Origin of the sequence: Nocardia mikamii NBRC 108933, assembly GCF_001613505.1 — a bacterium.
Lineage (GTDB): Bacteria > Actinomycetota > Actinomycetes > Mycobacteriales > Mycobacteriaceae > Nocardia > Nocardia mikamii.
Genome location: NZ_BDCM01000012.1, coordinates 114327 through 224909, shown reverse-complemented (window position 1 = coordinate 224909; position 110583 = coordinate 114327). Strand labels below are relative to the sequence as shown.

Here is a 110583-nt window from a genome sequence, read left to right as displayed (position 1 = left end):
CGGTCGCCGATCCAGTTCGTACACGGTGCAGCCCGCCAGCGACGGCAGTCGATAGGCCCGCGCGTCCAGGCCCGCCGCGAGCACGACAACCTGCCGGATTCCCGATGCCACGGCGGCATCCAGACAGTCGTCGAAATACCGGGTCCGGAAGAGTTGGTGCTGCTGGAACGGGATGCCGAAATCGGTGGTCAGCAAAGGATGTTCGGGTAGCCGGCCGGCCAGCAGATCCGCCCATTCGCCGCCGGCGGCCGAGACGAACAGCTCGGCGAGCGGGTCCCGAGCCGGGGCGTCGCCCGCACGTCCGCCCAGTGCGCGAGCTGCCGCGACGAACAAGGCCGTGGATCCGACACCGGTGTTGATATCCCAGGAATCCTCGTCGGTACGCATGATCGCCAACCTACCCACCGCGCCGAGCGCGGCCGGGACCCCGCGCCGCACCCGCGCGAATCCGCCACGAACCCGTCGCCACCACTGGTTTTCCACCATCCAGTACGGTGCGAGCGGACACCGATCTCGTATTCGCTGGAGTGCAGGTCGATGCCACGTGGGGGCGTGCGCCCCGACCGGTATCGGCAACCGAGATGGGTTACCAGCGTTCGCGGCCCCCGCGTCCGCGTTCCTCCCGCATTCGGCGCGCGTGATCATCTTTCCGACGCCGCGCGGGAGATCCTTTCCGTCCCGCGGCAACGAGCCTGTGGCGTCTTCGAGCCGATCGGGGTCGCGGGCCCGGCCCCCGCCCGGTTCTCGTCCACAGCCTGACAGCCGTGCTGGGGCAGCGGAGGAGCTGGCACGTCGGTCACTTCCGGAGCTGCGAGCACGATCGCCGAGTCCGAGATCCAGTGCCCGTGAAGGAACTCGGCGGGCACTGGATCTCGCTGACGGTGTTTCTGTCGACGGGGTTTGGGTGTCGGGCCGGTGGTCTAGAGCGTGGTTGGGTTGGTGGTGAGGTCGTCGTTGGTGAGTAGGAGGTGATTGTCGAGGGTGATGTCGGTGGGTGCGATGCGTCCGCTGGCGGATGTGAGGGTGAACGTGATCGTCTCACCGGGGGCCGGGGGTGTGGCGGCGGTGATCGTGGCTTGGGTGCCGCGGTCGGTGCGGGTGTGAGTGAGTTCGAGTCCGTCGGCGCTGTCGAGAATGAGCCCGTCACCGGTTTCGGCGGGCAGCATCAACCGCAGGGTCCACGGGCCCGGGATTACTTCCCCAGCGGTGGGGTTGTGCAAGATGAATTCTGTGGTGGCGGAGTATCCGAGTGGGGACGGATCCGTCCACAGCGACGGCAGTTGATCGGCGAGCGCGTCGCCGAGGACCGGTGCGGGCGCGAGTACCCACCGGGTCGCCCGGACTCGATCGGACTGGCCCTCGACCAGGGTGTCGTCGGCCACCGTGGCGTAGTGGTCGCGATCTTGGCTGCGGCAGCAGATCATCCAGGTGCCGTCGGTATCGGTGCCGTTGCCGGTGTCCGAGGCCGGGTTCGGGTGCAAGTCCCACACGTTGTCGCCGGTCGCGGGCTCGTCCGCGTCGACGAGGCGCAGGCCATCGGGGCCGTGTTGCAGCCGCTGCCTACTGTAGGCGTTGACCAGGACCCACCCGCCGTCCTCGGTCGCGTAGACGACCCAGTCACGACTACGGGAGCCCGCGCCCTCACGCACCACCGGCCGTGGACTACCGGTCAGCGTGTAGTGATCCACATCCAGAAAGCCGCCGCCGTCGGCGTCGATGACGTGGTACACCTGCCCGGACACCAACTTCGGCCGGACATTGAAGGAATTGAAAGTATCATTCCATGAGTCCGGTTTGAAACTGGCCATCATGCAGTTCGCCTGCCCGAGGGAATTCTGACTCAGAATCCGCAACTGAGAAAGGGCGAAACCAGGAATGCTACATTCAAGTTTGCTATCGGAATCTTCACGGATGCCGATAGAATCTTTACTGCCTGACCAATCTTTGATATCCACACGTCGAAAGCGAGTGTCGTAGGGTCCCCGGGATTGAGGTTTCGAACAGTAGAGTGTGAGGTCTGTGATACAGGCAGGGTTGGGGTATGGATCGGGGAAGAACGATTCACGCTTCCGCCACGGCGGCCGTGCGGGGGTCCGGCGATTGACTCTTCTGCTCGTTCCCGAAGTGTTATTTTCGTTGTAGGAACATTGGTTGATCAGCGCATATTCAACGGTCCGGGATGATTCCCATGAGCTAACTGTTTTGGTTCCGAACTCTGCACCGATTTCCAACGACCATAGCGATTCGCTGGTTTGCGGCTTTTTGGGGCCGGGCCAGTTCGAGTCTATCCATCGGCGGAAATCCGGACTTTGGTCGTAGCCGAACGGGCCGAAGTGGAGCTCGATTTCCCGGGGTATGTCGGTGGGCTTCCACTCGGGGTCCTCCATGTATGGCCAGAGGAGGGTGAATTCGTAGGCGCTGAGGTACATGATGCGCGCGTAGCCGACGTTGCAGCTCCAGTGCGGCATGGGGCGCTTCTGGCCCTCTTCATAGGTTTTTCGAACATAGTCGACGTATTTCTTGATGCCCTCTTTGAGTTCACTCTTCGTTACTTCGGTATCTCCTTCGGAGATTTCGAGTATCTTGGCGAACTTCAGCTTCTCACGCAGCAGCATCAGGTGCATGCTCGCCGCCATGGCGAGGTAAGGAAGTGCATCGAAACGATACTGCCCTACCGTGAGATCGGGGATGCGGCTTTTGAGATAGCGGATCGCACCGTTCAGTTCCTCGTTGGTGCGCCGCATATCCCAGATATCTGTTCCGTACTGATCGGCATATTTACGATAGTAGTCGACGCTTTCCTGTAGACCTTCCAGAATTTTCTTGGCGGATTCGTTGTAGAAGACCTGGATCTCTTGCTTGGTGACCTCTCGTATCAGCCGGATGAGGGCTTCCTGTCTCTCTTTCGCCTCCTCTTGATCAGCAGGATTTATCGCGTCCATGAGCATCCCGACAGCTGACCCCAGGAGGCCGCCTATTACAGGCACAAACCCGAGCCCCATGCAGATTGCCTGTTTATTGGCCCAGAAGATCCCGGCCAGAAATTGTTCTTCGCTGATTTCGAAGGTCGGCGCGACTTCGGTTCGACGGTCTCGCAGTTCCTTCTCGTCGGCCGCAACCGCACCTCCGCTCGAACGCTGCTGTGGATACGTCGGATGCTCATCGGTTTCGGACATCGAAAACTCCTCCGTGGAATGGGGAAGGAACATGTCGGCGGCGCCGGTGTGGCGCGCCTTGTTCACCGGCCGATGGCGTGGATAACACTCCGGCCACGGCCGTGTGCGGCTCGTCGGGAGGCCATGGACGGGTGACCATACGAACCCTGCCCTACAGTGCGGCCGCCCATCGCGCGCGAGACCACCGGCGTCGGCTCGGTCTGATCAGACAATCCGGCCCGGGAAAGATCAGGCCCTCGTGCCCATCCTCGAACCGCACCACCTGTCGGGGTGCGCCGTGGGCGCCCCGAATCTCGGTGATCTCCCCGCCTGATCGATCATGTCCACCCTGCGGCTGCGTATCGCCAGTTGGTCTCCGATGTTCGCATGCATCGAGCAACCTCCCTCTGTGCCGTAGTTGTGCACCAGCCGAGCAGTCACTGCGGCACCCAGTATGAGCGATCAGTACCACGATCGCGGTTTCGAACGAACATCGGTGCGGCGGCGATCCGGGGCCGCCCGCCGGGACCCGCATCGGAATCCCGTGCTCGGATCGGCCGAGCCCGGTACCGCGGACGCCGCCCGGCTCGACCTGGCGATCGTGCTGGGCACGCAATCGCTGACACCATGAACGCCTCGGCCACGGGCGGCCGGATTCACGACGTCGACGGCAGGAGTTCGGCGATGAGATCTTCTACTCGCGAACGGATGTCGTCGCGGATCCGCCGCACGGCTTCGATGTCTCGCCCGGCCGGGTCCTCCAGTCGCCAGTCGCGATAGTCGACGCCGGGGAAGTACGGGCAGGTGTCGCCGCAACCCATGGTGATGACGATGTCGCTGATGCGGACGGCGCCGGGCGTCAGCACGGCCGGGGCGCCGGTGGTGATGTCGATGCCGGCTTCGCGCATGGCCTCCACGGCTACCGGGTTGATGCGGTCGGCGGGTTCGGTGCCGGCGGAGCGGACCTCGATGCGGTCACCGGCGAGGTGGGTGAGAAAGCCCTGGGCCATCTGCGATCGGCCGGCGTTGTGCACGCAGACGAACAGGACGCTGGGTTTCATTGTCGGGCAGCCCCTTTCGCCGGTGCCGGAACATCGGCGCCGGTCGGCACATCGGGGGTGGCCGGGAACCGGTTGCGCAGGGCGAGTGACACGTAGACCAGGCCCACGAGGACCGGGACTTCGATCAGCGGGCCGACGACGCCGGCGAGGGCCTGTCCGGAGGCGGCGCCGTAGGTGGCGATCGCGACCGCGATGGCGAGTTCGAAGTTGTTGCCCGCGGCGGTGAAGGCGAGGGTGGTGGTGCGTGCGTAGCCGAGGCCGGCCACCCACCCGTAGAGGTAGCCCCCACCCCACATGATCGCGAAGTACGCCAGCAGCGGGATCGCGATGCGTGCGACATCCCATGGGCGGGCGGTGATGTGGTCGCCCTGCAGGGCGAACAGGATCACGATGGTGAACAGCAACCCGTACAGCGCCCACGGTCCGATTCGTGGCAGCAGCCGCCCCTCGTACCACTGCCGGCCGCGGGCCCTTTCGCCCAGCTTCCGCGTGAGGTAGCCCGCGACCAGCGGGATGCCGAGGAAGATCAGCACCGATTTCGCGATCTGCCACGGCGAGATGTCGATCGTGGTTCGTTCGAGTCCGAGCCATCCGGGCAGAACCGAGAGATAGAACCAGCCGAGTACGGCGAACATGACGACCTGGAAGATCGAATTCGACGCCACCAGAACGGCGGCCGCTTCACGGTCGCCGCAGGCCAGATCGTTCCAGATGATCACCATCGCAATACATCTGGCGAGGCCGACGATGATCAGGCCGGTCCGGTATTCGGGCAGATCCGGTAGCAGCAGCCAGGCGAGGGCGAACATCAGCGCGGGCCCGGCGACCCAGTTCAGCACCAGTGAGGCGAGCAGCAGACGCCGGTCGCCGGTGACGGTGTCGAGGCGGTCGTAGCGGACCTTCGACAGCACCGGGAACATCATGATCAGCAGGCCGATGGCGATGGGCAGCGAGATGCCGTCGACCCGCACCGCCGCCAAGGTCTCGCCCAGTCCGGGGACGAGTCGCCCGAGCAGCAGACCCGCGGCCATCGCCACCCCGATCCAGACCGGCAGGAAGCGGTCGAGAGTGGACAGTCGACCGGCGACCGGGGTGTCGCCGGCGGCGGTCACGTGTGCACTCCGAGCCCGGCCTGATCGGCGAGCAGATTCGAAAGACGCTGCAGCGCTTCGGGAATCACCCGGTAGTACACCCAGGAGGCGCGGCGCTCACCGGTGACCAATCCGGCCTCGCGCAGGACCTTCAGGTGATGGGAGATGGTCGGCTGGGTGACGTCGAGCCCGTCGGAGACGTCGCACACACAGGCTTCGCCACCGGCGCGCGCCGCGATGGCCGACAGCACCCGCAATCGGACGGGGTCACCGAGGGCTTTGAACATCGCCGCGAGGTCGTGGGCCGCGTCGGCGCCCACGACCGGCCGCACCCGCGCAGTGGTTTCACACCCTGCCGGTGTGGTCACATCCGCCGTCGGCAACTCCTGATTGGACACTCATCGATATTGACAGGTATCGATATGAATGGTCAAACGAAGCCTCGGCGCACGAGCGCACCCGTGCGGTGGCTAACTGCAGCAGGTGGCGCCGCCGGCGAGGGTGTCGCGTCTGGCTTCGGCGGTGCAGCAGGCGCTTTCGGCGGCGTCGGCGGCGCTGCCGCAGCACGCCTGCACGGCCGTGGTGTCGTCGGCGAATTCCGGTGCGTCGCCGAATGTTCCGGTGTCGGCCAGGACGGTGTAGACCTCCCATTTCTCGCCGTGCGGTCCGGTGACCCACACCTTGTCCTGCAGCGCGAAACAGCAGGTCGTGCCGATCTGCTCCGCGGTGAACAATCCGGCCTGCGACAATCGCGCGATCTCGTCGTGGACCTGTTCGGAAGTCTCCACCTCGACTCCGAGGTGGTTGATCGTGCCGCCGGCGCCGGTGTTCTCCAGCAGTACCAGCTTCAACGGCGGCTGCTCGACGGCGAAGTTGGCGTAGCCGGGCTCGAGCTTGGCCGGTTCGGTGTCGAACAGTGTGGAGTAGAACGCGACCGCTCGATCGAGGTCGTCGACATTGAGGGCGAGCTGCACGCGGGACATGAGAACCTCCATGGTCCGATATATGTCGAAAAGGTTGACGGTTCCGAGTCTGCGCCACCTTTTCGACATATGTCAATCCCATCGGTAGGGTGGTTCCATGCCCAAAGCGCTTCCCGTGATCGATATGTCCGCCCCGGTGTGCTGCGCGCCGGTGGCGGCCGGGCCGGTCGACGACGTCGCGGCCCTGGAGGTGGCGTTGCGGCTGAAAGCGCTCGCCGATCCGGTCCGGGTGAAGCTGATGTCGCTGCTGCTGGCGAGTCCGGATTCCGGCGAGAACGGTGGGGACCTTGCCGGCGCGGTGGGGCTGGCGGAATCGACGGTCAGCCATCACCTCGGTCAGCTTCGCAAGGCCGGGCTGGTCGAATCCGAACGTGTCGGCATGAATGTCGTCCACCGCGCCAAACGAGACGCGCTGGCGGCATTGTGCGTGGTGCTGGACCCCAACTGCTGCCGGTGAGTGCCGCCCTCCGGTGACATCTCCGGGTCTTCGCGAGGTCGCCGACCGGTCTTACTCGATATCCGGGCCGGAATATCGCCGGCCGTCCTGAACCGAATATGATTAGGATACTTCCTAAGCATATTAGGTAAGGAGTCGTGGATGTCGCCCCGTGCCGGGTTGTCCAGAGAACGAATCGCCCGTGCCGCAGCGGAACTGGCCGACGAGGTCGGATTCGCCCACGTAACTCTGTCCGCGGTGGCCCGTCGGTTCGGCGTGAAGGATCCCAGCCTCTACACCCATGTGCGCAACCTGCGGGACCTGCAGGTGCAGGTGGGATTGCTGGCGGGTGCGGAGATGAACGAGCGGATCGGTGCGGCGGTGGCGGGGCGGTCCGGACGCGACGCGCTGTTCGCCTTCGCCGAGGCGTATCGCTCCTACGCCCTCGACCATCCGGGCCGGTACGCGGCAACGCAGATCCGCATGGATCCCGACGAGGTCGCCGGAGAGCCGGCCCTGCTGCGCGGTATCGAGCTCACCGCGGCGTTGCTGCGCGGCTACGGATTGAGCGAACCCGCGTCGACCGACGCGGGACGCCTGCTGCGCAGCACATTTCACGGTTTCGCCAACCTCGAGGCGGCGGGCGGATTCGCCCACTCCAGGCCCGCGTCCACCAGCTGGCACCACATTCTCGACGCCCTGCATCGAACTCTGACGCAGTGGCCGGACCCCACCGAAGAGAAAGCAGCGCAATGAGATCCGACACTCTGACCGTCCCCGGCGCCACCCTGTACTACGAGATGCGCGGCGACGGGCCACTCCTGCTGGCGATTCCCGGTGGCGGCGGTGACGCCGGCGTCTTCGACGAGATGGCCGAGGTCCTGCAGCGCCGCTTCACCGTCGTGGCGCTCGATCCGCGCGGATATTCGCGCAGCGTTCTCGACCACGGCCCCGAGCGGCAGCAGGTGGCCGTGCAAGCCGACGACGTGGCCCGGCTGCTCGCGCATCTGACCGACGAGCCGGCGTTCGTCTTCGGCACGAGCAACGGCGCCATCGTCGGGCTCGACCTGCTGGCGAGGCATCCCGGCAAAGTGCGCACCCTGGTCGCGCACGAACCTCCGTGCTTCGCCGTCCTTCCGGACGCGGACCGGCACCTCGCGATGGTCGAGGAGGTGCATGCGCTGCTGCACACCGAGGGGCTCGCCGCGGCCGGGGCGAGATTCCTGGCGGGCATCGGTCCCGCGATGAAATCGGCGCCCGAGGTATCGCAGTTGTCGGAGCGCGCCGCGCAGATGTGGGCCCGCCTCGCCGCCAACGGCCCGCTCATGATCGAACACGAATTGCGTGAATTCACCTCGTACACACCGGATTACCCGGCGCTGGCCCTCGTGTCCGAGCGACTGGTGCTCGCGGTCGGCCGCGAGACTCGCGGATGCCTGCCCTACCGGCCCGCCGCCGAGATCGCGGCCCGGCTCGGGCTCGAGGTGATCGAGTTCCCCGGGGCCCACAACGGCATCCGCACCGAGGCGGCCGACGTCGCACACCAACTGGTGCAAATTCTGGCGGCGCGGAGTACGTCAACTCAGCGTCATCCGACGGATTCGTAGCCGCACCGGTAGCGGCCATGCTCGATGAGTGTCCGGCACCGCGAACCCGCGGGCCGGCGGCCCTACCGGTTTCGAGGAGTTTCCATGACCACGGTCCGTTTTCATCTCATCTCCACGCTGACCCCCGCCGAGGTCGTGGGCGTTCTCACCGATTTCGGCCCGTCCCGGGCGCAGGTGTGGCCGACGATCGATGCCGAGCACTTCGTCGTGCACGAGCAGGGTGAGGGCTGGGCCGAGGTGACCGAGGGTACGGCGGCCGCCTGGGAGCGCGCCCGCTACGAGTGGGATCCGGCGGGCGACACGGTGACCGTCACCACCCGGGATTCCAAACTCTTCGGCGCCGGTGGTGGCTGGGTCTTCCGTGCCACACCCACCCCGGAGGGCAGCCGTGTCGACGTCGAACTGACCCGGACGCCGCGGGCCTTCAAGGGGAAGCTCCTCGCCGCCCTGCTTCCCCTGGCCGGCCCGTCGTCGCTGCGCAAGTCCTTCCGAGTTCCGTTGCGGGCGGCCTGATTCCGGCCGCACCACCCGGCTCAGGCCTCGACCTCCCACACGAATCCGTCGGGATCGGTGAAGGAACCGAGAGTGCTGGTGACGGCGATCCGATGCGACCCGGAGCCCTCGGCCGGGACGCCCGCGTCCTTCGCGGCGGCCTTGCGACCGTAGAGCGCGAGCTTGACCGACCCGGCCGGAGACTCGAATTCGACGTACTTGCCGCCGAAGCTCTTCGCCACCGTCAAGCCGCGTTCGACGTAGAACTGCTTGGTCGCCTTGACGCTGTCGACGCCGAGCAGCAGGACGAAATCGTCGACCTCGCGGGTGGCCGGTCCGGTGTTCTTCTTCGCCGAGGTCGCGATCTTCCAGACCGCGCCGTCGGGGGCCTGCACGACGCCGCCGTAGCCCCAGAAACTCTTCTTGGCCGGCTTCACCGTCGTCGCGCCCGCCGCGACCGCGGAACCGATGAAGCTGTCCACGGTGCTCGGCTGGGACACCACGAGGGAGAGGATGTATCCGCGGAAGCCGGTGGTCTCCGCGTCCGACTTGCGGACCCGCAGCCGGTCGCCGAGACCGAACGCGGATTCGTAGAAGGCCGCGGCGGCAGCCGGGTCCGGGGTCTCGACGACGACCGATGCGATGGTGCTCTGAGCAGTGGTGATGTTCATGTCGAAGACGTTATCGGCGATCGCGGGCCGGTCGCTTCTCGATTCCTGATCACTCCGGGGGTTCGCGCGATCGCCCACACCGCGACGCCGCCGACGGCGAAGGCGGCGCCGAGAATGCTCGACCCGGTCCATCCGGCGGCGGAGTACGCGGCGGTCGTGGCGGCCGCGCCGAGTGCCGAACCGACCGAATAGAAGAGCATGTAGTTGCCGATGATGCTGCTGGTCCGGTCGGGGTGGGCGGCGGTGAGCAGGTGCTGATTGCCCACATGCACGACCTGGACGGCGAAATCGAGGACGACCACCCCCGCGACGAGCAGCCACAGCGACCACGATCCTTGCGCCGTGGCCAGCCATGAGACGGCCAGCAGAACGAGTGCCGCCCCCGTGACCGGGTGCGCGAGACCGCGGTCGGCCCAGCGCCCGGCCCGGCCCGCACCCAGGGCGCCCGCCAGCCCGGCGAGCCCGAACAAGCCGATCCGCGCGGAGTCGAGATGCCACGGCGAGGCCGCGAGGGGAAGTGCCAGGCCGCTCCAGAGCGTGCCGAAGGAGGCGAACAGGAAGAAGGCGATCAAGCCGCGCGAGAGGAGGAGCCGGTCACCGAACAGGGTGCGTGAGGTGCGCAGTATCTGCCGGTAACGGGTGCGGCCGGTGCGGGTGTCGGCCGGCAGAAGCACGAGGACGAGGCATGCCAGGGCGACGAGGAGGACCGCCCAGGCGGCGTACACGCTGCGCCAGCCCCACACGCCGGCCAGCGCGCCGGCGACGATGCGCGCGCCGAGAATGCCGACGACGACGCCGGAGGTCACCATGCCCAGGGTGCGTCCGCGTTGCCGCGGTGCCGATACGGCCGCCGCGTAGGCGACCGTCGTCTGCACCACGACCGCGAACAGGCCGGCGAGGGCCAGTCCGATGAGCAGCACCCACGTGCGCGCGGCGGTCGCGGCGATCACGGTCCCCGCCGCGGTGAGCAGCAGATGTGCGGCGATGAGCGTGCGGCGGTCGATCGTGTCGCCCAAGGGAACGAGGAAGACCAATCCGGCCAGGTACCCGAGCTGCCCGACCGTGACGATCCATCCCAGGTCGCCGGCCGGCACGCCCAGGTCGTCGCCGATCTGGGTGAGTATCGGCTGGGCGGAATAGACGGTCGCGACCGACACCGCGCAGATCGCGGCGAACAGGAGGCGCCGATCGAGAGGTAGGAACACCGAGACTCCAAATCAGTAGCATTTTGCAACTGTTCGTACGGTACGTCACAATGGTTTCAATCAGCAACCGTTGTGGAGGGTGTGATGACTCAGCCGGTGCTCGCCGACGCCGGATGGACCGATCCGGCGTGTCCGGTCGCGCGCACGCTCGACCTGGTCGGCGATCGGTGGAGCCTGCTGATCGTGCGCGACGCGATGGACGGCGCCCGGGCATTCCGGGACTTCCAGCAGGCCACCGGAATTGCGCGCAACATCCTCACCGACCGGCTCCGGCGACTGGTCGCGCGTGGCATCCTCGAGCGCACGCCGGGGCCCTCGGGCCGACGGCACGTCTACACCCTGACTCCGGCCGGGCGGGACCTGTTCACCGTCGTCGTCGCCCTGCGGCAATGGGGTGAGCGCCACGCGTTCGGCCCGGGCGAGAAACACTCGATCCTCGTCGACGAACACGGGGTCCCGATTCCCGAGCTCCGGCCGGCGAGTTCGACCGGCGGTGCGGTGGACTCGGGCACGACATCGGTGCGCAAGGCGGTCTGAGCGGCGAATTCCGATGAACTCGGCGAGCACATCGTCTTCGGTTCGGCCGGACGTTCGGCGTGCGCGGGTACTCGTCCGATTGAGCACCGCTGCACTGGGTAGGCGTTGCATGTCAGAAAATTGCGACGGAAGGGGACTCCGTGTCCGACCACAACAGTGGCCCGCGTGAAGGCATCAAGGGCGTCGTCGAAGACGTGAAGGGTAAGGCCAAGGAGGCCGCCGGCATCGTCACCGGCAACAACGACCTCGAGTCGGAGGGCCGGGCGCAGCAGGACAAGGCCGAATCGCAGCGCGAGGCGGCCGAGAAGGAGGCGCAGGCCGAGAGGGCCCGTGCCGAAGCCAAGGTCGACGAGGCGCGTCAACAGTCCCACCAACAGGGCAGCTAGCTTCCCGACTGCTCACCCGTTCCGTGCCGGAGGAGGTTCCCGTGGTTTCACACGACGTCATCGCCCAGCTTCGCCAGGACATCACCACCGCGTCCGATGCCGGAGACGAGGCCGAAGTGCAACGGCTGCAACGCGAACTCGACACCGCGCTGCAGGCGTACCGCGAGAGCGGAGACGACGACGGGGAACGAGGAGCGCGATGAGCGAGGACACCGTGGCCGCCCGGGAGGCGGGGCGATGACCGAGGATGCCGCCGAGCGGATCGCCGAACTGGCCGCGGCGGCCGGTTCGACGATCGCGGTGGCGGAATCACTCACCTCGGGAAAGATCGCCGCCGCCCTCGGCGCGGCACCGGATGCGGGACAGTGGTTTCGCGGCGGGGTCGTCGCCTACAGTCCGGAGGTTAAACGCGCCGTCCTGGACATGCCCGACGTCCCGGTGGTGTCGCGGCCGGCCGCGGAGGCGCTGGCGGCGAACGTCCGGAAACTGCTCGGCGCGAGCTATTCGGTCGCGGTCACCGGTGTCGGTGGCCCCGAACCGAGTGACGGCGAAGCGCCCGGCACGGTGTGGTTCGCCACCGCCTCCGAGACCGCGGTCACCGCGTGCCGGGCCGAATTCGACGGTGAACCGGAAGAGGTCCTCGAACAGACGGTGCGCTTCGCGCTGAGCTGTCTGCTGGACCGCCTGACCGCCGATCGATAAACGACCCGCGGACGACGACACCGTCCGCAAGATTCGCAACTTCGCCGGATCCATTACGCAGAACTAGGCAGTTGCAACGTATTTCGACGGGTACCCGTCCTGAGTAGCGTCCGAATCATGCGATTCATCGACGTACTCGGGAGGTCCCGGCTGTGAAGAATCACCTCGTTCGCACACACCGCTCGGCCGAGGTGTTCCCGCGGACGCAACATCTCGCGTGGCGGATCGCCGAAGTCGCCACGGATCCCGTCGCGGTGGCGCCGGACACCGAAGAGATGATCGTCAACCGGATCATCGACAACGCCGCGGTCGCCGCCGCATCGATCACCCGGCGCCCGGTGGCCCACGCCCGGGCTCAGGCACTGGCGCACCCGTATCGACCGGGTTCCCCGGTGTTCGGTGTCCCGGGCACGTATTCGCCGGAGTGGGCGGCCTGGGCGAACGGCGTCGCGGTGCGCGAACTGGATTTCCACGACACATTTCTCGCCGCCGAATACTCCCATCCGGGCGACAACATCCCGCCGATTCTGGCCGCCGCCCACCATGCCGGACGCGGCGGCCGCGACCTCATTCGCGGTCTGGCCACCGGCTACGAGATCCAGATCGATCTGGCGCGGGCGATCTGCCTGCACGAACACAAGATCGACCATGTCGCGCATCTGGGCCCCTCGGCCGCCGCCGGCATCGGTACGGCGCTGGGCCTCGACACCGAAACCATCTATCAGGCCATCGGTCAGGCGTTGCACACCACGACCGCGACCCGGCAGTCCCGCAAGGGGGAGATCTCCAGCTGGAAGGCCTATGCGCCGGCCTTCGCGGGAAAGATGGCGGTCGAAGCCGTCGACCGGGCCATGCGCGGCGAGGGGGCGCCCGCACCCATCTGGGAGGGCGAGGACGGGGTGATCGCCCGGTTGCTGTCCGGGCCCGACGCCGAGTACTCGGTGCCGCTGCCGGGTCCGGGCGAGCCCAAACGAGCGATCCTCGACTCCTACACCAAGCAGCATTCGGCCGAATATCAGAGTCAGGCGCCGATCGATCTGGCCCGGCGCATGCGCGCCCGCATCGGCGACCTCGACCGAGTGGCCTCGATCGTGTTGCACACCAGCCACCACACCCACGTGGTGATCGGCACCGGCTCCGGCGATCCGCAAAAATTCGATCCCGAGGCATCGCGCGAAACCCTCGACCACTCGGTCATGTACATCTTCGCGGTTGCGCTGCAGGACGGGACCTGGCATCACGAGCGGTCCTACGCACCCGAGCGTGCCCGCCGGCCGGACACGGTCGCGTTGTGGCACAAGATCTCCACCGCCGAGGACCCGGAATGGACCCGGCGCTACCACTCCACCGATCCCGCCGAGAAGGCGTTCGGCGCCCGCGCCGAGGTGACGTTGACCAGCGGTGAGGTGATCGTCGACGAACTCGCGGTCGCCGACGCCCACCCGCTCGGCGCGCGGCCGTTCGCCCGCGAGCAGTACATCGCCAAATTCCGCACGCTCGCCGAGGGAGTCGTCGACGCGGCCGAACAGGACCGTTTCCTCGACGCCGCGCAGCGGGCGGGCTCGCTCGCGCCGGGCGAACTGGCGCACCTGACATTCGCGGTATCCGACGAGGTGCTCGCCCGCGCCCCGAAATCGCCGAAGGGATTGTTCCGATGACCGGATTGCTCGCCGCCACCACCTCCGCCGCCGACAAACGCGTCGCCTTCCGCGCCGGACTCGCCTCCGGGACGATCCAGCGGTTCCCCGGCGCCTTCAATCCATTGGTGGCCAAGCTGATTCAGGAAATCGGGTTCGAAGGGGTCTACGTCTCGGGTGCGGTGGTGTCGGCGGAACTGGGGCTGCCCGATATCGGGCTGACCACGCTGACCGAGGTCGCGGGCCGCGGCGGACAGGTCGCCCGGGTGACCGACCTGCCGGTGCTCATCGACGCCGACACCGGTTTCGGCGAGCCGATGAACGCCGCCCGTACCGTGGCGCTGCTCGAGGACGCCGGACTCGCGGGCTGCCACCTGGAGGATCAGGTCAATCCCAAGCGCTGCGGCCACCTCGACGGCAAGGCCGTCGTGCCCACCGATGAGATGGTGCGTCGGCTGCGCGCGGCCGTCTCGGCGCGACGTGACCCGAATTTCGTGATCTGCGCCCGCACCGACGCCGCCGGAATCGAAGGCATCGACGCGGCGATCGGCCGCGCCCGCGCCTACGCCGACGCCGGGGCCGACCTGATCTTCACCGAAGCGCTCGGCGGCGCAGCCGATTTCGAGAAATTCCGGGCCGCGGTCCCGATTCCGCTGCTGGCCAATATGACCGAGTTCGGCAAATCCGAACTGTTGCCGGCGCGGACGCTGGAATCGATCGGCTACAACGCGGTGATCTACCCGGTGTCCACCCTGCGCCTGGCGATGTGGGCGGCCGAGACCGGACTGCGCGAAATCCACGAGACCGGCACCCAGGCGGGATTGCTGGATCGGATGCAACATCGCAGCCGCCTCTACGAACTGCTGCGGTACGAGCGCTACAACGAATTCGATTCCGACATCTTCACATTCACCCTGGGGAGGAACCAGTGATGACGAAGGCCGCGACTCCGGCGATCAACAAGGGCCTGGCGGGCGTCGTCGTCGACACCACCGCGATTTCGAAGGTGGTGCCGGAAACGAATTCGCTGACCTACCGGGGCTATGCCGTCCAGGATCTGGCGGCGCACTGCACGTTCGAGCAGGTCGCCTACCTGCTGTGGTACGGCGAACTGCCGAACGACGCCCAGCTGGAACGGTTCTGCCAGCAGGAACGCGCGGCGCGGCGAGCCGATCGGTCACTGCTGTCGCTGGTGACGAAACTGCCCGACACCTGTCATCCGATGGATGTGGTCCGCACCGCGATCAGCTATCTCGGCGCCGAGGACCCGCTCGAGGACGACAATTCGCCGAAAGCCAACCGTGCCAAGGCGTTACGCATGCTGGCGGTGCTTCCGACCATCGTGGCCGCCGACCATCGCCGCCGGCACGGCCTGGATCCGATTCCCCCGCATTCGCATATGGGATACGCGCAGAACTTCCTGAACATGTGTTTCGGGACGGTGCCGGCGCCGGAACTGGTGCGGGCCTTCGAAGTCTCGCTGATTCTCTACGCGGAGCACAGTTTCAACGCCTCCACGTTCGCGGCGCGCGTGGTGACGTCGACGCAGTCGGATATCTACAGCGCGGTCACCGCCGCCATCGGCGCGCTGAAGGGGCCGCTGCACGGTGGGGCGAACGAGGCGGTCATGCGCGACATGCTCGACATCGGCGAGCCCGAGCGAGCCGAGGCATGGTTGCGGAAGAAGCTGGCGGACAAGCAGAAAGTGATGGGCTTCGGCCACCGGGTCTACAAGAACGGCGATTCCCGGGTGCCGACGATGAAGCGGGCGTTACTAGATATCGCCGCCGCCACCGACGGCGGCCGGTGGGTGCGCATGTACGAGATACTCGAACATACGATGTCCGAGGCCACGGGGATCGCGCCGAATCTCGACTTCCCCACCGGCCCCGCGTATTACCTGCTCGGCTTCGATATCGAAACCTTCACCCCGATCTTCGTCATGAGCCGGATCACCGGCTGGGCCGCCCACATCATCGAACAGGGCGCCTCGAACGCGCTGATCCGCCCGCTCAGCGAATACGTCGGCGTCGGCCAGCGCTCGGTCCCGGCCTGACCGCACCCGATCCGCCGGTGCGCGTGGTGGTGAATCAGCCGTGCCGGATGCGAGGGGAGGCGAGGGCCGTCGGTGGGACGTAGTCGCCGACCGCGTCGCGGTGCCACCACACGTGGTCGCGGCGGAGTTCTTCGCGGGTGCTGAATCGGTAGAGGTAGTGCCGGATTCGCACATGGGCGGGCGGGGCGTCGGGAAACGGGTTGTGCCGCAACAGATGCAGGGTGGCCGGGTCGTTGGTCAGCAGTCGCCGCAGGAACGGGCCCAGCCAGGAGCGAGCGTAGATCGGGGAGATGGCGGCGAACCACATCAGCCAGTCCAGGCGCAGATGATAGGGCGCCCACTGGCGCGGCAGCCGGTGCGGATCACCGGGCTTGCCCTTGAAATCGTATTCCTCCCACCGGGTTTGCTCGGTGATGTGCCGGTCGCGGGTGCCCTCCACCACCAGTTCCCAGCGCCGGCGCTCGATCCGCCCGAACGCGCCGTAGGTGTTCACCAGGTGGTACCGATTGAAGCTGGCGTTCATCTGCTGGTGCCCGGACAGCAGGTTCCGGATCGGCCAATAGCTGAGCACGGCCACCGCGGCGGTGAAGGCGAGCACCACCACGACGAACCACGTCGGCGGGTCCGTGAACGCGGGCCGGTCGGGCAGCGGCAGGACGGTCGCGGCCGAGCGGGCGTCGATCGCGGTGCAGGCCAGCAGAATCGTCAACCAGTTGAGCCAGGCGAAATTGCCGGACAGGACCAGCCACAGCTGGGTGACCACGACGACCGCCGCGGCGATGCTCGCGACCGGTTGCGGAGTGAACAGGGCGAACGGCACGACCAGCTGCGCGATATGGTTCGCGGCCACCTCCACGCGGTGCAGTGGTCTGGGCAGGTGGTGGAACAGCCAGCTCAGCGGGCCGGGCATGGGCTGGGTTTCGTGGTGGTAGTACAGGCAGGTCAGATCGCGCCAGCAGGGGTCGCCGCGCAGTTTGATCAACCCCGCGCCGAACTCCACCCGGAACAGCAGCCAGCGCGCCAGCCACAGCACGAGAATCGGTGGCGCGATGTGGTCGTTGCCGAGAAAGATCGCCAGGAATCCCGTCTCCAGCAGCAGCGATTCCCAGCCGAACGAATACCAGGCCTGGCCCACGTTGACGATCGACAGATACAGCACCCACGCCGCCAGCCACAGCAGCATGGCCGCCCACAGCGGCACTCGGTCGTCCGCCCCGGCCGCCAGGGCAACCGCCAGCGCCGCCCCGGCCCAGGCGACACCGGCGAAGAACCGGTCCGAATAGTGCAGATGGAACAGGCTCGGCGAACTTCGGAACGAGGAGCGGGCCAGGAACGCGGGCACCGGCAGCATGCCCTCGGCGCCGATGAGCGCCCGGAACTGCCGCGCGGCGCCCACGAACGCGATCAGGTAGACGACCGCGAGGCCGCGTTGGAACACCTCGCGCGCGAACCAGTAGCCGGGCGCCGTGAACCACTGCATGTTCGGGGCATACCCGCTGCGGCCGGTCGCGATGCCGGGTTCAGTCCTTGAAGTACACCAGCTGATGGGTGGTGGCCAGCGGCCTGCCCTCGGCGCCCCACAGCTGTGCGGACTGATCGAAGTAGCCGCCGCCGAAGTGCTGCCCCCGCGCGGTGGCGAGCAGCGGACGATCGCCGTGGGCGGCGAGCGCGGCGGCATCGGCGTGGAAATAGACGGTGAGCGAGACGGTACTCGCGGCGACCATCCGGCCGTGGCGCACCATCACCCGCGGAATGAACACATCCGCCAGGGCCGTCAGCGCGGGGAAATCCACCGGGCGAGCCGGCAGGTCCCGCACCCACAGGGTGGTCGTGGAGGTCGGCTGTTCCCGCGGTTCCGGGGTGATCGGCCCGCCGCCCTCGACGAACCGCATCTCGTAGTTGCGCATCCACACCGGGAATTCCGGCGGTGGTGCCACGGGCACCGACTCGGCGGGGGGCGCGGCGGGCGGTTCGATCTCGGTATCGGACCAGGTGGGCCGCCGGGCGCCGCAGACGACGGTCGCGGTGGTGGTCACCGCGTCGTCCTGGCTCAGCGTCAGCATCCAGTGCTGGGTGCTGCGATTGGTTCGCACCGGCCGGCTGTCGATCGTGAACGGGCCGTCGGCGATCGGGCCCGCGTAGTTGACGGTGATCGACACGGGTTCGGCCACACACCGCGGATCGTCGAGGACCGCGCGCACGGCGGTGGCCGCGGTGACGCCGCCGAAGGGGCCCACCATATTCGAATACGACGCCGCGGTACGGCCCAGGTAGCGGCCCGCGCCGGCGGGCGCCGGCGCGGTGGCGAGATCGAACGGGTGGGTGCCGAGATCGGTCCGATTCACGAGCGGGGACTCCTTGTCCGGGAAGGTGGGGTCGTGGCGGGGGCCGGGATCGCGGCCCGCAGCAACGATTCGAGTTGGGCGCCGATGCGGTCGAGGGCGGTGGTGCTGCGTTCGGCCCGGCACATCGCCACGCTGCCCTCGAATGCCGCGATGATCAGGGTGGCGATGCGTTCGGCCTCCGCCTGCTCGGCCCCGTCGTCGCGCAGCGATTGCGCCAGTACGTCGGTCCATCGGGCGAAGGCGGCCGCCGCCGCCTGGCGGGGGCTGCCCTCGGCATCCGGCACGTCCTCCACCGAGACCGCCAGCGCGGGACATCCGGCGCGAAAGTCGCTGTCCAGCAAATTCTTTCGCCAACGGCGCAGGAACGAGCGCAGGCCCTCGACCGAACCCTTGCGCAATTCGCGCGACAGCGTCGCCGCGGTCAGATCGCCGGCGAGGGCGACGGCTTCGGTGGCCAGTTCGGCCTTGCCGCCGGGGAAGTAGTGGTAGGTCGAGCCGAGCGGAGCGTCCGCGAATTTGGCGAGATCGCGCACACTCGTGGCGGCGAGGCCGCGCCGGCGAATCATCTCGGCCGCGCCCGCCACCAATTTCGCGCGCGAATCATCCGGTGTGCTGCTGATCTCCCCACCTCCCTATAACGTTCGTCATAGCGTAGCTCGCCCACTATAACGATCGTCATAGGAGGGGGTCCGGCGAGGGCCCAGCGGAGTCGCGGCGAGTCTGGTTCGATGGACGATGTGACCCTGTTCGTCGGGACCTCCGGCTGGCAGTACCGGGACTGGCGCGGCGTGCTCTATCCGCCGGGCGTACCGCAGCGGCTGTGGCTGGAACAGTATGCGGCCGCCTTCGCGACTGTCGAGAGCAACAACGCCTTCTACCGGCTGCCCAGTCGCGAGGTCTTCGCCGCCTGGCGGGAACGGACGCCGGACGATTTCGTCGTGGCCGTGAAGGCCAGCCGTTTCCTCACCCATGTCAAACGACTACGCGAGCCGGCCGAGCCGGTGCGGCGGCTGCTCGAGCACGCGGCGGGCCTGGGCGACCGGCTGGGTCCGATCCTGGTGCAGCTGCCGCCGACCCTGCGGGCGGACGCGAAGCTGCTCGACGACTGTCTGCGAGAGTTCCCGGCCACGGTGCGCGTGGCGGTGGAACCACGCCACGAGTCGTGGTGGACATCGCGCATCCGTGCCGTGCTGGAGGAACGCGGCGCCGCTCTGTGCTGGGCGGATGCGCGCTCGCGCCCAGTGACGCCGCTGTGGCGCACCACCGACTGGTCGTATCTGCGTCTGCACTCCGGGCTGGCGCGGCCGCAACCCCGGTACGGCCGGCGCGCCCTGACCGCATGGGCGCATCGGCTGGCCGACACCTTCGGTTCCGCCGACGGTTACGTGTACTTCAACAACGACCCGGGCGGCGCGGCCGTCCACGACGCGGTGGTGTTCGCCGGGCTGGCGCGGTCCGCGGGGCTGACGGTGACTCGCACGGACGTGCCCTCGTGACGGACCGGCGGATCATTCGAGCTGGTCGAGGAAGGTCCGCGGAAGCGCGATAACGGGAGTGCTCGCGGAAACGCGCCCCGCGTCGCCCGAGAGCCGCCGGACGACGGCGAGCAGTGCCGGGCCCTCGTCGATCAGCGGTCGCACCAGTCCCGCTTCGACGCAGCGGCGCAGCGCCGGCGCGAGAACCGCCTCCGCCGCCTCCGATCGCCCGACGGTCTCGAGGCAATTCGCGAACAACAGCGTGGCGCACAGGGCGGCACGCGGACGCGTGGCGGCGTCGATCGACTCGCGCAGGGCGCGGGCGCGGGGGAGTGCCCGCCCGGGATCCGCGCGCAACAGCCACCGGACGGCCGCCTCCTCGGTGAGGTCGTGAATCGCGGTCGCCACGCCGTCCCGCGCCCCGCGAGGTGCGGGCGGCTCGCCGGGGCCGGATTCGCTGATTCCCAGCCGGATTCGCTCGAGTTCGATGCGTGCCGACAGCCGCGGCAGGGTGTGTGTGGTGGCGACCTCGGTGCCGTCTGCGAGTAGCCGCCGCGCTGCCTCACGGTCCCCGCGCAGCGCCTCGATGCGCGCACCCGTGCCGTAGACCCCGGTCAGGAAATCGACTGTGCCGCCTTCGAATCCGAATTCCACCGCCACGTCGAGCAGATGGTGCGCCTCCGCGATCTCGCCGCGGTCGTAGAGGAAATCGCCGAGTGCGGCCGAGGCCAGGCGAGCGGTGAGGGAACTCTCCCCGGTCGTGGTGCGCGCCAGATGCAGCGCCGTGCGAAAGTGTTCCTCGGCCGCCTCGCTGTCGAGTTGCTCACGCGCCGCCATCCCCGCGAAACAGTGGCTGTACATGATGCTCAGCGCCCCGGTGATGTGCCGGAAATAGGTCCGGCCCCACCGGTGCCATTCGTGGACGCGGTCGAAGTCGAACCGGTGCAGGGCGGCGAAGGCGCCCAGGTTGGCCGCCGCCGACAGCACGAACGGCGCCAGCGAATCCGCTCGGGCGCAACTCTGTTCGACGATGTCCTCCAGTCCGTCGAGATGATCGGCGAGCGCCGCCTCCACCCCGCACAGAATCGACGCCTCGACCGCGAGATCGGATTTCCGGTGTCCCGGAGGCTGTTTCGCCGAATCGGCGGCCAGCGCCAGCTGCAGTGCGGTGTGCATGCGGCTCGGCCGCCGCAACAGCACCGCCGCCCAGGCCAGCGCGATCTGCAGGGTCGGATCGGCCGCGGCCTCGGTGACGGGCAGTTTCGCCGCCAGCGCCGCCAGGGTGGCCAGATGCGAATGCTGCACCAGTTCGCGGGCGTGCGCGGAGACCAGCGCCACCGCGCGTTCGGGTTCGCCCGCCGCCATCGCATGGTCGATCGCCTCGCTGAGCATGCCGTTGGCGGCGAACCATTCGGCGGCGCGGCGGTGCAGCGGCGGCACGCGGTCGGGGTGGTCGCGCTCCAGCCGCTGGCGCAGGAAATCCGAGAACAGGGTGTGGTAGCGGAACCATTCGCCGTCGTCGTCGAGGCGGCGCAGGAACAGGTCCCGGCGCTCGATGTCCTCGAGCAGCGCGCGCCCGTGGGGTCGTCCGGTCAGTTCCGAGGCGAGCGAGCCGCACACCTTCTCCGTGACAGCGGTTTCCAGCAGCGCGGTCAGCAATTCGGGTTCGAGTGCGTCGAGCACGTTGTCGGTCAGATATTCGCTGATCGCCTGATGCCGTCCGGACATGGTGGCGATCGCGGTACCCGGATCCTCGCGCCCGCGCAGTGAGATCGATGCCAATTGCAGCCCGGCGACCCAGCCGTCGGTGCCGGTCCGCAGCCGGTCGATATCGGCCGCGTCCAACGCCAGCCCGCCCACCCGGGTCAGGAAGTCCACCGTCTCGTCCTGATCGAAACGCAATGCGGCGGAGTCGATCTCGATCAGATCGTCGCGAACACGGATGGCCGAGAGCGGCAGTCCGATCATCTCGCGACTGGTGATCAGCAGTTGCAGATGGTGGCAGGCGTTGTCGAGCAGGAAACGCAGTGCGGCGGTGGTGTCGGCCTCGGTGACGCGATGCCAGTCCTCGATGATCATCACGATCCGCTCGCCGTCGGCGTGGATGCGGTTGATCAGCGTGGTCAGCACATAGCGCATCACGTCGTTACCGTGTTCCTCGACGACGCGCAGCAGTTCGGTGGTCAGGGCGGGCCGTGCCCGGCCGACGGCCTCGATCAGGTGCAGCAGGAACCACACCGGATTGTTGTCGTCGTCGTCGATATTGAGCCAGCAGGTGGCGACCCCGCGGCCTACCATCCGCTGCCCCCACTGCGCGGCGAGTGTGCTCTTGCCGAAACCGGCCGGCGCGTGGACGACGATCAGGCGCGGCCAGCGATCGGGATCCATCGAATCCAGCAGACGGGGACGGCGCACCAGCGGGCGCGCGGAGAGCGCGGGATGGAATTTCGTCTCGGCGGTCGGCGGTGTCGTCACCGGGTCGGCCGGGGGAAGCAGGCCGAGCCGGGTCGGTTCGCCGACGCGATCGGCGGCGGGGGCAGGTTCGGCCGCGGGAGTCTCCGGTGTCGAGATCGCCATCTCGTCCACGCGAGGACCGCGGTGGCGCTGCAACTGCTGCGCCCGCACACCGAAGTCCAGCGCGGAGAGCGGGCGCTGCGCCGGGTCGGCGGCCATACTGTCCTCGATCAGTGTGCAGATGTCGTCGGGAATGCCGCCGGGACGCAGATCGGGAATCGGTTCCTCGGTGATGCGCACGAATTGGGCGACCAGCCGCTCACCGGAGCGGCGCTGGAAGGCGGCGTGGCCGGTGAGCATGCAGAACAGGGTGGCGCCCAGGCTGTAGATATCGGAGGCGACCGTCGGAGTGCCATCGCGCAGCACCTCGGGAGCGGTGAACGCCGGTGACGCCGTCACCACGCCGGTGGTGGTGCGGAAACCGCCCTCCACCCGGGCGATACCGAAATCGGTCAGCCGCGGTTCGCCGTAGTCACTGAGAAGCACGTTGCCCGGCTTGATATCTCGATGCAGGATGCCGGCCCGGTGCACGGTTTCCAGCGCACCGGACAGTTTCACCGACATCCGCAGCGCGGCCGTGATATCCAGCGGCCCGCCGTGCCGGATCCGCTGTTCCAGCGAGCCCTTCGGGTAATACGGCATCACCAGATAGGGCCGCCCCGCGCCGGTCGTGCCGACCTGCAGGATCGCGACGATGTTCGGATGTTCCGGGAGCCCGCCCATGGCCCGCTGCTCGCGCAGGAATCGTTCGAGATTCTCGTCGCCGAATTCGGCTGTGGCGGTGAGTACCTTCACCGCGACGGTGCGTCCCAGCGCGAGTTCGCGGCAACGATAGACGACGCCGAATCCGCCCCGCCCGATGATGTGCGCATCGGCGAACCCGGCCGCCCGCAGATCGTCATCGATCACCAGGGAGCGGTCGCGCTGGGTCGCCATGGGGTCCTTGTCGGCCATCGGCACCGTTTCCGTCTGTACTGCTTCCGCGGAGCCCGTCGCGCTGGCATGTCAAGTATAGGCGCGGCCCGCGCGGATGCCCCGGCCGAGACCGTTCGCTCGCCCGGCTGTCGAACCGGCAGGCGGCGCAACGGGATTCGCGTGCCGGGCCGGGCGGGATCGGCCACGGGGGATGGTCACCGTCCGCAGGCTGCTGGCATGCTGTCGATATGGCCGACATCCGCTGGGAGATCTCCGACTCCATCGCCACCATCACACTCGACCGTCCGCAGCAGCTCAACGCCTTCACCACCGCGATGGGCGAGGAACTGGTCGCCGCCTTCGACGACTTCGACCGCGACGACCGGGTGCGCGCGATCATCGTCACCGGCGCGGGCCGCGCGTTCTGCGCCGGCGCGGATCTGTCGGCCGGAGCCGAAACCTTCGCCGCCGAGGCGACCGATTCCTTCCGCGACGGCGGTGGTGAGGTGGCGCTGCGGATGTTCGAATCACGCAAGCCGATCATCGCCGCGATCAACGGCCCCGCCGTCGGCGTCGGTATCACCATGACCCTGGCCGCGGACTTCCGGCTCGCCGCCGACACCGCGCGCATCGGATTCGTGTTCAATCGGCGCGGCATCGTGCCGGAATCGTGCTCCAGCTGGTTCCTGCCCCGCCTGGTGCCCCTGCAAACCGCGCTGGACTGGGTGTACTCCGGCCGGCTGGTCGAGGCCGGCGAGGCGTTGGACGCGGGGCTGTTCTACGCCCTGCATCCGGCCGGCGATCTGCTGGACCAGGCCGGGGCGCTGGCGCGACGACTCACCGAACACTCGGCACCGGTGTCGGTGGCGTTGTCGCGGCAGATGCTGTGGCGCGGCCTCGGTGCCGACCACCCGATGATCTCGCATCGCGTCGAATCGCGCGGTATCAACCGGCGCGGTGCCAGCGCCGACGCTCGCGAAGGCGTCTCGGCCTTCCTCGAGAAGCGGCCCGCGCGCTTTCCGGACAGCGTCGAGCGCGACTTGCCCGATGTGTTCGCCGGTGACCTCGCGACTCCGCCCTTCCGGCCCGCCTGAACCGACCGATGACCGCGGAGGAAAGCATGATTCGCTGGAGCTGGATGTACATCGACCGGCCCGCCGCACGTTTCGACGACGCCTTCGCCTTCTGGGCAGCGGTGACCGGCACGGAGCTGTCGGCCCGCCAGGGTGAGCATGCCGAGTTCGCGACTCTCGACCCGGCGACAGGTGACGCCTACCAGGCAGCGCAGGCGGTCGGCGGGGACGGTGGCGCCCATCTCGACATCGATGTCGTCGATCTCGGCCGCGCCCGCCGCGCGGCGCGTGATCTCGGCGCGACCCTGGTCGCCGATCACGACACGTGGTCGCTCGCGCGTTCCCCGCACGGCCTGCCGTTCTGCCTGACCACCGGCGACGGGCGGCATATCCCCGCGCCGGTGACCGGGCCCGACGGCAGCCTCAGCCGGGTCGATCAGCTCTGTTTCGATATTCCGCCGTCCGGCTACGACGGCGAGGTCGAATTCTGGGCCGCGCTCACCGGCTGGCCCGTGCGTCGCACCGGCCGGGCCGAGTTCACCCGGCTGCTCGTCCCCGCACGCCTGCCAGTCCGGATCCTGATCCAGCGCCTGGACAGCGAACAGGAGCCGGGCGCCCATATCGATATCGCCTGCGCCGATGTCGAGGCGGTGGCGACCTGGCACGAATCGCTCGGCGCCCGGCGCGCGCACCGCGGCGCACAGTGGCTGGTGATGAACGATCCGGTGGGCGGGGTGTACTGCCTCACCGAACGAGACCCGTTGACCGGCAAGGTGGTTCAGCGCAGCCCGAGCTGAACGAATCCGCTGCGGGCGCGACGCGGGGTGCGGGCCCTCGCACGGGGTGCGGCGCGCCGGCGTGGATCGGCGCATGCTGGAGGGGACTCCGCACAACAACGTTCCCGGACCCGGCGATCCCGTGGACGGGGCAGAGGAGGGCAGATGACCGGCCAGAAACCGCACACGGACCGCCCGCGCACCGTCGCCCAGAAACTGATCGAGTCGCATCTGGTGTCGGGGCGGATGCGCCCGGGGGAGGAGATCGCGCTGCGCATCGACCAGACGCTCACCCAGGACGCGACCGGCACCCTGGTGATGCAGGAACTCGAGGCGCTCGGGCTCGACCGGGTGCGCACCGAACTCAGCGCGCAGTACGTCGACCACAATTTGTTGCAGACCGACGACAAGAACGCCCAGGACCACGAATTCCTGCTGTCGGCCTGCCGCCGCTACGGCCTGTGGTTCTCGAAACCCGGCAACGGGGTCTCGCATCCGACTCATATGCAGCGTTTCGGCAGACCCGGCGTGACGATGGTCGGCTCGGATTCGCATACGCCGGCGGGCGGGTCGCTGGGCATGCTCGCGATCGGGGTCGGTGGTCTCGAGGTGGCGCTCGCCATGGCCGGTGAGCCGCTCTACATCACCATGCCGCAGATCTGGGGCGTCGAACTGACCGGTGAACTGCCGCCCTGGTGTTCGGCCAAGGATGTGATCCTGGAGATGTTGCGCCGCCACGGCGTCAAGGGCGGTGTGAACCGGATCATCGAGTACCACGGTCCCGGCCTGGCGAGACTCACGGCGATGGACCGGCATGTCATCGCCAATATGGGCGCCGAACTCGGCGCCACCACCACGGTCTTTCCGGCCGACGACGCGGTGCGCGAATTCCTGCGCGCCGAGGATCGCGCCGGCGACTTCACCGAACTGCGAGCCGACGAGGGCGCGAGCTACGACCTCGACGAGCACATCGACCTGTCCGCGATCGAGCCGCTGATCGCCCGGCCCTCCTCACCCGGGGACGTGGTTCCGGTGCGGGAGGTCGCCGGGCAACCGGTCGCGCAGGTGGTGATCGGGTCGTCGGCCAACCCCGGATTGCGTGATTTCGCGATGGCCGCCGCCATCGTCTCCGGCCGGCAGACCCACAGCGACGTCAGTTTCGATGTCAATCCGTCCTCGCGGGAGATCTTCGAGGATCTGACCAGGATGGGCGCCACGTTCGAACTGATCCGCGCCGGGGCGCGCATCCACCAGTCCGGATGTATGGGCTGTATCGGCATGGGGCAGGCGCCGGCGGTGGGCCGCAATTCCCTGCGCACCATGCCGCGCAATTTTCCGGGGCGTTCGGGCACCGACGAGGACTCGGTGTGGTTGTGTTCGCCGGAGACCGCCGCCGCGTCCGCGCTGACCGCGAGGATCACCGATCCGCGCGATCTCGCCGACGAACTGGGCCTCGACTATCCGGTGCTGGACCTGCCCGCACACGCCTCGGTCAACACCGCGATGCTGGTGCCGCCGCTGCCGGCAGCCGAGGCGCGCACGGTGGAGTTGGTGAAGGGCCCCAACATCTCCGCGCTGCCGGACTTCGATCCGCTGCCGGATGTGATCGAGGCGCCGGTCCTGCTCGTGGTCGGCGACGACATCTCCACCGACGACATCTCCCCGGCCGGAGCGCGGGCACTGCCGTTCCGCTCGAATATCCCGAAACTCGCCGAATTCGCCTTCACCCGTATCGATCCGGACTATCCGCGGCACGCGGCCGAGATCTCCGGCACCACCGGACATATCGTCGTGGGTGGAGACAACTACGGGCAGGGCTCCTCGCGCGAACATGCCGCGATCGCGCCGCGGTATCTGGGGCTGCGGGCGGTGATCGCGAAATCGTACGCGCGGATCCACTGGCAGAATCTGGCCAATTTCGGCATCGTCGCTCTCGAATTCGCCGACCCCGCCGATTACGACCGCATCGGGGCGGGTGACGTGCTGCGCATCGAGGGGCTGCGGGCGGCCCTCGCCGCCGGTTCCGTGGTCACCGCTCACGATGTCACCGCGAACGTGGATATTCCATTGCGCCACCGGCTTTCGGAGCGCCAGGTGGAAACGGTACTGGCCGGCGGCATCATTCCGCGGCTCGCGGCCGCGCAGGCGGCGCGCGAGATGTCCACTCGCTGAGCGTTTCTACTCGACGAGCTTTTCGCTCTTCAACCAGTCGTAGGCGACGTCGGCGGGATCCTCGCCGTCGATATCGACGCGGCCGTTGAGTTCCTGCATCAGATCATTGGTCAGCCGCTCGGAAATCGTGCCCAGCAGCTGACGCAACTGCGGATAGCGGTCCAGGATCTCCCCGCGCACGACGGCGGCGCCGCTGTAGGGCAGAAAGAACTTCTTGTCGTCGTCGAGCACGACGAGATTCAGATTCTTCACCCGGCCGTCGGTGGTGTAGATCATGCCGAAATTGCACGGCGCGCTCTTGGCTGTCGCGGTGTAGACGACGCCGGCGTCCATCCGGGTGACGTTGCCGGTGGGCACGCCGTTGGGATCGTTGTAGGGAATACCGTATTTCTGCAGCATCGGAATGAAACCGTCGGCGCGGCTGAAGAATTCGTCGTCGACGCAGAACGTGCGATCGCGCACCGGCAACGCCGCCACATCCGACAGCGACTTCACCCCGAGCCGTTGCGCGGTCGGCGCCGACACGCCGAAGGCGTAGGTGTCGTTGAAATTCGCCGGCGGCAGCCACTCCAGGTTGTGCTCACGCTTCTCGATGTCGTGCACGCGCTGCCAGAGTTCCTGCGGATCGGAGATCGTCTCGGTTTCGTTGTGGTAGTTGACCCAGCCGGTGCCGGTGTACTCCCACAGGATGTCGGCGTCGCCGTTGAGCTGAGCCTGCCGCGACGACGCCGAACCCGGCGCGCCGGTCAGATCGGTGACCTTCGCGCCGGCCGCGGCCAGATAGGTCGCGGTGATCTTGCCCAGCAGTACGCCCTCGGTGAAACTCTTCGACGTCACCACGAGTTTCGCGCCGTCGAGCGGTCGCTGCCCGCCGGGCAGGCTCGCCTCGTGGAAGGTTCCCGACGAGCTGACCAGTCCGCAGCCGCCGATCATCGACACCGCGAGGACGATCACGCCCAGTGCCAGGGCCCGTACCGACCTCATGACACACCTCGCGGAGTCGCGGCCAGTTCGACGAGTCTGCCCAGCCAGTCGATGATCAACGCCAGCAGTCCCACCAGAATCGCCCCGGACACGAGCAGTTTCGGCAGGAACAGGGTGACGCCGGTCGTGATCAGGGTGCCGAGGCTGGTGGCGCCGATGAAGGTGCTCAGGGTCGCGGTGCCGACCAGGATCACCAGGGCGGTGCGCACCCCGTTGAGGATCACGGGCACCGCGAGCGGCAACTCCACCCGTACCAGGGTGCGGGCGGCGGAGAACCCGATCCCGCGCGAGGCCTCGATGGTGCGCTGATCCACCTGGCGCAAGCCGATGATGGTGTTCTGCAGGATCGGCAGAATCGCGTAGACCACCAAACCGACGACCGCCGTGCGAAATCCGGTGCCCAGCCAGAAGGTGAACAACACCAGCAGCCCGACCGCCGGCGCCGCCTGGCCGATATTGGCGATGTTGACCGCGATCGGCTCCAGGCGTTTCAGTGCCGGCCGGGTCAGCGCGATACCCAGCGGAATCGCGACGACGACCACGATCACCGTGGCCACCACGGTCAGCTCGATATGCGACCAGATCGTGGTCTGCAGGTTGGACCAGGCCAGCGAGGCCTGCTCGGTCGGGGTGAACGTCGTCGACCGGTACCAGACGATGTAGCCGATTCCGATGACGAGGATGATCAACGGCTCGAACCAGACGTCCATCGGCAGCCGGCGCAGGCGGGTCATGACTGCCCGGCCGATTCGTGTTCGTCGTCGTCGGCGGCGACCACCGGGGTGGGCGCGGGATCGGTTCCGTCGACGTAGGTTTCGTAGGAGGTGTCGTGTTCCTCGGAGCGCACGTCGGCGAGGGCGGCCTGGATGGTCTCGGTCACCGCGCCGATGCCGATCGAGCCGACGACCGCACCGCGGCCGTCGGTTACCAGGGCCGCACCCTGACTGGCCGCCAGCATCGCGTCGAGGGCGTCGTTGAGGGTCGAGGAGCGCGCGACGACCGGCAACCGCCGATCAAGGTAGTCCGACACCTCCGGTTTGCTCGCCAGTTCGGTGAGCGAGGGCCACGACCGCGGCCGCCCGGCGGCGTCGACGACCACCACCCAGGTGTGGCCGGCGGCCCGCGCGCGCTGGATCACCGCCCGCGACGGCTCTCCGATGCGGGCGGTGACCACGTCGTCCCATTCCACGTCGCGCACCCGCTGCACGGTCAGATAGGCGAGTTTGGCGCCGGAGCCGACGAATTCCTCCACGAAGGGCGTGGCCGGCGCGGTGAGGATTTCCTCGGGCCGCGCGTACTGCTCGACGTGCCCGCCCTCGGACAGGATCAGCACCTTGTCGCCGAGTTTGGTGGCCTCCTCGAAATCATGGGTGACGACGACGATCGTCTTGCCGAGTTCGTGCTGAATCCCGATGAGGCTGTCCTGCAGGCGAACTCGGGTGATCGGGTCGACGGCGCCGAAGGGCTCGTCCATCAGCAGCACCGGGGGATCGGCGGCCAGCGCCCGCGCGACTCCGACGCGCTGCTGCTGGCCACCGGACATGTCCTTGGGCAGCCGGTCGGCGAATATCCCGGGGTCCAGACCGACGAGTTCGAGCAGATATTCGGTGCGTTCGGCGATCCGCTTCTTGTCCCAGCCGAGCACCCTCGGGATCGCGCCCACGTTCTTGCGCACCGACCAGTGCGGGAACAGGCCGCCGGATTGGATGACGTACCCGATCGACTGCCGGAGTTTGTCCGGGTCCTCGCGGGTGACGTCGCGCCCGCCGATGAAGATACGGCCCTCGGTCGGCTCGATGAGGCGGTTGATCATCTTGAGGGTGGTCGTCTTCCCGCATCCGGAGGGACCGACGAAGGCGACGATCTGTCCCGCCTCGATCTCGAGGTCGAGGCGGGCGACGGCCGGCTTGTCCTGGCCCTTGTACCTCTTGACGACCGAGTCGAGGACGATGGACGCCCCGGTGACATTGCGTTCCGGCGTCGCCGGTCCGGGCCGGTCGGTCACAGCGTCGGTCATGAGAGTCCTTCGGCGATGGTGAGGCGGCCCAGCAGAACGAGTAACGCGTCGAACACCAGCGCCACGATGACGATGAGGATGGTGCCCGTGGCCGCCGTCTCCAGCGCGTTCGCGCCGCCCAGCCGCGACAGGCCGTTGAAGATCAGCGATCCCAGGCCCGGCCCGAGAACGTAGGCGACGATGGCGGCGACACCGACGATCATCTGTGTGGAGACCCGGATACCGGTCAGAATCACCGGCCACGCGATCGGCAGTTCGACGGTGAGCAGGATGCGGGTGCGGGAAAAACCGATTCCGCGGGCGGATTCCACCACCGAGGACGGTACCGAGCGCAACCCCACGATCGCGTTGCCGATCACCGGCAGGGCGGCGAAGAACGCCAGCATGATGAACGACGGGACCACACCCAGCCCGAACGGGACCAGCAGCAGTGCCAGCAGCGCCAGCGACGGAATGGTCAGCGCGACCCGGCTCGAGGTGAGCGAGAGCTGCGACAGCAGCGGCAGCCGGTAGACCGCCATCGCGATGAGAACGGCGACGATCGTGCCGACCAGAACCGTCTGAAACGCCAGTGACGCATGCTGATAGGTGAGGAAGGCCAGAGTGTCACCCCGCTCTCGGATGTAGTTCCACAGGTTCACGGGACTCCCATCGTCAGCCCTCTGCCGGCACCCGTCCGCGCGCCGCCACCGGGCGCAGGTTGGTCAAAGACTAAATGACAGTACGGCTCCGGTTCCGCACGCCGCGCGGTTCATGCCGCGCTGGGCAGTGGCCTTCATGCCGCCCGCGGCAGCGACTGCGGGCGGGAGTAGGCCGCGGCGTCACCGGAGATCGCCGTGCTCGGACGGCCGTCGACGCCGACGGGTACGTCACCGGCCAGCGTGATGCGGGTGAGCCGGCGGTGTTCGGCGCCGTCGTAGTCGTCGATCGCGTAGTGCTGGGTGGCGTGGTTGTCCCAGATCGCCACATCGCCGGGTGCCCAATCCCAGCGGGTGGTGTGCTCGAGCCGGGTCACCCGATCCTGGAGCAGCCGGAACAGAGCCCGTGATTCGGCGGTGGACAGGCCGACGATCTCCTTGACGAAGCAGCCCAGCAACAGCGCGCGTTCTCCGGTTTCCGGATGGACGTGCACCACCGGATGTTCGGTCTCGAAGTAGCGGGACTCGAATTCGGTTCGGTACGAACGGGTTCCGGCATCAGGCCGATCGTCGGCCTCGGCGGCGTAGTCGTAGCGGTTGGTGTGGCGGGCGCGCAGATTCTCGGCCAGCACACGCAGCGGTTGCGGCAGCGAGTCGTAGGCGGCCACGGTGGAGGCCCAGGTGGTTGATCCGCCGTAGGACGGCAGGGACACCGCGCGCAAAATCGAGGTTTTCGGCACGCGGTCGACGAAGGTGACGTCGGTGTGCCAGACGTTGGAGCGGCCGTGCTGGGAATCGATGGCCAGACTTTTCACCCCCGCGGAGGTGAGTGTCGGATGCGGCGTGGTCGGCGTGCCGAGCAGTTGCGCGAATTCGTACTGCCCGTCCTCGGTGAGGTGGTCCTGGCCGCGGAAGAAGATCACCTTGTGCCGGTGCAGGGCGGTGCGGATCGCGGCGACGGTGTCGGTGTCCAGCGAGCCGCCTAGGCGAACTCCCTCGATCCGGGCGCCGATGTGGTTACCCAGCCGGACCACTCGCACCGCGGTACCGGTTGCCTCGTCGACGGACATCGCACGACCTCTCTTCCAGCCTGTCGGACGTGCGGTAGGTAACCACCCGCCGGCCGGGTCCGGCCACCGTTACGGTCACCGGGATCGAAATCCGGTGGTCTCAGGTCCGGCCGCGGGCTTCGAGCTTGCGTTCCAGCCCGGCGATCACGAGGTCGACGTCGAATTCGAACTGCTCGCCGACCCGTCCGGCGCTCTCGCGTGTGGTCGCCACCTGCCGCAGGAGTGGAAACTTTTCTCCCACTTCCGAATTCAGTGTCCGCGCGACGTGTTCGGCCTGTAGGTCCACATGGCCCCGGGTCGCCTCCGCGGACTCGCGCGCCGCCGAGTACGCGATATCGGCGAGCAGCCGCAGGGTGCGTCCGGCCTCCATCGGCTCGAATCCGGCGGAGACCAGCGATTGGAAGATCCGCTCGATCTCCGCCAGCGTCGACAGTCCGCCTCGGCCCCGGAATCGCACATGGGAAATCAGTACCCCGACCTGGGTGAGGGCTTCGGCGACCGCGGCGGCGAACAGGTGCAGCAGCTGCCGCCAGTCACCGTCGGCGGGCAGGGCGAGGCGGCGGATCTCGGTTTCGAAGGCGTCGAGTGCGACCAGTTCCAGTAACCCGTCGCGGTCGCTGACGTAGTAGTTCAGCGATTTGCGATCCACGCCCAGCGCGTCGGCGACCGCTTTCATGGTGAGTGTTTCCGGCGGCAGCGCGCGTGCGGCGGCGACGATGCGGTCCCGGCTCAGCCGGGGCGGCCGCCCGCGCCCGCGCCGCGATGTCTGCACGATTCCAGCCTCGGACCCGGTTGTATTACCGCCGCTCACCCTCTCAGGCTACGGATGCGGTCGGCCGGTCCGGGCAACACGCCCGGTGGGTGGGTACGAGTTTGACCAATATTTTCTCCCGTTGGGGGAAAATAAACTAGTCTCTGCTCGGGCGATGTGGGCCGTCCGAGGCGGGGAAGGCAGTGGTGGTTGTGATCGGAACGGAAGTGCTATGTCTGCTGTGTCGCACCGGTATCCAACGAACGCCCATGCGGCGGAATCTCCACGCGAATGCGCCGTCGCCGAATCCGGCCGGCGCTCGCTGCGATATCAGCTGGTCGTGATCGCGGACAACCCGGTCGAGGTCGTCGCGCGCGCCGGCGGGTGGCTGTTCGACCGCGCCGTCTCCGGCTGGGAGGTCACCGTCGCGGTCGATTCACCCGGCGATATCCGGCCACTGACGATCCTCGGGCTGGGTGTGCTCGACCTGGGCTGTGTACTGCGCTGCCGGCGGCAGGTGCCCGTACCGCACGCCTTCGCCGTCGCCGGGAATCTGTCCGCACTGGGCGAACCGGCGCGCGAATGGGCCCACCGGTATATCGGCAGCGCGCGCACCGACGTCCGGTTCTGGGGCGAAACGGACTGCGGCGACACATCTTTCGCGCAAGCCTCGCCGACGGCGTACGTGCCGAGCCGGGCGGCGCGAGCCTTCAAGGCCTATGCGCTGGAGGCCGTGGGCATGCGGCCACCGGCGCGTGATGTCGAATCCTTCCGCGCGGTGGTCGGTGCGGTGGCCGCCGGGTCGGGTGTGCGCACGCTGCCTGCCGGTTGACGCGCGCTACCGGACGGCCGCGATCGCTCCGTCGAGGGCGCGCTGCATCCGGGTGCCGACGACCCGGGTGATCTGGGCCGGTCGGTCCGGGAAATCCGGCAGCGGCTCGTCGAGGTAGAACGTGGCGCGGCCACCGGGGCCGTAGGTCAGGCCGAGGAAGATGAAAACCGGTGCCGTCCCGGCATCCCGGGCACGCGCGGCGATGTGGCCGATTCCGGTGCCGATGGTCTGCACCCGGGTCGGATCGGTCTCGTTGCAGGTACCTTCGGGGAACAGCGCGAGGTCGTCACCATCGACCATGCGCCCGACGCAGACGTCCATCAGCTGCTGGCCGGCGGCGTAGGCGGCGCGCGCGCCGTGATCCTTGCCGCGGAACACCGGGATGGCGCCCATGACGTCGATGCGCGACCGCTGTCCCGGCTCGGTGAACAGTTCGTCCTTGGCCAGCACCCGGATGTGGCCGATCCGCGGCCGGAACACGCTGCGCCAGGCGAAGGCGGCGACGGTGCGCGGATCTTCCACGCTCACATGGTTGATCGCGATGATCATGCGGCGGTCGTCGCGGATCAGCTGCCGGATCGCCGCGCGGGCGCCCTCCGCATAGTGGACGGCGGGGCGTTTGCGATAGGCGGTGATCGCGTAGAACAGGCGCGCGCGGGTGCGGGGTGCCCGGTGGGTGCGGTAGTACTCGTAGACGGCGTCGCGATTGTCGAATTCGACCGGGGGGGGTAGGGCAACGGGATCGGCGGTCGAGATCGGGGCGTTCATTCAACCTACGCTACCGTAACCTACGGCTACGTAGGTAGGGGTTCGCGAACGCGTTCTCGGCGAGCGGGCGAGAGCGGCCGCTCGCGTGATTACCCTCGAATGCGGGAAGGGGGCCGGCCATCCCGCGTCGCGGGTGCCGGGCGAGACGGCCGACCGAAGGGAGCAGCGCGATGGCGAGTACACGACCGCGGGTCCAGGTCCGGCGGATCTACGACGATCCCGATCCCGACGACGGGATGCGAGTGCTGGTCGATCGCCTCTGGCCGCGCGGGATGAGCAAGGAGAACGCCCACCTCGACGAATGGTGCGCAACGATCGCGCCCTCCACCGAACTGCGCACCTGGTACGGCCACGACCCCGCCAAATTCGATGAATTCGGTCGCCGCTACCGGGAGGAACTGCGCGATCCCGAACGTGCCGCCGACCTGGATCACCTTCGCGAACTCGCCGGGCGCGGCATGCTCACTCTGCTGTCGGCCACCAAGCGGATCGACATCAGCGAGGCGGCGGTGCTCGCCGATCTGGTGGAGAAGAAGCCGGCGTCACACTGAGGTGAACACGGCCGCGCCGCACGAACTCACAGCGGATTCGCGGTATGCCGCACCGTCCAGCCCGGGCCGCGGCTGTGCAATGTGGTGGCGCTGAGCGGCGGAATGTCGATGCGCCAGAACGATTCCGGCGGTGCGGTGAGGGCCAGCAGAACGCTCGCGCGGACGACGGCGGGATGGGTGATCGCGACGATGCGGTGTCGGTCCGCGACCACGGTGTCGAGCCAGCCGCGTACCCGGTCGAGCAGGTCGGTGATCGCTTCACCGCCGTGGCCGCGGTAGGCGGGATCGGTCATCCAGGACATGAGGTCGGCCGGGTCGAGGGTGTTCATCGGCCTGCCCGCCCAGTCGCCGCAGTCGATGTCGCGCAGGGCGGGTTCGGTGGTGGCCCGCAGCGTCAGCAGCGTGGCGGTCGCGGTCGCCCGCAGTTCCGGGGCGGCCAGGACCCGGTCGGCCCGCGGCGCCGCGGGGGAGGCGGCGCCGCGGGGCAGTTCGTCGAGCGGTTCGTCGACCGGGAAGCGGGCCGACCGCATCGCGGCGGTCATGCCGTGACTGATCAGCGTGAGCCGGGTGACGGTCGCGCTCATACCGCCGCTGCCGGCGCGGCCGCGGCGGAGTCGTCCGCGCGCTGGAACAGCCGCGGCGCCAGCGTCGCGAAACCCACACCGATCACCGACCACAGAATGACCTGTGCGGCAAGGGAATAGAAGCGGAAATAGTACAGATCGTCGGCAGGGAAGCCCGGATAGACGATCCGGCCGCTCGAATCGGTGAGCGGCCGCGGTGTTTCGGTGGCCGCGTCGCCCAGGGCCCGGTTGGCGGCCAGATGCCCGAGTGAGGGCAGCAGCGCCGCGATCGCGGTCACCACCACGACGAAGGCCAGGCCCGCGGCGATGGTCGCCGTCCAATTGCCCAGGCGCGCTTGCAGTGTGCGGCCCAGCCACACGGCGCCCACCGCGCAGGCCGCGGCGATCACCACCATCAGCAGGTACAGGCCGGTGCGTTGCCCGATCGTGTCGGGATTACCGATCGAGGGCGGATTGGCCGGATACTTGAAGAACGGCACGGCGTACAGCACGCCGAACATGCCGCCCGCCACGCACAGCGCGAGATTGCGCGGGCTCAACGTGCCGACGCGGCCCATGAACAGGCAGTACACGACCGCGAACAGCGCACCCATCGCCGCACCGAACACGATCATGCCGAAGCCGACGCCGATACTCGCCTGCACCGACCGGGTGAACAGTTCGCCCTCTTCCATACCTGCCATCGCGTGACCGGCGGCCCGCTCGACTGTCGCGTGCGCCTCGTCGCGCCCGCCCTCGTAGGCGATGGCGCGATCGATGATCGGCTCGGCCAGAATCCGGGCGAATACGAAGGCCAGCAGCCCGCCGATGGCGCCGACAAGCACGCCGCGAGCGATGATTCGTTTTTCCATTGTGGGGGCTCGATCCTGCGGTCAGTGGCAGGGATAGCCGAGGAAATGCCGCGCGTCGTGGACGAATTCGTGCACGTGCATATCGTCGCCGAAGATCGAGACCGCGCCCTGATCAATACCGATGAAGTAGAGGGCGAGCAGAGCCAGGACGGTGGTGCCGCCCAGCCACAGGGCCGTCGTGGGAATGGAGAGTCGAATCGACTCCAGGCCGGACCGGGGAACATAGGACGTCGCCATGTGACTCTCCTCCGGGGATTGCGCGTCCCCGCTCGATGGTGGTTACCACGCGATCCGAGTGTCTGACTCGCTTTCCGCCCAGCGGAAGGCTCACAGTGGCGCGACCGTCCCGGATTTGCACCGGGTTCCTCGAATCGTCGCTCGCACAACCATACGAAATTGCGGTTCGACCGGTCAATCGGGTGGTTGCGAGATCGGGTAGTGATCGAAATGTCGGCATCGTCTGCGCTGTAAGAGGAGGATTCCAGGGTAGTAACCGAGAAATAGCCATTGATCGAAGGGTGGGTTCTCATGAGCGGATTGCCGCGGTATGCGGCGATGCTGGCGACGGCCGGCGCTCTGCCCGCCGACAGTGCGGCGTGGGCGTACGAGGTGAAATTCGACGGTATCCGCGCCATCGGTTACGTCGATCGGGACTTGCGGCTGATCTCGCGCAACGGCAACGACGTGACCGCTGCCTGGCCGGAACTCGCCGACCTCGCCCCGGCGGCGCCGCCGATCGTCGTCGACGGCGAAATCGTCGCCTTCGCCGCGGACGGGCGTACCTCCTTCACCGCCCTGCAACCGCGCATGCACCAGCGCAATCCGGCCATGATCCACGCACTGACCCGCTCGGTCCCCGCCACCTACCTCATCTTCGACCTGCTGCACATCGGCGACCGGCCGCTGATCGATCTGCCCTACGAGCAACGCCGCCGATTGCTGGAACAACTCGGCCTGCGCGGCCCGAACTGGCATATCCCACCGCGGCTCACCGGCACCGGCGCCGACGTCCTCGCGGAATCGGCGCGGCTGGGGCTCGAGGGCATCGTGTGCAAGCGGCTGGACAGCCCGTACCTGCCCGGCCGGCGCAGCCCGCTGTGGACGAAGGTCAAGAACGTCAACGATCAGGAGATCGTCATCGTCGGGTGGCGGCCCGGCACGGGCCGGCGCGCGGGACGCATCGGCTCACTGCTCATGGGCGTGCACGACGAGACCGGGGATTTGGTCTACATCGGGAATGTGGGCACCGGCTTCACCCAGGCCATGCTCGATGATCTCCAGGCCAAGCTGCGGCCGCTGCGACGGCAGACCCCCACGGTCGCGGCGCCGGTGAAGGACGCGATCTGGGTGGAACCCGAACTGGTGGGCGAGGTGTCGTTCACAGAGCGGACCGGGGACGGGCGCTTGCGTCACCCGTCCTGGCGCGGATTGCGGCCGGACAAGACGCCGGACGAGGTCAACGCTCCCGGGTAGCACGGCGCCGACGACGATCCGGCGTGGTTCGATCTCCCGTCGTCCGGCTTACATGGGCATCATCGGGAACATCATGTTCCACATGTCGCGCAGCATCGCCATCATCTGCATGAACATCGTCGATCACCTCCTACCTGTGGTGCGAATCCCCCACAGAACCCACGCGGTGGCGAAACGCGTGGTTCAGGGTGTGGCCGGGGCATCCGGTGACGCTCACAGGTCCGCGCCCCAGCGGTCGACCGGGTCGCTGCCGCCGACGCCGGAGGCGAACTCCCGTACCCGCAGACGTCCGCCCGCGTCGGATGCCAACGGCGGTGTGGCGCCGCCGGAGCCGTGACTCATTCCGGTGAGGACCTCGCGCAGGGCGGAGACGGCGTCGATGCGTGGTGTCCAGCCGAGATCGCGTCTGGCGCGGGTGGTGTCCATGATCGGCAGGCGCATCATCGCGTCGAACAGGTCGGGCGGGGCGGGGACCATGCGCAGGCGCCAGCCGACGGCCAATGCGGCGCGCACGGCCCCGGGCGGTACGGAAACCGTCGGCGCATCGAACAATGCGCCGAGCTTCGCGCGATCGATCACCGGGTCGGCGGCCAGGTTGAACGCGCCGTGCACGCTCGGGTCGACGACGGCGAGACTGTAGGCGCTGCCGATGTCGTCGGCGTGCACCGCCTGCAGCCGCAGACCCGCCGGCACGGGCAGCACCGGGACCAGGGGAGGACGCAGCACGCTGCCGGGGACCAGCGGGCCCGCGAACAGGCGGCGCTGTTGGCTGGCGGAGGCCTCCTGGAAGGTGAAAGCGGGGCGCATCCGCACCACCCGCCGGTCCGGATGTTCGTTCTCGAACAGATCGAGCAGTCGCTCGACGTAGGCCTTCTCACGCATGTACCCGGCCGGCGGCCAGCCTTCCGTGGGCCAGTCCTCGCCGACCGGATCGTCATGGTGCACAGGGGAATACGCGCCGACCGACGACGCGTACACCAGCGACGGGACGCCGGCCCGCGCGACCGCGCGCAAGACCCGTTCGGTTCCCTGGACGTTCGTCCGCCAGGTCTCGAGCGGGCGATGCGTCGGCTGGAACACCCACGCGAGATGGACCACCACATCGGCGCCGCGGAATTCGGTGAGCAGATCGTCGCAGCGCATATCGGCGCGCGCCCACCGCACCCCTTCGGCCGGCTGTCGCGGCAGCCGCCGGGCCAGTCCGACGATCCCGTCGATCTCCGGGCGCCGGGCCAGCGCGGACACGACGGCGGTACCGACGTTTCCGGTGGCTCCGACCACGACCACACGCATGACAGTCACCTTCCTGCCGCGCTGCCGAATTCGCGGCGCCACCGGTGCGTCCTGCGGACCGGGCGGTCGTCGGCGCCGGGGCGTTCGAGCACCGCCATCATGCCGCGACGCCGGGCGATCACTCCGGCGGCGACCGGTGCCAGGCCCCGATCGGCCAGTGCCGCCGCAGCGCGCGGTCCGGTCAGCCGGTGGGCGGCTCGGCCGGGGGTCGGCGTGGCGCGGGCAGGGTCGGCTGACCTGCGCGAATCGGTGTCGCGGTGCGGATCGGGTTCGCGGTGCACATCGGCCTCCTTCGGTCCTCAGCGACCGCCTACCCGGGAGGGATCGGGCGAAACGAGTGCCCGGGCCCCGATCGAATATTCGCGGAGGCGCCGGGTAGTGCCAGGGTGACGAGCGCATGAGGAACGGGCCGGAGGTGACGATGGCACGCGAGGTCGATCGCCGCTGGAGTGACCCGCCGAGCTTCCGGCGGGCCGTGCGGTACGCGGTCGGTGTGCTGGTGGTGGCGGCGATTGCCGCAGGTGTGGCCCTGGGCTGGGCGGCCTCGCGGGAGCGGTGCGCGAACGCCGACCACGTAGCCTGTGATACCGCGTCGCGGCTGGCCGTCGGTCTGGTGCCCGGAATCGTGTTGTTGCTGGGCGGCATCGGAGCGTTCGTCATCACCGTGCGGCAGTGGCGGGGCGGGCGGCCGTGGCCGGTATGGCAGGGCGCGGGCTGGTTCCTGTTCGCGGTGATGGTGGTGTATCTGGCGATGGCGATGGCCGCCGGCTGAACCGCGCCGCTCGTTTGGAGCCGCCGGCAGCGGGTAGGTCGTGCACGCAAGCAGTCGCCTAGGTGATGACTGTCAGCGAGGAAGGAGACCATCGTGGCCAAGACCTCCACGACCACCGATCCGATCGCGACGGTGCTGGAGCCGGAACAGCAACGGATCGCCGGTGACGCGCTGTGCGCCACCGTCGTCGATCTGATCGATCTGAGCCTGATCGGCAAGCAGGCGCACTGGAATGTGATCGGCCCCCGGTTCCGCACCGTCCATCTGGCGTTGGACGAACTGGTCGAGACCGCACGCGGCTTCACCGACGCGGCGGCCGAACGGGCCACCGCCATCGGCGTGAGCCCGGACGGGCGCGCCCGCACGGTCGCCGAGAGTTCCAGCGCCGAATCGTTCCCCTCGGGGTGGCAACAGGACGGTGACGTGGTCGCGGCGATCGTCGCCTCCCTGGCCGCGGTGGTGCGCCGGCTGCGCGAGCGGATCGATGCCTCGGAGAAGGCCGATCCGGTCACCCAGGATCTGCTCATCGACATCGCCGCCCGGTTGGAGCAACTGCATTGGATGTGGCAGGCCCAGGCCGCCTGACGCGCGCACTGCGCCGATATCCGGTTCCGGCGGCGGCCGTCCTGGCCGTCGCCGGTTGCTCGGCTCCGGGGGCGCGACCGGAAGCCCCCGATGCCGTGCGGCTGACACCGATCGGGATCGCGAAACCGCCGCCCAGATAGGTCGGCAGCGCATCCTCGCGTACCAGCATGTACAGATGCACCCCGTCCAGACCGAGCAGCAGTGCCGCACCGGCCGTGGTGGTCGTGCGGGGAAGGTCGAGGGCGGCGTAACGGCCCACGATCAGCGCCCCGAGATGATTTGTCCCGCTGCGGCTTTCAGCGCATCGGGAACGAGGCGGCTGACCAGGCCCATCACTTTCGTGGGCAGCGAGGCGGCGACGACCTTCTGCTCGCCGCAGGTCGATGCGCAGCGGCCGCACGCGCGCACCGGAACGGCGCAGCGATTCGGCGGCCACGTCGATGGCGGCGTCCTCGGCGGCGATGACCACGTCGTAACCGCGTTCGGCGAACTGTCTGGCGAGCTCGAACCCGATACCGCTGGACGCGCCGGTCACCACGGCCAGGGGAGGTGTGTCGGTCATACCTCCCGCCTACCCGGACAGGGTGAACAGATACCTGCGCGCGGCCGGCCCGCCGACGGCTCGGGTTCGCGCGATTTTCCCGCATCGGCGTGGTTGCCCCGGCCGGTGCGGGGTAGGGCTGCAGTGAGAGCCGACGACGATCAGGGGCGCGTTCGCCCCGGACAGGACCCGAACATGTCTGCAATGGATCCGGACCCGGCCAAGACTCCGGACCTGGAGCCCGGTGGTGGCGTAGCCCCCGGTTCCACCCCGCCGGATACCGCACAGACCTCGGGTCTCTCGGCGCCGGAGCCGAGCACCCGTCATCATTTCCCGGCCAGTGGGGCGTTGCTCATCGTCATCATCGCGGCGATCGTGGTGGTGTTCGTCGCCGTCGCGATCGCGCTGATCGTCTCCCTGGCCTGAGCGATCCGGTAGCCGATACTGCTCCGCCTTGACCGAAACTATATCCAGCTCAGTCGAATTCGCGGTTTTCCCGGCCGTCGGCGCGGGTACTCGCGCTGATATCGCAATGGCGCGGGCCGGTGGGAGGTCGCGAGATGTCTGTCGATTACACGGGTTACGACGACCCGGTGAATCCTGAGCCCGATGACCAGCCCGGCCGCGAGCGGATCGTAGGTCTCGCGCGCGGCGGGCAATGCGGGGCGGCCGGATGCCGTGAGCGCGGCTGCCGACCGTATGCGACGCATCGCCCGACGCATGCCGCGCCACCCGGGTCGGGCGGGATGACGTCCCGAAAGATCTTCTGGCACAACATCATCGGAGAGATCGGCCGACAACGTCCGTAAAGCCGGTGCCGGCCGCGCGGCAGTTGGCCGGTCGTGCTGGAGCTATCGCCCCGTCCGGAGAGACGATTCGTCGTAGGCCTCGCACCGGCGCACTCCGTTGTGCGGGACCGGATTGCGGCTATTCGTCGCCGTTGACGAATAGGGCACTACGTCGAATCGTTCTCGGTACAGCAGAGATACCCCGCCTGCTCGACCGTAACCGGCGCGGAATCGCCGATTCGCGAGATGGATGCGATCAGTCGACCTCCCCGGTCCGGTCGTGTTCGGCGCCCTCCGGCGTCGTGGTTCGCGGGGGTGTCGGCTGCGTGTCGTCATCGGCGGGTGGTTCCGGATCCCGCCACTGTTCGGCGCGGCTGGAGCGGTTGCCGCGCAGGGTCGCCTGTAGGTCGTGACGTAGTTGGTCGTCTTCGCGCGCACCGTGTTTGGTGTTTCCGCGGTCCATTCGTCCTCTCCCTTCGCGGATCAGCGGTGCCGGCGCAGGGTAGCGCCGGTTTCGTCCAGCCCTTCCTGGGCGGCACGGCTGCGCAGTCGTCGCCGGTGCGCGGCGTCCTCGGCATCGCCGACGGTCTCGGTGTAAACGGACGGTCCTGAGATGGTCACATGCGGCGGCTACCCGCACGCGGCGAGTGAAACCTCGATCCGCCGGGGAATGCGTTTGCCGTTCCGGTCGCCGGGCATCACCCAGCCATGGACTGTGCCGGGCGGGTGAGCCGATGGATGCCGCCGATGTGACGTTCGGGGTCGAGGAGGAATTCCTGCTGGTCGACCCTGTCTCCGGAGCGCCGGTCCCGAAAAACCGTGAGGTCGCGCGGTCGGCGTGCGACGCCGGGATCGATCTGCAGCTGGAACTGACCAGCTGTCAGGTGGAGACCAGCAGCTCCGTGCACACGCGCGCGGTGGATCTGCTGGGGGAGTTGCGGCAGTTGCGCGCCGCCGTGGTGCGCGCCGCGGCCGCCAACTCCGCCCGGCCGCTCGCCACCGGGGTGCCACCGACCGTGCCCGACGCCTATCCGGTCACCGACACGCCGCGCTATCGCCGCATCGAGAAGCATTTCGGGATGCTCGCGCACGAACAGGGGCTGTGCGGCTGCCATGTCCACGTCTCGGTGGACGATCCGGAGACGGCGGTGCAGATCAGCAATCATCTGCGGCCGTGGTTGCCGGTATTCCTTTCGCTCACAGCCAATTCCGCGGTCTATCGCGGAACCGACACCGGTTACGCCAGTTGGCGCAACGTGTTGTGGCGGCGGTGGCCCAGTGCCGGACCGCCACCGTATTTCCAGTCCTGCGCCGACTACGACGCCGCCGTCGACATGATGCTGACCTGCGGCAGCATCCTCGATACCGGCATGGTCTATTGGGATATCCGCCGCTCCATGCATTTTCCGACGCTCGAGATCCGCATCAGCGACGTTCCCGTGACGGCCGAGGAGTCGGCGTTGCTGGCGAGCCTGGTGCGTGCCGCGGCCGTGGTCGGCCGTGCGGAGGTGCGCCGCGGCCGCCGGGCGCCCGCGGTGCCGGCCGCTACGCTGCGCGCCGCCTACTGGAAGTCCGCGCGCGAAGGTCTCGACGGCGACGGAGTCGATCCGCTCGACGGCCGGGTGGAACCGGCCCGCATCCGGCTGGCCCGGCTCGTCGACCACGTGACTCCGGCCTTGCGAGAACTCGGGGAGGAGCAGTTCGTGACCGAGACGATCGCCGCGGTGACGGCGCGCGGCAACGGGGCTCGCCGGCAGGCGGCCGCCTTGCGCCGGCGCGGAGCGGTCGCGGACGTGGTGGACGAACTGGCCGAGGCCACCGCGGCCGGTTGTTCGCTGTAGGGGAGGGGTGCGGGAAGCGGTTTCGCCCGGCCGCCCGACCCATCAGGATCAGCGGCCGGGATGAACGGCGGTGATTACCGCTCGGGCCGGTCGGGCTCGAGGGTTCCGGGCTCCCGGGTGTCGGGTGGGCGGGGATCGGGCGGGCGCGTGCCGAGCTTGCGGGTGTCGACGTAATGGGAGGCCACCAGATCGCACAGGCGCGCCAGCGATTGTTTGTTGCGGGGTTTGAGGGCCATCGCCTGCACCATGCCGGGGATGAGCCGGCCGGGGCCGCGGATCATCTCCTCGCTCATGCTCACCTCGGTGGTGTCGGCGTCGATCGGCGTCATCTCCAGCCGGATCCACGCCACCCCTACCGGCCACAACTCCGCCTCCAGTTCGAGGCTGTGCGGCGGATCCACGGCCACCACCCGGGTGGCCTGCTGAGCCATCAGCGGCCAGGCGCCGACGCTGTGATGAATCCGGGAGCCGATCCGCGGCCAGTCCTGGTCCACGTCGCGCATATGAGTGGATCCCACCACCCAGTGGCCGTAGGACCAGCCGTCGGCCAGCACCGCGAACACCTGCTCGGCGGACCCGGGAACTCCCATCCGGACTTCGCCCATCAGCACACCGCCAACGCGTCGCGAATCATGTCCAGATGGTGCTGCACGACGGGTGCGGCGTTCTGTGCCAGCGCCGTGACCTGCGGGCTGCTGCCCTGCGCGGTCTCCGTGGCGCCCGCCTGCAGCGTCTGGACGTGGAACCCTTCCTGCATGTGCAGCCACGCCAGGTCGTAATCGCGGCCGGTCTTCATCGCCGTGTCACGCATCTGCTGCGACTGGTCGGCGGACGGCGTCAACGGCAGGGCGACGCCGTTCGGTATCGCGACCGCGGCGCCCATCGCCTCCAGCCGCGCGTGGTCGGTGACCAGAACCGGGCCGAGGTCGCGCACCTGCTGACAGGTGCCCATGGCGGCCGCACCCGCGCCGGACAGCATCTCGGTCAAATTCCCCTGGTGGACGGCGACGAGAAAATCACTGTCCTGCGGCGACAGCGCGGCCGGTTGAGCCGCCCCGACCGCGCTCGCGCCGAGCCCGAGGCCGACCGCGGCGGCGGTAACGACCAGCAGACGATGCGGTGATTTCATGATGTGCTCCTGTTCGCCGGGTATTTGCAGGCCGGATGCCCAGCGAGGCGCGTCGTACACGTGCCGGCGAAGATGGTGTAGTCGGCGTAGCGCACCGGTGCCGCGCGCGGCGGGTGCCGCAGTTCCGTCGGCCCTGCTCCCTGCGCCCCGTCGATCGTGACGGTGAGTCCGACGAGCGGGCCCGGCGGGCAACCGGGGCCCGCCCGGGTCCGGGACACCGGCGTCGATATCCACGGCTGTTTCCGTACGGTCAGCGGTCGGGGGCGTACAGCGCGGTGTGCAAGCGGGACAACAATTTTCGCCGCGGCCATCCGGTCGGACGGGAGTCGGCGAGGGCGGCGCGGGCGGCGTTTGCGCCGCAGGTTCCGTGCACACCGCCGCCCGGATGTGCCGAGGCCGAGCCCAGATACAGTCCCGGCACCACGGTTTCGGGCCGCCCGAGCCCCGGGACCGGCCGGAACACCAACTGCTGGTGCAGCTGCGAGGTGCCGCCGTTGACCGCGCCGCCGACGAGATTGCCGTCGGCGCTGTGTAAATCGCTGGGCCGCTGCACGATCCGCGCGTGAATCCGGCTGCCGAAGCCGGGCGCGTGGGCTTCGAGGACCGCGTCGACCCGTTCGGCCAGCAGGTCGGCCGCGGCGTCGTCGGTGACCCCGCGCGGCAGATGGGTGTACGCCCACGCCGATTCGGTGCCGGGCGCCGACCGGCTGGGATCGGCCGTGGTCATCTGACCGAACAGCATGAACGGCGTGTGCGGCACCACGCCGGTGCCGAGATCGGTGGTCCACCGCGCCAGCCCCGCCCCGTCGGCGCCCAGATGCACCGTGCCCGCCTCCCGCAACTGCTTCGACCGCCACGGAATCGGTTCGGAGAGTGCGTAATTCACCTTGACGGTGGGAGCGTCCCAGGTGAATCGTGCCAGATCGGCGCGCAGCCGCTGTGGCAGATCCGCGTCGGCGAGCAGCCGGGTGTAGAGCGTCGGCGCGTCGATATCGGCGATGACCGCCTTGCGTGCCCGCACCAGCTGACCGGCGGCCGTGATCACGCCGTCGGCGCGCCCGTTGCGAATGACGACCCGTTCCACCGGCTGCCCGCAGTGCACCCGGGCCCCCGCCGATTCGGCGCGGTGCACCAGAGCCGCGCTGAGCGCCCCGGCTCCGCCTACCGGAACCGGGAAGCCGCCCTCCTGGGCCAGCATGGTCAGCAGATAGCCGTAGACGCCGCTGCCGGGCGCGTCCACCGGGACATCGGCATGCATCGCGTTTCCCATGATCAGCAATTTGGCGGCTTCGTCGTGGAACAGTTCGTCGACCATCCGCCCGACCGGCAGGATCAGGAACCGCAGATACCGGAACAGCTCGGCGGATCCCAGATCACGCCACAGTCCGGCCGCACCGCGCACCGGCGGGAACGGGCCGAGGAACGACCCGAGCAGATGTTCGCGCACCTGCCGCCACTGCTCGACCAGCCGCATCCAGGTGCGGCCGTCGCGCCTGTCGCGCTGAGCCAGCGCCTCGGCCGTGGTCTCGGCGTCCGGATGCACGACGGCGGCATCGGTGTCCTCGGGACAGCGGGGGTGGCCGTACACGATGGGCGCTCGGCTCCACCGCAATCCGTGATCTTCCAGGCCGAGGTGGCGCAGCGCCGGCGAGGCGCCGGCCATCGGATAGAACGCGCTGAACAGATCCATCCGGTAGCCGGGCACCAGTTCGGCGCTGCGCACGGCGCCGCCGGCGGTGTCCTGGGCTTCCAGTACCACTACATCCCAGCCGTGGTCGGCTAGCAGCGCGGCGCTCACCAGGCCGTTGTGCCCGCCGCCGATGATCACGGCGTCGACGGGCTCGGCATCGAGCGGCGCCGAACCACCGGGCGCGGGTGAGGACACGGGCATTCGTTACGGCCGGGGCCGGTCGACGTCCCCGCGCCACGCACCGGATTCCTGCTGGCGCGATTCGATGAAGTCGCGGAAACGCTCGAGGTCGCCCTTGACGCGACGATCGAGGATGCCGAGCTTGTCGGCGACGTTCTCCACGAACCCGTCGGGGTCGATGTCCATCTGCGCGGTGACGCGCGTGGTGTCCTCGTCGAGCCGATGGAAGGTGATCACTCCGGCATGCCGGGGACCGTCCTCCGAGGTCCACGACACCCGCTCGTCGGGGTGCTGCTCGGTGATCTTGGCGTCGAATTCGCGTGTCGCGCCGGCGACGTGCACCGTCCAGTGGGTGTGCGTGTCGTCGCGCTGCTCGACCCGCTCGACGCCCTGCATGAACTGCGGGAACGATTCGAACTGGGTCCACTGGTTGTAGGCGGTGGTCACCGGTACGTGCACATCGACCGATTCGGTGACTGTTGTCATGCTGCGACCTCCTCATGGTCTCGGTGGGCAACGCTGACGCCATACCCGCCCCGGGCGCTCGTACACGGATCACTCGGTCCCGGCGTCGAGCGCGAACATCGAGCGGACCACCGCGAGCGGCGCGGCCTGCTGGGCGCCGGCCGCCGTCACCAGGTCAGAACAGGTTTGACGACACGTCCCGCGTGGTGGTCGGCCAGGGCGGCGCCGATCTCGGTGTACGGGTAGGACCGGACCAGCCGATCGAGCGGCAGCCGCCCGGCCGTGTGAAGCTCGAGCAGTTGCGGGATGAACCGCCGCGGCACCGCATCGCCCTCCAGGCAGCCGTGAATGGTCTTGCCGCCCAGCACGATATCGCGCATATCGAGTTGCGGGACGCCGATGCCGAGGCCGACCACGGCCACCGCGCCGCCGGTGGCCAGCCCCGCCACCGCCGCCGCGAGCACGTCGGGTCGTCCGGTGGTGTCGAGGGCGTGGGTGGCGCCGCCACCGGTGAGTTTGTCTATGGTCGCGGCGGTCTCTTCGCCCGGCGCCAGGGCGGCGGCCGCGCCGAGTTCCAGGGCGAGCGCCCGGCGGTCGGCGGACGGTTCGACCACCAGCACGGTGGTGCCGGGTCGTGTCCGCGCGGCCAGCAACCCGGCCATGCCGACCGCGCCGGCGCCGTAGATCACGATCTGCGAATCCGGTTCGGGGGCGAGCACATTCAGTACCGCGCCCGCGCCGGTCTGGAAGCCGCAGCCCAGCGCGGCGGCGACGGCGAGATCGGTGTCGCCGGGGACGACGACCGTATTGTCCGCGGTGCTCAGCGCGTAGCCGGCGAAGCTCGACTGCCCGAAGAAGCCGTCGCGCACGCGCGTGCCGTCGACGGTGATGCGGGGCGAGCGATCTACTCGGCCGCCGAACTGGTTCAACGCGGTGGATCGAGCGCAGTACGGCAGCCGGCCGAGCCGGCAGTTGCGGCAGCTGCCGCAGTGCCGAAACGTCAGCACGACCCGGTCGCCGGGACACACGCCCGCCACCTCGGCGCCGACCGCCGCCACCACGCCCGCGCCCTCGTGGCCGAGCAGGATCGGGCGGTCGGCGGCGCCGGCGGCGCGGGAGACCAGATCGGTGTGACAGATTCCCGACGCCTCGATCCGGACCAGGATCTCGTCGGCGCGCGGCTCGTCGATCGTGACGGATTCGAGGCTGAAGGCGGCCCGCGGATCGCGCGACAGCGCGGCAGTGGTCACCGGCACGGCTCAGATCCGTTCGAGCAGGAAGTAGAAGTATTCGCCGCCGGCCAGCACCAGTTCGGGTCGTCCGTTCATGATGCCCATCAGCGTGTTGTCGTCGAGGCGCTTGAAGTGGTCGAACACCGCGCGGCCGTCGTAGACCATGGTCGCGGTGACCTCGCCGCGAAATTCGATATTCCACAGCGTGGCCTCGCCGCCGCCCAGTTCGACATCGGAGTACAGCGTGCCGTCCTCGGCGCGGCAGATCAGCGGTTTCGCATCCATCGTCGAATGGAAGGTCTTGCCGTACCAGCCGCTCTTGTCCAGTGCGCGGCACAGGGGGTGGCCGGTTCGAAAGGCGGCGCCCTTCCATTCGCCGAGGATGTCCTCGGCGCGCACGACCGCGAGTTCGGCCCACAGCCGGTCCAGCTCGTCCGTCGATACCCCGCTCGATTGCGCCGCCAGCTCGCGCCAGCGTGCGGTTGTCCCGGTCATCGAATCCTCCAGAGTTTCCCGAACCAGATGGTTCGGGAAACTACACCCGAACTGGCTGGTTCGGCAAGATAGGATCCGCGGCATGCGCGCAGCAGGTCATGCCACCAGGGAGCGAATCCTCGCCGCGGCCAAGGCGGAGTTCGCCCGCTACGGCATCGCCGGGGCCCGGATCAACCGGATCGCGGCGGCGGCCAATGCCAGCAAGGACCGCCTGTACGCCTACTTCACCGGTAAGGACGACCTCTACGCGGCGGTGACCGAGCAGTGGGCGACCGAGACCACCGCCGAGACCGCGCTGGACGCGGGGGATCTGCCCTCGTATGTCGGCAGGCTCTTCGATCACTATCTGCACCACCCCGACAACGCCCGTCTGCAGGCGTGGGCCGAGATCGAGCGCACCCACATCCGGGGCGCCGACGAGGCGATCCGGCGCGCGGTCGCACCCAAGATCGCCGAGATCCGCCGCGGTCAGCGCGCCGGGCTGATCACCGGCACCTTTCAACCGCTGACCCTGCTGACCCTGCTGACCGATCTCGCCCGGACCTCCGCGGTCCACGCCCTGCACGACGACGACCCCGAGGACCGGCGCGCCGCCACCGTCCTCGCGGCCCGGCGGCTGATCGCGCCTTGAGCGCGGCGCTGGTTTGCCCGTAGCGGGCGCGGGTAGCGCGAGTGCTGAGGGTTCCCGGGCTCCACACGAGCGTGGGGCCTCCCACCGCCGCCACGTCGACAGGAGATCGCGATGGGTTTTCCGGAGCAGCAACAACAGGTCCCCGGGGTGCAGCAGCGGATGTCCCCGCGACCGGACTGCGGGGAGGACAGCTATCAGGGGTCGGGCAAACTCACCGGCAAGGCGGCGGTGATCACCGGCGCCGACAGCGGAATCGGCCGCGCCGTGGCCATCGCCTTCGCGCGCGAGGGCGCCGATGTGCTGATCTCCTACCTCGACGAACACGAGGACGCGCAACAGGTCGTCGCGCTGGTGGAGCAGGCCGGCCGCAAGGCGGTCGCGGTGCCGGGCGACCTGTCCGATCCCGAACACTGCAAGGCCGTCATCGACCGCGCCGCAACGGAATTCGGCAAAATCGATGTGCTGGTGAGCAACGCCGCGTATCAGATGACGCACGAAAGCCTGGACGAGATCTCCGGCGACGAATGGGATTACACGTTCAAGCTCAACGTCGGCGCGTTGTTCCATCTGGTGAAGGCGGCGGTCCCGCATATGCCGGCGGGCGGTTCGATCATCGGCAGCTCCTCGGTGAATTCGGATATGCCCTCACCGACGCTGGCGCCCTATGCGGCCACCAAGGCGGCTATCGCCAACTTCTGCGCCAGCCTCGCACAGATGCTGGGGGAGAAGGGGATTCGAGTCAACAGCGTCGCGCCCGGCCCCATCTGGACGCCACTGATCCCGTCCACCATGCCGGTGGAGAAGGTCCGCAATTTCGGCGACGACGTCCCGCTCGGGCGGGCCGGACAGCCCGCCGAGCTGGCCGCCTCCTATGTGCTGCTGGCCTCCGACGACGGCAGCTACATCTCCGGCGCCCGGCTCGCCGTCACCGGCGGCCGGCCGATTCTCTGATCGGCTCGTTCATTCGGTCTGCCCGTGTCCGGTGCCGGGCGGCGCGGCTTCCGGCCGTCCCGGCTGCGGTGATCCCTCGAACAGAATGGGACGGTCGGCCGGACCGAGGAAGAGCCCGAGCAGCAGCATCGCCGCGCCGAGGCCCAGATGCAGCCAGTTGTCCGCGGTGTTGACCGGAATGACGTTCGCGGTCGACTCCTTGTCCACGACCAGGCCGTACACCCACAGCGCGAGGTAGACGACGCCGCCGGCGATGAGATAGGTCCGCGCGGTCATCGTCGTGCGGCCCATCGCCAGACCCGCGACGCCGAACACCAGATGCACGATGTTGTGCAGCGCCGAGACCTGGAACACGCCGAACAGTTCGGCGCCGGAATGATGTCCGGTCCAGGTGAGCATGTCGTAGTTCGTGGTCACGCCCGGGATGAACCCGAGCACCCCGACCACCAGGAACGCCGCCCCGACCACATAGGCCGCGGCCTGCACCGGGGAAACCCGCGCCCGATGCCGAGATACAGATGCGGTGGCCATCGCTGCTCCCTTCGAGTACCGAAGATTCGCCCGTAACTCCGACGGTAGCCGCACCGGACCGCCGCGAACAGCGCGAACCCGTTACAACCCGGTAGGCGCGGGTATCGCGCAGACACGCCGGCCCCTGGTCCGCGGCATCCGTAACCCTTCGTCTCCGAGGTGACCATGCATCTGCGATCCGGTACACATACGGCCGGGCCGAGCCGACACGACCGCATCGCGCACCCGTGGGGGACGCGAACTCCGTACGGCCCCGGGCAGCCGTGGCCGGAACGCGTGGATATGTTCCTGGCCGAAGGCGTGCGCGAGGAGATGGTGGAACGCTGGGTGCCGACCGCGTCGCTGCTGCATTCCAATGGCGACGCGATGGATATCGCCGTGCACGAGGGCCGCATCGTGGGGGTCCGCGGCCGCGGCGGGGATCGGGTCAACCGCGGGCGGCTGGGCCCGAAGGACCTGTTCGGGTGGCAGGCCAACAATTCTCCCGACCGGCTGAGGGCCCCGCTGGTGCGCCGCCGCGGCAAACTGGTCGAAACCGATTGGGACACAGCCATGTCGATGGTGGCCGAGCGGACCCGGGAGTTGCTGGGTGAGCGCGGGCCGGGATCGATCGGCTTCTACACCACCGGGCAACTGTTCCTGGAGGAGTACTACGCGCTCACGGTCCTGGCCCGCGGCGGCATCGGCACCAATCATCTCGACGGCAACACCCGGCTGTGCACCGCCACCGCCGGTGAGGCGCTGAAGGAGTCGTTCGGATCCGACGGGCAGCCCGGCAGTTACGCCGACGTCGACCACGCCGACGTGATCGCGCTCTACGGCCACAACGTCGCCGAAACCCAGACCGTGCTGTGGTCGCGCATGCTCGATCGTCTGCGCGGCCCGAATCCGCCCGCCCTCGTCTGCGTCGACCCGCGCACCACGCAGGTCGCCCGCGCGGCGAGCATCCATCTGGCCCCGCGCCCGGGCACCAACGTGATGGTGATGAACGCGCTGTTGCACGAGCTGATCCGCAACGAGTGGATCGATCACGACTACATCGACGCGCACACCGTCGGATTCGACGAATTGCGCACACAGGTCGCCGGCTGTACGCCCGAGCGTGCGGCGGAGATCTGCGACGTGCCGGCGGCCGATCTGCGGGCCGCGGCGCGGGTGATCGGCACCGGCGAGCGGGTGCTCTCGACGGTGCTGCAGGGCTTCTACCAGTCCCACCAGGCCACCGCGGCCGCGGTGCAGGTCAACAACATTCATCTGATTCGCGGCATGCTGGGCCGCCCCGGCTGCGGCGTCCTGCAGATGAACGGTCAGCCCACCGCGCAGAACACCCGTGAATGCGGCGCGAACGGCGATCTGCCGGGATTCCGCAACTGGGCCAACGATTCTCACGTCGAGGAACTGGCGCGGCTGTGGAATGTCGACCCGGAACGCATACCGCACTTCAGCGCGCCGACGCATCTGATGCAGATCCTGCGCTTCGTCGAGGACGGGTCGATCCGCTTCCTGTATGTCAGCGGCACCAATCCGGCGGTGTCGCTGCCCGAGCTCGCGCGCGTGCGTGCCCTGCTGTCGCAGCGGCGGCTGTTTCTCGTCGTACAGGACATCTTCCTGTCCGAGACGGCGCATATGGCGGATGTGGTGCTGCCCGCGGCGACCTGGGGTGAGAAGACCGGCACCTTCACCAACGCCGACCGCACCGTGCACCTGTCGGAGAAGGCGGTCGAGCCTCCCGGCACCGCCCGGCCGGATCTGGACATCTTCCTCGACTACGCCCGCCGCCTGGATCTGCGCGATGCCGACGGCGCACCGCTGCTGCCGTGGCGGACGCCGGAAGAGGTGTTCGAGCAGTGGAAACGGTGCAGTGCGGGACGCCTGTGCGACTACTCGGCTATGAGCTACGCGAAACTTCGCGCGCTGGGCGGCATCCAATGGCCGTGTACCGACGAGCATCCGGAGGGCACCGAGCGCTTGTACGCCGACGCGAAATTCCGTGCGGCACCACAGGATTGCGAGACCTACGGTCGCGATCTGATCACCGGAGCACCGCTGGAGCCGACCGAATATCGCGCGCTGAACCCCGAGGGCCGCGCGATCATCAAGGCGGCGGAGTATCTTCCACGGCACGAATCGCCGAGCGAGGACTATCGGTATGCGCTGATCACCGGTCGCACGCTCTACCACTTCCACACCCGCACCAAGACTGGCCGGGCGCCGCAATTGCAGGCCGCCGCGCCGGAGGTGTGGGTGGAGATGGCCGCCGAGGACGCCCGGCGCGAGGGGTGGGACGACGGCGACCTCGTGCGCGTGCGCACCGCGCGCGGGCAGGTGACGGCACGGCTGCGCACCGGCGACATCCGTCCCGGCGTGGTCTTCCTCCCGTTCCACTACGGCTACTGGGACACCGCGGCCGGCGATCGCCCCGCCGGGAAGGACGGCACCGCCGCCAACGAGCTCACGCCCACCGAATGGGATCCGGTGTCCAAACAACCGCTGTTCAAATCCGGCGCGGCCGCGATGGAACTCGTGCGCTCCGGCCGGCGATCGGAACGAACCACCACACCGGCGGTCGAACTGGAGCGGAGTGCGCGATGAACGACCTGGACGCCATGCTCGCCGAAATACACCGCAGCGAAACCCATCTCGGCAAACTGCTGATCCGCACCGCCGATCGTCACCACGCCGACCACGAGGTCCACCACGTCTGCCGCGATCTGCTGGTCTGGACCGACGAGCATCGCCGCAAGCTGGCCCACACCGGGGAACGGCGCGGCCTGCACCTGGACGCGTCTCCGTTGTCGGTCGCCGGACCGGTGGAGTCGGCGCGCCGGACGCTCGGCAGCCTGGTCGGCCGGCGGCATGCGCCCGCGCTGCTGTTGCTACGCGATCTGCGCACGATCCACAGCAATGCCGCGGTGGTATCGCTGAACTGGGAAATCCTGGCCCAAGCGGCGCAGGCCGCGAGGGACAGTGAACTGCTGGACCTGGCCGCCGACTGTCATCCGGAGACGTTGCGACAAATGCGCTGGGCCAATGCCAAGATCAAGGAGACCGCTCCTCAGGCCGTCGCGACGCCGTGAATACCGCTGCCGACGGCGGGTATGCGCCCGCTATGACTGCCTCGATAGAGCAGTTGCTGCACACGCTCACCAAAGTGGTGAACGCGCTGCTGGCCCACGAGATCGACTTCGCGGTCGGCGGCGGATGTGCGGTGTACGCGCGCGGGGGTCCCGCGAGCGATCACGATGTCGACATCTACGTCAAACCGGCCGACGCCTTCCGGGCCCGCGACATCCTGACCGCGGCCGGGCTGCATGCCGTCGACCCGCCCGAGGACTGGCTGACCAAGGTGTACGACGGAAATACGCTGGTGGACTTGATCTTCCGGCCCAACTACCGCAACGTCGACGACGATCTGCTGGGCCGCGCGACCTGGATGCGGATAGGCCCGGCGGCGGCTCCGGTGCTCAGCGGCACCGATCTGATGGTGGACAAATTGATGGTCCTCGACCCGCACCGGCTCGATTTCACCCGGCCGCTGGCGATCGCCCGGGATCTGCGGGAACAGATCGACTGGCGGCGCGCCCGGGACGAAACCGCGGTCTCGCCGTACGCACGGGCGTTTCTGGCGCTGGTCGAGGATCTCGGAATCGGAGGTGAGGTCATGGCTCAGGACTCGGGCGACGAGGTGTTGCCGCAATATCTGGTCGCAAATCTGCGGCGAGCCTTCGCGGAAGACCCGCGCACCGCGGAACTCGGTGTACAGGTGACCATCCGCGGCGCCGTGGTGGTGTTGTGCGGAGAGGTCGGCAGTGAACAGCAGCGGAGCGATCTGGAGGACATCGTGCGTGAGCGAGCGCCGAAACTGCGCATCCACAACGATATTCGAGTGTCCTCCACGCAGTCGCCCATCGTCGATCACGAACGGCTGAGCTGATGGCGGGCCCGGAGCGGACGACGGACGGGGTGGTGCGCATCGCGGCCGTGGCCGATATCCATCTCGGCGCGGAGTCGCAGGGGACGCTGCGCCCGGCATGGGAGCGGCTGCCCGAGGAGGCCGATGTGCTGCTGGTCGGTGGCGATCTCACCCGGCATGGCACCCTCGACGAGGCGCGGGTGGTCGCTACCGAACTGGAGGACCCCGGCGTGCCGGTGATCGCGGTGCTCGGCAACCACGACCACCATTCCGATCTGCAGGACGACATCACGGCCCTGCTGTGCGATCACGGGATCCGGGTGCTGGAAGGGACCTCCACCACGGTGACCGTGGGCCCCTATTCGCTGGGCGTGGCGGGTACGAAGGGCTTCGGCGGCGGCTTCGCCGGCAAGTGCGCGAGCGTGTTCGGTGAGCGCATCATGCGCGACTTCGCCTCCTACACTGTCGATCTCGCCGACGCGCTGCATGTCGCCCTGTGCGGGCTGGACACCGACGTGAAGGTCGCGCTCACCCACTATTCCCCCTGCGGGGACACCCTGCACGGCGAGCCGCCGGAGATCTATCCATTCCTGGGCTCGTACCTGCTCGGCGAGGCGATCGACACCTGCGGAGGCGCCGATCTGGCGATCCACGGGCACGCGCACGCCGGGTACGAGCGCGGCACCACACCCGGCGGGGTCCGGGTGCGCAATGTGGCCCAGCCGGTGATCCGCGCGGCCTACACGGTCTACGATCTCTCGGTGCCGGAGCGGGCGGACGGTTCCGGTGCGCGGAGCGAGTCGCACGAGGCCGCGCGAACCCCGGCCTGACAACGAATTGCCGGAATACCCGGCCGAGGATGTGTCGCCGAAGTTCTGGTAATTCCCGCCGGGCTGCGGAATCATTTGTGGAGAATACCCGAGGGCGGGTGCGGGAAGCCCCCGCCCAGCGGCAGGAATTGCCTTCCGGCCGATGCGGGAAGGATTGTTCCGAGCGGTCGTGACGCGAAATTGCGCGGCCGCCCGGTCCGGGGAGACGTCGGCGCCTCGCTCGGTCAGGTGCTGCGACAGGCCCCGGGTTGCGACAGGAACGACTGGTGTCGCAGGAGGATTCGCGGGGGCGATGAGCTCGACGGACGGTACCGGATGAAGATCGCCGAGCGGCCCGGCGTACGCACAGAATCGCGCACATTCAACCGTGCAAACGTGCTTGCATCCGTAAATGCTTTCGCAAAACACGTGACAATGCGCGCGGTTGCGCATTGTTGTTGTTCTGGCTAATGTGTCCGCATCCCGGTGGCGTACATGTGACGTTTCCTTCGCAGGCGATGCGTCGCTGCCTGTGTCCGCATGTGATCGGGTGCGAGCGTGTACTGCGGGGAGGAATGCGGTAGATATCGGACAAGGGGGAACAAAGATTGGTATTCGATGACAATAAATTCTGCATCGGTGAATATTCGAGGATATCGGGGCAGGGATATCGCGACCGGTGCCGGTAGGCCCGCGCTGTTGTTCAGCGCGGTCACGACCGCCATGCGGATGCGCCCGTACGCGACGGTGTCGAGCATGCACGACAGCCGGACCTTCGGTGACCTGCTCGCCGAGGTTTCCGACAAGGCCGCGCGATTCGATACGGTGTTGCGCCGTCCGCGTGCGAGAGTCCTTGTGGCGCTCGGTAATTCCCCCGGATACATCTCCACGATGCTGTCGCTGCTCGCTCGCGGCGACATCCCCGTCCTGGCCAATCCGGCACTGCCGCTCACCGCGATGCGGGAGCTGATCGAGGAGTGCGGTATCGACGCCGTCGTCGCCTCCGGACAGGCCGGCGGAATCCGGCTCGACGAACGATCCTGGGCGCAGCGCACCGGTTTCGACGGCGACCGCCCGGCCCTGCACCGCGACACCGAACTGTGCCGCGTCGCCTCGGCGCCGTCGCGGCGACTGGTCTGTCTCGAGTACTCCGCGACCGCGGTGCTCAACGCGGCCACCGCGTGGGTGGGGGCGAGCAAACTGCGCGAATCCGATCGGACGCTGTGTTTCGCAGGTCTGTTCGGGCGCTTCGGATTCCACACCGCCACTGTCGCCAATCTCGTCGCCGGCGCCGATCTGGTCCTGCCGGCCGGAACTCACGCGCCGGGCAATATTCATCGCCACCTGGCCGCGGAGTCGCCGACCGTGCTGGTGGCCGAACCGGCCGTCTATCAGGCGATGGTGCAGGGCACCCGGGAGGACCTGTCGGTCGACGTCGCGGCGGCGCTGCGCCGGATCCGGCTGCGGCTGTCGCCGCATTCGGTCGCCTCCTCGGTGGCGGCGCGGGTGCGGGCCGTGTCGGGGCCGATCACCATCTGCTACGGCCTCGACGAAACCGGCCCGGTCGCCTACGGTGTCGACGCCGCCGACGGGGCGTCCGGCGTCCACCTGCTGTCCGGAGTCCGCGTGGAGGCCCGCTCCACCGACGGCGAACAGTACGCGCGCGTGCACACCAAATCGCTGGCGACGACCTACCTCAACGACCCGCTCGAATTCGAACGCTCCCTCACCGGCGACGGCAGCTATCTGAGCCGCAGCCTGGCCGGGCTCCCCGCATCGGTCGTCGACGCCGGCTGAGGCGGCGGTGCGGCCGGGGGTGTCCGGCGGCCGCCGGACCTCGGCATTTCATCCGCGGTGGGTGATGCCGCCGCCGGGCAGGCGATACACAGTCGATGTGTCGGCGCTCTACGGCTCGTGAGCGCCGGGCCCGATCGGCCGGTGAGGAGCCACCGTGGCGAATCGACGATCTGAGCGAATGCGTGGTCGTGCCGCCGCGGCATGGCGTTACGTCCGCACGGCGCCGTGGACGTTCTCGTGGTTGGCGCTGCTCCTGGTGACCACGATCGTGCAGCATGCGGTGCCGCTGGACGACCTGAAGATCATTCTGGGCGAGCGCTCGACGAATCTGTCGAATCTGACCAGCGATCCGCTCCACGTCCTGGTGACCAGCCTGCTGTGGGTGGCCGGCTACTTCTGGCTGCCGTATCTGGTGCTGTACTGCGTATTCCACGCGTCCGCCGAACGGTGGCTGGGCGCCCTGCGCTGGGCGATCGTCGGGTTGTGCGCCCACGTGGGCGCCACCTACATCAGCGAGGGCCTGCTGGGCTGGGCGATCCGGCACGGACATGCCGATCCCGCTCTCGTCGACGTGCGCGATATCGGCGTCAGCTACTTTCTCGCCGGCATCATCGGCGTGCTGACCTATCACATCGCGTATCCGTGGCGGTGGGGCTATGTCGTGGCGGCCACGGTCTGTTTCGCCGCGCCGCCGCTGATCCACCTCACCTTCACGGGAATCGGCCACTTCTCGGCCTTCCTGATCGGCCTGGCTTGCTACCCGCTCACCCGGACCCGGACCGCGCCGACGTGGAACCCGGCGCAGGCGTGGCGGAACCGCCACCGTCGCGCGCGCAGTCTAGTTCATCGGTGCGCACCTGGAAAGCGAAGTGGCGCTGAGTGTTTGCGGCGTGCTAAGAGAGTGGACGTGTTGTGGTCTGCGCGTGTTCATCTCCACCCTCGTGTGTCGGTACCGGCGCCCCCTCGCGGGAACCGGCGTTTCGCGTGGTGACCGGAGGTATCGCGCGCACCCGGATCGCCGCGCCGGCCCGTTCTGCGCCGGGTCGGGCCGAGTCCGCGTCGAACAGGAGCACCGCCTACCGCGGTGACCTGGACGGGTTGCGCGGTGTGGCGATCGTGCTGGTGGTGGTGTTCCACATCTGGTTCGGCCGGGTCTCCGGCGGCGTGGACGTCTTCCTGGTGCTGTCGGGATTCTTCTTCACCGGACTGCTGGTGCGCCGCGCGGAGCGGGGAGCCGTCGGCATCGGAGTCACCGTGCGACGCACCGGGCGGCGGCTGCTGCCGGCGATGGTCGTCGTCCTGGCCGCCGTCGTGGCCGCGACGATCTACACGCGGCCCTATACGCAATGGTCGGATCTGGCGGGACAAACCCTGGCGTCGCTGTTCTACTACCAGAACTGGCGACTCGCGACGAGTTGGTCGGACTACCTGGCCGCGGATCCGTCGGTGAGCCCGCTGCAACATCTGTGGTCGATGGCCGTGCAGGGACAGTTCTATCTGCTCGCCCTCGTCGTGGTGGCGGTGGTCGCCGCCGTGCTGCACCGCATCGACCGGGTCGCACTGCTGCGGCCTGTTCTGGCCGGTCTGATCGCACCCGCGGCCATCGTGTCACTGCTGTACGCGACCCACGGGGCGGCAACGCATCAGGGCTGGAACTACTACGACAGCGGCGCGCGGCTGTGGGAGCTGCTCGCGGGGGCGGCGCTGGCGCTGGCCGCACCGGCCCTGCTGCTACCGCGGATGCTGCGGGCGGTAACCGCACTCGCCGGTCTGGCGGGCGTGCTGTTGTGCGGCTGGCTGATCATCGACGGGGCGAACCGCTACCCGGGCCCCGCCGCGCTGGTGCCGGTGCTCGCCGCGGTGGCGGTCATCGTCTCCGGAAACAACGTCGCCGCGGCGGATATGCCGTGGCCCAATCGGATTCTCGCCTCGCGGCCGGCGCAGTGGCTCGGCGAGATCGCCTATCCGCTCTATCTGTGGCATTGGCCGATTCTCATCTTCTATCTCGCCGAATCGGGTCGCCCGCACGCCGGGCTGCGCGACGGCGCGCTGGTGGTCGCGGCGTCGCTGCTGCTGGCGTGGGCGACGCACCTGCTCGTCGAACAGCCGTTGCGACTGGGGGCGCGCAGTGCGCCGCTGAGTTCGTCGCCCCTGTATCGGCGCGGCGCGGGGACGCTGGTGTGCGCGGTGGCCGTCGCCGTGGTCGCGGCCACGGGTGCTTGGCAGTTCGGTGTGGTGCGCATGCATCCGGCGCAACCGACGCGGCCGCTGGATCGGGTGCTGTATCCGGGTGCGGAGGCGCTGGCGGCGGGGGCGCCGACACCGCAGGCGCCGATGCGGCCCACGGTCTTGCAGGCTCCCGGTGAACTGCCGCCGCCGACCCTCGACCGCTGTATCGCCGATTGGGACACCCGCGAGGTGGTCACCTGCACCTACGGCGATGCGAGCGCCACTCGCACCCTGGCGGTGGTGGGCAGTTCCCATGCCGAACACTGGGTTCCGGCGCTCCAGGAGCTCGCCGCACAGCATTCCTTCCGCATCCAGGTGTATCTGAAGATGGGCTGCCCGCTCACCTTGGCCGACGACGCCACCTACAAGGGTGAACCGATTCCCGACTGCCGGGACTGGTCGCGCGCGGTCCTGGACCGCCTGGCCGTCGACCGTCCGGACTGGGTGTTCACCACCGGCAGCCGGCCCCGCGCCGGAACCGGCGACGAGACACCGCCCGAATACGTGGACGTGTGGTCGGCCCTGGCCGAACGTGGGCTCGACACCGTCACCATCCGCGACTCACCGTGGTTGCGCCACAACGAGATCCGTTACGCGGCGGCCGACTGCCTGGCCGGCGGCGGCGACCCGGTCGGCTGCGGTATGCGCCGAAGCGATGCGCTCGATCCGGTCGATCCGCAGCTCGAACCGGCCTCGCGCTACCCGAACATCTTCCCGATCGACCTGAGCGATGCGTTCTGCGACGCGTCGGTGTGCCCGGTGGTCGCCGGCAACATCCTGATCTACCACGACGAACACCATCTGACCTCGAGCTATTCGCGCTCGCTGTCCGGGGCTCTCGGCCGGGAGTTGGGACCGCTGCTGCACTGGTGGTAGTGCCGCGCGTCACGTGGGGAGACACGGCGGCTCGATTGCCAGTACCGTTATCCCACGAGTGGCTCGAGCAGGAGGTGCCCGCACGTGGTGGGCGTTGGACAGGGTGGGGCGCGCCGGTGGGTCTTGGCCGGGGTACTCGCGGTCGTCGTCGCGGCGATCGGTTTCGGTTCCGTGGAACCGGCGGCGCCGGATGGGCATGCCGGGCCGGCGGTGCCGGGCCTGAGCATCCAACCGGCCGAAGCCGGTGTGCCGATCCGGATCGCGTACGGCCGCGAAGCCGATACCTTCGGTGACCTCTATCTGCCCGCCGGTGGGCCGCTGTCCGGATCGTCCGGCCGGTGTCCGGTGGTGGTGCTGATCCATGGCGGCGGCTGGGCGCAGTACCGCGATCTGACCCAGTTCTCCGCGCAGGCCCGGCAACTCGCCGAATCCGGTGTGGCGGTGTGGAATGTCGAGTATCGGCGGGTCAACGGCGCCGGCGGCTGGCCGGTGACGCTGACCGATGTCGACGACGCCGTCGCGGCTCTGGCCACGGTCGTCCAGCAGCGCGCCGGGGGACGGCTCGATCTGGACAACGTTCATCTCGCCGGTCATTCGGCGGGCGGACAGCTGGCGGCGTGGGTCGCGGGCCGCCGTACCGACGGTGAGGCCGCATCGCGCGGCCTGCGCATCCGCAGTGTGACGCTGATGGCCGCGGTACTGGATCTGGACTATGCGGTGGCGCACGGCAACGACGGATTCGCGCGCAAACTGCTGGGCGGTCTGCCCGACGAGGTGCCCGACCGCTACCGGTACGCCTCACCGATCGTCAATCTTCCCCGGGGCGTGCACATCACGGCCGTGCACGGCGATGCGGACCGGGTGGTGTCGGTCGAACAGAGCCGCCGCTACGCCGAGGCCGCCCGCCGCGCCGGCGACCCCACCGACCTGCACATCCTGCCCGGTGTCGGGCACGCCGAATTCACCGATCCGGGCTCGGCGGCGTGGTCCGTGGCGCGGGTGGCGATTCTCGCGAGCGTCGCGGAATCGGCGTAGCCGGGCACCGTCCCCGCCGCCGGTGGCCGCGACCGATAGTGTGGATTCGTGACGATGGCGGACAGACAGTACGGCGGCCGCGCGGTGACCGAACGCCGGGCCGAACGCCGTCAGCGTTTCATCGTCGCGGCGACGAAGGTGTTCGCCGACCGCGGTTACGCGAACTGCTCGCTGGCCGATGTGTGCGCCGCGGCCGGACTGTCGAAACGGCAGTTCTACGAGGAGTTCCAGACCCGCGAGGATGTGCTGATCGCCGCCTACGACCGGGTCCAGGACGAGGCCGCCGCGGCGGTCGTGCGGACCCTGGGCACGCTCTCGCCGGCCGATCCGGCGCAGGCGATGGCGGTGGTGCTGTCGGCCTATCTCGACTCGATCACCTCCGATCCGTACCGGGCCAAGCTGGCGTTCATCGAGGTGGTCGGCGCGAGCGACCGGATGGAGCAGCATCGCCGCGAACGTCGGCACGGCTGGGTCACCCTGCTGGAGATGGTGGTGGTGCCGATCGCGGGCCAGGGCGCGCGTCTGCGTGGCGACGCCGCGCTCTCGGCGAGTGTGCTGATCGGCGCGGTCAACGGCCTGGCCCACGAATGGTTGCTGATGCAGCCTCGTCCCGACGTGAGTGAGCTGACCGATCTCCTCATCCCCGTCGCGCTGTCGTTGATCGAGACCTGATCCACCCACGCGTTGGATTCGCTGGCTCTCGAAATACCTTGCGCCGCACGGTTTCACGGTGGTGCCGGTGCGCTGCCGCCGCACGTACTGCATCTGGACTGCGCGCTGGGGCTGGTCCGCGAGGGCCTGCTCGCCGCGTGCCCGGACCGGCTCCCGGACGGACTTCCCGAGCCACTGCGGGACTGGGGGTCGCGCGTCGACTGATCGGCACCTATCGCGCGGGATCGAGCGAGTCGAGTTCGGCGCGCAGCTGGTCGACCTCGGCCGCGACCTCGTCGCGAAGCTCTTCGCGCTCGGCCAGGCTCAGTCGCAGACTCTCGATGGTCTCGTTCATCGCCGCGAGCCGCCGGTCCGCACCCTCGAGATGCCATTCCAGCACCGAACGCCGGTCGACGTCGGTGCTGGCGGAACCCACCCACTCGACCAGATAGTCCAGCCACTGCGGTTGTTTCGGCATCGGCTCGTCGTCGTCCCAGCCGCGGCGCAGTGCGGGCTTGGGGGAGAGCACGCGCTCACTGTCGCCGCCGTCCGGGGTGGGGGCGTGCAGCTGGATCAGACTCAGCTTGCCCGCACTGGTCACCACCGCGGTCACCCGATATCGCCCGGCGAGATGCATTCTGAGTTCGGCGGTGCCACGGCCGTCGGCGTCCATCGCGCCCAGCCACGGGCCGTGCGCCGCGCTGAGAATCGATTCGAGGATGCCGAGCTGGCCGACGCCGCGTCGCAGGCGGGTCGCTCGCTTGCGCAGCTCCTCGGTCGTGGCGGTCATCTGATCCCAGTGCATACCCACGAACATAGTGGTCCCGCCGCGCCGGTTCCCCACCTCCGGTGAAGTGGGGAACCGTCCCGATCACCGCGCAGGCGTCGCGGCCTGCGCACTTCCGCTCGACAGCGCCTTCACCAGATCGGTGATGCCGGACGCGGAGCCGGTGCCCGTGGGGTCCGGCTCGCCCGGCGCCACCACCGGTGTCGCGGAGACGGCGTCGTCGGCTGCCGCGAGCCCCGCTCCGCCGCACAGCGCGGCCGCCGTGGCGGCACCGATCAGGGTCAGAGTTCCGAGTTTCTTCATTCGGATGAAGTCCTATTCCGTGGATGTCGTTGTGAATGCGGCTGCCGCATCGTCAAATTCACTACATCCGGACGAATCGGGCCAGACCCGAGTATCCGGGGCAGCAGTGCCGGGGGCGGCCGCCGTCGGTGCGCCGCAGGACCCGGCCGATGCCCGGATACTCAGCGGCCGGTGCCGTGCAAGGCCGTGGCGGTGCGGGAATTCGGCGTCGACGCCGGATCCGGATAGGTGCCGAGCAGCCGGTCGGCGGTACCGGAGCTGGTGACGGTGAACCAGTAGTGCTCGTTCTTGAAGTGATGCAGCCGGTGGTTGCGCCGGACCGCGGTGTAGAGGCGGGTGCGCGGCTGATAGTCGGTGTGGATCAGATAGTGGGTCCACTCGTAGGCCAAACCCAGCGCGCCGACCACGGTCAGGAAGGTCAATCCCAGTCCGAAACGCGGAAATGCCAGTGCTGCAACGAGAACGAGAGCCGGGAAGAGCCAGAGGAAGGTCTGCCACGGGATGAAGATCAGGTCCACCCGCCGCGGGTCGGCATGGTGTTCGCGATGTTTGCGCGCGAGCAGTGAATCGAGGGTGAGCCGGCCGATCCGGCGGGGCCGCCAATGCAGGACGCACACGTGGATCATCCACTCCGTCACCGGGAAGAACGCCAGCATCACCCCGGCGACCAGGGCGTCGGTGAGCTGCCAGTCGCCCACCGCGATCCGGGTGGCGAGCGCGCCCGTCAGCAGCGTGGTGATGATCCACGGTGAGGGGCGGCGCACGAAGACGCCGAAGGCGTCGGGCAGCGTCGTGGTCCGGCGGTGGGAGCGGGTCTCAGCGGTCATCGTCCGCACCTTCCATCGTGCGTATCACGGTGTCGAATTGTGTTGCGGCGACGCGCAACAGCGTGTCCGCGGCGGCGCGGGCCGCGGCGGGGTCGCCGCCGACGACGGCCGCGGTGAGCCGGCGGTAGTGGTCGATGCTGCCGACCTCGGCGGCCATCACACCCGCCAGCGCGACGATCGCGGGCTCGTAGACCTCACGCAGCGTGTTGAACAACAGCCGGAACACGATCGATCCGGTGCCGTCGACGATGTGATCCCAGAATGTCAGCGCCTCGAGTTGCTGTGCGACGGGTTCCTGTTGCGCGGCAAGCGATTCCAGGCAGTCGCCGAGTTCGGCGTGCAGTTGCGTGCCGCCCTGCTCGGCGGCCAGGGCGGCGACCTCCCGGCCCAGGACCAGCCGCGCCTGCAGGATGCTCGCGACCACGGTGTGGTCGAACTCGCCGTTGCGCACGATGAGCCGGGGCAGCAGATCCAATCCGGCCGCACGACGGAAGTCGCGCACCGTGGTGGCCCCGCCCTGGCGCACGTCGATGAGGCCGGTGTGCGCGAGCTTGCGCAGTGCCTCGCGCACGGTCGGCCGCGACACTCCGAGCGCCTCGGCGAGCTGCCGCTCGGCCGGAAGGGTGGCGCCCGCCGGAAGTTCGCCGTCGAGGACCTCGGTCACGAGCTGGTCGAATACCGCGTCGGGGACCGTCTGCCGGTCGATCCGCTGAAAGGCCATGACCGGAACGGTAATCCCGCTGCGGTCAGAGGTCAAGTGGTCAGACCAGTTTATCCTTCGGTTCCGGGGGAATCGCCGCGCTCCGGCTACGATCGAGCTGTTCCGATAGCTGCAGTGCTCCCGAGTTCCGCCCGGTGACGGCCGTCGGGCCGGGCCGGCTTTCGTACGCCGCGTAGTCGATCGAGGAGGATGTCCGTGACCACCGAGGAATCCGTGACCGAGAAGTCCGCGCCCGAGAAGTCCGTACCCACGGGGCAGCCGGAGACCGCGCAGGGACCGATCGTCGTCGCCGTGGACGGCTCGCCGACCTCGCTGCAGGCGGTGGCATGGGCGGCCCGCGATGCGGCCCTGAGCGGATCACCGTTGCAGATCGTGCATTCGATCGCGATTCCGGCGAGTTTCGGCCCCGGCCTGGCGGCCGGTACGGCACAGCCGGATTGGTTGCGCACCGACGGTGAGCAGATCCTCACTCGTGCGACGGAGGTGGCTCGCGACATCGGCGGGCCGGATCTCGCTATCGACGCCGAGCTGGGACTGGAACTGATCATCGGCGACATGCTGGTGCGGTCGGAGTCGGCCGGCGCACTGGTCGCCGGAAGCCGAGGGCGGGGTGCGTTGCAGCGCGGGCTGCTGGGGTCGGTCAGCTCGGCACTGGTCCATCATGCGAAATGCCCGGTGGTGATCGTCAAATCCCATTCGGCCACCGACCCGGTCGCGGCGCAGCGTCCGGTGCTGGTGGGCGTCGACGGCACCGAGAACAGCGATCCCGCCGTCGACGCGGCCTTCGCCGAGGCGCACCGGCGTGGTGTGGAACTGGTGGCGCTGCATTCGTGGAGCGACACCACCGGTCTCGACATCTCGATGTTCGGCTGGGATACGATCGTGCGCGCCGAACACGCCATGCTCGCCGAGCGGCTCGCGCCGTGGCGCGAACGGTATCCCGAGCTGCCGGTCACTCTGCAGGTGGTGCGCGACAATCCCGCGAAATCGCTACTGGAGCAATCGGATTCGGCGCAACTGGTGGTCGTGGGCAGCCGCGGCCGCGGCGGATTCGCCGGAATGCTGCTCGGCTCGACCAGTGTGGCGCTGATCGGTTCGGTCGAATGTCCCATCATGGTGGTGCGCCGCTGACGGCGCACCACGACGCCCCGACCACGAGGAGATGTCATGTGCGTCCCGACCACCTGTACGACCTGCGGCAAGACCACCTGGTCCGGCTGCGGCGCCCACATCGACGAGGTGCGCGCGACCGTTCCGGCCGACCGGTGGTGTGGCGGGCACACCGACCCGGCTCCGGCGAAGCGCTGGTGGCAGCGCGGCTGACTCAGTCCTCGGCGACGATCACGCGGACGTCGATGTTGCCACGCGTCGCATTCGAGTACGGGCACACCTGGTGTGCCTTGTCGGCCAGCGCCTGAGCCTCGTCGCGCGACAGGTGCGGCAGTGACACCTCCAGGGTCACCTCGAGACCGAAGCCGCCCGCGTCGTTCGGGCCGATGCCGACCTTCGCGCCGACCGCGGAATCGCTGACATCGACCTTCTCCTGCTTGCCTACAAGACGCAGCGCGGAGTGGAAGCATGCGGCATACCCGGCGGCGAACAGCTGCTCCGGGTTGGTGCCCGCCCCGCTGCCGCCCATTTCCGGCGGCGTCGCGAGGTCGACGTCGAGCTTGCCGTCGGTGGTGCGGGCGTGGCCGTTGCGGCCGTCTCCGGTGGCCAGGGCCTCGGCGGTGTAGAGGATTGCCATGTCGGTCATCGCTTTCTCTCGGTGGATGCGCCTTCGGCATCCGGTTCGGTATTCAGCGCGGCAGTCAGCCGGGCCAGTGTTTCGCGCAAGCTCACCAGCTCGTCCAGGGACAGTCCGCCGCCGAATGCGGTGGCCATGCGCGCCGGAATGTCGCAGGCGCGTTCTCGCAGTGCGTCCCCGCGGTCGGTGAGCCGGATCTCGACCCGCCGTTCGTCGTCCGCGGCACGCCGGCGTTCGACGAACCCGGCGGCCTCCAGGCGTTTCAACAGCGGTGAGAGCGTGCCGGAATCGAGGGCGAGGGCGGAGCAGAGATCGCCGACGCCGCGCCCGTCGCGCTCCCACAGCGCCAGCATGACCAGATACTGCGGATAGGTCAGCCCCAGTGCGTCCAGTTGCGGCCGGTAGCGGGCCGTCACCGCGCGGGAGGCGGCGTACAGCTGGAAGCACAGCTGCTGGTCCAGTGCCAGCGGATCGGTCATGTGGATAAATGTATGACGCAATAAAGTTGTGCACAACCTAAATGCGATGTGTGCTGGATCACCCTTGATCGCTGCGGGGGTCGGCTGACGAGCGGGCGGAATCGGATCTGGCGGGGTGTCGATGTGCCCGGCGACGTGGGAAGTCCGGCGTCACCGTCATCCTTGGGTGCGGCAGTGATACTCGATAGGAGGTACGTCTCAGTCCGAGCGCGTCCTCATGCCGACGTTGCGCGCACGACCATCTCCGCGATCTCGTCGTCGCTCAGGGTGCTGCGTTCGACGAGTATGTGCGACAACACGGTGCGCACGATGATCTCGGCGGCTTGTTCGGGCGTGACCGCCAAGTCGCCGGCGCGTTGCAACGACAGCAGCGGAGTCAGCAGCGCGGCCACGGTTTCGACGAGATTGCGCTCGGACTCCATGCGGGTGACCGCCGCGTTCAACAGCCACTGCGGTTCGTGACCGCGGATATACCGGAACGCCTCGTGGGCCCGCAGGTAGCGCAGTGCGAAAAGCGTTGCCGCGCGGGCCAACTCCGGTGTCGGTGCCGTCATGTCGACCACCTGGTACGCGGCCGCGATCATGGTGCCGATCTCGCGGCGGACGAGGGCGGCCACCAGTCCGTCCTTGTCGCCGAACTCCCGGTAGGTGGTCGCGCGCGACACCCCCGCGCGCCGCGCCACGTCGGTCAGTGTCAGGTCGGTCAGGCCGGATTCCGCCACGAGTTGCAGCGCGGCATCCATCAGTTCGGTCGCGGACCTGGTCACCGACTCATTGTGCCTGCTTCGCCGGTGATGTCGGGAAGGGTGGTTGTCTCCGCGCCATTCTGAGACTATTTTGTATTCTAGTCTCAATGGTGCGATGAAGGTGGCTCGATGGCGAGAATCGGCGAACACGCGGTGGTCGTGGGGGCCGGAATGGGCGGGCTGCTCGCGGCCCGCGTGCTCAGCGACCACTACGACCGCGTGACCGTCGTCGAACGCGACGCGCTGCCCGACGGTCCGCGGGCGCGCCGAGGCGTCCCGCAGGGCCGGCACGTGCACGGGCTGCTACCGCGCGGAAAGGACCTGCTCGAGGAGTTCTTTCCGGGATTCGAGGCGCAGATGCGCGCCGCCGGGGCGATCGACTGTGATGTGCTGGGAGAGGTCACCTTTCAGATGGCCGGGCGCACACTCGCGCAGGTCTCCACCGGCTATCGCGGCCTGCAGGCCAGCCGTCCGCACGTGGAACATCATGTGCGGCAACGTATCCTGTCGATTCCGAATGTGACGCTGCGTGATCGGACCCAGGCCTCCGGTGTCATCGCGAATCCGTCCGCGACGCGCGTCACCGGCGTCACCGTGCACGATGCCGGCGGTGGGGAAGACCTGACCGCCGACCTCGTGGTCGCCGCGACCGGCCGGGGCGGGGTCGTGCCCGCCTGGCTGGCCGCCCTCGGCTATCCGCGGCCACGGGAAGAGGGCACCACCATCGATATCGTCTACCGCAGCGCGTTCGTCGAACTCGAGCCGGGTGCGCTGGGGACCGACAAATCGCTGACCATCGGGGTGCGGGAACTCCCGCCACGGGCCCTGGCGCTGTTCGCGGTGGAGGGGCGGAATCGCTACGTGCTCACCCTGATCGGGCACGCCGGCGAACAACCACCCGCGGACCCGGCCGGCTTCCTGGATTTCGCGGCGGCCCTCGCGCCGCCGGACGTGCGCGGGGCGGTGCGGCGCGGCGAACTGCTCACCGATATCGCCACCTTCCGCTACAAGGCCAACCTGCGCCGGCGCTACGAACGCCTCGACCGGTTCCCGTCCGGCCTGCTCGCGGTCGGCGACGGTCTGTGCAGCTTCAGCCCCGTCTACGGCCAGGGCATGACGATCGCGGCGATCCAGATGCGCGTGCTGCAACGCTGCCTCGCCGCGGGCGGCGACCGTGACCTCGCACGCCGCTTCTACACCGCCGTCACCCCAGAGATCGATATCGCCTGGCAGCTCACCGTGATCGCCGACAGCGCGATGCCGCATGTCGGCCCGCACCCGGATCCGGCGATCCGCGCCGCGGTCGCGGCGCTCGACCCGGTCCTGGCCGCGGCCGAGCGTGATCCGGTCGTCGCGGCCACGCTGTATCGCGTGATGGGTCTGACGCGGCGGCCGGCCGCCCTGTTGCGTCCCGACCTGGTCGCCCGCATCGGGCTCGGCGCGGCGCGCGCGGCCGGCGAGGCAGTGGTGGCGGCGGCCGAACGCCGGGCCGGACGAATCGGTGGGCTCGTCGCGGCGCTCGGCCCGGCACGGTGCCTCGCCGCCGCCAAACGTCGGTGATGTAAGCCTCAGGTGAGATCGAAACCGCCGGCCGGGTCGGCCCAGCGGGTGGCGTCGACCGTGGTGAGCAGGTCGGCCATGGCGCGCACGGCCACGCGCATCGCGTCGACCGCGGCGGTTTCCTCGGGGTCGGTGGTCCAGGTCATGATCGGCTCCTGACGATTCAGCGGAGGGCGGTGGGGATCTCGATGTGGTGGGTCGTGCGGCGCTGGTAGGCGTCTCCGGCGCGCAGGACGGTGGCCTCGTCGAAATGGTTGCCGGACACCGACATCGACAGGGGCAGACCGTCGGCGGTGGTGCCGATCGGCAGCGCGAGGGTGGGGTTGCCCAGCGGGTTCCAGTACGGGGTGTGCAGACTCGACAACACTCCCATCGGTTGCAGTTGATCCAGATCGGCGATCGCGGGTGCGCCGAGGTGTCCGGTCGGCGTCACCACCAAGTCGACCTTCGTCAGCAGTTCGGCAATCCGCTGCCTGCCGATGCGGCGAACCCGTTGAGCCTGAACATAATCCGGGCCGCTGACCGCATCCCCGCCGGCGAGGATGATGCGGGTGGCCTGTCCGTAGTCCGTCCAGCGTTCGCGCAGCGCGGGCCGGTGGTAGGCGTGCGCCTCCGCCAGCATCACCACGACGTCCACCGCGGTCAGTTCCCGGTACATCGGCACCTCCACGGGCACGATCCGGGCGCCCGCCGCGGCGAGCACGGCCACGGCGTCGGAAAACCGTTGTGGCTGAGCCGGATCGATACCACCGTCGGCGAACCGGTCCAGATCGTCCACGCCGATGGTCAGTCCGCTCAGATCGCCGGTGAGCGCGCCCGGATAGTCGTCGACCGGTGTGTGCGCACTGTAGGGATCGGCCGGGTCGTATCCCGCCAGCGCCGACAGCAGCAGGGCGCAGTCGGCGGCCGAACGGGCCATCGGACCCGGATGGTCGAGGGTGTAGCCCAGCGGGACCACACCGGACTTCGGGACGCGGCCGAAAGTCGGCTTCAATCCCGTGATCCCGTTGAAGGCGGCCGGAATGCGGATACTGCCCGCGGTGTCGGTTCCGACGGCACCCAGGAACATCCCGGCGGCCACGCCGCTGCCCGATCCCGAACTCGACCCGCCCGCCCAACGGGACGGATCCCACGGATTACGCGGTACCGGAAAGGGTTTGGCCGGATCCGGGAGTCCGATGGCGAATTCCATCGTGGTCACCTTGCCGGTGACGACGGCGCCGGCCTCCTCGAGCCGGCGGACCACCGTGCAATCGCCCTGGGCAGCGCCCCAGCCGGGATCGAGAACCAGGCTCTGCGCGGTGGTGGGTGCGGCGGAATGGGCGAGAATATCCTTGATTCCCACCGGGATTCCGGCCAGGGGGCCGAGCGCAACGCCGGCGGCCAGCTTCTCGTCGATGCGCGCGGCTCGTGCGACGGCGCGCTCGTCGAACCGCGACAGGTAGACACCGAGCGTCGCGTCGTGTGCGTCGGCGGCGGCGAGGGCCTGTTCGACCAGCCGGGTGGCGGTGGTCTCGCCGGAACGCAGCGCGGCGGCGGCCTCGGTCAGTCCGGAGAGTACGGGTGGGTCGGCGAGTGTCATGGTCGTCCTTACCTGGGCGGGCGGTCGTGTCAGCGGGACAGGGTGGCGGTCATATCGAGCCGGGGGATGGCGCCGAGTTCGAGCTGGATCTCGGCGCGGCAGGAACCCAGCGCGTAATCGACGGCGATACCGTCGCGGGTGCGGATGGTCTGTTCCACCAGCAGCACCGGCTCACCGGGCAGGATGTGCAGCAATGCCGCGGTACAGTCGTCGGCGCGTGCGGCCTGGACGCCGACGTCGCTGCCGCCGACATCCACGCGGCCGCCGCGCAACAGGGTGTAGAAGTCGTCGCCGAACGCGGCCTGGTCGATCCGCGTCGCCTCCGGTGCGCGCAAGTAGTTGGTGAACACCGCGAGCGGGCGATCGTCGAGCAGCAGGACGTATTCGACGCAGAGGCAATCGTCCCCGGGTGCGACACCGGCCAGATGGGCGGCGATCACCGGCGGCGCCGGGATCCAGGCCCAATACAGCAGGCGTGGCGAGATCCGGCCCAGGGCCAGATGCTGCTCGAGCGTCCGGCCCTCGGGTGGCAGTGCGCCGGATACGACGTAGTGCTCACCGACCGCCACGGTGCCCACTCCGCGGCGTCGCTCGATCAAACCGTCGGCGCGCAGCATGCCGAGCGCGGCACGGACCACGTCGCGCGGGAGATGGTGGCGCGCCATCAATTCCGGTTCGCCGGGCAGTCGTCCGGTGCCGAACGAGCCCGCCCGCAGGTCCGCACGCAGCAGATCCCGCAGGCGCCGGGCCGGCAGTTGCGCTGCGGACGGCAGGATTTCGCGCATCTGATCGCTGAACAACCGGCGGTCGTGGGCGGTCCGGTCGGGGTGGAGCTGTTCGGAGCGGTGGTGCATGCCGGTAGGGTGCAGAGAATCCGCGTTACGCGACAAGGACTTCCGGTAAAGACCTGGTTACGCGGCCGACCGGCCTGGACTGGACCGGCGTGACCAGCGGTTTCGGGTGCGGCCGGGTGGCATTTCGCGGTCGCGCCGCGCCCCGCGATACGGTCGGCGGCAACGCTGCCGGGAGTTACGCGGGCGTGCGGAAGTGAGACTTCGCCGACACCGACGGGCATCCGTGGGAAGTTCGTGCACTTCGCTCAGTTCGGAGCGGCCCAGCCCTGAGTTGCCGAGTGTCGAGTCGCCCAGACGGGAGTCGACGAGGCCCGATCGCTCACCCCTGCGCCGAGTCGCCGCCGTCCCGGTACAGCGCGGCGATGGCCGCGATATCGGCGCCGGGATCGGTTCGTGCCGCATCCTCGTAACGCTTGCGGACGATTTCCGCCAACGGCAGGTGAGCGCCGGCCTGCGCGGCGATGTCGAAGGCGAGCCCCGCGTCCTTGGCGCCCAGCACGGTGGTCCACCATCCGTCGGGGGACGCGGTGAGGACGGCGTCGAAGCGATTCGCCAGGGCGGGCGCGACGACCGGCGCGTCGGCGAGCAGTTCGCGCAGCTGGTCGTCGCCGAGTCCGCCGGACCGGCCCACGGTGAACGCCTCCGCCAGCGCTGCCACCCCGGAGATCAGCAGGAAGTTCGTGGTCACCTTGGCGGTCAGCGCGTGCGCCGCCGAATCGTAGTGGCGCACCCGCTCGGAGAGCGTGCCGAGCAGAGGTGCGAGCCGGTCCCGCAGTTGCGCGGGCCCACCGGCCAGCAGCGTCGCCTTCCCGGCTGTGACCGCGCCGGGCGCGCCGACGATCGGAAGGGCGAGAAACCGGTCACCGAAGGCGTCGGCGAGGGCGGCGCCCAACGCGGGGGAGACGGTCGAACAGTCGATGTACGGGGTGCCGGAATCGAGAGATGTCTGCAGCTCGCCGAAGGCCACCGAGGTCACCGCCGCGTCGTCGGCGAGCGCGGTGAGGGCCGCGTCGACTCCCGACACGGCCGCCGCGACAGTTCCGGCCTCCGTCGCGCCGGCCGAAATCAGTTCGGCCGCTTTGCCTTCGGTGCGGTTCCACACCGTCACCCGGTGTCCGCCGTCGAGCAGGCGCCCGGCCACGGCGCGACCCATCCGTCCCATTCCCAGTACCGCGATATGCACTGTTGCCTCCTCGTCCGGGTCCCGGTCGGCACCTGGCGCCGACCCTGTCCTTCCCACTGTCCCGTAGTGCGCCGCGCCGGTCGCGCTCGGCCTCGGTGATAGGAGAATCGTACAAATGACCAGGAACGTGGCTGGGGTAGTATCGTTGCTGGGTTCGGCGAAGCTATTCTGCGCCATAATTTTTCGGTTCCCCGCGGAATTCGGGGGCGGTCCCGGACAAGTCCGGACCTCGAGTCAAGTTGTGATATGGATCACAATTGAATACCGGCGCCGACTTTTGTGCTGAAAACCCTTTCCAACTGCTTTGCGTTGTCTTTACTATTAAGCGCGTTGGGCCGCTGCCGGGCACTCACGTCCGGATGGGTCGCAGGCGCAACACATCTCGCGTCATCCGCTTCGCCCGCCCGCTCTCGATGCCAGTACATGTTCCACCGATGGACCGAACCGACACCGGTTCGGCGAAGGAGAAATATGTCCACCGACACCGACTCGGTCCGACGGACGTCACCTCGGGGCCTTTCGGTCGTTCTACGCCATGATCTACCCGCCTCCGTGGTGGTTTTCCTCGTCGCACTACCCCTGTCCATCGGTGTGGCCGTCGCCATGGGTGCGCCGGTCGCGGCCGGACTGATCGCCGCCGTGGTCGGCGGGCTGGTCGCCGGGCTGTGTGGCGGTTCGGTCCTGCAGGTCAGCGGCCCCACCGCCAGCCTCACCGTCGTGGTTGCCGAATCCATCCACCAGTTCGGCTGGGCGACAACCTGTTTCATCACCGTCTGTGCCGGTGCGCTGCAGGTGGTGTTCGGCTTGAGCCGGATCGCGCGCGGAGCGCTGGCCATCGCGCCCGTGGTGGTACACGCCATGCTCGCCGGCATCGGCGTCGTGATCGCGCTGCAGCAACTACACGTCCTGCTGGGCGGGCAGACGCTGAGTTCGTCGTGGGCGAGCATCGTCCAGCTGCCGCATCAGCTGACGGTGATGCACGCCGGCGACGCGCTGGTCGGCGGGGTGGTGATCGCGATAATGCTGGGCTGGCGCTATCTACCGGGCCGGATCCGCGCGGTCCCTGCGCCGCTGGCCGCCGTGGTCGCGGCGACCGCGCTCGCGATGGTGGTGCCCACCAGCGTGGAACGCATCACCCTGCACGGGTCGCTGTTCGACGCGATGTCGTTACCGCAACTGCCGCACGGCAATTGGAGTGCGGTCGTGCTGACGGCGTTCACCATCGCGCTGATCGCCAGCGTGGAGACGCTGCTGTCCGCGGTGGCCGTCGACCGGTTGCGGCCGGAGTACCGCACCGACCTCGACCGCGAACTGCTCGGCCAGGGCGTCGCGAACATGACGTCCGGCCTACTCGGCGGCCTGCCCATCGCCGCGGTCATCGTCCGCAGTATCACCAACGCCAAGGCCGGCGCGCGGACCAAGGCCTCCACCATGCTCAGTGGCGTGTGGGTGCTGGTGTTCTCCGTCGCGCTGGTCGACGTGGTGCGCCAGATCCCGAAGGCCGCGCTGGCCGGCCTGCTGATCGTCATCGGTATCGGATTGGTGAAACTCGCGCATATCCGCCTCGCGCGCCGCGCCGGTGATCTGATCGTCTATGCCGCAACGGTTCTCGTGGTGATCTTCGGCAATCTGCTGCTGGGCATGCTGATCGGGCTGGTGCTCTCGTTCGCGCTGCTCATGTGGCGGGTGGTGCGGGTGGTGATCGTGGCCGCGCCGGTCGGCGACACCGGCCGCTGGCTCGTGACCGTGGACGGTTCGGCCACCTTCCTGGCCCTGCCGCGGCTCACCGCGCAGCTGGCGCGGATTCCCGCGCGCGTTCCGGTCACCGTGGAGATGACCGTCGACTTCATCGACCACGCCGCCTCCGACACCCTGCACGAATGGGCGCAGCGACATGAAAGCCTGGGCGGCACGGTGCAATTCGTCGAACTCGGCGCCGTGCGGATCGCCGACCTCACCGCGGGACCGCCCGCGCGCGGCCACGCCCGGCGGATGCTCGACGATGTTCTCGCGCCCTGGCGTCCGACCACCCGCACCGACCGGATCGCCGCCGGAATCGCGGCCTATCATCGCGGGCACGCCCACATGATGCGGCCGCATCTGGACGAACTGCGGCACGCCCAGGATCCGGAATCGCTGTTCGTCACCTGCGCCGATTCCCGCATCGTGCCCAACGTGATCACCAACAGCGGCCCCGGCGATCTGTTCACCGTGCGCAATATCGGCAATCTGATCCCCGCCGACGGCCGCGATACCTCGGTCGAGGCCGCGCTGGTCTACGCGTTGAACAAACTCGACGTGCGCTCGATCGTCGTCTGCGGGCATTCCGGGTGTGGCGCCATGGACGCACTGCACCACGGTCTGCGCACCGGCTCGGGCCTCGACGACTGGCTCGCGCACGGCCGCCCCGCGCTCGAGCGGTTCCGGGCCGGGCATCCGGTGGCGGCGGCGGCCGCGGCCGCCGGATACGGCGAGGTCGACCAGCTGGGCATGGTGAACGTGGCCGTCCAGATCGAGACGCTGGCCGCTCACCCCGTCGTGCGGCGCGGGATCGAGGCGCGCGGTGTGGTGCTGTCGGGACTGTTCTTCGATATCGCCACCGCCCGCGTCCTCGCGATCACGCCCGACGGTATCGCCGATATCGACGACCTCCGCCACCCCGTGCCGGTCCCGGTTTCCTGAAAGGAGCATTCCCAGTTCTGGCAATTTCGCCGGATGGAAAACGTGCCCTGAGCGGGCGCACAGTGGTGCCGGTGCAGGTCGGAGCTCCAGGCGGGTGAGGGCCGTCACATCGAATCCGGAACGTGTGCGAGGCTAAAGATCCTTTTCTAAGCCTTTGCTTAGTCTTTACTATTAGGGTTGCCCTCGCTTCCGGCTCACTGCTGGACAACGAAGTCTCGCAGCTGAATTCGATGCCTGGAGAGCATGTTCGACCGACCGGACCGCCGCGGCGGCTCCGGTGAAGGAGCACTATGTCCACCGACACCGTCGCTACGCCCAGACCCTCGGCCCCGCCGGGCCCCAGCTGGTCGGACCGGATGAACTCGGTCCTTCGACACGATCTACCCGCATCCGTCGTCGTCTTTCTCGTCGCGCTTCCGCTCTCGATCGGCATCGCGGTCGCCACCGGCGCCCCGGTCGCGGCCGGGCTCATCGCCGCCGCCGTGGGCGGCATCGTGGTGGGATCCCTGGGGGGCTCCGTCCTGCAGGTCAGCGGCCCGGCCGCCGGACTGACCGTGGTCATGGCCGAGACCATCAATCAATTCGGCTGGAAGACAACCTGTTTCATCACCGTCGGCGCGGGCGTGCTGCAGATCGTGTTCGGCCTGAGCCGGATCGCGCGCGCCGCGCTCGCCATCGCACCGGTCGTCGTGCACGCGATGCTCGCCGGCATCGGTATCACCATCGCCTTGCAGCAGGTTCATGTCCTGCTCGGCGGATCGTCGCAGAGCTCGGCGTGGGAGAACGTCGCCGAATTGCCGAATCAGCTGCTGCATCTCAGCGGTATCGACGTCGTGATCGGCGGACTGGTCATCGCGATCATGCTCTGCTGGCGCTGGGTGCCGGCCAAGATCCGGGTGGTCCCCGGACCGCTGGTGGCGATCGTGGTCGCCACCGCGCTGTCGCTGGTGCTGCCCGGAGACCCTGCCCGCATCACGATGAGCGGGTCGCTGTTCGACGCCGTCGGCCTGCCCGACATGCCCAGCGGAGATTGGAGCGGTGTCGCGCTGGCGGTGCTGACCGTGGCCCTGATCGCCAGCGTGGAAAGCCTGCTGTCGGCCGTCGCCGTCGACAAGATGCACACCGGTCCGCGTACCAACTTCGACCGTGAACTCATGGCGCAGGGTGCGGCCAACGTGACCTCCGGCATGATCGGTGGCTTGCCGGTCACCGGTGTGATCGTTCGTAGTGCGACCAATGTGACCGCCGGCGCGCGCAGCCGGGCCTCGGCGCTGCTGCACGGTGTCTGGGTGCTGCTGTTCTCGATCGCCCTGGTGGGCGTGGTCGAGCAGATCCCCAAATCGGCGCTGGCCGGCCTGCTGGTGATGATCGGCATCCAGCTGGTGAAGCTCGCCCACATCAAGATCGCGCACCGTACCGGCGAACTGGTGATCTACGCGGTGACCATCGCCGCGGTGGTGTTCTTGAACCTGCTCGAAGGTGTGCTGATCGGTCTGGTCGTCGCCTTCGCGCTGCTGCTGTGGCGCGTGGTGCGTGTCTCGGTCGAGGCCGCTCCGGTCGAGGAAACCGACCGGTGGCTGGTGAGCGTGGACGGCACCTGCACCTTCCTCGCCCTGCCGAAGTTGACCGGGCAGCTGGCCAAGGTGCCCGCCGGGGCGGACGTCCTGGTGGAGCTGACGGTCGACTTCCTCGACCACGCCGCCTACGATGCCATCCACTCCTGGGCGCAGCAGCACGAAAGTACCGGTGGCACCGTCGAATTCGTCGAGATCGGGACCGCGCGCATGGCCGATGCGGCCGAGCGTCCGCCGCGGCGGGCCCGCGCCCGCGGGCTGCTCGACGACGTGCTGGGACCGTGGCGTTCCGAGGGTGGCAATCCCGTCGCCGCCGGTGTCGCCGCCTACCATCGCAGCCACGCCCACGTGATGCGTCCGCACCTGGACGAATTGCGCAACGGTCAGGACCCGGACTCCTTCTTCCTGACCTGCTCCGACTCGCGGATCGTGCCGAACGTGATCACCAACAGCGGTCCCGGTGACCTGTTCACCGTCCGCAATATCGGCAACCTGATCCCGGCGCGCGGCACCGATGTGTCGGTGGACGCCGCGCTGAGTTTCGCGCTGCACAATCTGTCGGTGCGCAACGTCGTGGTGTGCGGACATTCGGGCTGCGGTGCGATGAACGCCCTGCTGTCCGACCGGTCCGCCGGTCCCGATATCGACGACTGGCTGGCCCACGGCGCCGAGGCCCTGCAGCGCTACCGCGGCGGCCATCCGGTGGCGGCGGCCGCGGCGGCCGCCGGTTACGGCCCGGCCGACCAGCTGAGCATGGTCAACGTCGCGGTCCAGCTGGAGACGCTGCGGGAGCATCCGGTCGTCGCACGGGCCGTCGAGGAGCGCGGTGTTGCGCTTTCGGGCCTGTTCTTCGATATCGGAACCGCACGGGTCCTCGAGGTCACCACGACCGGCATCGCCGAGATCACCGATGCGGAGCGACCCGGAATACCCGCCCGGAATCCGACCCACGCCTGATCCGGGCGGAGGGTGCGCGAGTTCGTCGGCCCGACAGCCGAACTCGCGCACCCGTCCCCTTCGCCGCGGCAGCCGTCCCGCCCCGACCCGGGGACGGCTGTCGCGGCGCGCCTGAGCGTCGGCGGCGCCCGCGCCGATACGCTGAGCGGCGCACCCCGAAACCCTGCCGGCGCCTCGATGCGAGCGCGCCGGACATGTCATGGTGGAGGTGGTGCATTCGCTGGATCGATGTGGATCGGAGTCGGATGGAAATGGTGGCGCAGTCGGTGGCGTCCGGGGTGCCCGCCCAGGTGGCCGGCACCAAACTCACCGAGCCCGCGTGGCTGTCGGAACGGATCGCCGATATGGGAATCTCCTGGGGCACAGGCAATTCCCGTGTCTCGGGCACGCTGTGGTGGTGTATGGCCGCCTCGGCGCTGGTGGATCCGATCACCGAGGCCTACGCGACCGGCGCACCGGCACCCGACCCCACGCTGGAACGGCTGCGCTGCGAGATCCGGCCCGACGGTGGCATCGAGCGGATCGTGGCCGAATCCGTGGGCGAGTCCGAGGCGGTCGGCGCCGCGCTGGGCGACACCCTGCGGCGCGTCATCCCGGTCGTGGCCCGGGTGACCGGCGCCGGTCCGGCAGCGCTGTGGGCGATCGTCGCCGACGCGATCGGCAACCGCGCCATCGACGCGGGCGACCCCGAGGCGGGCGCCCGGCTGGCCGCCCAGGTCGGGGAGCGGCTGCCCGCGCCGCGATTCACCGATATCGCCGCGCGCACGTTCGTGCGGCGCGTCTCCTGCTGCCTGGTCTACGAGGTGCCCGGTTGCGATATGTGCACCAGCTGCCCCAAAAGGCCCGCCGCCGAGCGGCAGCGGCTGCTCACCGAGCTGGCCCGGCGCGGGTGAGCGGGCCGCGGCCGCTTCGCGGCCGGTCCATCGGCGCACGACCGGTACTGTCCCGATAGCATTGGTCGCGCCGGTGAGATTTCTGTTCGTCGACCGGCCTGGAACAAGAATGCCGACATGTCTAAGGAGAGCGCAGCCGTGACCACCTCAGCCCGCATAACCCCCGCCGCCCTCGTCCGGGTGCCGGCCGGGACGACGGCGGGCGCCGCGGTGCGCGAAGCGGGCCTGGCCACCAAGGGCCCCGACACCGTCGTCGTCGTCCGCGACGACGAGGGCAACCTGAGGGACCTGTCCTGGGCGCCCGAGACCGACGTCGAGGTCGAGGCCGTCACCGCCGGTTCCGAGGACGGCCGCAGCGTCATCCGCCATTCGGCCGCCCACGTGCTGGCCCAGGCGGTGCAGCAGGAATTCCCCGAGGCCAAACTCGGCATCGGCCCGCCGATCAAGGACGGCTTCTACTACGACTTCCAGGTCGAGCGGCCCTTCACCCCCGAGGATCTGGCCAAGCTCGAATCCCGGATGAAGAAGATCATCAAAGGCGCGCAACGGTTTTCGCGCCGGGTGGTCGAGGTCGACGAGGCCCGGGTGGAATTGGCCAAGGAGCCGTTCAAACTCGAGCTGATCTCCGATAAATCGGGTATCGACGATCCGGAGGTCATGGAGGTCGGCGGTAAAGAGCTGACCATCTACGACAATCTCGACCCGCGCTCCGGCGAGAAGGTGTGGGGCGACCTGTGCCGCGGCCCGCACATCCCGACCACGAAGTTCATTCCCGCGTTCAAGCTGACCCGCTCCTCGGCGGCCTATTGGCGCGGTGACCAGAACCGCGAGGATCTGCAGCGCATCTACGGCACCGCCTGGGAATCGCCGGAGGCGCTGGAGAACCACCTGCACGTCCTGGAAGAGGCCGAAAAGCGCGATCATCGCAAACTCGGACTGGAACTGGATCTGTTCTCCTTCCCGGACGAATTGGGTTCGGGCCTGCCGGTGTTCCACCCCAAGGGTGGCATCATCCGCAAGGAGCTCGAGGATTATTCCCGTCGCCGCCACATCGCGGCCGGCTACGAATTCGTCAACACCCCGCATATCACCAAGGGGCATCTGTTCGAGGTCTCCGGACACCTCGACTGGTATCGCGAGGGCATGTTCCCGGCCATGCATCTCGACGCCGAATACAACGACGACGGCACCGTGCGCAAACCCGGCCAGGACTATTACGTCAAGCCGATGAACTGCCCGATGCACAATCTGATCTTCCGCTCGCGCGGCCGGTCGTATCGGGAGCTGCCGCTGCGGCTGTTCGAATTCGGGTCGGTGTATCGCTACGAGAAGTCCGGTGTCGTCCACGGGTTGACCCGGGTGCGCGGCATGACCCAGGACGACGCGCACATCTACTGCACCAAAGAGCAGATGCACGCCGAACTGACCTCGACGCTGCAATTCGTGCTGAGCCTGCTGCGCGATTACGGTCTGGACGATTTCTACCTGGAATTGTCGACCAAGGATCCGCAGAAATTCGTGGGCTCCGACGAATTGTGGGAGGAGGCCACCGAGACGCTGCGCAAGGTTGCCACCGATTCGGGTCTGGATCTGGTCCCGGATCCGGGCGGTGCCGCCTTCTACGGCCCGAAGATCTCCGTGCAGGCCAAGGACGCGCTGGGCCGCACCTGGCAGATGTCGACCATTCAGCTCGACTTCAACCTGCCCGAGCGTTTCGGCCTGGAATACACCGCCTCCGACGGCACCAAGCAGCGCCCGGTGATGATCCACCGCGCCCTGTTCGGGTCCATCGAACGATTCTTCGGCGTGCTCACCGAGCATTACGCGGGCGCGTTCCCGGCCTGGCTGGCGCCGGTGCAGGTGGTCGGCATCCCGGTCGCCGACGCGTTCGCCGACCATCTGGACACGGTGGTGGAGGAACTGCGCGCGCACGGGGTGCGAGCCGAGGTCGACCGCAGCGACGACCGGATGCAGAAGAAGATCTTCAACCACACCGCGCAGAAGGTGCCGTTCATGCTGCTGGCCGGCGAGCGCGATGTGAACGCCGGTGCGGTGAGCTTCCGCTTCCGCGACGGCACCCAGGTCAACACCGTACCGGTGGCCGATGCGGTGGCGACCGTCGTCGACTGGATCTCGCGGCGCGACAACGCCTCGCCGAGCGCGGAAGGATTCGAGGTCCGGACCGGTGGGGCGTGAGTGAGGGCATGGTGGAAGAGGCTGTGACGCAACAGGATCCGGGTCGGATCGTCGACACGGGGGCGGGGGACCCGGACCGGTTGCAGCGATTGTGGACGCCGTACCGGATGTCCTACATCACCGGCGCGGTCGCCGATCGCGACAGCCGGAGCGGGCCGGCCGACGCCGACGCGCCCGCCGGCGCCGAGGACAAGACCTCGGCCGGGCTGAAGCACCCCTTCACCGAGATCCCGAAGATGTCGGACGAGGACGGGCTGGTCATCGCGCGCGGCGAATGGGTGTTCGCGGTGCTCAACCTGTATCCGTACAACCCCGGCCACATGATGGTGGTGCCGTACCGGCGGGTGGCCGACCTGGAGGATCTGACCCCGGAGGAGAGCGCCGAACTGATGGCGTTCACCCAGCGGGCGATCCGGGTGATCAAGAAGGTGTCGCGGCCCGAGGGCTTCAACGTCGGGCTCAATCTCGGCGGTGTGGCCGGGGGATCGCTGGCCGACCACCTGCATCAGCACATCGTTCCCCGCTGGGGCGGGGACGCCAATTTCATCACCGTCGTCGGCGGGGTGAAGGTGATGCCGCAGTTGCTGCGGGAGACGCGGGCCCTGCTGGCCGGGGCGTGGCACGAGGCGAAGGAAGTCGAGTAGCGTGCTGAGCTTCTTCGGTCGGGAGACGTTCGCCAAGGCGACCGCGCCGCTGGGACGGGCGCTGGTGAGCACCGGGCTCACGCCCGATGCGATGACGCTGATCGGCACCACCGCCTCGATCGTGGCCGCGGTGACGCTGTTCCCGACCGATCACCTGTTCTGGGGAACGATGGTGATCTGGCTCTTCGTCATGTTCGACATGCTCGATGGGGCGATGGCCCGCGCCCGCGGCGGCGGGACGAAATACGGTGCGGTCCTGGATGCCACCTGTGACCGCGTGGCCGACGGCGCCATCTTCGGTGCGCTCGCCTGGTGGTCGGTGTATCACGAGCACAGCAAGCACCTGTTCGTGGCGACGCTGGTGGTCCTGGTGACCTCGCAGGTGATCTCCTATGCCAAGGCGCGGGCGGAGGCGAGCGGGCTGTCGGCCGACGGCGGGATCATCGAACGTCCCGACCGCCTGGTGATCGTGCTGGTTGGCGCCGGTTTCACCGGCATCGGTGGCTATTTCGACATCGAGTGGCTCACCTACGCCGTGTATGTGGCGATGTACATCCTGGCGGTGCTGAGCATCGTCACCGTCTTCCAGCGAGTCCTGGCGGTACGGAATTCGGCCGGTGCCCGCGACGTGATCGCGCCGGTGACCAAGGCCGACTCCGATACGGCGAAATGAAGGTGGTACGGGCGTGACGCAGATGAGGGCGGCGCTGACCGACGGGGCCTATGCGGCCGGGTGGCGACTGGTGCGGGGGCTGCCGGAGCGCACCGCGCGCCGCTGGTTCGACTTCGGTGGTGATTGGGCGGCCCGGCGTGCGAACCGTGCCACCCATCGCGGTCAGGGACCGAATCAGTTGCGCCGCAATCTCGCCCGGGTGCTGGGCGTCGATCCGCTCGACGTGCCGGACGAGGTGATCCACGCCTCGATGCGCTCGTATGCCCGGTACTGGCGCGAGGCGTTCCGGCTGCCGACCCTCGACCATGCGGCACTGGCGGATTCGCCGCTCATGCCGCCACCCGAGGGGTTGGAGCATCTGGACGCCGCGCTCGCCGAGGGACGCGGTGCGATCTTCGTGCTGCCGCATTCGGGGAACTGGGATATGGCCGGCGTGTGGCTGGTGCAGCACTACGGCAGCTTCGCGACGGTGGCCGAACGGCTGCAGCCGGAATCGCTGTTCGAGCGCTTCGTGGCCTATCGCGAAAGCCTCGGGTTCGAGGTATTCGCGCTCACCGGCGGGGAGCAGCCGCCGTTCCGGCAGCTCGCGCAACGGTTGCGCGACAACAAGGTGGTCTGCCTGATGGGCGAGCGCGACCTGACCGGCAAGGGTGTGCCGGTGGAGTTCTTCGGCGAACGCACCTGGATGCCGGCGGGCGCGGCGAAATTGGCCATCGAGACCGGCGCCGCGCTGATGCCGGTGCACGCCTGGTTCACGGTTGACGAGCGGGGCCGTGAGGGGTGGGGGCTGAAAACCGAAGCGCCACTGGATGTTTCGGGCGGTGTCGATGCGGCCACCCAGCGGCTGGCGAACCGGTTCGCCGCCAATATCGCCGAACACCCCGCCGACTGGCATATGTTGCAGCCGCTGTGGGAGCGGGATCTGTCGCCGCAGCGGCTGGAGCGGATCGCCGCAGCGCAGGCCGTGCGCAGCGGTGAGCGGTCCGCCGGAGACGCGGTGTCATGAGAATCGGCATGGTCTGCCCGTACTCGTTCGACGTGCCGGGCGGTGTGCAGTCGCATGTCGTGGAATTGGCGCAGGTGCTGATCGAGCGCGGACACCGGGTGAGCGTGCTGGCGCCGGCCTCCGACGACACCGAACTGCCGGAATTCGTCGTCTCGGCCGGAAAGGCGGTGGCGATTCCGTACAACGGGTCGGTGGCGCGGCTGTCGTTCGGGCCGACCGCCTACACCCGGCTGCGGCGCTGGATCGCCGACAGCGACTTCGAGGTCCTGCACGTCCACGAACCCAACGCCCCGAGTATCTCGATGCTGGCGCTGAAGGTGGCCGAGGGACCCATCGTGGCCACCTTCCACACCTCCACCACCCGCTCGCTGGTGCTGGCGACCTTCCAGGGAGTGCTGCGGCCCTACCACGAGAAGATCAGCGGGCGGATCGCGGTGTCGGAGCTGGCGCGGCGCTGGCAGGTGGAGGCGCTGGGCAGCGACGCGGTCGAGATCCCCAACGGGGTCGACGTGCCGGCGTTCGCGAATGCGCCACTGTTGCAGGGATATCCGCGCGCGGGCGGGACGGTGTTGTTCCTCGGCCGCTACGACGAGCCCCGTAAAGGGATGGCCGTGCTGCTGGGCGCACTGCCGAAACTGGTCGCCCGGCATCCGGACGTGGAGATCCTGATCGTCGGCCGCGGAGACGAGGAACGGCTGCGTCGGGAAGCGGGCGAACACGCCGGACATCTGCGTTTCCTCGGTCAGGTCTCGGATGCGGAGAAGGCGTCGGCGATGCGCAGTGCCGATGTGTACTGCGCGCCGAATCTGGGCGGGGAGAGTTTCGGCATCGTGCTGGTGGAGGCGATGGCCGCCGGAACCGCGGTGGTTGCCAGCGAATTGGACGCCTTCCGCCGGGTGCTGCGCGACGGGACCGCGGGAGTGTTGGTGCCGGTGGGTGAATCCGCGGCGCTGGCCGAGGCGATCGACGGATTGCTCACCGACCGCACCCGCCGCGAGGATCTGGTACGCACCGCGGATCAGGTTGTCGGCGAATACGATTGGCCGGTCGTGGCCGAACAGATTCTGCGGGTGTACGAGACGGTCACCGTCGGCGACGCCCGGGTGAGGACCGCTGGATGATCACCTTCTCCGCGACGACCATCCTGGTCCTCGCGCTGATCGCGGCGGTGATCATCGCCATCGGTGTATGGGCCTACTCCACCGCCAACCGGCTCGACCGGCTGCACGTGCGCAGTGATCAGGCCCGCGACGCCCTGGAGTCCGCCTTGGCGCGGCGCGCGGTGGTGGCTCGTACGGTCGCGATCTCGATGGCCGGGCCGATATCGGAGTCCACGGCGGCGGAGCAGTCCAAACGGCTGATCGCCTTGGCCGATCGCGCCGAACGCGCCGACTGGAGCGATCGGGAAACGGCGGAGAACCAGCTGGCGGCCGCGCTGTCCGCCGTCGACATCACCTCGTTACGGCCCCAGCTGGTGGCCGAACTCGCCGACGCCGAGGCGCGGGTGCTGATCGCGCGCCGCTTCCACAACGACGCCGTGCGCGACACCCTGGCGCTGCGTACCCGCCGCCCGGTCCGGTTGCTGCACCTCGGCGGTACCGCACCGCTGCCGACCTATTTCGAGATCGCGGAACGGGTCACACCGGCCGCGACCACCGGCCTCGAGGTCGACACCGTCCGTACGTCGGCCCGGGTGGTTCTGCTCGACGACGAGGACCGCGTGCTGTTGATGCGTGGCCACGACCCGCAGACGCCCGATTCGCCGTTCTGGTTCACCGTCGGCGGCGGCATCGAACCGGGGGAGACGCTGCGGGCCGCGGCGGTGCGCGAGGTGTGGGAGGAGACGGGACTGGCGCTGGACTCCACGTTGCTGCGCGGCCCGATCTGGCGGCGGGTCGCGGTGTTTCCCTTCAACGGAGAGCTGATCCGCTCCGAGGAACTGTTCTTCGTCGCCCGGGTGCGCTGGTTCGATCCGAAACCCGCCGATCCGACCGTCTGGGAACGCCGCTGCGTGACCGCCTACCGTTGGTGCCTGCCGCCGGATATCGCCGAACTCGACCGGATCGGGGAAACGGTGTACCCGTATCACCTGGACAACCTGCTGGCCGAGGCGCTCACCGCCGCCGGCTCCGATCTCGAGCCGGAGGTCCGGTCCATCCGCTGAGCCGCGGGGATTATTCGCGTCGCCTCACGCCGCAGCGTATCCGGTGAACGCGTCCGCGAGCACGACAACCATCCGGCCGCCCATCGCTTCCACCCTCGAGCGCAATCTGGGATCACCACTGGGCGGCAGCGACATCGACCAGGCGGTCGAACCGTCGCCGGCGTCGATCGCGTGCACGGTGGCGCCGTCCGCGAGAACGAGGTGCCGGCCGTCGGTGAGGCCGTCGCGCACCGTGCTCGCGAACCCCGCGGGCTGCCGCCACAGCTGATGTCCGTCGGCGAGATCGAGGCCGGTGAGCGCCGTCCCGTCGGGCGATCGGACGATCACCGTGTGATCGACTACCCCTTCGACCGCGCCCTGGCGGCCCGCGGACTCGTCGCGGCCGATCTGTGGATTGGTCCACAGCACTCGCCCCGTCGTCCGGTCGTAGGCACTCTCACCGGTGAGGATCGGCGGCGGCGACGTGGTCGCGGTCGGGTACCACTCGAGCAGAAAACTGGGGTTGCCGACCTCGGTGACGAGGTGACCGTTGCGATCGAGAAGGGTGACTCGTCCCGCGCTTCCGCTGCGATCGATCACCTGCGTGGCGATGATCCCGCCGTCGAATACGGCGCCGACGGGTGCGGTGAACAGCGGGTCGCCGGTGCGCAGATCGTAGACACGGACGTTGCGGTCGTGGCCGTCCCGGAAGTAGTCCGGCGCATGGAGTCTCGGCCTGACCGCGTCGCCGGGGACCGGTGTCGGATACGTCCGGCGCCAGCTCGCCTCGATGTCGGCAACGGTTCCCCGGGTGACGACGGCGGTCATCGAGTCGGCGGTGCGACCGGCGACGGACACCACACCGTCGCGCACCGCGACGTCCATCACCTCGAAGTCCGTCGTGTGGTCCGTGGCGATCGCGCCGGTGGCGGCGTCGACGATCAGCACTCGGTGGGTGCCGCGGCAGGTCAGCTGTCCGTCGAAGACGCGCTCGTTACAGCTGAGGAGTTCGCCGGCGTCGATCGACCACCGCACAGTGCCGGCGTCCGGATCGATGCCGTACAGCCGCACCGGCCCGACCGTCCGTGCGGTGTCGCCCGGTCCGCTGGGTACCGCCGTGCCCGCGACGGTCATGGGCCCGGCGTCCATCGGCGAACCGTAGCCGTAGTAGTCGTGCAAGCTGTGCGGCAAGTCCAGCAAGACCGCGCCCGGCTCACCGGTCAGATCGGCGGCGCGCACCGTCCACCGCGGCACCGGAGCGGAGTCGAGCCGAGGCGAAATCCGGAACCGGCCACCAGTGACGGGTCCCTCCGGCGCCTGCTCGGGCGGTCGGTTCCATACGACCGCCGCGACTGTCGCCACCACGGCCACGATCAGCACCGTGATCCAGATCCGGCGCGTGCCGCGACCGGTGAGCCAGTGTGCGGCCGCGTTCATCCGGCGGTCCCCTTCATCCGTCCAGCCGGCTCACGCACCGGCCTTACTGTGCGAAAAAGGCAAGGTATCAGCCTCTTTCGAGGTGGGTGATCGCGACGACGTCCCAGCGCCGGTAAGGCCGTAACTCGAATCCCGCTTCTCGTCGAAGATCTCCAGCGTGGCCGGAGACGCTGTGACCAGGCTGCGGAACGCCCGGAGGCAGATGTTCGCGCGGCCGATCGCACGGTTCGCGAACCGGCCACTCGGTCAGTGGTGGCCCGAGAGTTCCGTGGCGGTCGTCAGCTCCTGGAGGGGAATGGTTGTGTCGGACCAGATTTGGGGAGTGTGGGTCGTTCGCGCGGCGATGAGGTTGCGTGCGATGCGCAGGTCGGCGGGCCGGCCCACGGCCGACGCGGCGACCAGGCGACCCGCTCGCAGGGACAGCGCGATGAACTGGCCGGGGGTGTCGGTGGTGCGGACCACGACGTCGTCCTCGGTGTGCGGTCGCCCTGCGAATTGGATGGTGACCCCGTACTGTGTGGTCCAGCCCCAGGTGACCTCCTCGGCGGGAAGACATTGTCCGAGAACGGATTTCGCCACCGCGATCCCGTGCGACCGGGCGCTGTTCCATTGTTCGGTGCGCCGGTGGACCCCGAATTCCGGATCGTAGACGGCCGCGGCGTCACCGGCGGCGAAGATGTTCGGCGCCGAGGTGGTGTAGGACTCGTCGACGAGGATGCCGTCGCCGACGGCGAGTCCGGCCTGGCGGGCCAATCCGGTGTCCGGTTCCGCGCCGATCGCGACGAGGACCGCCGCGGCGGTCCACCGGCGTCCGTCGACGGCGGTGGCTGTGACATCTCCACCGCCCCCGTCGATCCGGTCCAGCACGATCGCGTCGTGGATGTCGACACCGTTGTCGGCGTGCAGGTTTCGGCAGTGCTCGCCGACCACATCCGGCGCCACCCGATCCAGGGGCGCGTCCGCCGCGTGCACGATCGTCACCGCTGCCCCCAGTCCGCGCGCCGTCGCGGCGGCTTCGCATCCGACCAGACCGCCACCCACCACGAGCAGCGATCCACCGGTCGTCACGGCCGTGCGCAATGCGTCGACATCCGCGGCGGTCCGCAGTGTGTACGCGCCCGATTCGGGGCCGGGCAGTTCGCGTGCGCGGGCGCCCGTGGCGAGCACCAGCGCGTCGTAGCCGAGGGTTTCGCCGGTGCCCAGATGTACGCGGTCGCGGTCGACGTCGATGCCGTCGACCGTGGTCCCCGGGCGTATCTCGACCTCGAGTTCGCGCCACGATTCGGCGGACTCGAGCAGGAGCCGGCGTTCGTTCGCGGTGCCGGCGAGCAACTCCTTCGAGACCATCGGGCGGCGGTAGGGCAGCCGGTCCTCGGCGCCGAGCAGCACGATCTCGCCGGTGTAGCCCTCGGTGCGCAGGGTGCGGGCGGCGGTCGCGCCCGCGATCCCGGTGCCCGCGATGACGATGCGTCCGGTCATGCGCGGCTGACCTCGGCCATCTCGAAATCCGCCTTGGCCGCACCGCAGTCGGGGCAGGACCAATCGTCGGGAATGTCGTCCCAGCGGGTGCCCGGCGCGATGCCGTCCTCGGGCCAGCCGAGGGCCTCGTCGTATTCGAATCCGCATTGCAGGCAACGGAACAGCTTGTAGTCGGTCATGTCAGGGACCTTTCGTCGGGGTCGGGTCGTGGGTCGCGAGATCGGCGTGGAAATCCGGCTTCTCCCGCACGCCGCAGTCGGGGCAGCACCAGTCGTCGGGGATCGCCGACCACGCGGTGCCGGGCGGAAAGCCCTCGCGGGGGGCGCCGTCGGTTTCGTCGTACACGTAATCGCAGACGGGGCAACGGAATCGGGACATCAGGCGACTCCGTACTTCGCGAGGATTCGTGCGCGCTTGCCGGGCTGGACGTTGACGCGGGTGATGTCACCGCCGTAGTGGGCGAGCACCCGCTGGTCCATCACGCGGCGCCACAGCGGCGGGAAATAGGCGACGGTGATCATGCTGGCGTAGCCGCTGGGCAGATTGGGCGCGCCGTCCATACTGCGCAGGGTCTGATAGCGCCGGGTGGGGTTGGCGTGATGGTCGCTGTGGCGCTGCAGGTGGTAGAGGAAGATGTTGGTGACGATGTGGTCGGAGTTCCAGCTGTGCTCCGGTGTGCAGCGTTCGTAGCGCCCGGCGGCCGTGCGCTGCCGCAGCAGACCGTAGTGCTCGAGATAGTTGACCGTCTCCAGCAGCGAGAATCCGTAGACCGCCTGCAGCACCAGGAACGGCAGCACCCCGGGACCGAAGATCGCGGCCAGCGCGCCCCACAACACCACCGACATCAGCCACGCGTTGAGCACGTCGTTGTGAATCGTCCACGGCCGCTTGCCCATTCGCTGCAGCCGAGTCTTCTCGAGGGACCACGACGAGCGCAGGCTGCCCCATACGCTGCGCGGCAGGAAGGTCCAGAACGATTCGCCGAACCGGGAACTGGCCGGATCCTCCGGGGTCGCCACCCGCACGTGGTGGCCGCGGTTGTGCTCGATGTAGAAGTGGCCGTAGAACGTCTGCGCCAGCGTGATCTTCGACAGCCAGCGCTCCGCTTCGTCCTTCTTGTGGCCGAGTTCGTGCGCGGTGTTGATGCCGACACCACCCATGATGCCGATGCTCAGCGCCAGGCCGATCTTGGACACCAGGCTCAGTCCGCCGTCGATGCCCAGCCAGGACAGATCGGCCGCGCTCCACAGATAGCAGGCGAACACCAGGCTGAGCAGCTGGAACGGAATGTAGGCGTAGACGCAGTAGCGGTAGTAGCGGTCGTTCTCGAGCTGTTCCATCACCTCGTCGGGCGGATTCTGCCCGTCGGGCCCGAAGAATCGGTCGAGGATCGGCAGCAGGACGTACACCAGCAGCGGCCCGATCCACCACCACACCGGCGCCGCGTGGTGCCAGCCCAGTGCGTTGAACAGCCACACCAGGCCGGTGGCGAGCAGGACCGCGGTCGGCGGGACGAGGCCGAACAGCCAGAGAGGGCGCTTGCGGTCGCGCCACCGCGGCGGCGCGGGCCGGGCCGGATCGCCGATTCGGGATGTGGTCACCAAATTCTCCTCACGAACGGTGCGCGGACTGCGCGACGGAACGGGTCCGGCCGACGGCGTGCGCGGACGGGTCGAGGGCCGGAGCGGCAGCCCGCCCACCTCGACGTATTTACACTTTCTGAAGAAGTGTTCTCATTGAATACAGATGCACATCAATTGTCAATAGTCGAACAGTATCGCGAACCGTGTACGATCAAGGGCGTGGCTACCGCGCCGAACTTCCAATCCGATATGCGCCGACTTCTGCGCGAGCGCGTCATCGAGACCGCTCGCGGCCTGGTCTGTACCGAGGGCTGGGGTGCGGTGAACATGTCGCGGGTGGCCAAGGAGGTCGGCGTCAGCCGGCCGGTGCTGTACAAGGAGATCGGCACCAAACAGGACCTCGCCGATGTGGTGATCACGAACGAGGTGGACGTCTTCCTGGTCGGGATCGCCGAACAGCTGGCGGCCCACCCGGACGATGTGATCGCCGGTCTGATCGCGGCCGTGGAGTTCACCCTGCGCAGCGGCGCGGACAATATGCTGCTGAAGGCGGTGCTCGCGGGCCGTTCCGCGCCGGATACCGCGCTGCTGCCGGCGCTGATGACCGAGCCGGAACCGGTGCTCGGCCGGGCGATCGAGGCGGTCACCGCGACGGTGCGCGCGCAATACGATCTGGCTTCGGTGGGTGAGAAGGAGCTCGCGCCGATCGCCGAAACCGTTGTGCGCCTTGCCCTCAGTCATCTGTTCCAGCCGACCGGACCGGTCGAACGGGCGCTGGAGCAGATCCGGGTGGTGGCCGTCGGGTTGTTCGAACCGCTGCTGTCCGAGGTGTGACGGCGGGACACGTTGGCGGTCAACGCAATTCGTCGGAAATCCGCATATCTCGCCGATACCCGGCCGTTGCCGGTGTGTGACAGGTCACCATCGGTTAGGGTCGAAACCGGTTTGCCGCACACCGAATCCGGCGAACCGGTGTGTGGAGGTGAGGTACCGAATGCATATGTCCTATCTGCTGTACGACTTCCTGCTGCCGTATATCGGCGAGCAGGCCGCGACGTACTGGGCGCAGCTGTTCGTCGTCGACCCGATCTGACGAACAGGTGGCGCCGGCCTGCGGTTTCGCACCGTCCGGCGCCACGGGTACCCGCATCCGGCGCGCCCGTAGCGACGCCGTAGCGGCCGCCCGGCCCGGGGCGCGACCCCGGCTGCGGGCGTCGGACCAGTCCAGTGCTCTCGGACTGGCTATCTAGTGGCCTGATCGGGGCGCCTAGAATCGTGGAGGTTCGCATCGCAGCGATGCCTCCTCGAACGAATCCCCGATAATCAGGAGTTTGCCCGTGACAACGCCCGACACCACCTCGACGACCGGCACCGCCCGCGTGAAGCGCGGCATGGCCGAGATGCTCAAGGGCGGGGTGATCATGGACGTCGTCACCGCCGATCAGGCCAAGATCGCCGAGGATGCCGGCGCGGTCGCGGTGATGGCGCTCGAGCGGGTTCCCGCCGACATCCGCGCCCAGGGCGGCGTCGCACGGATGAGCGACCCGGACCTGATCGACGGCATCGTCAACGCGGTGTCCATCCCGGTGATGGCCAAGGCGCGCATCGGTCACTTCGTCGAGGCGCAGATCCTGCAGAGCCTCGGTGTCGACTACATCGACGAGTCGGAGGTGCTGACCCCCGCCGACTACGCCAACCACATCGACAAGTGGCAGTTCACCGTGCCGTTCGTGTGCGGCGCCACCAACCTGGGCGAGGCGCTGCGCCGCATCACCGAGGGCGCGGCGATGATCCGCTCCAAGGGCGAGGCCGGCACCGGCGACGTGTCCAACGCGACCACCCACATGCGCAAGATCCGCGGCGAGATCCGGCACCTGCAGTCGCTGCCCGAGGACGAGCTGTTCGTGGCCGCCAAGGAGCTGCAGGCGCCCTACGAACTGGTTCGCGAGATCGCCGAGACCGGCAAGCTGCCGGTGGTGCTGTTCACCGCCGGCGGTATCGCCACGCCCGCCGATGCCGCGATGATGATGCAGCTGGGCGCCGAGGGTGTCTTCGTCGGCTCCGGCATCTTCAAATCCGGCAACCCGGCCGAGCGTGCCGCCGCCATCGTGAAGGCCACCACCTTCTACGACGACCCCGATGTGCTCGCGAAGGTGTCGCGCGGCCTGGGTGAGGCCATGGTCGGCATCAATGTCGAGGAGATTCCGGAACCGCACCGCCTCGCCGAGCGCGGCTGGTAATCGGTTCGGACACCGATTCCGAGACAACGCCTTCGCCGGGACGTCCTGCACAGGACGGCCCGGCGTCGTCGCTCCCGGGGCGTGACACGCCGGCGACTCACATGCCCGGCGTGACCGGCTCGGCCCGTCCCGCGAACTTCGCCATCGCCGACGGTGTCACCGGTGTGAAGAAGTTGACCAGGTTGCCGTCGGGGTCGCGGACCAGCAGCGAGCGGTTGCCCCAGGGCATCGTGGCCGGCTCGGCGACCACCTCGGTGCCGGCGCCGGACAGCTCTCGATGCACGCGGTCCACGTCGTCGACGAGGAATTCGGTGATCACGCTGTGGTTGTCCGACGGTCGGGCGGAGTCCGGTGCGAACAGGGCGACGGTCCGGGTACTCGCGAGCGCGAGGGTGGCGACGCCGGTCTCGAGTTCGGCGAAATCCTCGGTCGCCCACCGAGCGCGCAATCCGGTGGCGCGCTCGTAGAACTCGACCAGACGCGCGACGTCCGCGGTGATGATGCGGATCGAGACGAAATTCATGGGCTGCTCCTTGCCGTTCGAGGGTGTCTTCCGCAGCGTAGGAGCAATAGGGGACAGAATCGGTCCAGTATTCGCACTAGGGTCGAGATCATGGCTCGACCGACCGGACGCGTGCTGACTCTACTCGAATTGCTGCAGTCCGGCGGCACCCGGACCGTGGCCGAACTCGCCGACCGGCTCGGTGTCGAGGGACGCACCGTGCGCCGATACGTGGACCACCTGATCGATCTCGATATTCCGGTGGAGTCGGTGCGTGGTCGCTACGGCGGCTATCGGCTCGCCCCCGGATACCGCCTGCCGCCGATGATGTTCGACGACGACGAGGCGTTGGCGGTACTGCTCGGACTTCTGGCCGGCCGCCGAATCGGCTGGGCGGCAACGGGTGCGACGGCGAGCGAGACCGCCGCCGCGAAGATCCGCAGGGTACTTCCCCAGCCTGTGCGCCGACGGCTCGACGTGTTGCTGGAATCGCTCGCATTCACCGATGCGCCGACCGAATTCGCTTCCGCGGATGCCGCGGTGCTGTTGACGATCGCCGACGCGATACGCCACCACCGGCCGGTCACCCTCCGGTATACCGATCGCCACGGCCGCGCGAGCGAACGCGCGCTGCACGCATACGGGCTCGTCGCTCACTCCGGCCGGTGGTACGTCACCGGCGCGGATCCCGGCCTCGGCGGGGACCGCACCTTCCGCCTGGATCGCATCACCGCCGTTCGAACCCTGCCGGGGTCGTTCGACCCGCCCGGCGATATCGATCCGGTGCGGCGGGTGGTGTCCGGATTCGCCACCGCCGACTATCGGCACGACGTGCGGCTGCGCATCTTCGGTACCGTCGAGCAGATCCGCGCCCACCTGCCCGCGACGGTGGCGACTCTCGGTGCGGCGGACGACGCGGCGGACTCCGACGCCGAGCGCTGGTGGGATGTCGGTATCCGGGCGGAGCGGCTCGACTGGCTGCCGCCGGTTCTCGCCGCACTCGATCGCCCGTTCGAGGTGCGGCATCCGGGGGAGTTGCGTGAACTGATCCGGGAGCTCGCCGCTCGCCTCGCGGAATCGGCCCGCCGCGGCGTCGTGCCGGCCGGCGACTGAGGAACCGGCCCGGGCGTCGGAGGCCGAGCCAGGTGCCCGAGGTGTCACCGGCTCGTGCCGGATGCGCGGCACCCTCGATTCGTTGGCTGCGCCGCATCGAGCATCGCGGTGACCGGCACCCGACAGCACATCCCCAGGGCGTGGGTGCTCAGTGCTCGCCCGGCCGGTGTGGCACCCAGTGCGATGCGGGCGCTCGCCGAATGGCTTGTGGGGTACTGTTTTCCGGATGTCGTCGGCTGCTGAAGCGATGGGGCCCGATGCGAAGACAGCGAAGGGTGCACAACGGATGGTTGTCGGCAGAGGTGCGAGAACGGATCTCGACCTGGCAGCCGTGCGCGCCTTCGTTGCCGCGGCCGAGGAACGGCAGTTCAGTCTCGCCGCCGTGGTTCTCGGCATCAGCCAGCAGGCGGTGTCGAAGCGGATCGCGAAACTCGAGAGCCGGCTCGGCGTGGCGCTGTTCGACCGCGTACCCGCGGGAATCGTGCCGACCTCCGCCGGTGCGCGGCTGCTGCCCCATGCGCGCGCACTGCTGGCGGTGGCCGAGACCGCGGTGGCGGCGGTCGGTGAGATGCCGCGCCCGCTGCGCGTCGCGGTGCAGGGCGAGCGGCAGGGCGCGACCGAGCAGATGCGGTTCTACCTCGATCGCAATCCGGGCGCTGATACCGAGATCGTGATCTCGAACGTCTTCGTGACCTCGCGGGACATGGTGGTGCACGGCCGCGCCGACGCGGCGTTCGCCCGGCCCTCGGGTGGCCCCCGCCCGTTGCCGGCCGATATCGCGGCAGTGCCCGCGTACGTGGATCCGGCGCATCTGCTCGTCGGCCGAGATCATCCCCTCGCCGGGCGGTCGGCGGTGCCGCTCGCCGAACTGGGGACGTACACGGTGTGGATTCCGGGCGCGGGGGTGGCGTCGGAGTGGGCCGACTTCTATCACGAGCTGAGCGAATTCTGTGGTGTCACAGTCGATACCACGCCTCGCGACCGCACCCGGTTCCCCGGGCCCGACGGTATCGAAGCGATGCTCGCCCGCATCGCGGCCTCCGACACCCTGGCCAGCGTCAGCAGCGACCACTTCCGCAATCCGTGGCACCCGCACATCCGGCGGGTGCCGATCGTCGACCCGACACCGGCCTATCCGCACGCGTTGCTGTGGTCGACGGCCAACACCCATCCGGGATTGCCCCATCTGATCGAGCATTTCCGCACGACCTACAACCGCGACATCGCCGCCGGGTGCTGGCTCCCCGTCGCCGACCGCGCACGTTTCGCGGGCTGAATGCCGCGAATGCGGTTGCGCCCCCGCGCATCCGAGGCGCCGCGGATCAGGCGCCGATCCGTAGTGCCGGGCGGTCCGGATGATCCCAGCGAACATCGAAGGTGGGCACGTCGGCGTGCTCGCGGTCGTGACGCAGCAGAGCGGGCACGGTCCACCGGTCCGCGGGATCGGTCCGCCGCAGCAGTGCCGCCTCCGACATCTGCAGCCGCACGGTGACATCGAAATCCATACCCCGGCCGAGCAACATCGGACCCGCGATCACCAGTACGAGGCCCGGTTCGGCCGTCTGCATGCGCGCCCGGGCGGATCGGTCCTCGGCTTCGTCCCACAGCGCGGGCAGCCACCGCCCGCGCCGGCGCACCGCTTCCAGCACTTCGCGATCGAGCGCGGCGTAGTCGAACCAGGCCGTGCGATAGGTCATCTCGTCGCGCCCGTACTCGAGCCGCAACGATGCCGGGCGAACGAAGTCGTGCAACCACACCCGCGCGGCCGCCCGCCCGCGCCCGCGGATTCGTTCGACGATCCGATCAGCCGGTTCCCGTGGTTCGGCGCTGTCGGCCCCGTCGACGGCCACCACGACCGGCCCCGGCAGCGCGAGGGCGGCCGCGGCGACCCGCTCGACCAGCCCGTCCGCGGCGATCGGTTCGTATGCGGGCATCCGCCTATCATGCCCGCCACGGCGCGGATCGCGGAGAGTCGCCCGCCGCGCGCGTTTGCCATCGCATAGCCTGAGCGGGTCGATTCCGGACACGGCGGCACCGGCGAGGCGATCGAACACCTTCGCGGAGCCCCGGCGGCACCGGTGATCGACGGGTTGTCGCGAGGTCGAGGAGGTCGGAGTCGGTGGCGGTGCTGGTCCCGCGTGAACGTCCGAAGCGGTGGTCGCTCGACGACATCGTCGTCACCGATCCGCCGATCATCCGCCGGGCGATCGGCGCGGCGAGTATCGGCAACATCACCGAGTGGTACGACTTCGGCGTCTACGCGTATTTCGAGCCCACCATCAAGGACGTGTTCTTTTCCCATCTCGGGGACACCGCGGGCACGATCGCCACGTTCGGCCTCTTCGCGGTGGCGTTCCTCGTGCGCCCCTTCGGCGGCATGTTCTTCGGGCCGCTGGCCGACCGCATCGGCCGCAACAAGGTGCTCGCCACCACGATGATCCTCATGGCGGCCGGCACGTTCGCCATCGGCTGTATCCCGGATCAGAACACGATCGGGATCTGGGCGCCGATGTTGTTGCTGTGCGCACGGTTGCTGCAGGGTTTCTCGACCGGCGGCGAATATGGCAACGCCATGACCTTCATCGCCGAGTACGCACCCGACCGGCGGCGCGGATTCCTCGGCAGCTGGCTGGAATTCGGCACTTTCACCGGATATCTGCTGGGCGCCCTGGTCGTCACGCTCGCCGACGCCACCCTCACCGACGACCAGCTGCTGTCGTGGGGCTGGCGGCTGCCGTTCTTCGTCGCCCTGCCGCTCGGCGCGGTCGGCGTCTATCTGCGCATGCGGCTGGCCGACACTCCGGCCTTCGCCGCTCTGGAGAAGGAATCCGAGGAGCGGGAGAAGGCGAACAAGACCGGCGACGAGGCCAAGATCCTGGCCCGGCTGTGGCCGTACGTGCTGGTCTGCATGGGTCTGGTCGTCGTCTGGAACGTCACCAACTACATGCTGACCTCCTACATGCCGACCTACGTCACCTCGACCGTGCCCGACAGCACCGGCGGCGGTCTGTCCTCCTCGGCGTCGCAGTGGCTGCAGATCGCGGTGATGGCCATCGCGCTGCTGACCATCCCGGTGCTCGGCCTCGTCTCGGACCGGGTCGGCCGCAAACCGATCATCTGGGCCGGCGTCATCGCCTTGGTGGTACTGGCGTTTCCGATGATCCTGCTGGTACGCACCGACAACGCGTTCGCCGTATTCCTGGGCCTGCTCATGATGGGCCTGACCCTCATCTGCTTCAGCGCGACCATGCCGTCCACCCTGCCGTCGCTGTTTCCGACGAAGGTGCGCGGCGCGGGGCTGTCGGTGTCGTTCAACGTGGCGGTCTCACTGTTCGCCGGCACCACGTCGGTGGTGGTCGGCGCGCTCGTCGGCGCGACCGGTGATCTGAACTGGCCGGCGTACTACCTGATCGTCGCCGGGCTGGTGGGTGGGGTCTCGGTGTATTTCCTGCAGGAGCCCAACGGCAGGCACATGTGGGGGTCGGCGCCGGCCGCGCGGTCCGAGGAAGAGGCGCGGGAACTGATCGGCTCGCAGGGCGAACCGGCGTCGTGAGCGCCGTCACGGCGGAGAGTCGCTCGCCGGAGCGGGTTCGCCATCGCTTAGCCTGAGCGGGGCACATGGCGGAAGGACGGTACATGGCGACGATCGAAGAGGCGCTGGAGATCGAGCGGCTCGAGCGGGACATCTTCCGCGGCGCGATCACCAAGTCCCAGCTGGCGCGCACATTCGGCGGCCAGGTTGCCGGGCAGGCGCTGGTCTCGGCGGTGCGCACCGTGGAACCGCGCTTCGAGGTGCATTCGCTGCACGGATACTTCCTGCGCCCCGGCAATCCCGCCGAGCAGACCGTGTACCTGGTGGAACGCATCCGCGACGGCCGCTCGTTCTGCACCCGCCGGGTCACCGGCGTGCAGGACGGTGAGGCGATCTTCACCATGTCGGCCTCCTTCCATGTCGGCGACGAGGGGCCCGAACATCAGGACCGGATGCCGGAAGTTCCACTGCCGCAAGATATTCCGGACGAACGCGCGTCGATGAGCCCGGAGCGGCTGTGGCTGATGCGGGAATGGGAGCACTGGGACATCCGGCTGGTGCCACAGGACGCGGTCGTCCGCCGCGACGGCCTGGCCTCCCAGCAGCAGGTCTGGTTCCGCTACCGCCACCCGCTGCCCGACGACCCGCTGTTCCACGTCTGCACCCTCGCCTACATGAGCGATATGACCCTGCTCGGTTCGTCGAAGGTCACCCACCGCGACGAACCGACCCAGGACGCGTCGCTGGACCACGCGATGTGGTTCCTGCGGCCCTTCCGCGCCGACGAATGGCTGCTCTACGACCAGAATTCCCCGTCCGCCGGTTACGGCCGCGCCCTCACCAGCGGGCGGATCTTCAACCAGCGCGGACAATTCGTCGCGCAGGTCGTGCAGGAAGGGCTCATCCGCAAACTGCGCCGGTAGGTGAGCGGCGCCACAACCACGACGGCCGCGGGCCACGACCGCGCCACGCGACTCGTATGCTCGTGCCGTGAAACCGACCATTGGCGTGCTGGCACTGCAGGGTGACGTGCGTGAGCACTTCCACGCGCTGGCCGCGTGCGATGCCGAACCGGTGAGTGTGCGACGGGAATCGGAACTGGAGTCCGTCGACGCGCTCGTGCTGCCGGGCGGCGAATCCACCGCGATCAGCAAACTGCTCGAGGTGTTCGGGTTGCTGGAACCATTGCGGGCACGGCTGCGCGAGGGCATGCCCGCGTTCGGTTCCTGTGCGGGGATGATCCTGCTGGCCTCGGAGGTGCTCGACACCCGTCCCGACGCCCAGTCGCTGTCGGGTATCGATATGACGGTGCGGCGCAACGCCTTCGGACGTCAGGTCGATTCGTTCGAGACCGATCTCGACTTCACCGGCCTCGACGATCCGATCCGCGCGGTGTTCATCCGGGCGCCCTGGGTGGAACGCGCCGGCGCCGGTGTCGAGGTGCTGGCCCGTGTCCCGCACCGGCCGCGGCCGGGCACCGTGGTCGCCGAGGGCCCGTCGGTGGGCGACCCGCAGGATGCGGCGGGCCGGATCGTCGCGGTCCGGCAGGGCGCGGTCATCGCGACCTCCTTCCATCCCGAAGTGACCGGAGATCTGCGCGTGCACCGCCTGTTCGTCGACTCGGTCCGGGCCGCGGTGGGCGCCGGTACCTGATCGTCGCCCGCGCACCCCGGCCGGGCGGTGGCGGACCGGGCAGTAGACTGCACAGCGATCGCCGGAACGCAGATCGCGAATCTGCCCGGGCCTCGAGCACACCGACCTGAAGGAAGTAGGGAATGAGCGGCCACTCCAAATGGGCCACCACCAAGCACAAGAAGGCCGTGATCGATGCCAAGCGCGGCAAGATGTTCGCGAAACTCATCAAGAACATCGAGGTCGCGGCGCGCACCGGCGGTGGTGATCCTGGCGGAAACCCGACTCTCTACGACGCCATCCAGAAGGCGAAGAAGTCGTCGGTTCCCAACGACAACATCGAACGCGCCCGCAAGCGCGGTGGTGGTGAAGAGGCCGGCGGCGCCGACTGGCAGACCATCATGTACGAGGGCTACGGGCCCAATGGTGTTGCGGTGCTGATCGAATGCCTCACCGACAACCGCAATCGCGCCGCCGGTGAGGTGCGCGTGGCCATGACCCGCAACGGCGGCAATATGGCCGACCCCGGTTCGGTCGCCTACCTGTTCCACCGCAAGGGTGTCGTCACGCTGGAGAAGAACGGGCTCAGCGAGGACGACGTGCTGACCGCGGTGCTCGACGCCGGCGCCGAGGAGGTCAACGACCTCGGTGATTCGTTCGAGATCATCAGCGATCCCAGCGACCTGATCGCCGTGCGCACGGCGCTGCAGGAGGCCGGAATCGATTACGACTCCGCCGAATCCGGCTTCCAGCCCTCGGTGTCGGTCGCGGTCGACGCCGACGGCGCCCGCAAGGTGTTCAAACTCGTCGACGCGCTCGAGGACAGCGACGACGTGCAGAACGTGTACACCAACGTCGACGTCTCCGACGAGGTCCTCGCCGAACTCGACGACTGATCCGTCCCGCCGCGGGCCGCTGCCGGATGCTCCGGCGGCGGCCTGCGGTGTATGTCAGGTGTGCACGGGCAGCCCGAGCCGCGCCGACACCCAGGGCAGCGACGAGGTGAACGCGGCCGCCGCGAACTGCCAGGTGTGCCCGCCCTGAGTGGTGTGGATGGTGCACTCGATGCCCACCGCGCGGCCCTGACCACACAGTTTCTCGGCGGCGCCCACCTCGCCGGTATCCATGACACCGTCCTGGCCGCCCACGCCGATGCGGCTCTCGTCGACCTGCGGCATGTGGAAGTGGCCGCCGCCGGGGCCCTTACCGGTGTGGTCCTGGCGATGCGGCGGTGTCAGATCGTCGAACAACCCGGCGACATCGGTGTAGGGTCCGTGCTTCGCCATCACCGTCAGCGGGTCGAAGCGGTCGTAGGCGGCCCCATCGCCGCCGTAGAGCCGCGCGATCGTCTGCTCCTTGGTGCCGGCGGTCGGGCCGAGGTCGCCGGCGATATCGACGAAGGTGTGGAACAGCTCCGGATGCATCACGGTCAGATCGGTGGCGCAGGTGCCGCCCATCGACCAGCCGATCACCGCCCATTTCGCCGGATCGGCGGGGACACCGAAATGCGAGTCCACGTACGGCACGACATCGTTCGTGAGATGGTCGGCGGCGGCGCCGCGCGGGCCGTCGACGCATTCGGTGTCGTTGTTGAAGCTGCCCGAGGAGTCGACGAAGACCAGGACCGGGGCGCTGCCGTTGTTCGCGGCGGTGAACGCGTCGATGGCGGGCATGATCTGGCCGCTGCGTAACCAGTCGGCGGGTGTGTTGAATTCGCCGCCGATCATCATCACGGCCGGCAGGGCCGGCGGGGTGGAACCGGAGAACCAGGCCGGCGGCAGGTAGACATATTCGGTGCGGTGCTTGAATCCGCTGGCGGCGTCGCCGGTGTCGATCGGCACCACCACGCCGTGGGTGGGGTGGGTGTCGCGCATCGCGGCGAGTTCGTCCTGATCGGTCTGGTAGGGCAGTGGCCCGGCCGACAATGCACTCCACGCCGACTGCACGCTGGGGTAGTAGCCCACCCACTGGTTGAGCACCACCGCCGAGCTGGCGATCGCGAACGGTACCGCGATGATCGCGGCGCTACGGTGCCACCAGCGCGCACCCGGCCAGCCGACGACCACCAGGGCCATCGCGGCGACGGCCGCGCCCACGCAGATCCACAGCCGCACCGGAGCGGGATCGGAGGCCAGGCCCTCGTTGTTCATCACGGTGCGGGCGGCGAAGGCGGCCACCACACCGAGGGCCAGACAGATCGGGACCCGGATCAGCCACCACCGCCGGCCCCAGCGCGCGATGGCGATCACGAGCAGGACGGCGGCGACGATCTCGACGGTCAGTGGCAGCCAGCCGTGCAGCAGCGAGATGCCGTGATGAAAACCGTTGTAGGGGTTCAGTTTCGCCGAGGGGAGCTGCGGTGGCGGGGGTGGCGCCACCGCGGTGGCGGCAACCGGCGCGGGCGCGGCGGGGGCGGTCGGCGCGGGCGTCGGCACATCCATGGGCGCTGGGAACACGGCGCAATTGTCGGTGGCGTTCCTCGAGAAATCCTGTGAACTCGCTCGGAGTCCGGTAGGGCCGGGAGGTGGCGTAGTCCGCCGCCGTGTGCCCGGCGCGGGCACAATGGGGCATATGGCCGAGATCGTGCTGGTGCGCGGGGATATCACCGAACAGGACGTGGATGCCGTGGTCAATGCCGCCAACTCCCGGTTGCTGGGTGGCGGCGGTGTCGACGGTGCGATCCACCGCAGAGGCGGACCCGACATCCTGGCCGCTTGCAAGCAGTTGCGGGCGACGACCTATCCGGACGGCCTGCCCACCGGCGCGGCCGTGGCGACGACGGCCGGCAACCTGCCCGCCCGCTGGGTGATCCACACCGTCGGCCCGGTCTGGGCGGCGACACACGACCGATCCGGCCTGCTCGCCTCCTGCTATCGCGAATCCCTGCGTGTCGCAGACGAATTGGGCGCGCGCACGATCGCCTTCCCCGCGATTTCCACCGGTGTCTACGGCTGGCCCCTCGACGACGGCGCCCGGATCGCCCTCGACACCGTCCGGGCCGCCCGCACCGGCGCCGCCGAGATCCGTTTCGTCCTGTTCGACGCGACCGCGCATCGGATCTTCGAATCCGCGCTGGCCGCACCGGAATAGGCGGGCTCGCCACCCCGCGGTACGCGCGCTCGCCGCGCTCGGGCTCCGTGTCGGTGGCCGCCGCCGCGGGAGCTCTCGGTTAGACTTCGAACAATTGTTCGCGACTCGACAGGGGTGCATTTCGTGCGGGTGATGGGTGTCGACCCCGGGCTCACCCGGTGCGGCCTGAGCATCGTCGAGGGCGGGCTGGGACGTCAGGTCACCGCGCTCGACGTCGACGTGGTACGCACACCGGCCGATATGGACCTCGCGCAGCGGCTGCTCGGCGTCGCCGACGCCGCCGAGCAGTGGATGGACACTCATCGGCCCGAGGCGGTCGCGATCGAGCGGGTCTTCTCCCAGCACAACGTGCGCACCGCGATGGGCACCGCGCAGGCCGGTGGGGTGATCGCGCTGGCGGCGGCGCGTCGCGGCATCCCGGTCGCCTTCCACACCCCGAGTCAGGTCAAGGCCGCGGTGACCGGCAACGGCTCCGCGGACAAGGCTCAGGTGACCGCCATGGTGACCCGCATCCTAGGCTTGCAGACGGCGCCGAAACCGGCCGATGCGGCCGATGCCCTGGCGCTGGCGATCTGCCACTGCTGGCGGGCGCCGATGCTGGAGCGGATGGCGAAGGCGGAGGCCCAGGCCGAACAGGCGCGACGCAGATACGCCGAAAGGCTTGCCCAGCAACGAAAGGCGGTGACCAGGTGATCGCGTCGGTGCGCGGTGAGGTGCTGGAGATCGGTCTCGACCACGCGGTGCTGGAAGCCGCGGGCGTCGGTTACCGGCTCAACGCCACACCCTCCACGCTGGCCGGTCTCACCCGCGGCGACGAGGCCCGCCTCTACACCGCGATGATCGTGCGCGAGGATTCGATGACGCTGTACGGCTTCGCCGACACCGAGGCGCGCGATCTGTTCGGGCTGCTGCAGACCGTTTCCGGTGTCGGTCCCCGGCTGGCGATGGCGGTGCTGGCGGTGCTCGAGCCCGAGGCGCTGCGAAAAGCGTTGGCGGAGAGCAATGTCGCGGCCCTGACGCGGGTACCGGGTATCGGTAAGCGCGGTGCCGAGCGCATGGTGGTCGAATTGCGTGACAAGGTGAATCTGGTTCCCGTGCAGTCCGCACCGCCGGGCGCGGCGCCGGCCCCGGCCGTCACCCCCGTGCGTGATCAGGTCGTGGAGGCGCTGACCGGTCTCGGCTTCCCGGTGAAGCAGGCCGAACCGGCCGTCGACGGCGTCCTCGCCGAACAACCCGAGCTGGGGACCTCGCAGGCGCTGCGGGCCGCGCTCGCGATCCTCGGCCGGAACCGGTGAGGCCGATGCGCGACGACGAATTCCCCTCCGGCACCGACGATGTCGACACCGGCGCGGACGGCGACGAATCCGCGGTCACCGCGAACTATCTGACATCCGACGGTGACATCGAGGCCGGACTGCGCCCCAAATCCCTGGACGACTTCATCGGCCAACCCCGGGTGCGCGAACAACTGGCCCTGGTGCTGCGCGGTGCGACCCAGCGTGGCGGCACCCCCGACCACGTTCTGCTGTCCGGCCCGCCCGGACTGGGCAAGACCAGTATGGCGATGATCATCGCCGGCGAGCTCGGTACCGCGCTGCGCATCACGTCCGGACCGGCCCTGGAACGCGCCGGTGACCTGGCCGCGATGCTCAGCAATCTGGTCGAGGGCGATGTGCTGTTCATCGACGAGATCCATCGCATGGCCCGCCCGGCCGAGGAGATGTTGTATCTGGCGATGGAGGATTTCCGGGTCGACGTCGTGGTCGGCAAGGGGCCGGGAGCGACCTCGATTCCGCTGGAGATCGCGCCGTTCACCCTGGTCGGTGCCACTACGCGCTCGGGCGCGCTGACCGGCCCGCTGCGTGACCGCTTCGGTTTCACCGGCCATATGGACTTCTACGAACCGGAGGAACTGCAGCGCATCCTGCAGCGCTCGGCGGCGATCCTCGGCGTGCGCATCGAATCCGACGCGGCGGCCGAGATCGCCGGCCGCTCCCGGGGCACGCCCCGCATCGCCAACCGGCTGTTGCGCCGCGTGCGCGACTACGCCGAAGTGCGGGCCGACGGCCTGGTCACCCGGGACATCGCCAAGGCCGCGCTGGCGGTCTACGACGTGGATTCGCTGGGATTGGACCGGCTCGACCGCGCGGTCCTCGGTGCGCTGGTCCGCGGCTTCGGCGGCGGGCCGGTCGGGGTGTCGACGCTGGCGGTGGCCGTGGGGGAGGAGGCCGCCACCGTCGAGGAGGTGTGCGAGCCGTTCCTGGTCCGCGCCGGGATGGTGGCACGCACCCCGCGCGGGCGGGTCGCCACCGCCGCCGCCTGGGAACATCTGGGTCTGGTGCCGCCACCGGATCTGGTCTTCGGATCCATCGAGGTCCGGGGCCGCGAAGCCCAGCCCACGCTCGACCTGTTCGACTGATCCGGTCCGGCTCGGCCGGGGGCCGCGCTAACTCACCAGCGCCGCGACCGCGTCCACGAAGGCATCGACCTCGCCCGGGTGATAGGCCCGGACTCCCGCCCCGGCCGTGCCGAATTCGGGTCTGATCGCCGCGACGTCCCATCCCGTGGCGGTCTGTGCCAGCAACGCCGCCACACGCTCCCGGAACGCGTCGACCTCGTCGGCGACATATCCGCGCCGTCCCAGCGGCGGGGCCGAAAACCGCAGCCGGGAGACGTATTCCGGCGAGGGTGGCCACGCCACCTGCGGCCGGGCCGGTCCGTAGCGCGCGAATTCCAGTTCCACACAGGCGCGATCGAGAAATGCGTCCACCTCGTCGCGGTCGTAATCGCGGCGGCCGGGTGCGGCCAGGCCGAATTCGTGCCCGCGAATGGCGGCCGCACTCAGCGCGGCCCGGCCCGCGAAGGCATCGGCGAGGGCGGCGCAGAACGCGTCGACCTCGGCGGGGTCGTAGCCGCGGTGCCCGATCGGGGCCCGTCCGAATCGGATCCCTCGCACATACTCCGGCGTCACCCGCACATTGTTACTACACCGCTCACCCGGCGCGCACCCCGTCGATCAACAGTCGCGGAATCGCCTGGGCAAGTCCCGCGGTCGACTCCGGATCGGGATCGCGCAGTCCGTGCACGATGGCCGCAAGCAACATGCCGGTCACCGCCTTGGCCGTATTGGCGGCGTCGAGATCGGCCCGCAGATAGCCGAGCTCCACCCCGTGTTCGAGATATCCGGCGGTCAGCGCGTCGGCGGTGTCGAGCAGGCCGTAGAGCCGCATCGTCAACTCCGGATCGATACCGGTGGCCTGGAACAGCAGCAACTGCGCGACCCGCCGGTCCTCGAGGAAGATCCGATGCAGTGCCACCCCGATCCGGTCCAGCTGATGCCGGTAATCATCCAGCGAGGTCGCCGCGTCGGGCGCGTTCTCGGTTCCGAGCGCCTCGATGATCCGCGCGGCCAGATCGTCGATCACGTGGTCGATGATGTCGCGCTTGTTCTCGAAGTAGCGATAGAACGTCCCGTGCCCGATTCCCAGGGCCGTGGCGATATCGGCGATTCCGGTGGCGTGATAGCCCTTGTCGGCGAAGCAGGCGAAGGCGGTGTCGATGATCTGTTGCCGCAGTTCGGCCTTGCGTCGCTGCAGATGTGTGGATGGCTTCGGCACGGAGCCGATGATACGGTGTTCCGCAACGGAATGATGTGTCATTCCGTATCGGATACGTCAGGTAACAGGGAGGTTCGGCGTGGCACCTCAATACGACGCCGTGGTGGTCGGTGCGGGATTCGGCGGTATGGGGGCCGGGATTCAGCTGGACCGTCTCGGTCTGAAGAATTTCGTGATCCTCGAACGGGAGGACGGTCTGGGCGGCACCTGGCACGTCAACCACTATCCGGGCCTCGCGGTCGACATCGCCTCGGTGACCTACTCCTATTCGTTCGCACCGAATCCGCACTGGTCGCGATTGTTCGCTCCCGGCGCCGAACTCAAGAAGTACGCCGAGCACATCGCCGACACCTACGATCTGCGCCGCCGGATGCGGTTCAACCAGGTCGTCGGCGGCGCCCGCTGGGATGGCGAACACGCGCACTGGGTGGTCTCGGTCGAGGGCGGCCAGACGCTCACCGCTCGGTATCTGCTCACCGCGACCGGCTTCCTGTCCCAGCCCTACACCCCGCCGTTCCCGGGTATCGACAGCTTCGCGGGCAAGATCATCCACACCACCGCCTGGGAAGACGACTTCGACCTGACCGGCCGCCGCGCCGCGGTCATCGGCACCGGCGCCACCGCCGTGCAGCTCGTACCGGAGGCGGCGAAGAAGGTCACGGAACTGACCGTCTTCCAGCGCACCCCGATCTGGGTCGTGCCGAAGGTCGACACCGCCATCCCGAAGCCGGTCCAGCAGCTGTTCGAGAAGCTGCCGCTGACCCAGAAGGCGGCCCGGCTGGTCAACACCGGCGCTCTGGAACTGCTGATGGTCTCCGGCGTGCTGCACTACAAGCAGGCCAGATTCGGCAACAAGGGCGCCGCGCTGCTGGCGAAGGCGCACCTGCGCGCCCAGGTGCGCGACAAGCAGACGCGGGACAAGCTGACCCCTCACTACGACTTCGGCTGCAAGCGGCCCACCTTCTCCAACACCTACTTCAAGACCTTCAACGAACCGCACGTGCGGCTCGAGACCAACGCGATCGACCATGTCGAGGCCGACGGCATCGTGACCGCGGACGGCCGCAAGACCGAGATCGACACCCTGATCCTGGCGACCGGATTCAATCTCTGGGATGTGAACTTCCCGGCCGTCGAGATCATCGGCCGCGACGGGGTGAATCTCGGAAAGTTCTGGCGCGACAACCGTTTCCAGGCCTACGAGGGCATCACGGTGCCGAAGTTCCCCAACTTCTTCAGCCTCAACAGCCCCTACTCCTACAGCGGTCTGTCCTACTTCACCACCATCGAGGCGCAGATGAAACATATGGACCGGCTGCTGCGCGAGGCCCGCCGGCGCGGTGAGCAGGTCTTCGAGGTGCGTGCAGAGGCCAACGCGCGATTCCTGGACTATGTGACCCAGAAGCTCGGCTCGTCGGTGTTCTACGCCGGCGATTGCTCGACCGCCCGCAGCTACTACTTCAACCAGCACGGCGAGGCCGCGCTGCTGCGTCCGAACAGTACGATCACCACCCACCGCGAAGCGGTGAACTTCCCGCTCGACGACTACGTCTACGGCGCGCCCGCGGCCTGAGACGCCGCTGCGGCGGGGTTGGCGCCGGTGTGGCGCACCCGCCGCGCACACCGCGGGTGTGGCGATATTCCAGGTTGCTGGCAGACTGTGTGAGTACAGCCCATCCAACCCACCAAACTAGGACCGACTACGACGATGGCGAACCTGCTGTTTCCGCTGCTACTGGTAGTTCTGCTCGTACCGATGTTTCTCGGTGTCCGCCGCCAGAAGCGCGAAGCGCAGAAGGTCGCCGATATGCAGGAGAACGTGAAGGTCGGTGACCAGGTCACCACCACCTCCGGCCTCTACGGCACCGTGGTCGACCTCGACGAGGAGTCCGTCGACCTGGAGATCGCCGAGGATGTGGTGACCACCTGGCTGCGCGCCGCCATCCGCGATGTGCGCCCCACCGGGGACGCCGCCGACTCCGCCGAGGCGGATGCCACCGCGGACGACGAGGCGATCGCCGGTGCGACGGTGGAGGGTGCTGCGACCAACGGAACCAACGGATCGGCTGCCGCGAACGGCTCGGCGGCCAACGGTTCCTCCCCGGTGTCGGATGCGGAGGAATCCGTCGAGGACACCGCAGCCCGGCTGCGCAAAGACTGACCCGCTTCCGCCGTCGCAGCGCTGACCGCCGCGACGGCGGTGCGGCGTGTCCGTGGGCCCATGTTCGCCGGTCCTCCGTGTTCGCAGGTCATGCCGCAATTCCCGGCCGCCACCCTCACCGCCTAGGAGATATGTACTGTGCCACCTTCCAAGGGAACGGGGCATCCGCTGCGGCTGCTCGGCGTCTACGCCGTGCTGCTCGCGGTGATCTACGCGTTGGTGTTCTTCACCGGTGACAAGTCGCCGGAACCCAAGCTGGGAATCGACCTGCAGGGCGGAACCCAGGTCACGCTGACCCCGCGCACGCCCGATGGCGGTAAGCCCAGCAAGGACAGCCTCAAACAGGCCCAGCAGATCATCGAATCCCGGGTCAACGGTCTCGGTGTGGCCGGTTCCGAGGTGGTGATCGACGGCAACAACCTGGTCATCACCGTGCCCGGCAACGACGGGCAGCAGGCGAAGTCGCTGGCCACGACCGCCAAGCTGTACATCCGCCCGGTGGTCGGCCAGCCGCTTCCGGTGGGACCCGACGGCAAGATCCAGTCCGGCGGCGAGCCCGCCCCCGGCGCGGAGCAGCCCGGCATTCCGCCGGCGAACACTCCGGAGCCGGCTCCGGGTGCGGGTCAGCAGGCCCCCACGCCGGGTGCGTCGCCCGGTACCGAGTCCAAGCCGTCGAACGAATCCGGCACCGCCTCGGGGACGGCCGCTTCGGGTGAGACGTCCGGCACCGGCGAATCCTCGGGCACGACCGCGCAGAACCGGGTCTTCCCGGCTCCGGCGCAGGCGCCGACGACGCCCGCCCCGGCACCGTCTCCGGAGCCCGGTGCGCCGAATCCGGCGCTGACGCCGCAGCAGCAGGCCAAGCAGGAGATCGACGCGGCGCGTGCGCTGCGGCAGAGCACCGACCCGCAGGTCCAGCAGCTGGCGGCCCAGCAGCTGGACTGCCACAAGCCCGATCCGCTGGCCGGTAACGACGATCCGAAGCTGCCGCTGGTGACCTGCTCGTCGGACGGCAACGAGGTGTATCTGCTGGCCCCGATGCGCATCGACGGCCAGGACATCAAGGATGCGAGTTCGTCGCTGAACCAGCAGTCGCAGTGGGCGGTCGATCTGACGTTCAAGAACGCCGACGCCTGGGCCGACCTCACCAAGGAATACCTGCAGAAGCAGGTGGCCTTCGCCCTCGACTCGAAGGTGATCAGCGCGCCCGTCGTGCAGCAGGGACCGCAGCTCGGCGGCACCACCCAGATCACCGGCCAGTTCAACGCGTCCACCGCCAAGGAACTCGCCAACTCGCTGAAGTACGGTTCGCTGCCGCTGTCGTTCGAGGTGTCGGAGGCGTCCACGGTGTCGGCGACGCTGGGCCTGGCCTCACTGCACGCCGGTTTGATCGCCGGTGCGATCGGTCTGGTCGCGGTGTTGCTGTACTGCCTGCTCTACTACCGGATGCTCGGCTTCCTGGCCGGATTCTCGCTGGTGGCCTCGGGTGTGGCGGTGTACGGCATCATCGTGCTGCTCGGCCGGTGGATCAACTTCACCCTGGATCTGGCCGGTATCGCCGGTTTGATCATCGGTATCGGTATGACCGCGGACTCGTTCGTCGTGTTCTTCGAACGCATCAAGGACGAGATGCGCGAGGGCCGCAGTTTCCGCTCGGCCGTCCCGCGCGGCTGGGCGCGCGCGCAGCGCACCAACCTGTCCGGTAAGACCGTCAGCCTCATCGCCTCGGTGGTGCTCTACATCCTGGCGGCCGGTCAGGTGAAGGGCTTCGCGTTCACCCTCGGCCTCACCACGGTGCTCGACGTGGTCGTGCTCTACCTGGTGACCTCGCCGCTGATGATGCTGGCCTCGCGCTCGCCGTTCTGGGCGAAGCCGTCGGTCAACGGTCTGGGCGCGGTGCAGCAGCTCGCGCGGGAACGCAAGGCGGCCGGCACGCTCGTAGGGACGGGGGCACGATGAGCGACAATCGCAGTCAGGTGTTGGAGGAACCATTCGTGGACGAGTCGCTGCCCACCGTGGACGCACCGAAGCACGGGTTCTTCGAACGCCTCTACACCGGCACCGGCGGTTTCCGGATCGTCGGCCGCCGCAAGTTGTACTACGGCATCGCCGCGGTGCTGGTCCTGATCGCGGTGCTGAGCATCGCGGTGCGCGGCTTCACCCTCGGGATCGATTTCGCCGGCGGTACGAAGATCCAGATCCCGGCGACCAGCGGTATGACCACGACCTCGGTCGAGGACACCTACTCGCAGGCACTGGGACACAGTCCGGTCACCGTGCAGAAGGTCGGCTCGGGTTCTTCGGCCTCATTCGAGATCCGTTCCGAGACACTGGATTCCGCGCAGCAGGACAAGATCGCGGATGCGCTGTTCACGAAGTACCATCCGAAGGATTCGAG

Annotated in this window: 119 protein-coding genes and 1 riboswitch (2 of these 120 running past the window's edge); of the genes, 63 read left to right on the top strand and 56 right to left on the bottom strand. The window is 68.7% G+C overall.

Going from position 1 to position 110583, the window contains the following annotated elements; genetic code table 11:
- From NMI01S_RS15940 to NMI01S_RS35550, 3 genes are all read right to left on the bottom strand, one after another.
- Positions 1–387: the start of an SAM-dependent methyltransferase gene (locus NMI01S_RS15940; protein WP_062998661.1), read on the bottom strand. The gene continues 492 nt to the left of window position 1, outside the view; only the first 387 of its 879 coding nucleotides appear in the window; its start codon is at positions 385–387; its stop codon lies beyond the left edge, outside the window.
- 533 nt (positions 388–920) lie between these two features.
- Complete coding sequence (locus NMI01S_RS15935) at positions 921–3242, bottom strand: insecticidal delta-endotoxin domain-containing protein (RefSeq protein WP_062997974.1); 2322 nt, start codon at positions 3240–3242, stop codon at positions 921–923.
- An 85-nt stretch (positions 3243–3327) separates the two neighbouring features.
- Complete coding sequence (locus NMI01S_RS35550) at positions 3328–3690, bottom strand: DUF1918 domain-containing protein (protein WP_174554537.1); 363 nt, start codon at positions 3688–3690, stop codon at positions 3328–3330.
- Between NMI01S_RS35550 and NMI01S_RS34860 the strand changes: the two genes are divergently transcribed.
- Entirely contained in the window at positions 3610–3786 is a 177-nt protein-coding gene (locus NMI01S_RS34860; RefSeq protein ID WP_157126199.1) for a hypothetical protein, read from the top strand. The two genes, NMI01S_RS35550 and NMI01S_RS34860, sit on opposite strands and share 81 nt — an antisense overlap.
- A gap of 25 nt (positions 3787–3811) precedes the next feature.
- Here the strand turns inward: NMI01S_RS34860 and NMI01S_RS15930 are convergent, their stop codons facing one another.
- The 4 genes from NMI01S_RS15930 to NMI01S_RS15915 all read right to left on the bottom strand — a co-directional run bounded on the left by NMI01S_RS15930 (position 3812) and on the right by NMI01S_RS15915 (position 6290).
- On the bottom strand, positions 3812–4216 hold the full coding sequence (locus tag NMI01S_RS15930; RefSeq protein WP_062997972.1) for an arsenate reductase ArsC: 405 nt from the start codon (positions 4214–4216) through the stop codon (positions 3812–3814).
- Positions 4213–5328 carry an ACR3 family arsenite efflux transporter gene (gene arsB, locus NMI01S_RS15925; RefSeq protein ID WP_062997970.1) on the bottom strand — a complete coding sequence of 372 codons (1116 nt, stop codon included), beginning with the start codon at positions 5326–5328 and terminating at the stop codon, positions 4213–4215. The genes NMI01S_RS15930 and arsB overlap by 4 nt, the downstream gene beginning before the upstream one ends.
- The gene (locus NMI01S_RS15920; protein ID WP_084513040.1) at positions 5325–5594 is read right to left on the bottom strand and encodes an ArsR/SmtB family transcription factor; all 270 of its coding nucleotides are present in this window, start codon (positions 5592–5594) and stop codon (positions 5325–5327) included. Before NMI01S_RS15920 ends, arsB begins: the two co-directional genes overlap by 4 nt.
- 183 nt (positions 5595–5777) lie before the next feature.
- Positions 5778–6290, bottom strand: a complete 513-nt coding sequence (locus NMI01S_RS15915) for an ArsI/CadI family heavy metal resistance metalloenzyme (RefSeq protein WP_062998657.1) — start codon at positions 6288–6290, stop codon at positions 5778–5780.
- Positions 6291–6387: 97 nt separating this feature from the next.
- Between NMI01S_RS15915 and NMI01S_RS15910 the strand changes: the two genes are divergently transcribed.
- The 4 genes from NMI01S_RS15910 to NMI01S_RS15895 all read left to right on the top strand — a co-directional run bounded on the left by NMI01S_RS15910 (position 6388) and on the right by NMI01S_RS15895 (position 8846).
- Positions 6388–6747, top strand: a complete 360-nt coding sequence (locus NMI01S_RS15910) for an Rv2640c family ArsR-like transcriptional regulator (RefSeq protein ID WP_062997968.1) — start codon at positions 6388–6390, stop codon at positions 6745–6747.
- Positions 6748–6888: 141 nt separating this feature from the next.
- Positions 6889–7482 (top strand): TetR/AcrR family transcriptional regulator, encoded by a 594-nt coding sequence (locus tag NMI01S_RS15905; protein WP_062997966.1) that lies wholly within the window; start codon positions 6889–6891, stop codon positions 7480–7482.
- Positions 7479–8333 carry an alpha/beta hydrolase gene (locus tag NMI01S_RS15900; RefSeq protein ID WP_062997964.1) on the top strand — a complete coding sequence of 285 codons (855 nt, stop codon included), beginning with the start codon at positions 7479–7481 and terminating at the stop codon, positions 8331–8333. Before NMI01S_RS15905 ends, NMI01S_RS15900 begins: the two co-directional genes overlap by 4 nt.
- Before the next feature lie 84 nt (positions 8334–8417).
- Positions 8418–8846: a hypothetical protein gene (locus NMI01S_RS15895; protein WP_062997962.1), complete on the top strand. Its 429-nt coding sequence runs from the start codon at positions 8418–8420 to the stop codon at positions 8844–8846.
- A gap of 20 nt (positions 8847–8866) precedes the next feature.
- Here NMI01S_RS15895 and NMI01S_RS15890 read toward each other — a convergent pair whose 3' ends face one another.
- Together NMI01S_RS15890 and NMI01S_RS15885 are read right to left on the bottom strand one after the other, a co-directional pair.
- Positions 8867–9496 carry a VOC family protein gene (locus NMI01S_RS15890; RefSeq protein ID WP_062997960.1) on the bottom strand — a complete coding sequence of 210 codons (630 nt, stop codon included), beginning with the start codon at positions 9494–9496 and terminating at the stop codon, positions 8867–8869.
- Positions 9493–10701, bottom strand: a complete 1209-nt coding sequence (locus NMI01S_RS15885; protein WP_063920748.1) for an MFS transporter — start codon at positions 10699–10701, stop codon at positions 9493–9495. The genes NMI01S_RS15890 and NMI01S_RS15885 overlap by 4 nt, the downstream gene beginning before the upstream one ends.
- Before the next feature lie 84 nt (positions 10702–10785).
- Here NMI01S_RS15885 and NMI01S_RS15880 point away from each other — a divergent pair, with 84 nt between their 5' ends.
- From NMI01S_RS15880 to NMI01S_RS15850, 7 genes are all read left to right on the top strand, one after another.
- The gene (locus NMI01S_RS15880; RefSeq protein WP_062998653.1) at positions 10786–11238 is read left to right on the top strand and encodes a winged helix-turn-helix transcriptional regulator; all 453 of its coding nucleotides are present in this window, start codon (positions 10786–10788) and stop codon (positions 11236–11238) included.
- A gap of 140 nt (positions 11239–11378) precedes the next feature.
- Positions 11379–11624 carry a microaggregate-binding protein 1 gene (mbp1, locus tag NMI01S_RS15875; protein WP_036510789.1) on the top strand — a complete coding sequence of 82 codons (246 nt, stop codon included), beginning with the start codon at positions 11379–11381 and terminating at the stop codon, positions 11622–11624.
- 41 nt (positions 11625–11665) lie between these two features.
- Positions 11666–11827, top strand: a complete 162-nt coding sequence (locus tag NMI01S_RS15870; protein ID WP_157126198.1) for a hypothetical protein — start codon at positions 11666–11668, stop codon at positions 11825–11827.
- A 34-nt stretch (positions 11828–11861) separates the two neighbouring features.
- Positions 11862–12326: a CinA family protein gene (locus NMI01S_RS15865; RefSeq protein ID WP_062997956.1), complete on the top strand. Its 465-nt coding sequence runs from the start codon at positions 11862–11864 to the stop codon at positions 12324–12326.
- 152 nt (positions 12327–12478) lie between these two features.
- The gene (gene prpD, locus NMI01S_RS15860; protein WP_062997954.1) at positions 12479–13984 is read left to right on the top strand and encodes a 2-methylcitrate dehydratase PrpD; all 1506 of its coding nucleotides are present in this window, start codon (positions 12479–12481) and stop codon (positions 13982–13984) included.
- Entirely contained in the window at positions 13981–14895 is a 915-nt protein-coding gene (gene prpB, locus NMI01S_RS15855; protein WP_062997952.1) for a methylisocitrate lyase, read from the top strand. Before prpD ends, prpB begins: the two co-directional genes overlap by 4 nt.
- Positions 14895–16019: a bifunctional 2-methylcitrate synthase/citrate synthase gene (locus NMI01S_RS15850; protein ID WP_062997950.1), complete on the top strand. Its 1125-nt coding sequence runs from the start codon at positions 14895–14897 to the stop codon at positions 16017–16019. The genes prpB and NMI01S_RS15850 overlap by 1 nt, the downstream gene beginning before the upstream one ends.
- A 34-nt stretch (positions 16020–16053) precedes the next feature.
- Here NMI01S_RS15850 and NMI01S_RS15845 read toward each other — a convergent pair whose 3' ends face one another.
- From NMI01S_RS15845 to NMI01S_RS15835, 3 genes are read right to left on the bottom strand one after another with little or no spacing between them, the layout of a single operon-like run.
- Positions 16054–17499, bottom strand: coding sequence for a lipase maturation factor family protein (locus tag NMI01S_RS15845; protein WP_062997948.1), 1446 nt, complete (start codon positions 17497–17499; stop codon positions 16054–16056).
- A 40-nt stretch (positions 17500–17539) separates the two neighbouring features.
- Complete coding sequence (locus NMI01S_RS15840) at positions 17540–18364, bottom strand: acyl-CoA thioesterase (protein WP_062997946.1); 825 nt, start codon at positions 18362–18364, stop codon at positions 17540–17542.
- Positions 18361–18948 (bottom strand): TetR/AcrR family transcriptional regulator, encoded by a 588-nt coding sequence (locus tag NMI01S_RS15835; RefSeq protein WP_369689916.1) that lies wholly within the window; start codon positions 18946–18948, stop codon positions 18361–18363. Before NMI01S_RS15835 ends, NMI01S_RS15840 begins: the two co-directional genes overlap by 4 nt.
- Positions 18949–19101: 153 nt before the next feature.
- On the opposite strand from NMI01S_RS15835, the gene NMI01S_RS15830 reads away from it, so the two are divergent.
- Entirely contained in the window at positions 19102–19860 is a 759-nt protein-coding gene (locus NMI01S_RS15830; RefSeq protein WP_062998651.1) for a DUF72 domain-containing protein, read from the top strand.
- 12 nt (positions 19861–19872) lie between these two features.
- Here NMI01S_RS15830 and NMI01S_RS15825 read toward each other — a convergent pair whose 3' ends face one another.
- The gene (locus NMI01S_RS15825) at positions 19873–23307 is read right to left on the bottom strand and encodes a serine/threonine-protein kinase (protein WP_062997942.1); all 3435 of its coding nucleotides are present in this window, start codon (positions 23305–23307) and stop codon (positions 19873–19875) included.
- Positions 23308–23516: 209 nt separating this feature from the next.
- On the opposite strand from NMI01S_RS15825, the gene NMI01S_RS15820 reads away from it, so the two are divergent.
- The 3 genes from NMI01S_RS15820 (at position 23517) to NMI01S_RS15810 (ending at position 27289) form a co-directional block, all read left to right on the top strand.
- Positions 23517–24362: a crotonase/enoyl-CoA hydratase family protein gene (locus NMI01S_RS15820; protein WP_062997940.1), complete on the top strand. Its 846-nt coding sequence runs from the start codon at positions 23517–23519 to the stop codon at positions 24360–24362.
- Between the two features lie 26 nt (positions 24363–24388).
- Positions 24389–25138, top strand: a complete 750-nt coding sequence (locus tag NMI01S_RS15815; protein WP_062998649.1) for a VOC family protein — start codon at positions 24389–24391, stop codon at positions 25136–25138.
- A gap of 144 nt (positions 25139–25282) precedes the next feature.
- Positions 25283–27289, top strand: coding sequence for an aconitate hydratase (locus tag NMI01S_RS15810; RefSeq protein ID WP_062997938.1), 2007 nt, complete (start codon positions 25283–25285; stop codon positions 27287–27289).
- A 6-nt stretch (positions 27290–27295) separates the two neighbouring features.
- Here NMI01S_RS15810 and NMI01S_RS15805 read toward each other — a convergent pair whose 3' ends face one another.
- The 6 genes from NMI01S_RS15805 to NMI01S_RS15780 all read right to left on the bottom strand — a co-directional run bounded on the left by NMI01S_RS15805 (position 27296) and on the right by NMI01S_RS15780 (position 32770).
- Entirely contained in the window at positions 27296–28273 is a 978-nt protein-coding gene (locus NMI01S_RS15805) for a glycine betaine ABC transporter substrate-binding protein (protein WP_062997936.1), read from the bottom strand.
- Positions 28270–29007: an ABC transporter permease gene (locus NMI01S_RS15800; RefSeq protein WP_157126197.1), complete on the bottom strand. Its 738-nt coding sequence runs from the start codon at positions 29005–29007 to the stop codon at positions 28270–28272. Before NMI01S_RS15800 ends, NMI01S_RS15805 begins: the two co-directional genes overlap by 4 nt.
- Positions 29004–30290: an ATP-binding cassette domain-containing protein gene (locus NMI01S_RS15795; protein ID WP_062997932.1), complete on the bottom strand. Its 1287-nt coding sequence runs from the start codon at positions 30288–30290 to the stop codon at positions 29004–29006. The genes NMI01S_RS15800 and NMI01S_RS15795 overlap by 4 nt, the downstream gene beginning before the upstream one ends.
- Complete coding sequence (locus NMI01S_RS15790; protein ID WP_062997930.1) at positions 30287–30931, bottom strand: ABC transporter permease; 645 nt, start codon at positions 30929–30931, stop codon at positions 30287–30289. The genes NMI01S_RS15795 and NMI01S_RS15790 overlap by 4 nt, the downstream gene beginning before the upstream one ends.
- 134 nt (positions 30932–31065) lie before the next feature.
- Positions 31066–31998 (bottom strand): TauD/TfdA dioxygenase family protein, encoded by a 933-nt coding sequence (locus tag NMI01S_RS15785; protein WP_062997928.1) that lies wholly within the window; start codon positions 31996–31998, stop codon positions 31066–31068.
- 100 nt (positions 31999–32098) lie between these two features.
- Positions 32099–32770 (bottom strand): TetR/AcrR family transcriptional regulator, encoded by a 672-nt coding sequence (locus tag NMI01S_RS15780; RefSeq protein ID WP_062997926.1) that lies wholly within the window; start codon positions 32768–32770, stop codon positions 32099–32101.
- 211 nt (positions 32771–32981) lie between these two features.
- Here NMI01S_RS15780 and NMI01S_RS15775 point away from each other — a divergent pair, with 211 nt between their 5' ends.
- Positions 32982–33581, top strand: coding sequence for a hypothetical protein (locus tag NMI01S_RS15775; RefSeq protein ID WP_157126196.1), 600 nt, complete (start codon positions 32982–32984; stop codon positions 33579–33581).
- A gap of 6 nt (positions 33582–33587) precedes the next feature.
- Here NMI01S_RS15775 and NMI01S_RS15770 read toward each other — a convergent pair whose 3' ends face one another.
- The gene (locus NMI01S_RS15770; protein ID WP_062997922.1) at positions 33588–34349 is read right to left on the bottom strand and encodes a 1-acyl-sn-glycerol-3-phosphate acyltransferase; all 762 of its coding nucleotides are present in this window, start codon (positions 34347–34349) and stop codon (positions 33588–33590) included.
- Positions 34350–34519: 170 nt separating this feature from the next.
- Here NMI01S_RS15770 and NMI01S_RS15765 point away from each other — a divergent pair, with 170 nt between their 5' ends.
- Positions 34520–34900 carry a DUF488 domain-containing protein gene (locus NMI01S_RS15765; protein WP_062997920.1) on the top strand — a complete coding sequence of 127 codons (381 nt, stop codon included), beginning with the start codon at positions 34520–34522 and terminating at the stop codon, positions 34898–34900.
- A 26-nt stretch (positions 34901–34926) separates the two neighbouring features.
- On the opposite strand, the gene NMI01S_RS15760 is transcribed toward NMI01S_RS15765, so the two are convergent.
- The 3 genes from NMI01S_RS15760 to NMI01S_RS15750 are packed head-to-tail and all read right to left on the bottom strand — an operon-like array spanning position 34927 to position 36572.
- Entirely contained in the window at positions 34927–35484 is a 558-nt protein-coding gene (locus tag NMI01S_RS15760; protein ID WP_062997918.1) for a histidine phosphatase family protein, read from the bottom strand.
- The gene (locus NMI01S_RS15755; RefSeq protein WP_062997916.1) at positions 35481–36335 is read right to left on the bottom strand and encodes a CbtA family protein; all 855 of its coding nucleotides are present in this window, start codon (positions 36333–36335) and stop codon (positions 35481–35483) included. The genes NMI01S_RS15760 and NMI01S_RS15755 overlap by 4 nt, the downstream gene beginning before the upstream one ends.
- A 21-nt stretch (positions 36336–36356) precedes the next feature.
- A complete protein-coding gene (locus NMI01S_RS15750; protein WP_062997914.1) occupies positions 36357–36572 on the bottom strand; it encodes a CbtB domain-containing protein in 216 nt (71 codons plus the stop codon).
- 35 nt (positions 36573–36607) lie between these two features.
- Positions 36608–36750: riboswitch (cobalamin riboswitch) on the bottom strand.
- Positions 36751–36863: 113 nt separating this feature from the next.
- Between NMI01S_RS15750 and ligD the strand changes: the two genes are divergently transcribed.
- Positions 36864–37808 (top strand): non-homologous end-joining DNA ligase, encoded by a 945-nt coding sequence (ligD, locus tag NMI01S_RS15745; protein ID WP_062997912.1) that lies wholly within the window; start codon positions 36864–36866, stop codon positions 37806–37808.
- 213 nt (positions 37809–38021) lie between these two features.
- On the opposite strand, the gene NMI01S_RS15740 is transcribed toward ligD, so the two are convergent.
- On the bottom strand, positions 38022–39101 hold the full coding sequence (locus NMI01S_RS15740; RefSeq protein ID WP_062997910.1) for an NAD-dependent epimerase/dehydratase family protein: 1080 nt from the start codon (positions 39099–39101) through the stop codon (positions 38022–38024).
- Between the two features lie 5 nt (positions 39102–39106).
- A complete protein-coding gene (locus tag NMI01S_RS15735; protein WP_062997908.1) occupies positions 39107–39382 on the bottom strand; it encodes a hypothetical protein in 276 nt (91 codons plus the stop codon).
- A gap of 116 nt (positions 39383–39498) precedes the next feature.
- Here NMI01S_RS15735 and NMI01S_RS15730 point away from each other — a divergent pair, with 116 nt between their 5' ends.
- Together NMI01S_RS15730 and NMI01S_RS15725 are read left to right on the top strand one after the other, a co-directional pair.
- On the top strand, positions 39499–39873 hold the full coding sequence (locus tag NMI01S_RS15730) for a hypothetical protein (protein ID WP_084512999.1): 375 nt from the start codon (positions 39499–39501) through the stop codon (positions 39871–39873).
- 93 nt (positions 39874–39966) lie between these two features.
- Positions 39967–40458 carry a Dps family protein gene (locus NMI01S_RS15725; protein WP_062997904.1) on the top strand — a complete coding sequence of 164 codons (492 nt, stop codon included), beginning with the start codon at positions 39967–39969 and terminating at the stop codon, positions 40456–40458.
- Here NMI01S_RS15725 and NMI01S_RS15720 read toward each other — a convergent pair.
- Entirely contained in the window at positions 40397–41020 is a 624-nt protein-coding gene (locus tag NMI01S_RS15720; RefSeq protein ID WP_062997902.1) for an SDR family NAD(P)-dependent oxidoreductase, read from the bottom strand. The genes NMI01S_RS15725 and NMI01S_RS15720 overlap by 62 nt on opposite strands.
- A 174-nt stretch (positions 41021–41194) precedes the next feature.
- Between NMI01S_RS15720 and NMI01S_RS15715 the strand changes: the two genes are divergently transcribed.
- Positions 41195–41425, top strand: a complete 231-nt coding sequence (locus tag NMI01S_RS15715; protein ID WP_062998647.1) for a DUF6480 family protein — start codon at positions 41195–41197, stop codon at positions 41423–41425.
- 618 nt (positions 41426–42043) lie between these two features.
- On the opposite strand, the gene NMI01S_RS15710 is transcribed toward NMI01S_RS15715, so the two are convergent.
- Together NMI01S_RS15710 and NMI01S_RS34855 are read right to left on the bottom strand one after the other, a co-directional pair.
- Positions 42044–42250 (bottom strand): hypothetical protein, encoded by a 207-nt coding sequence (locus NMI01S_RS15710; RefSeq protein ID WP_062997900.1) that lies wholly within the window; start codon positions 42248–42250, stop codon positions 42044–42046.
- Between the two features lie 20 nt (positions 42251–42270).
- Positions 42271–42408, bottom strand: coding sequence for a hypothetical protein (locus NMI01S_RS34855; protein WP_157126195.1), 138 nt, complete (start codon positions 42406–42408; stop codon positions 42271–42273).
- 113 nt (positions 42409–42521) lie between these two features.
- On the opposite strand from NMI01S_RS34855, the gene NMI01S_RS15705 reads away from it, so the two are divergent.
- Positions 42522–43628, top strand: coding sequence for a glutamate--cysteine ligase (locus NMI01S_RS15705; protein ID WP_062997898.1), 1107 nt, complete (start codon positions 42522–42524; stop codon positions 43626–43628).
- 74 nt (positions 43629–43702) lie between these two features.
- Here the strand turns inward: NMI01S_RS15705 and NMI01S_RS15700 are convergent, their stop codons facing one another.
- The 6 genes from NMI01S_RS15700 to NMI01S_RS15675 all read right to left on the bottom strand — a co-directional run bounded on the left by NMI01S_RS15700 (position 43703) and on the right by NMI01S_RS15675 (position 48819).
- A complete protein-coding gene (locus NMI01S_RS15700) occupies positions 43703–44233 on the bottom strand; it encodes an SRPBCC family protein (protein ID WP_084513037.1) in 531 nt (176 codons plus the stop codon).
- A complete protein-coding gene (locus tag NMI01S_RS15695; protein ID WP_157126194.1) occupies positions 44233–44757 on the bottom strand; it encodes a DUF4142 domain-containing protein in 525 nt (174 codons plus the stop codon). Before NMI01S_RS15695 ends, NMI01S_RS15700 begins: the two co-directional genes overlap by 1 nt.
- 250 nt (positions 44758–45007) lie before the next feature.
- Positions 45008–46642, bottom strand: a complete 1635-nt coding sequence (locus tag NMI01S_RS15690) for a phytoene desaturase family protein (RefSeq protein WP_245716883.1) — start codon at positions 46640–46642, stop codon at positions 45008–45010.
- A gap of 9 nt (positions 46643–46651) precedes the next feature.
- Positions 46652–47113 (bottom strand): SRPBCC family protein, encoded by a 462-nt coding sequence (locus NMI01S_RS15685; protein ID WP_062997892.1) that lies wholly within the window; start codon positions 47111–47113, stop codon positions 46652–46654.
- Between the two features lie 146 nt (positions 47114–47259).
- Positions 47260–48348 (bottom strand): alcohol dehydrogenase catalytic domain-containing protein, encoded by a 1089-nt coding sequence (locus tag NMI01S_RS15680; protein ID WP_062997890.1) that lies wholly within the window; start codon positions 48346–48348, stop codon positions 47260–47262.
- Between the two features lie 3 nt (positions 48349–48351).
- On the bottom strand, positions 48352–48819 hold the full coding sequence (locus NMI01S_RS15675) for a DUF4334 domain-containing protein (protein ID WP_062997888.1): 468 nt from the start codon (positions 48817–48819) through the stop codon (positions 48352–48354).
- 82 nt (positions 48820–48901) lie between these two features.
- Here NMI01S_RS15675 and NMI01S_RS15670 point away from each other — a divergent pair, with 82 nt between their 5' ends.
- Together NMI01S_RS15670 and NMI01S_RS15665 are read left to right on the top strand one after the other, a co-directional pair.
- Positions 48902–49450, top strand: a complete 549-nt coding sequence (locus tag NMI01S_RS15670; RefSeq protein ID WP_062997886.1) for a TetR/AcrR family transcriptional regulator — start codon at positions 48902–48904, stop codon at positions 49448–49450.
- Between the two features lie 111 nt (positions 49451–49561).
- Entirely contained in the window at positions 49562–50401 is an 840-nt protein-coding gene (locus tag NMI01S_RS15665) for a glucose 1-dehydrogenase (protein ID WP_062997884.1), read from the top strand.
- 9 nt (positions 50402–50410) lie between these two features.
- Here the strand turns inward: NMI01S_RS15665 and NMI01S_RS15660 are convergent, their stop codons facing one another.
- The gene (locus tag NMI01S_RS15660) at positions 50411–50932 is read right to left on the bottom strand and encodes a DUF4383 domain-containing protein (RefSeq protein WP_062997882.1); all 522 of its coding nucleotides are present in this window, start codon (positions 50930–50932) and stop codon (positions 50411–50413) included.
- A 165-nt stretch (positions 50933–51097) separates the two neighbouring features.
- Here NMI01S_RS15660 and NMI01S_RS15655 point away from each other — a divergent pair, with 165 nt between their 5' ends.
- The 10 genes from NMI01S_RS15655 to NMI01S_RS15610 all read left to right on the top strand — a co-directional run bounded on the left by NMI01S_RS15655 (position 51098) and on the right by NMI01S_RS15610 (position 62467).
- A complete protein-coding gene (locus NMI01S_RS15655; RefSeq protein WP_062997880.1) occupies positions 51098–53524 on the top strand; it encodes a molybdopterin oxidoreductase family protein in 2427 nt (808 codons plus the stop codon).
- Positions 53521–54009, top strand: a complete 489-nt coding sequence (locus NMI01S_RS15650; protein ID WP_062997878.1) for a hypothetical protein — start codon at positions 53521–53523, stop codon at positions 54007–54009. The genes NMI01S_RS15655 and NMI01S_RS15650 overlap by 4 nt, the downstream gene beginning before the upstream one ends.
- 32 nt (positions 54010–54041) lie before the next feature.
- Positions 54042–54866 carry a BON domain-containing protein gene (locus tag NMI01S_RS15645; RefSeq protein WP_062997876.1) on the top strand — a complete coding sequence of 275 codons (825 nt, stop codon included), beginning with the start codon at positions 54042–54044 and terminating at the stop codon, positions 54864–54866.
- A 29-nt stretch (positions 54867–54895) separates the two neighbouring features.
- Positions 54896–55675, top strand: coding sequence for a metallophosphoesterase family protein (locus tag NMI01S_RS15640; RefSeq protein ID WP_062998645.1), 780 nt, complete (start codon positions 54896–54898; stop codon positions 55673–55675).
- Positions 55676–56293: 618 nt separating this feature from the next.
- Complete coding sequence (locus NMI01S_RS15635; RefSeq protein ID WP_062997874.1) at positions 56294–57451, top strand: AMP-binding protein; 1158 nt, start codon at positions 56294–56296, stop codon at positions 57449–57451.
- A gap of 178 nt (positions 57452–57629) precedes the next feature.
- Positions 57630–58442, top strand: a complete 813-nt coding sequence (locus NMI01S_RS15630; protein ID WP_063920746.1) for a rhomboid-like protein — start codon at positions 57630–57632, stop codon at positions 58440–58442.
- Complete coding sequence (locus NMI01S_RS15625) at positions 58439–60556, top strand: acyltransferase family protein (protein WP_245716882.1); 2118 nt, start codon at positions 58439–58441, stop codon at positions 60554–60556. Before NMI01S_RS15630 ends, NMI01S_RS15625 begins: the two co-directional genes overlap by 4 nt.
- A gap of 84 nt (positions 60557–60640) precedes the next feature.
- Positions 60641–61591 (top strand): alpha/beta hydrolase family protein, encoded by a 951-nt coding sequence (locus NMI01S_RS15620; RefSeq protein WP_245716881.1) that lies wholly within the window; start codon positions 60641–60643, stop codon positions 61589–61591.
- Positions 61592–61645: 54 nt separating this feature from the next.
- Positions 61646–62263, top strand: coding sequence for a TetR/AcrR family transcriptional regulator (locus NMI01S_RS15615; RefSeq protein ID WP_084512996.1), 618 nt, complete (start codon positions 61646–61648; stop codon positions 62261–62263).
- Positions 62264–62275: 12 nt separating this feature from the next.
- Entirely contained in the window at positions 62276–62467 is a 192-nt protein-coding gene (locus NMI01S_RS15610) for a hypothetical protein (RefSeq protein ID WP_062997870.1), read from the top strand.
- Positions 62468–62474: 7 nt separating this feature from the next.
- Here the strand turns inward: NMI01S_RS15610 and NMI01S_RS15605 are convergent, their stop codons facing one another.
- The 4 genes from NMI01S_RS15605 to NMI01S_RS15590 all read right to left on the bottom strand — a co-directional run bounded on the left by NMI01S_RS15605 (position 62475) and on the right by NMI01S_RS15590 (position 64880).
- Complete coding sequence (locus NMI01S_RS15605; protein ID WP_157163475.1) at positions 62475–63032, bottom strand: hypothetical protein; 558 nt, start codon at positions 63030–63032, stop codon at positions 62475–62477.
- Between the two features lie 81 nt (positions 63033–63113).
- Positions 63114–63332 (bottom strand): hypothetical protein, encoded by a 219-nt coding sequence (locus NMI01S_RS15600; protein ID WP_062997868.1) that lies wholly within the window; start codon positions 63330–63332, stop codon positions 63114–63116.
- Positions 63333–63493: 161 nt separating this feature from the next.
- The gene (locus tag NMI01S_RS15595; protein ID WP_062997866.1) at positions 63494–64159 is read right to left on the bottom strand and encodes a sterol desaturase family protein; all 666 of its coding nucleotides are present in this window, start codon (positions 64157–64159) and stop codon (positions 63494–63496) included.
- Complete coding sequence (locus NMI01S_RS15590; RefSeq protein ID WP_062997864.1) at positions 64149–64880, bottom strand: FadR/GntR family transcriptional regulator; 732 nt, start codon at positions 64878–64880, stop codon at positions 64149–64151. The genes NMI01S_RS15595 and NMI01S_RS15590 overlap by 11 nt, the downstream gene beginning before the upstream one ends.
- Before the next feature lie 195 nt (positions 64881–65075).
- Here NMI01S_RS15590 and NMI01S_RS15585 point away from each other — a divergent pair, with 195 nt between their 5' ends.
- Both NMI01S_RS15585 and NMI01S_RS35330 read left to right on the top strand, forming a co-directional pair.
- Positions 65076–66011, top strand: a complete 936-nt coding sequence (locus NMI01S_RS15585; protein WP_245716880.1) for a universal stress protein — start codon at positions 65076–65078, stop codon at positions 66009–66011.
- Between the two features lie 36 nt (positions 66012–66047).
- The gene (locus NMI01S_RS35330; protein ID WP_167331982.1) at positions 66048–66203 is read left to right on the top strand and encodes a DUF8730 family Cys-rich protein; all 156 of its coding nucleotides are present in this window, start codon (positions 66048–66050) and stop codon (positions 66201–66203) included.
- 1 nt (position 66204) lies between these two features.
- Here NMI01S_RS35330 and NMI01S_RS15580 read toward each other — a convergent pair whose 3' ends face one another.
- From NMI01S_RS15580 to NMI01S_RS15570, 3 genes are all read right to left on the bottom strand, one after another.
- Complete coding sequence (locus NMI01S_RS15580; protein ID WP_062998637.1) at positions 66205–66627, bottom strand: organic hydroperoxide resistance protein; 423 nt, start codon at positions 66625–66627, stop codon at positions 66205–66207.
- Between the two features lie 5 nt (positions 66628–66632).
- Positions 66633–67106: a MarR family winged helix-turn-helix transcriptional regulator gene (locus tag NMI01S_RS15575; protein WP_062997862.1), complete on the bottom strand. Its 474-nt coding sequence runs from the start codon at positions 67104–67106 to the stop codon at positions 66633–66635.
- Between the two features lie 215 nt (positions 67107–67321).
- Positions 67322–67873, bottom strand: a complete 552-nt coding sequence (locus NMI01S_RS15570) for a TetR/AcrR family transcriptional regulator (RefSeq protein WP_245716879.1) — start codon at positions 67871–67873, stop codon at positions 67322–67324.
- Between the two features lie 108 nt (positions 67874–67981).
- On the opposite strand from NMI01S_RS15570, the gene NMI01S_RS15565 reads away from it, so the two are divergent.
- Positions 67982–69412 (top strand): FAD-dependent oxidoreductase, encoded by a 1431-nt coding sequence (locus NMI01S_RS15565; protein ID WP_062997858.1) that lies wholly within the window; start codon positions 67982–67984, stop codon positions 69410–69412.
- An 8-nt stretch (positions 69413–69420) separates the two neighbouring features.
- Here NMI01S_RS15565 and NMI01S_RS34850 read toward each other — a convergent pair whose 3' ends face one another.
- The 4 genes from NMI01S_RS34850 to NMI01S_RS15550 all read right to left on the bottom strand — a co-directional run bounded on the left by NMI01S_RS34850 (position 69421) and on the right by NMI01S_RS15550 (position 73031).
- Entirely contained in the window at positions 69421–69558 is a 138-nt protein-coding gene (locus tag NMI01S_RS34850; RefSeq protein ID WP_157126193.1) for a hypothetical protein, read from the bottom strand.
- A 17-nt stretch (positions 69559–69575) separates the two neighbouring features.
- A complete protein-coding gene (locus tag NMI01S_RS15560) occupies positions 69576–70994 on the bottom strand; it encodes an amidase (protein WP_062997856.1) in 1419 nt (472 codons plus the stop codon).
- Positions 70995–71023: 29 nt separating this feature from the next.
- The gene (locus NMI01S_RS15555) at positions 71024–71848 is read right to left on the bottom strand and encodes a GntR family transcriptional regulator (protein WP_062997855.1); all 825 of its coding nucleotides are present in this window, start codon (positions 71846–71848) and stop codon (positions 71024–71026) included.
- Between the two features lie 319 nt (positions 71849–72167).
- The gene (locus NMI01S_RS15550; RefSeq protein ID WP_062997854.1) at positions 72168–73031 is read right to left on the bottom strand and encodes an NAD(P)-dependent oxidoreductase; all 864 of its coding nucleotides are present in this window, start codon (positions 73029–73031) and stop codon (positions 72168–72170) included.
- Positions 73032–73502: 471 nt separating this feature from the next.
- Between NMI01S_RS15550 and NMI01S_RS15545 the strand changes: the two genes are divergently transcribed.
- The 9 genes from NMI01S_RS15545 (at position 73503) to NMI01S_RS15505 (ending at position 85820) form a co-directional block, all read left to right on the top strand.
- A complete protein-coding gene (locus NMI01S_RS15545; RefSeq protein WP_062997853.1) occupies positions 73503–75713 on the top strand; it encodes a SulP family inorganic anion transporter in 2211 nt (736 codons plus the stop codon).
- 290 nt (positions 75714–76003) lie between these two features.
- Positions 76004–78244: a SulP family inorganic anion transporter gene (locus tag NMI01S_RS15540; RefSeq protein ID WP_062997852.1), complete on the top strand. Its 2241-nt coding sequence runs from the start codon at positions 76004–76006 to the stop codon at positions 78242–78244.
- 245 nt (positions 78245–78489) lie between these two features.
- Positions 78490–79137 carry a (2Fe-2S)-binding protein gene (locus NMI01S_RS15535; RefSeq protein WP_062997850.1) on the top strand — a complete coding sequence of 216 codons (648 nt, stop codon included), beginning with the start codon at positions 78490–78492 and terminating at the stop codon, positions 79135–79137.
- 117 nt (positions 79138–79254) lie between these two features.
- Complete coding sequence (gene thrS / locus NMI01S_RS15530; RefSeq protein WP_210743177.1) at positions 79255–81333, top strand: threonine--tRNA ligase; 2079 nt, start codon at positions 79255–79257, stop codon at positions 81331–81333.
- 8 nt (positions 81334–81341) lie between these two features.
- Positions 81342–81977 (top strand): ATP adenylyltransferase, encoded by a 636-nt coding sequence (locus NMI01S_RS15525; RefSeq protein ID WP_062997848.1) that lies wholly within the window; start codon positions 81342–81344, stop codon positions 81975–81977.
- A 1-nt stretch (position 81978) separates the two neighbouring features.
- The gene (gene pgsA / locus NMI01S_RS15520; protein WP_062997846.1) at positions 81979–82650 is read left to right on the top strand and encodes a phosphatidylinositol phosphate synthase; all 672 of its coding nucleotides are present in this window, start codon (positions 81979–81981) and stop codon (positions 82648–82650) included.
- Between the two features lie 22 nt (positions 82651–82672).
- Positions 82673–83656 (top strand): phosphatidylinositol mannoside acyltransferase, encoded by a 984-nt coding sequence (locus NMI01S_RS15515; RefSeq protein ID WP_062997844.1) that lies wholly within the window; start codon positions 82673–82675, stop codon positions 83654–83656.
- Positions 83653–84777: a glycosyltransferase family 4 protein gene (locus NMI01S_RS15510; protein ID WP_062997842.1), complete on the top strand. Its 1125-nt coding sequence runs from the start codon at positions 83653–83655 to the stop codon at positions 84775–84777. The genes NMI01S_RS15515 and NMI01S_RS15510 overlap by 4 nt, the downstream gene beginning before the upstream one ends.
- The gene (locus tag NMI01S_RS15505) at positions 84777–85820 is read left to right on the top strand and encodes an NUDIX hydrolase (RefSeq protein ID WP_062998635.1); all 1044 of its coding nucleotides are present in this window, start codon (positions 84777–84779) and stop codon (positions 85818–85820) included. The genes NMI01S_RS15510 and NMI01S_RS15505 overlap by 1 nt, the downstream gene beginning before the upstream one ends.
- Before the next feature lie 24 nt (positions 85821–85844).
- Here the strand turns inward: NMI01S_RS15505 and NMI01S_RS15500 are convergent, their stop codons facing one another.
- From NMI01S_RS15500 to NMI01S_RS15480, 5 genes are all read right to left on the bottom strand, one after another.
- Positions 85845–87236: an outer membrane protein assembly factor BamB family protein gene (locus tag NMI01S_RS15500; protein ID WP_062997840.1), complete on the bottom strand. Its 1392-nt coding sequence runs from the start codon at positions 87234–87236 to the stop codon at positions 85845–85847.
- A 246-nt stretch (positions 87237–87482) separates the two neighbouring features.
- Positions 87483–88715 (bottom strand): NAD(P)/FAD-dependent oxidoreductase, encoded by a 1233-nt coding sequence (locus NMI01S_RS15495; RefSeq protein ID WP_063920745.1) that lies wholly within the window; start codon positions 88713–88715, stop codon positions 87483–87485.
- A complete protein-coding gene (locus NMI01S_RS15490) occupies positions 88712–88894 on the bottom strand; it encodes a rubredoxin (RefSeq protein WP_062997838.1) in 183 nt (60 codons plus the stop codon). The genes NMI01S_RS15495 and NMI01S_RS15490 overlap by 4 nt, the downstream gene beginning before the upstream one ends.
- 1 nt (position 88895) lies before the next feature.
- Positions 88896–89093, bottom strand: coding sequence for a rubredoxin (locus tag NMI01S_RS15485; protein ID WP_062997836.1), 198 nt, complete (start codon positions 89091–89093; stop codon positions 88896–88898).
- Positions 89093–90316, bottom strand: coding sequence for an alkane 1-monooxygenase (locus NMI01S_RS15480; RefSeq protein WP_062998633.1), 1224 nt, complete (start codon positions 90314–90316; stop codon positions 89093–89095). Before NMI01S_RS15480 ends, NMI01S_RS15485 begins: the two co-directional genes overlap by 1 nt.
- Positions 90317–90517: 201 nt before the next feature.
- Here NMI01S_RS15480 and NMI01S_RS15475 point away from each other — a divergent pair, with 201 nt between their 5' ends.
- Together NMI01S_RS15475 and pdxS are read left to right on the top strand one after the other, a co-directional pair.
- A complete protein-coding gene (locus tag NMI01S_RS15475; protein WP_063920744.1) occupies positions 90518–91132 on the top strand; it encodes a TetR/AcrR family transcriptional regulator in 615 nt (204 codons plus the stop codon).
- A gap of 503 nt (positions 91133–91635) precedes the next feature.
- Positions 91636–92538 carry a pyridoxal 5'-phosphate synthase lyase subunit PdxS gene (pdxS, locus tag NMI01S_RS15470; RefSeq protein WP_062997834.1) on the top strand — a complete coding sequence of 301 codons (903 nt, stop codon included), beginning with the start codon at positions 91636–91638 and terminating at the stop codon, positions 92536–92538.
- A gap of 97 nt (positions 92539–92635) precedes the next feature.
- Here the strand turns inward: pdxS and NMI01S_RS15465 are convergent, their stop codons facing one another.
- On the bottom strand, positions 92636–93061 hold the full coding sequence (locus NMI01S_RS15465) for a VOC family protein (protein WP_062997832.1): 426 nt from the start codon (positions 93059–93061) through the stop codon (positions 92636–92638).
- Between the two features lie 90 nt (positions 93062–93151).
- Here NMI01S_RS15465 and NMI01S_RS15460 point away from each other — a divergent pair, with 90 nt between their 5' ends.
- Both NMI01S_RS15460 and NMI01S_RS15455 read left to right on the top strand, forming a co-directional pair.
- Entirely contained in the window at positions 93152–94153 is a 1002-nt protein-coding gene (locus tag NMI01S_RS15460) for a helix-turn-helix transcriptional regulator (protein WP_062997830.1), read from the top strand.
- Positions 94154–94439: 286 nt separating this feature from the next.
- The gene (locus NMI01S_RS15455) at positions 94440–95429 is read left to right on the top strand and encodes a LysR family transcriptional regulator (RefSeq protein WP_062997828.1); all 990 of its coding nucleotides are present in this window, start codon (positions 94440–94442) and stop codon (positions 95427–95429) included.
- Positions 95430–95475: 46 nt separating this feature from the next.
- Here NMI01S_RS15455 and NMI01S_RS15450 read toward each other — a convergent pair whose 3' ends face one another.
- Positions 95476–96087: a nucleoside/nucleotide kinase family protein gene (locus NMI01S_RS15450; protein WP_062998629.1), complete on the bottom strand. Its 612-nt coding sequence runs from the start codon at positions 96085–96087 to the stop codon at positions 95476–95478.
- Between the two features lie 185 nt (positions 96088–96272).
- Between NMI01S_RS15450 and NMI01S_RS15445 the strand changes: the two genes are divergently transcribed.
- From NMI01S_RS15445 to NMI01S_RS15430, 4 genes are all read left to right on the top strand, one after another.
- Entirely contained in the window at positions 96273–97706 is a 1434-nt protein-coding gene (locus tag NMI01S_RS15445) for an MFS transporter (protein WP_084512993.1), read from the top strand.
- An 83-nt stretch (positions 97707–97789) separates the two neighbouring features.
- Entirely contained in the window at positions 97790–98608 is an 819-nt protein-coding gene (locus NMI01S_RS15440; protein WP_062998625.1) for an acyl-CoA thioesterase, read from the top strand.
- Positions 98609–98675: 67 nt separating this feature from the next.
- Positions 98676–99338 carry a pyridoxal 5'-phosphate synthase glutaminase subunit PdxT gene (gene pdxT / locus NMI01S_RS15435; RefSeq protein ID WP_084512992.1) on the top strand — a complete coding sequence of 221 codons (663 nt, stop codon included), beginning with the start codon at positions 98676–98678 and terminating at the stop codon, positions 99336–99338.
- A gap of 122 nt (positions 99339–99460) precedes the next feature.
- Entirely contained in the window at positions 99461–100213 is a 753-nt protein-coding gene (locus NMI01S_RS15430) for a YebC/PmpR family DNA-binding transcriptional regulator (protein WP_036502880.1), read from the top strand.
- 54 nt (positions 100214–100267) lie between these two features.
- On the opposite strand, the gene NMI01S_RS15425 is transcribed toward NMI01S_RS15430, so the two are convergent.
- Positions 100268–101752, bottom strand: coding sequence for an alpha/beta hydrolase (locus tag NMI01S_RS15425; RefSeq protein WP_439956272.1), 1485 nt, complete (start codon positions 101750–101752; stop codon positions 100268–100270).
- A 136-nt stretch (positions 101753–101888) separates the two neighbouring features.
- On the opposite strand from NMI01S_RS15425, the gene NMI01S_RS15420 reads away from it, so the two are divergent.
- From NMI01S_RS15420 to ruvB, 4 genes are all read left to right on the top strand, one after another.
- Positions 101889–102407 carry an O-acetyl-ADP-ribose deacetylase gene (locus NMI01S_RS15420; RefSeq protein ID WP_062997824.1) on the top strand — a complete coding sequence of 173 codons (519 nt, stop codon included), beginning with the start codon at positions 101889–101891 and terminating at the stop codon, positions 102405–102407.
- 123 nt (positions 102408–102530) lie between these two features.
- Positions 102531–103100: a crossover junction endodeoxyribonuclease RuvC gene (gene ruvC, locus NMI01S_RS15415; protein ID WP_062998621.1), complete on the top strand. Its 570-nt coding sequence runs from the start codon at positions 102531–102533 to the stop codon at positions 103098–103100.
- Positions 103097–103702: a Holliday junction branch migration protein RuvA gene (ruvA, locus tag NMI01S_RS15410; protein ID WP_062997822.1), complete on the top strand. Its 606-nt coding sequence runs from the start codon at positions 103097–103099 to the stop codon at positions 103700–103702. Before ruvC ends, ruvA begins: the two co-directional genes overlap by 4 nt.
- A gap of 5 nt (positions 103703–103707) precedes the next feature.
- Positions 103708–104826 carry a Holliday junction branch migration DNA helicase RuvB gene (ruvB, locus tag NMI01S_RS15405; protein ID WP_062997820.1) on the top strand — a complete coding sequence of 373 codons (1119 nt, stop codon included), beginning with the start codon at positions 103708–103710 and terminating at the stop codon, positions 104824–104826.
- Between the two features lie 27 nt (positions 104827–104853).
- Here the strand turns inward: ruvB and NMI01S_RS15400 are convergent, their stop codons facing one another.
- Positions 104854–105378 (bottom strand): DivIVA domain-containing protein, encoded by a 525-nt coding sequence (locus NMI01S_RS15400; protein WP_063920770.1) that lies wholly within the window; start codon positions 105376–105378, stop codon positions 104854–104856.
- 22 nt (positions 105379–105400) lie between these two features.
- Entirely contained in the window at positions 105401–106033 is a 633-nt protein-coding gene (locus NMI01S_RS15395) for a TetR/AcrR family transcriptional regulator (protein ID WP_439956271.1), read from the bottom strand.
- A 70-nt stretch (positions 106034–106103) separates the two neighbouring features.
- Here NMI01S_RS15395 and NMI01S_RS15390 point away from each other — a divergent pair, with 70 nt between their 5' ends.
- From NMI01S_RS15390 to secF, 4 genes are all read left to right on the top strand, one after another.
- A complete protein-coding gene (locus NMI01S_RS15390; protein WP_062997816.1) occupies positions 106104–107597 on the top strand; it encodes a flavin-containing monooxygenase in 1494 nt (497 codons plus the stop codon).
- Between the two features lie 135 nt (positions 107598–107732).
- Positions 107733–108185, top strand: a complete 453-nt coding sequence (yajC, locus tag NMI01S_RS36370; protein ID WP_062997814.1) for a preprotein translocase subunit YajC — start codon at positions 107733–107735, stop codon at positions 108183–108185.
- A 138-nt stretch (positions 108186–108323) separates the two neighbouring features.
- The gene (gene secD, locus NMI01S_RS15380) at positions 108324–110144 is read left to right on the top strand and encodes a protein translocase subunit SecD (protein WP_062997812.1); all 1821 of its coding nucleotides are present in this window, start codon (positions 108324–108326) and stop codon (positions 110142–110144) included.
- Positions 110141–110583, top strand: partial view of a protein translocase subunit SecF gene (gene secF / locus NMI01S_RS15375; RefSeq protein ID WP_062997810.1) — the 5' end (the start) only. It continues 760 nt past the right edge of the window; the window shows 443 of its 1203 coding nt (coding positions 1–443); its start codon is at positions 110141–110143; its stop codon lies off the right edge, out of view. The genes secD and secF overlap by 4 nt, the downstream gene beginning before the upstream one ends.

What these genes read in the sequence shown, in the direction of transcription:
- NMI01S_RS15825 (WP_062997942.1), bottom strand. Translation starts at nt 23,307, where the DNA reads ATGGCCGACAAGGACCCCATGGCGACCCAGCGCGACCGCTCCCTGGTG.
- NMI01S_RS15815 (WP_062998649.1), top strand. Translation starts at nt 24,389, where the DNA reads ATGATTCGCTGGAGCTGGATGTACATCGACCGGCCCGCCGCACGTTTC.
- NMI01S_RS15820 (WP_062997940.1), top strand. Translation starts at nt 23,517, where the DNA reads ATGGCCGACATCCGCTGGGAGATCTCCGACTCCATCGCCACCATCACA.
- NMI01S_RS15590 (WP_062997864.1), bottom strand. Translation starts at nt 64,880, where the DNA reads ATGGCCTTTCAGCGGATCGACCGGCAGACGGTCCCCGACGCGGTATTC.
- NMI01S_RS15565 (WP_062997858.1), top strand. Translation starts at nt 67,982, where the DNA reads ATGGCGAGAATCGGCGAACACGCGGTGGTCGTGGGGGCCGGAATGGGC.
- NMI01S_RS15535 (WP_062997850.1), top strand. Translation starts at nt 78,490, where the DNA reads ATGGAAATGGTGGCGCAGTCGGTGGCGTCCGGGGTGCCCGCCCAGGTG.
- NMI01S_RS15910 (WP_062997968.1), top strand. Translation starts at nt 6,388, where the DNA reads ATGCCCAAAGCGCTTCCCGTGATCGATATGTCCGCCCCGGTGTGCTGC.
- NMI01S_RS15720 (WP_062997902.1), bottom strand. Translation starts at nt 41,020, where the DNA reads ATGACCGACACACCTCCCCTGGCCGTGGTGACCGGCGCGTCCAGCGGT.
- NMI01S_RS15795 (WP_062997932.1), bottom strand. Translation starts at nt 30,290, where the DNA reads ATGACCGACGCTGTGACCGACCGGCCCGGACCGGCGACGCCGGAACGC.
- NMI01S_RS15420 (WP_062997824.1), top strand. Translation starts at nt 101,889, where the DNA reads ATGGCCGAGATCGTGCTGGTGCGCGGGGATATCACCGAACAGGACGTG.
- NMI01S_RS15560 (WP_062997856.1), bottom strand. Translation starts at nt 70,994, where the DNA reads ATGACACTCGCCGACCCACCCGTACTCTCCGGACTGACCGAGGCCGCC.
- ruvB (WP_062997820.1), top strand. Translation starts at nt 103,708, where the DNA reads ATGCGCGACGACGAATTCCCCTCCGGCACCGACGATGTCGACACCGGC.
- NMI01S_RS34850 (WP_157126193.1), bottom strand. Translation starts at nt 69,558, where the DNA reads ATGACCTGGACCACCGACCCCGAGGAAACCGCCGCGGTCGACGCGATG.
- NMI01S_RS15595 (WP_062997866.1), bottom strand. Translation starts at nt 64,159, where the DNA reads ATGACCGCTGAGACCCGCTCCCACCGCCGGACCACGACGCTGCCCGAC.
- thrS (WP_210743177.1), top strand. Translation starts at nt 79,255, where the DNA reads ATGTCTAAGGAGAGCGCAGCCGTGACCACCTCAGCCCGCATAACCCCC.
- NMI01S_RS15740 (WP_062997910.1), bottom strand. Translation starts at nt 39,101, where the DNA reads ATGCGTGTGGTCGTGGTCGGAGCCACCGGAAACGTCGGTACCGCCGTC.
- NMI01S_RS15750 (WP_062997914.1), bottom strand. Translation starts at nt 36,572, where the DNA reads ATGGCGACGTCCTATGTTCCCCGGTCCGGCCTGGAGTCGATTCGACTC.
- NMI01S_RS15655 (WP_062997880.1), top strand. Translation starts at nt 51,098, where the DNA reads ATGCATCTGCGATCCGGTACACATACGGCCGGGCCGAGCCGACACGAC.
- NMI01S_RS15890 (WP_062997960.1), bottom strand. Translation starts at nt 9,496, where the DNA reads ATGAACATCACCACTGCTCAGAGCACCATCGCATCGGTCGTCGTCGAG.
- NMI01S_RS15730 (WP_084512999.1), top strand. Translation starts at nt 39,499, where the DNA reads ATGAGGAACGGGCCGGAGGTGACGATGGCACGCGAGGTCGATCGCCGC.
- NMI01S_RS15715 (WP_062998647.1), top strand. Translation starts at nt 41,195, where the DNA reads ATGTCTGCAATGGATCCGGACCCGGCCAAGACTCCGGACCTGGAGCCC.
- NMI01S_RS15845 (WP_062997948.1), bottom strand. Translation starts at nt 17,499, where the DNA reads ATGCAGTGGTTCACGGCGCCCGGCTACTGGTTCGCGCGCGAGGTGTTC.
- NMI01S_RS15770 (WP_062997922.1), bottom strand. Translation starts at nt 34,349, where the DNA reads ATGAACGCCCCGATCTCGACCGCCGATCCCGTTGCCCTACCCCCCCCG.
- NMI01S_RS15605 (WP_157163475.1), bottom strand. Translation starts at nt 63,032, where the DNA reads ATGACCGCCACGACCGAGGAGCTGCGCAAGCGAGCGACCCGCCTGCGA.
- NMI01S_RS15905 (WP_062997966.1), top strand. Translation starts at nt 6,889, where the DNA reads ATGTCGCCCCGTGCCGGGTTGTCCAGAGAACGAATCGCCCGTGCCGCA.
- NMI01S_RS15785 (WP_062997928.1), bottom strand. Translation starts at nt 31,998, where the DNA reads ATGTCCGTCGACGAGGCAACCGGTACCGCGGTGCGAGTGGTCCGGCTG.
- NMI01S_RS15580 (WP_062998637.1), bottom strand. Translation starts at nt 66,627, where the DNA reads ATGGCAATCCTCTACACCGCCGAGGCCCTGGCCACCGGAGACGGCCGC.
- NMI01S_RS15685 (WP_062997892.1), bottom strand. Translation starts at nt 47,113, where the DNA reads ATGACAACAGTCACCGAATCGGTCGATGTGCACGTACCGGTGACCACC.
- NMI01S_RS15545 (WP_062997853.1), top strand. Translation starts at nt 73,503, where the DNA reads ATGTCCACCGACACCGACTCGGTCCGACGGACGTCACCTCGGGGCCTT.
- NMI01S_RS15930 (WP_062997972.1), bottom strand. Translation starts at nt 4,216, where the DNA reads ATGAAACCCAGCGTCCTGTTCGTCTGCGTGCACAACGCCGGCCGATCG.
- NMI01S_RS15765 (WP_062997920.1), top strand. Translation starts at nt 34,520, where the DNA reads ATGGCGAGTACACGACCGCGGGTCCAGGTCCGGCGGATCTACGACGAT.
- NMI01S_RS15650 (WP_062997878.1), top strand. Translation starts at nt 53,521, where the DNA reads ATGAACGACCTGGACGCCATGCTCGCCGAAATACACCGCAGCGAAACC.
- NMI01S_RS15485 (WP_062997836.1), bottom strand. Translation starts at nt 89,093, where the DNA reads ATGTCCCGATTCCGTTGCCCCGTCTGCGATTACGTGTACGACGAAACC.
- NMI01S_RS35330 (WP_167331982.1), top strand. Translation starts at nt 66,048, where the DNA reads ATGTGCGTCCCGACCACCTGTACGACCTGCGGCAAGACCACCTGGTCC.
- NMI01S_RS15660 (WP_062997882.1), bottom strand. Translation starts at nt 50,932, where the DNA reads ATGGCCACCGCATCTGTATCTCGGCATCGGGCGCGGGTTTCCCCGGTG.
- NMI01S_RS15555 (WP_062997855.1), bottom strand. Translation starts at nt 71,848, where the DNA reads ATGCACCACCGCTCCGAACAGCTCCACCCCGACCGGACCGCCCACGAC.
- NMI01S_RS15675 (WP_062997888.1), bottom strand. Translation starts at nt 48,819, where the DNA reads ATGACCGGGACAACCGCACGCTGGCGCGAGCTGGCGGCGCAATCGAGC.
- NMI01S_RS15710 (WP_062997900.1), bottom strand. Translation starts at nt 42,250, where the DNA reads ATGGACCGCGGAAACACCAAACACGGTGCGCGCGAAGACGACCAACTA.
- NMI01S_RS15665 (WP_062997884.1), top strand. Translation starts at nt 49,562, where the DNA reads ATGGGTTTTCCGGAGCAGCAACAACAGGTCCCCGGGGTGCAGCAGCGG.
- NMI01S_RS15500 (WP_062997840.1), bottom strand. Translation starts at nt 87,236, where the DNA reads ATGAACGCGGCCGCACACTGGCTCACCGGTCGCGGCACGCGCCGGATC.
- NMI01S_RS15810 (WP_062997938.1), top strand. Translation starts at nt 25,283, where the DNA reads ATGACCGGCCAGAAACCGCACACGGACCGCCCGCGCACCGTCGCCCAG.
- NMI01S_RS15900 (WP_062997964.1), top strand. Translation starts at nt 7,479, where the DNA reads ATGAGATCCGACACTCTGACCGTCCCCGGCGCCACCCTGTACTACGAG.
- NMI01S_RS15490 (WP_062997838.1), bottom strand. Translation starts at nt 88,894, where the DNA reads ATGACCGACTACAAGCTGTTCCGTTGCCTGCAATGCGGATTCGAATAC.
- NMI01S_RS15775 (WP_157126196.1), top strand. Translation starts at nt 32,982, where the DNA reads ATGTCTGCTGTGTCGCACCGGTATCCAACGAACGCCCATGCGGCGGAA.
- NMI01S_RS15805 (WP_062997936.1), bottom strand. Translation starts at nt 28,273, where the DNA reads ATGAGGTCGGTACGGGCCCTGGCACTGGGCGTGATCGTCCTCGCGGTG.
- NMI01S_RS15700 (WP_084513037.1), bottom strand. Translation starts at nt 44,233, where the DNA reads ATGGGCGAAGTCCGGATGGGAGTTCCCGGGTCCGCCGAGCAGGTGTTC.
- NMI01S_RS15540 (WP_062997852.1), top strand. Translation starts at nt 76,004, where the DNA reads ATGTCCACCGACACCGTCGCTACGCCCAGACCCTCGGCCCCGCCGGGC.
- NMI01S_RS15865 (WP_062997956.1), top strand. Translation starts at nt 11,862, where the DNA reads ATGACCGAGGATGCCGCCGAGCGGATCGCCGAACTGGCCGCGGCGGCC.
- NMI01S_RS15915 (WP_062998657.1), bottom strand. Translation starts at nt 6,290, where the DNA reads ATGTCCCGCGTGCAGCTCGCCCTCAATGTCGACGACCTCGATCGAGCG.
- yajC (WP_062997814.1), top strand. Translation starts at nt 107,733, where the DNA reads ATGGCGAACCTGCTGTTTCCGCTGCTACTGGTAGTTCTGCTCGTACCG.
- NMI01S_RS15760 (WP_062997918.1), bottom strand. Translation starts at nt 35,484, where the DNA reads ATGAGCGCGACCGTCACCCGGCTCACGCTGATCAGTCACGGCATGACC.
- NMI01S_RS15510 (WP_062997842.1), top strand. Translation starts at nt 83,653, where the DNA reads ATGAGAATCGGCATGGTCTGCCCGTACTCGTTCGACGTGCCGGGCGGT.
- NMI01S_RS15895 (WP_062997962.1), top strand. Translation starts at nt 8,418, where the DNA reads ATGACCACGGTCCGTTTTCATCTCATCTCCACGCTGACCCCCGCCGAG.
- NMI01S_RS15670 (WP_062997886.1), top strand. Translation starts at nt 48,902, where the DNA reads ATGCGCGCAGCAGGTCATGCCACCAGGGAGCGAATCCTCGCCGCGGCC.
- NMI01S_RS15575 (WP_062997862.1), bottom strand. Translation starts at nt 67,106, where the DNA reads ATGACCGATCCGCTGGCACTGGACCAGCAGCTGTGCTTCCAGCTGTAC.
- NMI01S_RS15705 (WP_062997898.1), top strand. Translation starts at nt 42,522, where the DNA reads ATGGATGCCGCCGATGTGACGTTCGGGGTCGAGGAGGAATTCCTGCTG.
- NMI01S_RS15515 (WP_062997844.1), top strand. Translation starts at nt 82,673, where the DNA reads ATGAGGGCGGCGCTGACCGACGGGGCCTATGCGGCCGGGTGGCGACTG.
- prpB (WP_062997952.1), top strand. Translation starts at nt 13,981, where the DNA reads ATGACCGGATTGCTCGCCGCCACCACCTCCGCCGCCGACAAACGCGTC.
- NMI01S_RS15600 (WP_062997868.1), bottom strand. Translation starts at nt 63,332, where the DNA reads ATGAAGAAACTCGGAACTCTGACCCTGATCGGTGCCGCCACGGCGGCC.
- NMI01S_RS15630 (WP_063920746.1), top strand. Translation starts at nt 57,630, where the DNA reads ATGCGTGGTCGTGCCGCCGCGGCATGGCGTTACGTCCGCACGGCGCCG.
- NMI01S_RS15525 (WP_062997848.1), top strand. Translation starts at nt 81,342, where the DNA reads ATGGTGGAAGAGGCTGTGACGCAACAGGATCCGGGTCGGATCGTCGAC.
- NMI01S_RS15465 (WP_062997832.1), bottom strand. Translation starts at nt 93,061, where the DNA reads ATGAATTTCGTCTCGATCCGCATCATCACCGCGGACGTCGCGCGTCTG.
- NMI01S_RS15455 (WP_062997828.1), top strand. Translation starts at nt 94,440, where the DNA reads ATGGTTGTCGGCAGAGGTGCGAGAACGGATCTCGACCTGGCAGCCGTG.
- NMI01S_RS35550 (WP_174554537.1), bottom strand. Translation starts at nt 3,690, where the DNA reads ATGCGGGTCCCGGCGGGCGGCCCCGGATCGCCGCCGCACCGATGTTCG.
- NMI01S_RS15880 (WP_062998653.1), top strand. Translation starts at nt 10,786, where the DNA reads ATGACTCAGCCGGTGCTCGCCGACGCCGGATGGACCGATCCGGCGTGT.
- NMI01S_RS15755 (WP_062997916.1), bottom strand. Translation starts at nt 36,335, where the DNA reads ATGGAAAAACGAATCATCGCTCGCGGCGTGCTTGTCGGCGCCATCGGC.
- ligD (WP_062997912.1), top strand. Translation starts at nt 36,864, where the DNA reads ATGAGCGGATTGCCGCGGTATGCGGCGATGCTGGCGACGGCCGGCGCT.
- NMI01S_RS15440 (WP_062998625.1), top strand. Translation starts at nt 97,790, where the DNA reads ATGGCGACGATCGAAGAGGCGCTGGAGATCGAGCGGCTCGAGCGGGAC.
- NMI01S_RS15450 (WP_062998629.1), bottom strand. Translation starts at nt 96,087, where the DNA reads ATGCCCGCATACGAACCGATCGCCGCGGACGGGCTGGTCGAGCGGGTC.
- NMI01S_RS15645 (WP_062997876.1), top strand. Translation starts at nt 54,042, where the DNA reads ATGACTGCCTCGATAGAGCAGTTGCTGCACACGCTCACCAAAGTGGTG.
- NMI01S_RS15460 (WP_062997830.1), top strand. Translation starts at nt 93,152, where the DNA reads ATGGCTCGACCGACCGGACGCGTGCTGACTCTACTCGAATTGCTGCAG.
- NMI01S_RS15800 (WP_157126197.1), bottom strand. Translation starts at nt 29,007, where the DNA reads ATGACCCGCCTGCGCCGGCTGCCGATGGACGTCTGGTTCGAGCCGTTG.
- NMI01S_RS15850 (WP_062997950.1), top strand. Translation starts at nt 14,895, where the DNA reads ATGACGAAGGCCGCGACTCCGGCGATCAACAAGGGCCTGGCGGGCGTC.
- NMI01S_RS15615 (WP_084512996.1), top strand. Translation starts at nt 61,646, where the DNA reads ATGGCGGACAGACAGTACGGCGGCCGCGCGGTGACCGAACGCCGGGCC.
- NMI01S_RS15920 (WP_084513040.1), bottom strand. Translation starts at nt 5,594, where the DNA reads ATGTTCAAAGCCCTCGGTGACCCCGTCCGATTGCGGGTGCTGTCGGCC.
- NMI01S_RS15430 (WP_036502880.1), top strand. Translation starts at nt 99,461, where the DNA reads ATGAGCGGCCACTCCAAATGGGCCACCACCAAGCACAAGAAGGCCGTG.
- NMI01S_RS34860 (WP_157126199.1), top strand. Translation starts at nt 3,610, where the DNA reads ATGAGCGATCAGTACCACGATCGCGGTTTCGAACGAACATCGGTGCGG.
- NMI01S_RS15695 (WP_157126194.1), bottom strand. Translation starts at nt 44,757, where the DNA reads ATGAAATCACCGCATCGTCTGCTGGTCGTTACCGCCGCCGCGGTCGGC.
- NMI01S_RS15495 (WP_063920745.1), bottom strand. Translation starts at nt 88,715, where the DNA reads ATGACCGGACGCATCGTCATCGCGGGCACCGGGATCGCGGGCGCGACC.